Annotated in this window: 101 protein-coding genes, 4 tRNA genes and 1 other RNA gene (2 of these 106 running past the window's edge); 62 read left to right on the forward strand and 44 right to left on the reverse strand. The window is 40.5% G+C overall.

Features of this window, described 5'->3' with window-relative positions; genetic code table 11:
* From FTV50_RS08155 to FTV50_RS08170, 4 genes are all read left to right on the forward strand, one after another.
* On the forward strand, positions 1-1166 hold the 3' portion of the coding sequence (locus FTV50_RS08155) for a VWA domain-containing protein (RefSeq protein ID WP_180024110.1). Its footprint begins 271 nt before the window's first position; only the last 1166 of its 1437 coding nucleotides appear in the window; the start codon falls outside the window, past its left edge; it ends in the stop codon at positions 1164-1166.
* Positions 1167-1405: 239 nt separating this feature from the next.
* Positions 1406-2362 carry a metal-dependent hydrolase gene (locus FTV50_RS08160; protein ID WP_111884407.1) on the forward strand — a complete coding sequence of 319 codons (957 nt, stop codon included), beginning with the start codon at positions 1406-1408 and terminating at the stop codon, positions 2360-2362.
* A 12-nt stretch (positions 2363-2374) separates the two neighbouring features.
* Positions 2375-3241, forward strand: a complete 867-nt coding sequence (locus FTV50_RS08165; RefSeq protein ID WP_180024111.1) for an SDR family NAD(P)-dependent oxidoreductase — start codon at positions 2375-2377, stop codon at positions 3239-3241.
* Positions 3238-4878, forward strand: coding sequence for an NAD(P)/FAD-dependent oxidoreductase (locus FTV50_RS08170; RefSeq protein ID WP_180024112.1), 1641 nt, complete (start codon positions 3238-3240; stop codon positions 4876-4878). Before FTV50_RS08165 ends, FTV50_RS08170 begins: the two co-directional genes overlap by 4 nt.
* Before the next feature lie 334 nt (positions 4879-5212).
* Here the strand turns inward: FTV50_RS08170 and gltA are convergent, their stop codons facing one another.
* Positions 5213-6490 carry a citrate synthase gene (gene gltA / locus FTV50_RS08175; protein WP_078189909.1) on the reverse strand — a complete coding sequence of 426 codons (1278 nt, stop codon included), beginning with the start codon at positions 6488-6490 and terminating at the stop codon, positions 5213-5215.
* 1027 nt (positions 6491-7517) lie between these two features.
* Between gltA and sdhC the strand changes: the two genes are divergently transcribed.
* The 13 genes from sdhC (at position 7518) to pgaD (ending at position 25832) form a co-directional block, all read left to right on the forward strand.
* Positions 7518-7916 carry a succinate dehydrogenase, cytochrome b556 subunit gene (gene sdhC, locus FTV50_RS08180; RefSeq protein ID WP_078192993.1) on the forward strand — a complete coding sequence of 133 codons (399 nt, stop codon included), beginning with the start codon at positions 7518-7520 and terminating at the stop codon, positions 7914-7916.
* Positions 7916-8281, forward strand: a complete 366-nt coding sequence (gene sdhD, locus FTV50_RS08185) for a succinate dehydrogenase, hydrophobic membrane anchor protein (protein ID WP_180024113.1) — start codon at positions 7916-7918, stop codon at positions 8279-8281. Before sdhC ends, sdhD begins: the two co-directional genes overlap by 1 nt.
* Before the next feature lie 12 nt (positions 8282-8293).
* Positions 8294-10192 (forward strand): succinate dehydrogenase flavoprotein subunit, encoded by a 1899-nt coding sequence (gene sdhA / locus FTV50_RS08190; protein WP_078192991.1) that lies wholly within the window; start codon positions 8294-8296, stop codon positions 10190-10192.
* Between the two features lie 14 nt (positions 10193-10206).
* Positions 10207-10914, forward strand: coding sequence for a succinate dehydrogenase iron-sulfur subunit (locus tag FTV50_RS08195; RefSeq protein ID WP_078189905.1), 708 nt, complete (start codon positions 10207-10209; stop codon positions 10912-10914).
* Between the two features lie 795 nt (positions 10915-11709).
* The gene (locus FTV50_RS08200) at positions 11710-14532 is read left to right on the forward strand and encodes a 2-oxoglutarate dehydrogenase E1 component (protein WP_078193297.1); all 2823 of its coding nucleotides are present in this window, start codon (positions 11710-11712) and stop codon (positions 14530-14532) included.
* 16 nt (positions 14533-14548) lie between these two features.
* Complete coding sequence (odhB, locus tag FTV50_RS08205; RefSeq protein WP_078192990.1) at positions 14549-15766, forward strand: 2-oxoglutarate dehydrogenase complex dihydrolipoyllysine-residue succinyltransferase; 1218 nt, start codon at positions 14549-14551, stop codon at positions 15764-15766.
* 60 nt (positions 15767-15826) lie between these two features.
* A complete protein-coding gene (lpdA, locus tag FTV50_RS08210; protein WP_168379217.1) occupies positions 15827-17257 on the forward strand; it encodes a dihydrolipoyl dehydrogenase in 1431 nt (476 codons plus the stop codon).
* A gap of 180 nt (positions 17258-17437) precedes the next feature.
* On the forward strand, positions 17438-18604 hold the full coding sequence (sucC, locus tag FTV50_RS08215) for an ADP-forming succinate--CoA ligase subunit beta (RefSeq protein WP_180024114.1): 1167 nt from the start codon (positions 17438-17440) through the stop codon (positions 18602-18604).
* Between the two features lie 13 nt (positions 18605-18617).
* Positions 18618-19508 carry a succinate--CoA ligase subunit alpha gene (gene sucD / locus FTV50_RS08220; RefSeq protein WP_180024115.1) on the forward strand — a complete coding sequence of 297 codons (891 nt, stop codon included), beginning with the start codon at positions 18618-18620 and terminating at the stop codon, positions 19506-19508.
* Between the two features lie 232 nt (positions 19509-19740).
* Positions 19741-22197 carry a poly-beta-1,6 N-acetyl-D-glucosamine export porin PgaA gene (gene pgaA / locus FTV50_RS08225; protein WP_180024116.1) on the forward strand — a complete coding sequence of 819 codons (2457 nt, stop codon included), beginning with the start codon at positions 19741-19743 and terminating at the stop codon, positions 22195-22197.
* Entirely contained in the window at positions 22197-24062 is a 1866-nt protein-coding gene (gene pgaB, locus FTV50_RS08230) for a poly-beta-1,6-N-acetyl-D-glucosamine N-deacetylase PgaB (protein ID WP_257223876.1), read from the forward strand. The genes pgaA and pgaB (FTV50_RS08230) overlap by 1 nt, the downstream gene beginning before the upstream one ends.
* Complete coding sequence (pgaC, locus tag FTV50_RS08235; protein ID WP_180024117.1) at positions 24062-25333, forward strand: poly-beta-1,6-N-acetyl-D-glucosamine synthase; 1272 nt, start codon at positions 24062-24064, stop codon at positions 25331-25333. The genes pgaB (FTV50_RS08230) and pgaC overlap by 1 nt, the downstream gene beginning before the upstream one ends.
* Positions 25320-25832, forward strand: a complete 513-nt coding sequence (pgaD, locus tag FTV50_RS08240; protein WP_180024118.1) for a poly-beta-1,6-N-acetyl-D-glucosamine biosynthesis protein PgaD — start codon at positions 25320-25322, stop codon at positions 25830-25832. Before pgaC ends, pgaD begins: the two co-directional genes overlap by 14 nt.
* Before the next feature lie 54 nt (positions 25833-25886).
* Here pgaD and pgaB (FTV50_RS08245) read toward each other — a convergent pair whose 3' ends face one another.
* The 4 genes from pgaB (FTV50_RS08245) to FTV50_RS08260 all read right to left on the reverse strand — a co-directional run bounded on the left by pgaB (FTV50_RS08245) (position 25887) and on the right by FTV50_RS08260 (position 30984).
* Positions 25887-27143, reverse strand: a complete 1257-nt coding sequence (gene pgaB, locus FTV50_RS08245; RefSeq protein ID WP_180024119.1) for a poly-beta-1,6-N-acetyl-D-glucosamine N-deacetylase PgaB — start codon at positions 27141-27143, stop codon at positions 25887-25889.
* A 306-nt stretch (positions 27144-27449) separates the two neighbouring features.
* Positions 27450-29162 carry a flotillin family protein gene (locus FTV50_RS08250; protein ID WP_180024120.1) on the reverse strand — a complete coding sequence of 571 codons (1713 nt, stop codon included), beginning with the start codon at positions 29160-29162 and terminating at the stop codon, positions 27450-27452.
* Between the two features lie 176 nt (positions 29163-29338).
* A complete protein-coding gene (locus FTV50_RS08255) occupies positions 29339-29977 on the reverse strand; it encodes a YqiJ family protein (RefSeq protein ID WP_180024121.1) in 639 nt (212 codons plus the stop codon).
* A gap of 464 nt (positions 29978-30441) precedes the next feature.
* Positions 30442-30984 (reverse strand): hypothetical protein, encoded by a 543-nt coding sequence (locus tag FTV50_RS08260; protein WP_111884395.1) that lies wholly within the window; start codon positions 30982-30984, stop codon positions 30442-30444.
* A gap of 321 nt (positions 30985-31305) precedes the next feature.
* Between FTV50_RS08260 and cysD the strand changes: the two genes are divergently transcribed.
* The 6 genes from cysD (at position 31306) to FTV50_RS08290 (ending at position 36138) form a co-directional block, all read left to right on the forward strand.
* On the forward strand, positions 31306-32220 hold the full coding sequence (gene cysD, locus FTV50_RS08265; RefSeq protein WP_078189893.1) for a sulfate adenylyltransferase subunit CysD: 915 nt from the start codon (positions 31306-31308) through the stop codon (positions 32218-32220).
* 129 nt (positions 32221-32349) lie between these two features.
* On the forward strand, positions 32350-33963 hold the full coding sequence (gene cysN / locus FTV50_RS08270) for a sulfate adenylyltransferase subunit CysN (RefSeq protein WP_180024122.1): 1614 nt from the start codon (positions 32350-32352) through the stop codon (positions 33961-33963).
* A gap of 164 nt (positions 33964-34127) precedes the next feature.
* A complete protein-coding gene (locus FTV50_RS08275; RefSeq protein ID WP_078192978.1) occupies positions 34128-34964 on the forward strand; it encodes a hypothetical protein in 837 nt (278 codons plus the stop codon).
* A 64-nt stretch (positions 34965-35028) separates the two neighbouring features.
* Entirely contained in the window at positions 35029-35550 is a 522-nt protein-coding gene (locus FTV50_RS08280; protein WP_180024123.1) for a PadR family transcriptional regulator, read from the forward strand.
* Positions 35547-35864 carry a DUF3861 domain-containing protein gene (locus tag FTV50_RS08285; RefSeq protein ID WP_180024124.1) on the forward strand — a complete coding sequence of 106 codons (318 nt, stop codon included), beginning with the start codon at positions 35547-35549 and terminating at the stop codon, positions 35862-35864. The genes FTV50_RS08280 and FTV50_RS08285 overlap by 4 nt, the downstream gene beginning before the upstream one ends.
* Before the next feature lie 13 nt (positions 35865-35877).
* Positions 35878-36138 carry a DUF2798 domain-containing protein gene (locus FTV50_RS08290; RefSeq protein WP_180024125.1) on the forward strand — a complete coding sequence of 87 codons (261 nt, stop codon included), beginning with the start codon at positions 35878-35880 and terminating at the stop codon, positions 36136-36138.
* A gap of 13 nt (positions 36139-36151) precedes the next feature.
* Here FTV50_RS08290 and FTV50_RS08295 read toward each other — a convergent pair whose 3' ends face one another.
* A complete protein-coding gene (locus FTV50_RS08295) occupies positions 36152-36502 on the reverse strand; it encodes a co-chaperone YbbN (RefSeq protein WP_180024126.1) in 351 nt (116 codons plus the stop codon).
* Between the two features lie 131 nt (positions 36503-36633).
* On the opposite strand from FTV50_RS08295, the gene FTV50_RS08300 reads away from it, so the two are divergent.
* Positions 36634-37626, forward strand: coding sequence for an NAD(P)H-quinone oxidoreductase (locus FTV50_RS08300; RefSeq protein WP_180024127.1), 993 nt, complete (start codon positions 36634-36636; stop codon positions 37624-37626).
* Between the two features lie 498 nt (positions 37627-38124).
* Here FTV50_RS08300 and FTV50_RS08305 read toward each other — a convergent pair.
* Together FTV50_RS08305 and FTV50_RS08310 are read right to left on the reverse strand one after the other, a co-directional pair.
* Positions 38125-38210, reverse strand: a tRNA-Leu gene (locus FTV50_RS08305).
* Positions 38211-38220: 10 nt separating this feature from the next.
* Positions 38221-38294, reverse strand: a tRNA-Cys gene (locus FTV50_RS08310).
* 152 nt (positions 38295-38446) lie between these two features.
* On the opposite strand from FTV50_RS08310, the gene folD reads away from it, so the two are divergent.
* On the forward strand, positions 38447-39295 hold the full coding sequence (folD, locus tag FTV50_RS08315) for a bifunctional methylenetetrahydrofolate dehydrogenase/methenyltetrahydrofolate cyclohydrolase FolD (RefSeq protein ID WP_180024128.1): 849 nt from the start codon (positions 38447-38449) through the stop codon (positions 39293-39295).
* A gap of 247 nt (positions 39296-39542) precedes the next feature.
* Positions 39543-40211, forward strand: coding sequence for a methyltransferase (locus FTV50_RS08320; RefSeq protein WP_180024129.1), 669 nt, complete (start codon positions 39543-39545; stop codon positions 40209-40211).
* Between the two features lie 79 nt (positions 40212-40290).
* Here the strand turns inward: FTV50_RS08320 and FTV50_RS08325 are convergent, their stop codons facing one another.
* From FTV50_RS08325 to FTV50_RS08335, 3 genes are all read right to left on the reverse strand, one after another.
* A complete protein-coding gene (locus FTV50_RS08325) occupies positions 40291-40719 on the reverse strand; it encodes a hypothetical protein (RefSeq protein WP_180024130.1) in 429 nt (142 codons plus the stop codon).
* Between the two features lie 198 nt (positions 40720-40917).
* Positions 40918-42237, reverse strand: coding sequence for an MFS transporter (locus FTV50_RS08330; protein WP_078190125.1), 1320 nt, complete (start codon positions 42235-42237; stop codon positions 40918-40920).
* 287 nt (positions 42238-42524) lie between these two features.
* Entirely contained in the window at positions 42525-43844 is a 1320-nt protein-coding gene (locus FTV50_RS08335; RefSeq protein ID WP_180024131.1) for an MFS transporter, read from the reverse strand.
* Between the two features lie 342 nt (positions 43845-44186).
* Here FTV50_RS08335 and glpD point away from each other — a divergent pair, with 342 nt between their 5' ends.
* Positions 44187-45704: a glycerol-3-phosphate dehydrogenase gene (gene glpD, locus FTV50_RS08340; RefSeq protein ID WP_180024132.1), complete on the forward strand. Its 1518-nt coding sequence runs from the start codon at positions 44187-44189 to the stop codon at positions 45702-45704.
* Between the two features lie 80 nt (positions 45705-45784).
* Here the strand turns inward: glpD and FTV50_RS08345 are convergent, their stop codons facing one another.
* Positions 45785-47617, reverse strand: a complete 1833-nt coding sequence (locus FTV50_RS08345; RefSeq protein ID WP_180007483.1) for a phosphoenolpyruvate carboxykinase (GTP) — start codon at positions 47615-47617, stop codon at positions 45785-45787.
* A 413-nt stretch (positions 47618-48030) separates the two neighbouring features.
* Here FTV50_RS08345 and FTV50_RS08350 point away from each other — a divergent pair, with 413 nt between their 5' ends.
* The 4 genes from FTV50_RS08350 (at position 48031) to groL (ending at position 51917) form a co-directional block, all read left to right on the forward strand.
* Entirely contained in the window at positions 48031-48969 is a 939-nt protein-coding gene (locus FTV50_RS08350; RefSeq protein WP_180024133.1) for a diacylglycerol kinase family protein, read from the forward strand.
* Positions 48950-49735, forward strand: coding sequence for a metallophosphoesterase (locus FTV50_RS08355; RefSeq protein ID WP_180024134.1), 786 nt, complete (start codon positions 48950-48952; stop codon positions 49733-49735). Before FTV50_RS08350 ends, FTV50_RS08355 begins: the two co-directional genes overlap by 20 nt.
* A 183-nt stretch (positions 49736-49918) precedes the next feature.
* Complete coding sequence (gene groES / locus FTV50_RS08360; RefSeq protein ID WP_078192966.1) at positions 49919-50209, forward strand: co-chaperone GroES; 291 nt, start codon at positions 49919-49921, stop codon at positions 50207-50209.
* Positions 50210-50282: 73 nt separating this feature from the next.
* Entirely contained in the window at positions 50283-51917 is a 1635-nt protein-coding gene (groL, locus tag FTV50_RS08365) for a chaperonin GroEL (RefSeq protein WP_078192965.1), read from the forward strand.
* Between the two features lie 428 nt (positions 51918-52345).
* Here groL and FTV50_RS08370 read toward each other — a convergent pair whose 3' ends face one another.
* Entirely contained in the window at positions 52346-52720 is a 375-nt protein-coding gene (locus FTV50_RS08370; protein ID WP_180024135.1) for a hypothetical protein, read from the reverse strand.
* 508 nt (positions 52721-53228) lie between these two features.
* On the opposite strand from FTV50_RS08370, the gene FTV50_RS08375 reads away from it, so the two are divergent.
* Positions 53229-55025, forward strand: a complete 1797-nt coding sequence (locus FTV50_RS08375) for a YadA-like family protein (protein ID WP_180024136.1) — start codon at positions 53229-53231, stop codon at positions 55023-55025.
* Between the two features lie 86 nt (positions 55026-55111).
* On the opposite strand, the gene FTV50_RS08380 is transcribed toward FTV50_RS08375, so the two are convergent.
* The gene (locus FTV50_RS08380; RefSeq protein ID WP_180024137.1) at positions 55112-55594 is read right to left on the reverse strand and encodes a copper resistance protein NlpE; all 483 of its coding nucleotides are present in this window, start codon (positions 55592-55594) and stop codon (positions 55112-55114) included.
* Between the two features lie 281 nt (positions 55595-55875).
* Here FTV50_RS08380 and FTV50_RS08385 point away from each other — a divergent pair, with 281 nt between their 5' ends.
* Positions 55876-56454: a 1-acyl-sn-glycerol-3-phosphate acyltransferase gene (locus tag FTV50_RS08385; RefSeq protein ID WP_180003952.1), complete on the forward strand. Its 579-nt coding sequence runs from the start codon at positions 55876-55878 to the stop codon at positions 56452-56454.
* Between the two features lie 80 nt (positions 56455-56534).
* Here FTV50_RS08385 and FTV50_RS08390 read toward each other — a convergent pair whose 3' ends face one another.
* Entirely contained in the window at positions 56535-56864 is a 330-nt protein-coding gene (locus FTV50_RS08390; protein ID WP_180024138.1) for a hypothetical protein, read from the reverse strand.
* Positions 56865-57054: 190 nt separating this feature from the next.
* Positions 57055-57792, reverse strand: coding sequence for a sulfite exporter TauE/SafE family protein (locus tag FTV50_RS08395; RefSeq protein WP_180024139.1), 738 nt, complete (start codon positions 57790-57792; stop codon positions 57055-57057).
* 199 nt (positions 57793-57991) lie between these two features.
* Here FTV50_RS08395 and FTV50_RS08400 point away from each other — a divergent pair, with 199 nt between their 5' ends.
* Entirely contained in the window at positions 57992-58474 is a 483-nt protein-coding gene (locus tag FTV50_RS08400) for a hypothetical protein (RefSeq protein WP_180024140.1), read from the forward strand.
* Positions 58475-58533: 59 nt separating this feature from the next.
* On the opposite strand, the gene rsmD is transcribed toward FTV50_RS08400, so the two are convergent.
* Complete coding sequence (gene rsmD, locus FTV50_RS08405) at positions 58534-59085, reverse strand: 16S rRNA (guanine(966)-N(2))-methyltransferase RsmD (protein WP_180024141.1); 552 nt, start codon at positions 59083-59085, stop codon at positions 58534-58536.
* A gap of 3 nt (positions 59086-59088) precedes the next feature.
* Positions 59089-61131: a penicillin-binding protein 2 gene (mrdA, locus tag FTV50_RS08410; protein ID WP_180024142.1), complete on the reverse strand. Its 2043-nt coding sequence runs from the start codon at positions 61129-61131 to the stop codon at positions 59089-59091.
* 233 nt (positions 61132-61364) lie between these two features.
* Between mrdA and FTV50_RS08415 the strand changes: the two genes are divergently transcribed.
* The 4 genes from FTV50_RS08415 to FTV50_RS08430 all read left to right on the forward strand — a co-directional run bounded on the left by FTV50_RS08415 (position 61365) and on the right by FTV50_RS08430 (position 64292).
* Complete coding sequence (locus tag FTV50_RS08415; protein WP_078192958.1) at positions 61365-61883, forward strand: hypothetical protein; 519 nt, start codon at positions 61365-61367, stop codon at positions 61881-61883.
* Between the two features lie 64 nt (positions 61884-61947).
* Positions 61948-63264, forward strand: coding sequence for a hypothetical protein (locus FTV50_RS08420; protein ID WP_218948322.1), 1317 nt, complete (start codon positions 61948-61950; stop codon positions 63262-63264).
* 84 nt (positions 63265-63348) lie between these two features.
* Positions 63349-64008, forward strand: a complete 660-nt coding sequence (adk, locus tag FTV50_RS08425; RefSeq protein ID WP_078189866.1) for an adenylate kinase — start codon at positions 63349-63351, stop codon at positions 64006-64008.
* An 86-nt stretch (positions 64009-64094) separates the two neighbouring features.
* A complete protein-coding gene (locus FTV50_RS08430; RefSeq protein ID WP_180024143.1) occupies positions 64095-64292 on the forward strand; it encodes a hypothetical protein in 198 nt (65 codons plus the stop codon).
* A gap of 56 nt (positions 64293-64348) precedes the next feature.
* Here the strand turns inward: FTV50_RS08430 and nth are convergent, their stop codons facing one another.
* Complete coding sequence (gene nth / locus FTV50_RS08435) at positions 64349-65038, reverse strand: endonuclease III (RefSeq protein ID WP_180024144.1); 690 nt, start codon at positions 65036-65038, stop codon at positions 64349-64351.
* 2 nt (positions 65039-65040) lie between these two features.
* Positions 65041-65835 (reverse strand): RnfABCDGE type electron transport complex subunit B, encoded by a 795-nt coding sequence (locus tag FTV50_RS08440; protein ID WP_180024145.1) that lies wholly within the window; start codon positions 65833-65835, stop codon positions 65041-65043.
* Between the two features lie 330 nt (positions 65836-66165).
* Between FTV50_RS08440 and gdhA the strand changes: the two genes are divergently transcribed.
* Positions 66166-67512 (forward strand): NADP-specific glutamate dehydrogenase, encoded by a 1347-nt coding sequence (gdhA, locus tag FTV50_RS08445; RefSeq protein WP_227591817.1) that lies wholly within the window; start codon positions 66166-66168, stop codon positions 67510-67512.
* A gap of 281 nt (positions 67513-67793) precedes the next feature.
* On the opposite strand, the gene FTV50_RS08455 is transcribed toward gdhA, so the two are convergent.
* The 4 genes from FTV50_RS08455 to rlmH form a co-directional block, all read right to left on the reverse strand.
* Positions 67794-68366 (reverse strand): META domain-containing protein, encoded by a 573-nt coding sequence (locus FTV50_RS08455; RefSeq protein WP_180024146.1) that lies wholly within the window; start codon positions 68364-68366, stop codon positions 67794-67796.
* A 78-nt stretch (positions 68367-68444) separates the two neighbouring features.
* Positions 68445-69221, reverse strand: a complete 777-nt coding sequence (locus FTV50_RS08460) for an META and DUF4377 domain-containing protein (RefSeq protein WP_180024147.1) — start codon at positions 69219-69221, stop codon at positions 68445-68447.
* 168 nt (positions 69222-69389) lie between these two features.
* Positions 69390-70166: a dioxygenase gene (locus FTV50_RS08465; protein WP_180024148.1), complete on the reverse strand. Its 777-nt coding sequence runs from the start codon at positions 70164-70166 to the stop codon at positions 69390-69392.
* Positions 70167-70302: 136 nt separating this feature from the next.
* Entirely contained in the window at positions 70303-70785 is a 483-nt protein-coding gene (gene rlmH, locus FTV50_RS08470; protein ID WP_078189858.1) for a 23S rRNA (pseudouridine(1915)-N(3))-methyltransferase RlmH, read from the reverse strand.
* Between the two features lie 152 nt (positions 70786-70937).
* Between rlmH and FTV50_RS08475 the strand changes: the two genes are divergently transcribed.
* A complete protein-coding gene (locus FTV50_RS08475; RefSeq protein WP_180024149.1) occupies positions 70938-71900 on the forward strand; it encodes a M20/M25/M40 family metallo-hydrolase in 963 nt (320 codons plus the stop codon).
* Between the two features lie 417 nt (positions 71901-72317).
* Here FTV50_RS08475 and lon read toward each other — a convergent pair whose 3' ends face one another.
* The 3 genes from lon to FTV50_RS08490 form a co-directional block, all read right to left on the reverse strand.
* Positions 72318-74744 (reverse strand): endopeptidase La, encoded by a 2427-nt coding sequence (gene lon, locus FTV50_RS08480; protein WP_180024150.1) that lies wholly within the window; start codon positions 74742-74744, stop codon positions 72318-72320.
* Positions 74745-74891: 147 nt separating this feature from the next.
* Positions 74892-75479 carry a 5-formyltetrahydrofolate cyclo-ligase gene (locus FTV50_RS08485; RefSeq protein WP_180024151.1) on the reverse strand — a complete coding sequence of 196 codons (588 nt, stop codon included), beginning with the start codon at positions 75477-75479 and terminating at the stop codon, positions 74892-74894.
* A 135-nt stretch (positions 75480-75614) separates the two neighbouring features.
* Positions 75615-76499: an OmpA family protein gene (locus tag FTV50_RS08490; protein WP_257223878.1), complete on the reverse strand. Its 885-nt coding sequence runs from the start codon at positions 76497-76499 to the stop codon at positions 75615-75617.
* Between FTV50_RS08490 and FTV50_RS08495 the strand changes: the two genes are divergently transcribed.
* The 4 genes from FTV50_RS08495 (at position 76480) to FTV50_RS08510 (ending at position 81189) form a co-directional block, all read left to right on the forward strand.
* Positions 76480-77280 (forward strand): cadherin-like domain-containing protein, encoded by an 801-nt coding sequence (locus tag FTV50_RS08495; protein ID WP_180024152.1) that lies wholly within the window; start codon positions 76480-76482, stop codon positions 77278-77280. The two genes, FTV50_RS08490 and FTV50_RS08495, sit on opposite strands and share 20 nt — an antisense overlap.
* A complete protein-coding gene (locus FTV50_RS08500) occupies positions 77277-79178 on the forward strand; it encodes a type I secretion C-terminal target domain-containing protein (protein ID WP_180024153.1) in 1902 nt (633 codons plus the stop codon). Before FTV50_RS08495 ends, FTV50_RS08500 begins: the two co-directional genes overlap by 4 nt.
* Positions 79179-79439: 261 nt before the next feature.
* On the forward strand, positions 79440-80639 hold the full coding sequence (locus tag FTV50_RS08505) for a YncE family protein (RefSeq protein WP_257223883.1): 1200 nt from the start codon (positions 79440-79442) through the stop codon (positions 80637-80639).
* Positions 80640-80724: 85 nt separating this feature from the next.
* Positions 80725-81189 (forward strand): hypothetical protein, encoded by a 465-nt coding sequence (locus FTV50_RS08510; protein ID WP_180024155.1) that lies wholly within the window; start codon positions 80725-80727, stop codon positions 81187-81189.
* 152 nt (positions 81190-81341) lie between these two features.
* Here the strand turns inward: FTV50_RS08510 and ssrS are convergent.
* The 3 genes from ssrS to FTV50_RS08525 form a co-directional block, all read right to left on the reverse strand.
* Positions 81342-81524, reverse strand: a non-coding RNA gene (gene ssrS / locus FTV50_RS08515) — 6S RNA.
* Between the two features lie 99 nt (positions 81525-81623).
* Positions 81624-81911 carry a cell division protein ZapA gene (locus tag FTV50_RS08520; RefSeq protein ID WP_168378082.1) on the reverse strand — a complete coding sequence of 96 codons (288 nt, stop codon included), beginning with the start codon at positions 81909-81911 and terminating at the stop codon, positions 81624-81626.
* 2 nt (positions 81912-81913) lie between these two features.
* The gene (locus FTV50_RS08525) at positions 81914-82465 is read right to left on the reverse strand and encodes a hypothetical protein (RefSeq protein WP_180024156.1); all 552 of its coding nucleotides are present in this window, start codon (positions 82463-82465) and stop codon (positions 81914-81916) included.
* 64 nt (positions 82466-82529) lie between these two features.
* On the opposite strand from FTV50_RS08525, the gene FTV50_RS08530 reads away from it, so the two are divergent.
* From FTV50_RS08530 to FTV50_RS08540, 3 genes are all read left to right on the forward strand, one after another.
* Positions 82530-83147, forward strand: coding sequence for a UPF0149 family protein (locus tag FTV50_RS08530; RefSeq protein WP_111885849.1), 618 nt, complete (start codon positions 82530-82532; stop codon positions 83145-83147).
* A gap of 131 nt (positions 83148-83278) precedes the next feature.
* Positions 83279-84613: a Xaa-Pro aminopeptidase gene (gene pepP, locus FTV50_RS08535; protein WP_078192938.1), complete on the forward strand. Its 1335-nt coding sequence runs from the start codon at positions 83279-83281 to the stop codon at positions 84611-84613.
* A 189-nt stretch (positions 84614-84802) separates the two neighbouring features.
* The gene (locus FTV50_RS08540) at positions 84803-85978 is read left to right on the forward strand and encodes a tetratricopeptide repeat protein (protein ID WP_078192937.1); all 1176 of its coding nucleotides are present in this window, start codon (positions 84803-84805) and stop codon (positions 85976-85978) included.
* A gap of 182 nt (positions 85979-86160) precedes the next feature.
* On the opposite strand, the gene FTV50_RS08545 is transcribed toward FTV50_RS08540, so the two are convergent.
* On the reverse strand, positions 86161-86304 hold the full coding sequence (locus FTV50_RS08545) for a hypothetical protein (RefSeq protein WP_171263759.1): 144 nt from the start codon (positions 86302-86304) through the stop codon (positions 86161-86163).
* A gap of 245 nt (positions 86305-86549) precedes the next feature.
* Entirely contained in the window at positions 86550-86714 is a 165-nt protein-coding gene (locus FTV50_RS08550; RefSeq protein ID WP_171263758.1) for a hypothetical protein, read from the reverse strand.
* A gap of 348 nt (positions 86715-87062) precedes the next feature.
* Here FTV50_RS08550 and FTV50_RS08555 point away from each other — a divergent pair, with 348 nt between their 5' ends.
* From FTV50_RS08555 to FTV50_RS08565, 3 genes are all read left to right on the forward strand, one after another.
* Positions 87063-88271: an FAD-dependent oxidoreductase gene (locus FTV50_RS08555; RefSeq protein ID WP_180024157.1), complete on the forward strand. Its 1209-nt coding sequence runs from the start codon at positions 87063-87065 to the stop codon at positions 88269-88271.
* On the forward strand, positions 88268-89512 hold the full coding sequence (locus FTV50_RS08560; protein ID WP_180024158.1) for an FAD-dependent monooxygenase: 1245 nt from the start codon (positions 88268-88270) through the stop codon (positions 89510-89512). The genes FTV50_RS08555 and FTV50_RS08560 overlap by 4 nt, the downstream gene beginning before the upstream one ends.
* A 174-nt stretch (positions 89513-89686) precedes the next feature.
* The gene (locus FTV50_RS08565; protein WP_078189169.1) at positions 89687-89935 is read left to right on the forward strand and encodes a hypothetical protein; all 249 of its coding nucleotides are present in this window, start codon (positions 89687-89689) and stop codon (positions 89933-89935) included.
* Positions 89936-90049: 114 nt separating this feature from the next.
* On the opposite strand, the gene FTV50_RS08570 is transcribed toward FTV50_RS08565, so the two are convergent.
* The gene (locus FTV50_RS08570; RefSeq protein ID WP_180024159.1) at positions 90050-90472 is read right to left on the reverse strand and encodes a hypothetical protein; all 423 of its coding nucleotides are present in this window, start codon (positions 90470-90472) and stop codon (positions 90050-90052) included.
* A gap of 104 nt (positions 90473-90576) precedes the next feature.
* Positions 90577-91419, reverse strand: a complete 843-nt coding sequence (rsmI, locus tag FTV50_RS08575) for a 16S rRNA (cytidine(1402)-2'-O)-methyltransferase (RefSeq protein ID WP_078189168.1) — start codon at positions 91417-91419, stop codon at positions 90577-90579.
* A gap of 10 nt (positions 91420-91429) precedes the next feature.
* Between rsmI and FTV50_RS08580 the strand changes: the two genes are divergently transcribed.
* From FTV50_RS08580 to FTV50_RS08595, 4 genes are read left to right on the forward strand one after another with little or no spacing between them, the layout of a single operon-like run.
* Entirely contained in the window at positions 91430-92374 is a 945-nt protein-coding gene (locus FTV50_RS08580; protein WP_180024160.1) for a penicillin-binding protein activator, read from the forward strand.
* Positions 92375-92420: 46 nt separating this feature from the next.
* Entirely contained in the window at positions 92421-92828 is a 408-nt protein-coding gene (locus FTV50_RS08585) for a YraN family protein (protein WP_180024208.1), read from the forward strand.
* 60 nt (positions 92829-92888) lie between these two features.
* Complete coding sequence (locus FTV50_RS08590) at positions 92889-93587, forward strand: BON domain-containing protein (protein WP_078192932.1); 699 nt, start codon at positions 92889-92891, stop codon at positions 93585-93587.
* Between the two features lie 25 nt (positions 93588-93612).
* Positions 93613-94485, forward strand: coding sequence for an alpha/beta hydrolase (locus FTV50_RS08595; RefSeq protein WP_180024161.1), 873 nt, complete (start codon positions 93613-93615; stop codon positions 94483-94485).
* An 85-nt stretch (positions 94486-94570) separates the two neighbouring features.
* Here the strand turns inward: FTV50_RS08595 and nudC are convergent, their stop codons facing one another.
* From nudC to dnaQ, 3 genes are all read right to left on the reverse strand, one after another.
* A complete protein-coding gene (gene nudC / locus FTV50_RS08600) occupies positions 94571-95344 on the reverse strand; it encodes an NAD(+) diphosphatase (protein ID WP_180011997.1) in 774 nt (257 codons plus the stop codon).
* Positions 95344-96990: a chemotaxis protein gene (locus FTV50_RS08605; RefSeq protein WP_180024162.1), complete on the reverse strand. Its 1647-nt coding sequence runs from the start codon at positions 96988-96990 to the stop codon at positions 95344-95346. The genes nudC and FTV50_RS08605 overlap by 1 nt, the downstream gene beginning before the upstream one ends.
* Before the next feature lie 128 nt (positions 96991-97118).
* The gene (dnaQ, locus tag FTV50_RS08610) at positions 97119-98522 is read right to left on the reverse strand and encodes a DNA polymerase III subunit epsilon (RefSeq protein ID WP_180024163.1); all 1404 of its coding nucleotides are present in this window, start codon (positions 98520-98522) and stop codon (positions 97119-97121) included.
* A 206-nt stretch (positions 98523-98728) separates the two neighbouring features.
* Between dnaQ and FTV50_RS08615 the strand changes: the two genes are divergently transcribed.
* The 7 genes from FTV50_RS08615 to FTV50_RS08645 all read left to right on the forward strand — a co-directional run bounded on the left by FTV50_RS08615 (position 98729) and on the right by FTV50_RS08645 (position 109655).
* Positions 98729-102055 (forward strand): LysM peptidoglycan-binding domain-containing protein, encoded by a 3327-nt coding sequence (locus tag FTV50_RS08615; protein WP_180024164.1) that lies wholly within the window; start codon positions 98729-98731, stop codon positions 102053-102055.
* Positions 102056-102081: 26 nt separating this feature from the next.
* Positions 102082-103920 (forward strand): extracellular solute-binding protein, encoded by a 1839-nt coding sequence (locus tag FTV50_RS08620; protein WP_180024165.1) that lies wholly within the window; start codon positions 102082-102084, stop codon positions 103918-103920.
* A gap of 33 nt (positions 103921-103953) precedes the next feature.
* The gene (locus FTV50_RS08625) at positions 103954-105021 is read left to right on the forward strand and encodes a microcin C ABC transporter permease YejB (RefSeq protein WP_180024166.1); all 1068 of its coding nucleotides are present in this window, start codon (positions 103954-103956) and stop codon (positions 105019-105021) included.
* Positions 105021-106034 (forward strand): ABC transporter permease, encoded by a 1014-nt coding sequence (locus FTV50_RS08630; RefSeq protein ID WP_180024167.1) that lies wholly within the window; start codon positions 105021-105023, stop codon positions 106032-106034. Before FTV50_RS08625 ends, FTV50_RS08630 begins: the two co-directional genes overlap by 1 nt.
* A complete protein-coding gene (locus FTV50_RS08635; RefSeq protein WP_180024209.1) occupies positions 106009-107610 on the forward strand; it encodes an ABC transporter ATP-binding protein in 1602 nt (533 codons plus the stop codon). Before FTV50_RS08630 ends, FTV50_RS08635 begins: the two co-directional genes overlap by 26 nt.
* 112 nt (positions 107611-107722) lie before the next feature.
* On the forward strand, positions 107723-108967 hold the full coding sequence (locus FTV50_RS08640) for an NADH:flavin oxidoreductase/NADH oxidase family protein (RefSeq protein ID WP_180024168.1): 1245 nt from the start codon (positions 107723-107725) through the stop codon (positions 108965-108967).
* Positions 108968-109055: 88 nt separating this feature from the next.
* Positions 109056-109655 carry a YiiX family permuted papain-like enzyme gene (locus FTV50_RS08645; protein WP_180024210.1) on the forward strand — a complete coding sequence of 200 codons (600 nt, stop codon included), beginning with the start codon at positions 109056-109058 and terminating at the stop codon, positions 109653-109655.
* Between the two features lie 66 nt (positions 109656-109721).
* On the opposite strand, the gene FTV50_RS08650 is transcribed toward FTV50_RS08645, so the two are convergent.
* The 4 genes from FTV50_RS08650 to FTV50_RS08665 form a co-directional block, all read right to left on the reverse strand.
* Positions 109722-109797 (reverse strand) — tRNA-Glu (locus tag FTV50_RS08650).
* A 132-nt stretch (positions 109798-109929) separates the two neighbouring features.
* Positions 109930-110835 (reverse strand): alpha/beta fold hydrolase, encoded by a 906-nt coding sequence (locus tag FTV50_RS08655; protein ID WP_180024169.1) that lies wholly within the window; start codon positions 110833-110835, stop codon positions 109930-109932.
* A gap of 109 nt (positions 110836-110944) precedes the next feature.
* Positions 110945-112363, reverse strand: coding sequence for an amino acid permease (locus FTV50_RS08660; protein ID WP_180024170.1), 1419 nt, complete (start codon positions 112361-112363; stop codon positions 110945-110947).
* Positions 112364-112486: 123 nt separating this feature from the next.
* Positions 112487-112562 (reverse strand) — tRNA-Glu (locus tag FTV50_RS08665).
* Between the two features lie 165 nt (positions 112563-112727).
* On the opposite strand from FTV50_RS08665, the gene FTV50_RS08670 reads away from it, so the two are divergent.
* Entirely contained in the window at positions 112728-113360 is a 633-nt protein-coding gene (locus FTV50_RS08670) for a hypothetical protein (protein ID WP_180024171.1), read from the forward strand.
* Positions 113361-113516: 156 nt separating this feature from the next.
* Here FTV50_RS08670 and FTV50_RS08675 read toward each other — a convergent pair whose 3' ends face one another.
* The 3 genes from FTV50_RS08675 to FTV50_RS08685 form a co-directional block, all read right to left on the reverse strand.
* A complete protein-coding gene (locus tag FTV50_RS08675; protein WP_078192919.1) occupies positions 113517-114944 on the reverse strand; it encodes an amino acid permease in 1428 nt (475 codons plus the stop codon).
* A 128-nt stretch (positions 114945-115072) separates the two neighbouring features.
* A complete protein-coding gene (locus FTV50_RS08680; RefSeq protein ID WP_180004134.1) occupies positions 115073-115225 on the reverse strand; it encodes a hypothetical protein in 153 nt (50 codons plus the stop codon).
* Positions 115226-115290: 65 nt separating this feature from the next.
* Positions 115291-115343, reverse strand: the end of a protein-coding gene (locus FTV50_RS08685; RefSeq protein ID WP_180024172.1) for a hypothetical protein. The gene runs 715 nt beyond the window's last position; 53 of the gene's 768 nt are visible here — the last part of the coding sequence; its start codon lies beyond the right edge, outside the window — the gene reads right to left on this strand; the stop codon is at positions 115291-115293.

Below are 115343 nucleotides of genomic sequence, written 5' to 3' on the forward strand. Positions count from 1 at the left end.
CTGAATATGCCGCCTTCATGCAAACCTTGGGGATTCCAGAATTCACTGAAATGTGGCAACAGAGCCAACAGTCGTTGCTGACCGCGCAGCAGCGTCAATTACAAATTGAGCTATTCAAAGGCAAATGGCAGCGCAAATTGACCGAAGCTATTGCACATTGGGAGTTTGAGCAACTCCGTCTACAACGAGATGCCTTTTTAGATGAAATCAAAGATTTTCTCGCGTCATTGTCGAAAATGGTCAAGCACCATGACAGTGTCGGGTTTGAAACAGGGATTTTTCTGGACTATTCCAAAGGGCAATTAACTGAGCATGATGTACAGAACTTTGAGCAATGGGCGAATTATCTCGAGCAAGATCGGGCGCTTAAACGTTTATGTCAAATGATCGGAAGCGCACAGCCGAATATGCCACGTAAGCGGATTTCTGCTCAGTTAGAACAAGAGCCACAGCAGCTTATTCACACCCCGATGGCGCAAGAGGAAATTACTGGAATTAAATTGGCACAAGAACTCAGTATGGCTTTACCTAGCGAGTTGGCGCTGTTAGCCGATCCAGACTTGCAAGTTTTATTTGATTTGAAATATTTAGAATCTAATCTGATGAGTTTTAATCGACAAGGTCAGCAACAGGGACGGGTGATCGAAGACCCACGCCATACACAGCGTCGAGTCGGACAAAAAGGCCCGATGATTGTCTGCTTAGATACCAGTGGCTCAATGAATGGACAACCTGAACTGATTTCCAAAGCGATTTGTTTGTATTTGTCTATTCGAGCGCTAAAAGAAAAGCGAGCGATGTATTTGGTAAATTTCTCGACCAATTTAACCGCGCTGAATTTACACTGTAACAGCGCTTTGGATGATGTCATTCACTTTTTAGGGCAGTCATTTCATGGGGGAACCGATATTATCCCTGCGATGAATCATGCCATAGATGTGCTGAAACAACCGAATTTTGTACATGCCGATGTGGTGGTGATTTCCGACTTTATAATGGGTCAACTGACTGAAGAACTCATGCAAGAGATCACACATTTTAAGCAGCAGGGCAATGGATTTTATGCTGTGGCTATCGGTAATTTTAAACTGGATCATTTAGACGACAGCCTGTTTGATCATCTATGGGTCTATCAATCTGCGACTGGCGAAGTGCAAAAAATCTAATAATCGTGCCTCACAAAAAATACGCCATGACCTTTAATGACAAGCTTTTGAGCCATACAGCATGGATGTTTTAAAGATTGTCTGACAAAGAAAATATTTGAGCATTTTTGCAAATCTAGAGGTCGGTTTTGCTAATGGCCTAGTGATCTATCTCACTTAATTTGATCTCAATCTATGTGTTTTTACTTCAATCGACATGAAGTCAATGAAGGGGAAACACCCAAATTGAGAGCAAAATCATGAGCGCTTTTCAACCGATAAAAAAAACTTTAGCACGCGTATTTGCAGGCCCTGTCTTTGACCCAACAAAACAGTCTGCCGTTGTTCCTATTCGTCATATGAAATTTGATTTCGAACCCGAAAAAATTGATCCAAAATTTTATATGAATGCAGAATTGGCCAGTGCCTATTTTGCGTCATTATCTATTTTCTTAACTCGTGGCGAAGATTTGGTGATTGATACTGCTCGATATCATCGCGACTTTATTCAAGATCCTGTATTAAGACAACGTGTCACGTCGTTGATTGGGCAAGAGGCCATTCATTCACGTATGCATGAAGAAATGAATGAAGCATATCGCGCAAGAAATCTGCCTGTGCAATTTTTTAGAAAGTTAGAACACTACGTCTTTGCCTACGGTTTTGAACGTATGCCACAGCCAATGAAGTTATCCTTAATGGCAGCAATTGAGCATTTCACCGCAGTGCTTGCGGAATACATGATGAATCATGAAGAAATCTTTTTTAATTCAATAGATGAAAAGCAGCGCGCCATTTGGATGTGGCATATGTTGGAAGAGTCTGAACACAAAGACATTGCCTATGATGTTTATCAAGAATTATCAGGTAATTATGCTTTACGTATTGCTGGCTTTTTCCCTGCATTAATTACCATTTTGGGTTTGATTTCAATTGGTGCATCGATTGTCCCTTTCTACAGAAAGCCATCAAATTTGATTAGCCTAAGCTACTGGAAAGATGTTCCGCGCAGTTTCCAACTGATTTTTGGGCTAAGAGATGGTGTTTATGGCAGCAGCCTCGGGCATATTTTTGATTATTTACGACCAAGTTTTCACCCAAATGATCATGACACTTCTGCATTTCTTGAATATTACAAAAAGCGTTTGCTGAACCCTGTTGATGGTGTGTTAACACCTTATTTTGTCAAAGAATTTACCCCAGCATTAAAACGATAAAAGGACACAACTATGGGGCTATTTGGAAAAAAGAACAAGCCAAGTGAAAATGCCTATGCGGTGGTCACTGGTGCAGGCAGTGGTATTGGGCGAAGTTTCGCTTTGGAGTTGGCTCGTCGTGGCGGAACAGTGGTCTGTGCCGATATTCATTTAGAGGCAGCGCAAGAAACGGTAGATCAAATTCAATCCATGACCTCATCAAATGCTTATGCGGTGCAGTGTGATGTAGGTAAGGCTGAAGAAGTTAAAGCACTGTCAGAGCAAGCTGAGCAGTTGATGGGGCATGCTGTGACCTTGGTGATCAACAATGCAGGCGTCGGGCTGGGTGGTAAATTTGATGAACTGAGTTTAGACGACTGGCAGTGGTGCATGCATGTCAATTTGTGGGGTGTGGTGCATGGCTGCCATTATTTTGTACCCAAGTTGAAACAAAATAAGCAGGGGGGCGCGATTATTAATGTTGCTTCTGCTGCGGCATATACCGCTGCACCAGAAATGACAGCATATAACGTGACGAAGTCGAGTGTGTTGGCATTGTCTGAAACTTTATCGGCAGAGCTCAGATCGGCAAATATCCGTGTGAATGTACTATGCCCAACTTTGGTGCCGACCAATATCATGAAAAATGGACGCTTACCCAATCGATATTCAGGCTTGGCTGATCAACTGCTGATGAATCATGCATTTACGACGAGCGACGATGTCGTCAATTTGACATTGAATAATTTAGATGCAGGGAAGTTGTATACCATTCCGCAACCTGATGCCAAATTATTTTGGTGGTTAAAGCGTCTATCCCCGCAAACCTATACCCGCTTATTGGGGGTGGGTTATCCCTTATTTAACAACTATATTAAAAAGTCGGGAGCAAAAGCATGAACATGCCGACACAATTACATGACGAAGATGTAAAAGCATTAGATCAAGAGAAAATTCAAACTAAAAAGGCAACAACGCAAACTAATGCACGTCGTCCTGTAACGTCTTCTGCCAAAGCAAAAAAAGCAGTACAAGACCAATCAGAGTCAGAGCCTAGCCTAGAAAAACCAAGCGTAGAAAATCAAGTGCGTGTCTACGATACCATCGTGATTGGTGCGGGGATATCAGGTTTAGCTGCTGCTCATCAAATGAATGAACGGGGTTATACCGATTATGTGGTTTTAGAAAAAGCCAATCGCGTGGGAGGAACATGGCGCGACAACACCTATCCAGGTTGTGGATGTGATGTTCCTTCGGCGTTGTATTCTTTTTCATTTGCGCCGAGTCATAAATGGAGTCATTTATTTGCCAAGCAACCTGAGATTCTGAACTACTTAGAGGATGTGGCAGAGCAGCATGGGCTTTATCGTAACATTCAGTTCAACTGTGAATTGATTGCAGCGGAATGGAATGAGGAATTAAAGCAATGGCAATTGGAGACGAGCAAAGGTAAGTATGCGGCGAGAACGGTAATTTTTTCCACTGGGCCGATTACTGAACCTCAAATTCCAAAAATTAAAGGTATTGAAAGCTTTGAAGGTGAAATGTTCCATTCTGCGCGATGGAACCATGCCTATGACTTAAAAGATAAACGTATTGCGGTGATTGGTACGGGGGCATCTGCGATTCAGTTTATTCCTCAGATTCAACCTATTGCCAAAAATGTGGTGGTGTTTCAACGTACCGCACCATGGGTATTGCCAAAAGCAGATTTGCCACTGAATGACCGTGCGAAAGGCATCATTACCCGCTTTCCAACAGTACAAGAAACTTGGCGCAAAAGTGTGGCTGGTATATTAAATGGTATTAATTTAGGACTACGTAATCCTTCGCTTTTAGAGCCTGTGAATTATTTGGGTCGTCAGTTGTTAAAAACACAAATTCAAGATGCTGAATTACGTGAAAAAGTTACACCAAACTTTTCTATTGGTTGTAAGCGTCTTTTATTTGCCAATAACTATTATCCTGCTTTGCAGCAAGCAAATGTCGAACTTGTACCACATGGTTTAGTCGAAATAGAAGGTAATACTGTTATTGCTGCGAATGGTGAACGTCATGAAGTCGATGTCATTATTTGGGGCACAGGTTTTGAAGTTTCTCATCCGCCGATTGGGCAGCGAGTAAAAAATGCCAAAGGGGAGTTATTGTCAGAACTTTGGAAAAACAGTTCTCCTGAAGCATTTTTGGGTACCAGTATCGCGCAAGTACCTAATGCCTTCTTGGTGCTTGGGCCAAATATTTTGGTTTATGACTCATTTATTGGGATTGCAGAAGCACAGGTTGGATATATCGTTGATGCTTTGGTAAAAATGAAACAAGAGAAGATACAACGGCTTGAAATTAAGCCAAATGTATTGGCCTATCACAATGCAAAAGTACAGACGCATTTACAGACTACGGTCTTTAATAGTGGCGGTTGTAAGAGTTATTACTTAGATGCCAATGGGCGCAATTTCGCAGCTTGGCCGTGGTCACTGAAACAGTTAAAGCTGCGTCTAAAACAGGTGGACTTGGCAGACTATGAGACGGTTGCTTAGAAAATATTGTTTATTAAAAGTTGCCTAACTCAATAAGCAAAAATAAAGCATCATCAATATTAATACCTTTTGTTTACAGCCTAATTTCTACGTGGAATTAGGCTTTTTTTATGACGCTATCTGATGAAACAGTGTGAGACTTTCTAAAAAATGGCGATTTAAAATACACTCAGCAATAAACAGCATACTTTATAGTTTGTGATGCATCGTTTTATCTAATGATTGAGCAGGAAAATTCAGTCAGATGGGTCTGTTTTAAAGTGCAAAATAAATCTAGCCGCATAAAAAAACCGCCCCAAAGGGGCGGTTTTTAGATTCGCACAATTCTTTCGAATTAACGACCTTGGATATCGCGTTGAGTTTCGCCAGTGTAAAGCTGACGAGGACGACCGATTTTGTAAGGTGCGCTGTGCATTTCTAACCAGTGGCTGATCCAACCAACAGTACGTGCAAGAGCGAAGATAACAGTAAACATTTCTGTTGGGATACCAATCGCTTTAAGGATGATACCTGAGTAGAAGTCTACGTTAGGGTATAGGTTACGTTTGATGAAGTATTCGTCAGAAAGCGCAATACGTTCAAGTTCCATAGCCAAAGCAAGTTGTGGATCGTTGATACCAAGTGCAGTTAACACTTCGTCACAAGTCTCTTTCATTACTTTCGCACGTGGATCGAAGTTTTTGTAAACTCGGTGACCGAAGCCCATAAGTTTAACTTCTTTAGTTTTCACTTTTTCCATGAACGGAGCAACGTTTTCTACAGTGCCGATTTCATCAAGCATCTTAAGAACAGCTTCGTTCGCGCCGCCGTGAGCAGGTCCCCATAGAGCCGCGATACCCGCAGCGATACATGCGTATGGGTTAGCGCCAGTAGAACCAGCAAGACGTACTGTAGAAGTAGACGCGTTTTGTTCGTGGTCAGCATGAAGCGTGAAAATACGGTCCATCGCTTTAGCAAGAATAGGGTCAACTTTGTAATCACGGTCTGCAGGAGTAGCAAACATCATGTACAAGAAGTTTTCTGCGTAGCTTAAATCGTTACGTGGGTAAACGAATGGTTGGCCTACTGTGTATTTGTAAGTCCAAGCAGCTAAAGTAGGAACTTTAGCGATTAAGCGAATAGCAGTGATTTCGCGGTGATCAATGTTTTCAACATCGAAACCGTTGTGATAGAACGCAGAAAGCGCACCAACAACACCACACATGATCGCCATAGGGTGAGCGTCACGACGGAAACCATTGAAGAAACGGCCAACTTGATCGTGAACCATAGTGTGGTTACGAACTTTAGCATCGAATTCTTGTTTTTGTTCAGCAGTAGGAAGCTCGCCGTTCAAAAGAAGGTAGCAAGTTTCTAAGTAGTCTGCTTTAGTAGCAAGCTGGTCGATTGGGTAGCCACGGTGTAGAAGAACACCTTTACCGCCGTCAATGAAAGTGATTTTAGATTCACAAGCAGCCGTTGAGACAAAACCAGGATCAAAAGTAAAGTGACCTGCGGCCAACACATCTTTAACGTCAATTACATCTGGGCCTAGAGTGCCACTGTAAATTGGTAAGTCAATTTCTTTGCCATCAAGCTGTAAAACGGCTTTTTTGCCAGTTGCTTCAGACATTCAATAGATCTCCTGTCCTGGTGAATGTTTTATCTGACTCAGTACTAATCTTTTAATGCGAGAATCAGACAGATCAAAAATTTGCTCTAAGATTAGAGGGAACTGAAATTTTGTCAATTATACTTATGGATATAAATTGAGGATCATTCCTTGAAATGAAGCACAATTTATACGCTTAAAAAATGAGTAAAATCACAGTGCCGACGCAGTATAATAAGTCAATTTGCAGGGGAGGTGCAGATTAAAAAAAGCCTATTGCCTTAATTGTAAGCAATTTTTAATTCTTAAAAACTCTGAAACAAATATGAATTACAAGACCGCTATTTCATTAAATTATTATAATTTTCGTAACTTACACACATCTGTGGCTCTAAATTGCTTTTTTCTTATTCATAATTAAAACGACTTAATCGTACTTAAAAAAAAGTTCGTTTGGTTAAAAAATAGTTAATTAAACGCCTTTAAAAGATCAATAAATGAACATTTTTGTCATTGGAAAGGTAAAAAATGGAGTTTTATTAAACAGATTTGCTGTTGCTGAGATTTTTATGCACAGACTAAGTGCTTATTTCGTTTCATGATCTTTCAGTTTTATCATTTGAGAAAATGGTGCACATTTATTTTTATGATTATGGCTTGGCGAATGTGTTGGAAGATTTTAAAATGTAGTGGGAAAAGAAAGATTTAGATTTGTTCATCTTTAGTCTAAAAGTTTAAATCGCCATATACACACAAAAACAATAAGTGAAACTTACATTTAACCGATTAAAACCAATAACATAGTGTGATTTTCTTAGATAAATAAGGTATTTGTTTTTAGAAAAATTATTGTTAATGATTCTTATTTAAGGATATTTTGCAAAATTCCTAATTGTCTTCGTTTGTGTTTTGAAAGTTCACGTTTTATAATTCCCTGTCGTTTATAAGATCAGACAGCTGCAGAGTTTATTATATTGTAATGTCTGACTATGCTAGCTTTCCTACGAATTAATTCCAACAAACTCCGGATGGAGTTTTTACTTACAGGATGCCCGCTGTGAAAAGCAACAGACCTGTCAATTTGTCCATGGGTCAAGTTTTAGACGTAAACTTAAAATCCCCTGTGGCTATTGCATCAATTTTACACCGTCTATCAGGTGTTATCGTATTTTTACTCGTACCGGTCCTTCTTTGGATTTTAGACAAATCTTTATCTTCACCTGAAGGTTTTGCGCAAGTTCAAGCTGTGTTTGATAGCTTTATTGTGCGTTTTGTCGTATGGGTATTTGTAGCCGGCTTAATTTATCACCTTATCGGTGGTATCAAGCATCTATTTGCAGATCTTGGCGTTGCTGAAGAACTTCAAAGTGGTCGTATCGCAGCTACTATTTCATTGATCTTGTCTGCAATCGGTATTGTTGCAGCATTTGTATGGATTGTTCTCTAATGAAAAGTGCTACAGGTTTAACAGGATCAGGTTCTCGCGATTGGTTTATCCAGCGTGTAAGTGCCGTTGTATTGGCTGTTTATACTATTGTTGTACTGGGCTGGATCCTTTGCAATAGCGGATTCACTTTTGAGCAATGGTATGGCTTTATGATGACAACACCAATGAAGATTATGTCTTTATTGTCTGTCTTATCTCTTGTTGCGCATGCTTGGATTGGTATGTGGCAAGTATTCACTGACTATGTGACTACTCGTCAAATGGGTCCTTCAGCAAACGGTCTGCGTTTAGTGCTGACTTCTGCAGTGATTGTTGCAGTATTTGCATACGCGATCTGGGTGATCCAGATTTTTTGGGCAAATTGATAGGAAAATATCATGGGCGCTATAACCCCTAAAGAAGATTACACAAATATTCCACACCTAACTTTCGATGCAGTCATCGTTGGTGGTGGTGGTTCAGGTATGCGTGCTTCTTACCAACTTGCTCAAGCTGGTTTGAAAGTTGCTGTACTGACTAAAGTATTCCCAACTCGTTCACACACTGTTGCAGCGCAGGGTGGTATTGGTGCATCTCTTGGTAACATGCAAGAAGATAACTGGCACTACCACTTCTACGATACAGTTAAAGGTTCTGACTGGTTAGGTGACCAAGACGCAATTGAGTTTATGACTCGTGAAGCGCCTCAAGTTGTATATGAGCTTGAACACCTAGGTATGCCATTTGACCGTAACGCTGACGGTACAATTTACCAACGTCCGTTTGGTGGTCATGCTGCGAACTATGGTGAAAAACCAGTTCCACGTGCATGTGCTGCTGCCGACCGTACAGGTCACGCTCTTCTTCATACGCTTTATCAAAGCAACGTGAAAATGGGTACTCAATTCTTCGTTGAATGGATCGCACTTGATTTGATCCGTAATGAAGAGGGTGATGTGCTTGGTGTGACAGCAATTGACCAAGAAACAGGTAAAATTGCAGTATTCCAAGGTAAAGCAACATTGTTCGCTACTGGTGGTGCTGGTCGTGTTTACCGTGCATCTACTAACGCTTATATTAATACTGGTGACGGTCTTGGTATGGCAGCTCGTGCAGGTATTCCATTACAAGATATGGAATTCTGGCAATTCCACCCAACAGGTGTTGCGGGCGCAGGCGTATTGTTGACAGAAGGTTGTCGTGGTGAAGGTGCGATCCTTCGTAACGATGCTGGTGAGCCTTTCATGGAGCGTTATGCTCCGACACTGAAAGACTTGGCACCTCGTGACTTTGTATCACGTTCTATGGACCAAGAAATTAAAGAAGGTCGTGGCTGTGGTCCTAAGAAAGACTACATCTTGCTTGATATGACGCATCTTGGTGCTGAAACAATCATGAAACGTCTTCCATCTGTATTTGAGATTGGTAAGAAATTCGCGAACGTTGACATCACTAAAGAGCCAATTCCTGTAGTACCTACAATCCATTACCAAATGGGTGGTATTCCTACAAATATTCATGGTCAAGTGGTTGTTCCTGTATCTCGTGAAACTGAAGCTTTGGTTGCGAACTACAATAAAGAAACTGGTGTGTACTCACACAATGCGGGTGACCGTGATTTCACTAAACCAGTGAAAGGTTTCTATGCAATTGGTGAATGTTCATGTGTATCTGTACACGGTGCTAACCGTCTAGGTACAAACTCATTGCTTGACTTGGTTGTATTTGGTAAAGCTGCTGGTGAACATATTGTTGACTATGTAACTAAACACCACGGTGATGAATATGCACCGCTTCCTACAACTGTTCTTGAAAAAACTTTGAATCGTGTTCGTCATCTTGATGAATCAACTTCTGGTGAAAATGCTCAAGAAGTTGCAGATGCAATCCGTGACATCGTTCAAGATCACGCTGGTGTATTCCGTACATCTGCACTTCTTGAAGAGGGTGTGAAACAGATTCTTGCGCTCGAACCACGTGTACGTAACATTCACTTGAAAGATAAATCTAAAGTATTTAACACAGCGCGTGTTGAAGCTCTAGAAGTTGAAAACCTGTATGAAGTTGCGAAAGCGACACTGATTTCTGCGGCTGCACGTAAAGAATGTCGTGGTGCGCATACAGTGGTAGATTTTGAATTACCACCTGATCATGCTGACTACCCATACGGTCGTCGTGATGATGAGTGGATGAAACACACTTTATGGTTCTCTGTAGATAACCGTCTTGAGTACAAACCAGTACGTTACAAGCCTTTATCTGTAGATGCTATTCCGCCTAAACCACGTACATTCTAATTGGGAGAAGTAAGATGAGTAGAGGTACTCGTACATTTAATATCTACCGCTACGATCCTGATAAGGATGCAGCTCCGTACATGCAAACTTTTAAACTAGAGTTGACTGATAAGCATCGTATGTTGCTTGATGCACTTCTAGCATTAAAAGTTCAAGACGAATCATTAACATTCCGTCGTTCATGTCGTGAAGGTATTTGTGGTTCTGATGGTGTAAACATTAATGGTAAAAATGGTTTGGCGTGTCTTTGGAACCTAAACGACTTACCAGAAGTGATCACAATTCGTCCACTTCCAGGTCTTCCAGTAATTAAAGATTTGGTTGTAGATATGAATCAGTTCTACGATCAGTACAATAAAATCCATCCGTTCCTAATCAACAATCAGCCTGCGCCTCCTAAAGAGCGTTTGCAGTCTCCTGAAGAACGTGAACATTTAGATGGTTTGTACGAATGTATTCTTTGTGCATGTTGTTCAACTTCATGTCCATCATTCTGGTGGAACCCAGACAAGTTCTTGGGTCCTTCAGCATTGTTGAACGCATATCGCTTCATCATTGACTCTCGTGATACAGCAACTCAAGAGCGTTTGGCTCGTCTTGACGACCCATTCTCATTGTTCCGTTGTAAAGGTATCATGAACTGTGTATCTGTATGTCCTAAGGGTCTTAACCCAACTAAAGCAATCGGTCACATCCGTAATATGCTTTTAGATCTAGGTTAATAGATTTGGCAGTAAAAAGAAGCGCACCATTGGGTGCGCTTTTTTTGTCATATATAAAAGTGATGATAGTGAAAGTTATTCGCTGTCATTGCAGAGTGCTATAAATGGAATTCATAGAAACGCAGTGAATTAAAAGTATAAAGTGATAGATAAATGGTTATTTATTGATGAAACGCTCGTTCAAGTCTGTCAAAAGGATTAGAAGATGTTATTATGTAACGTAGTAAAAAGAGAGAGGATAGGAATGTCAGCTCTCTTTTGTTTTTGTATATGAGATGAGGTAAAAATCGTACGTAGACTTTTGTCTTAATTGAAAGATCATTTTATATGTAGCACCATATCATAGATGAAAATACGAACAGTGTATTTCGCTAATTTATGAGAGGTATGTGTCAAAAAAATCAATTGAAAATGCTCGAACGTGTTAGCATTTAAAGTATCACTATATGTAAAAAATGACTTTGAATTGGGTACATTTTTTCTACAATTTAAGCGCTGTAGACGGTATATAAATGTTAATAAAGTCGCTTTAGAAAAGATAATTGCGAAAAATTTATTTTTTCTAAGATGATTTGCAAAAATTGCTCGATTTATGTCGGGTATTTCTCAATGAGTAATGATGCCGCTGAGGGCGTTATTGTTCATTAATCACATTGGGTAATCCTAATGTAGTGATAACGCCTCAAGGCTTAAGCCTAATGGGGACTAATGTCATATTACCAATTTGACATTACTAATCATGGGTTCGCTTAAAAAGCATCCTGAAATGTTTTGCAATAGGAAATGGGTCCACAAATGCAAGAAGTTGCTGACGCACTGCGTCTTGACACTGAACTTAGCGCTGACAGTGCAGCGTATATTGAAGAACTTTATGAGCAGTATCTAACGGCTCCAGACTCAGTAGAGGCTGATTGGCGTGAATACTTCGATAAATTCCCGAAAGGTGATCAACCACACAGCAATGTACGTGAGCAATTCCTATTATTAGGCCGTAATTCAAGCCGTGTTCAGCCAGTAGTGCAAAGTGCAGTAAGTTCTGAGCATGAACGCCGTCAAATCGGTGTATTACAGTTGATCGCTGCATACCGTAACCGTGGTCATCAAAACGCAAAATTAGATCCACTTGGTCTTGCAAAACGTGAAATCGTGCCTGATCTAGATCTTGCTGCGCACGGTCTAACTCAGTCTGACTTAGATACTGTATTTAATACAGGTAACCTTGCAATCGGTAAGTCTGAAGCAACACTTGGTGAAATGGTTCAAGCAATGGAAGCAACTTATACTGCTTCGATTGGTGTTGAATACATGCACATTGTTGATACAAAAGAAAAACGTTGGATTCAACAACGCCTTGAAGGTACTCGTGGTCAATTTGGCTACACTGCAGACCAGAAAAAACATATCCTTGAACGTCTAACTGCAGCTGAAGGCCTAGAAAAATACCTTGGTAACAAATTCGTTGGTGCGAAACGTTTCGGTGTTGAAGGTGGTGAATCTTTCATTCCTATGGTGAATGAACTTATTCAACGCGCAGGTTCAGTAGGCTGTAAAGAAGTGGTTATCGGTATGCCTCACCGTGGCCGTTTAAACCTTCTTGTAAACATCATGGGTAAAAACCCAGCTGATCTATTTGGTGAGTTTGAAGGTAAATCTCTGCATAAAAAAGGCTCTGGTGACGTTAAATACCACCAAGGTTTCTCTTCAAACGTAATGACTCCGGGTGGCGAAGTTCATTTGGCATTAGCGTTTAACCCATCACACTTAGAAATCGTTGGACCTGTAGTAGAAGGTTCTGTACGCGCACGTCAAGTACGTCGTAAAGATATCGGTGGTGATGATGTATTACCAATCATCGTTCACGGTGATGCTGCATTTGCAGGTCAAGGTGTAAACCAAGAAACCTTCCAAATGTCACAAACTCGCGGTTATACCGTGGGTGGTACAGTTCATATCGTTGTAAACAACCAAGTTGGTTTCACAACGTCTGACCCACGTGATGCGCGTTCTACAGAATACTGTACTGACATCGCGAAAATGATCCAAGCACCGATCTTCCATGTGAACGGTGATGATCCTGAATCTGTATTATTTGTTTCTCAATTGGCACACGATTTCCGTCATACATTCCGTAAAGACGTTGTAATCGATATGTTCTGCTACCGTCGTCGTGGTCATAACGAAGCCGACGAGCCAGCTGCAACTCAGCCAATGATGTATCAAATCATCAATAAAAAAGCGACTACACGTACGCTTTATGCTGACAAGCTTGTACAAGAAGGTGTTATTGATCGCGCTTCTGCTGATGCAATGGTTGAACAGTATCGTTCTGACCTTGAAGCAGGTAAACACGTTGCAAATGCGTTGGTACTTGAGCCAAATACAAAAATGTTTGTGGACTGGAAACCTTACCTAGGCCACGAATACACAGACAAATGGGATACCACTTTCCCAATCGAACGTCTAAAAGAGCTTGGTGCGAAAATGCGCGAGCTTCCAGAAGGCTTCGTGATGCAACGTCAGGTTGCTAAAGTGATTGATGACCGTCTGAAAATGCAGACTGGTGAAATGCCATTGAACTGGGGGGCTGCTGAAACATTAGCTTACGCGTCTCTTCTAGATGAAGGTTTCCTTGTTCGTTTAACAGGTGAAGACGTTGGTCGTGGTACATTCTCACACCGTCATGCAAAACTTCATAACCAAGTAGATGGTTCAACTTACATTCCATTATGTAACTTGAAAGAAAACCAACCACGTACAGCTATTTATGACTCATTATTGTCAGAAATGGCGGTTCTTGCATTCGAATACGGTTATGCAACGACTCTTCCAAAGAGCCTTGTCATTTGGGAAGCGCAATTTGGTGACTTCGCAAACTGTGCACAGGTTGTAATCGATCAGTTCATCGCGTCTGGCGAAACTAAGTGGGAACGTGTATGCGGTCTGACTATGCTTCTTCCACATGGCTTTGAAGGTCAAGGTCCTGAGCATTCATCAGCTCGTTTAGAGCGTTTCTTACAGCTATGTGCTGAAGAAAACATGCAAGTGATCACACCGACTACACCAGCGCAGATTTACCATGCGATGCGTCGTCAAGCACTTCGTCCAATCCGTAAACCAATGATCGTGACTTCACCGAAGTCTCTTCTTCGTCACAAACTTGCAACGTCTACATTAGAAGAACTTGCAAATGGTTCATTCCAAACTGTGATCGATGAAATCGACAATATCAACAAGTCAGACGTAACTCGTCTAGTGCTTTGTGGTGGTAAGGTTTACTACGACTTACTTGAAAAACGTCGTGAAAAAGAATTGAACAACACAGCAATCGTTCGTATTGAACAATTGTATCCGTATCCAGAAGCACGTCTTGCTGAAGTTCTGGCACAATATCCAAACGTTAAAGAATTGGTTTGGGCTCAAGAAGAACCGAAGAACCAAGGTGCATGGTTATTCATCGCTCCGCGTCTGTATGACGACGTGATGAAAGCGGGCAAACAAGTTCGTATTAGTTATGCAGGTCGTGAAGCTTCTGCTGCACCGGCTTGTGGTTCACCATATTTGCACGCAAAACAACAAGCTCAGCTCGTAAATGATGCTTTAGCTATCGTAGCTGAATAACAGGAGATTCTTAATAATGGCAACCGAAATTAAAGCACCGGTATTCCCAGAGTCAGTTGCTGACGGTACAGTTGCAACTTGGCATAAACAACCAGGTGAAGCAGTATCACGTGACGAAGTGATTTGTGATATTGAAACAGATAAAGTTGTTTTAGAAGTTGTAGCTCCTGCTGACGGTACGATTTCTGCAATCGTTAAAAACGAAGGCGATACAGTTTTATCGAACGAAGTGATTGCGACTTTTGAAGAAGGTGCTGCTTCTGGCGCTGCTCAAACTCAAGCTGTTCAATCAGAAGAGAAAGTAGAACAAGCTGCTGCGCAAACTCAAGCGGGCGCTGCTCCTGTTGTTGAACGTGCTCAACCTGTTGCTGATCAAGCTCCTGCAGTGCGTAAAGCATTGACTGAGTCTGGCATTGCTGCTGCTGACGTTGCTGGCACTGGCCGTGGCGGTCGCATCACTAAAGAAGATGTTGCAAACCATCAAGCTAAACCAGCTGCTCCTGCTGCTGCGCCATTAAGCGTTGCTGTTGGTGAACGTATCGAAAAACGTGTTCCTATGACTCGTCTTCGTAAGCGTGTTGCTGAACGTCTACTTGCTGCAACTCAAGAAACTGCAATGTTGACTACGTTCAACGAAGTAAACATGAAACCAATCATGGAAATGCGTGCGCAATACAAAGATGCTTTTGAAAAGCGTCATGGTGCACGTCTTGGCTTCATGTCATTCTTCGTTAAAGCGGCAACTGAAGCACTTAAACGCTACCCAGCTGTAAACGCTTCGATTGATGGCAATGACATCGTTTACCACGGTTTCTACGACATCGGTGTTGCTGTATCAAGTGACCGTGGTCTAGTAGTTCCAGTTCTTCGTGATACTGACCGCATGAACTATGCTGAAGTTGAAAACGGTATCCGTGCATACGCTGGTAAAGCGCGTGATGGTAAATTGGGTATCGAAGATATGACTGGCGGTACATTCACTATTACTAATGGTGGTACTTTCGGTTCTTTGCTTTCTACACCTATCTTAAATACGCCACAAACTGCGATTTTGGGTATGCATAAAATCCAAGAACGTCCTATGGCTGTAAATGGTCAAGTTGAAATCTTGCCAATGATGTACTTAGCGCTTTCTTATGACCACCGTCTAATCGATGGTAAAGAAGCAGTAGGCTTCCTTGTAACAATCAAAGAATTGTTAGAAGAACCAGCTAAGCTAATCCTTGATCTTTAATACTTCAGAATAATGCAATGGGCTTAGAGCGATCCTCTAAGCCCATTTTTGGAGATACACATGTCTCAATTTGATTTAGTTGTTATTGGTGGCGGTCCTGGTGGTTATGAAGCTGCTATCCGCGCTGCTCAATTAGGCTTTAAAGTAGCTTGTATTGAAAAACGTATTCATAAAGGTAAACCATCTTTAGGTGGTACTTGCTTAAACGTGGGTTGTATCCCATCTAAAGCATTACTTGATTCATCTCACCGCTATGAAGATACTGTTCATCACTTAGATGACCACGGTATTACGACTGGTGAGGTGAAATTTGATCTTGCAAAATTACTTGATCGTAAAGACAAAATTGTTAACCAATTGACGATGGGTATTGATGGCCTACTTAAAGGCAATGGTATCGAATGGTTAAAAGGTACAGGTAAATTACTTGCAGGTAAGAAAGTTGAGTTTGTATCTCACGAAGGTGAAACTCAAATTTTAGAACCTAAATATGTAATCCTTGCATCGGGTTCTGTGCCGGTAAATATTCCTGTTGCTCCTGTAGACCAAGACATTATTGTTGACTCTACTGGTGCGCTAGAGTTCCCAGAAGTACCTAAACGTCTTGGCGTAATCGGCGCGGGTGTAATTGGTCTTGAACTTGGTTCAGTATGGCGTCGTCTTGGTTCTGAAGTTGTTGTATTTGAAGCAATGGATGCATTCTTGCCAATGGCTGATAAAGCTTTGGCAAAAGACTACCAAAAAGTATTGACTAAACAAGGCCTTGATATCCGTGTTGGCGCTAAAGTTGCTGGTACAGAAGTCAATGGCCGTGAAGTTACTGTTAAGTACACGCAAGGCGGCGAAGACAAAACTCAAACTTTCGATAAATTGATCGTTTGTGTGGGCCGTAAAGCATATGCAGAAGGTTTATTGGCTGAAGATTCAGGCATTAAACTCACTGAACGCGGTTTAGTTGAAGTAAACGATTGGTGTGCAACTTCAGTTGAAGGTGTATACGCAATTGGTGACTTAGTACGTGGTCCAATGCTTGCACATAAAGCAATGGAAGAAGGCGTAATGGCTGTTGAGCGTATCCACGGTCATGCAGCTCAAGTGAACTATGACACTATCATCTCTGTAATTTACACACACCCAGAAGCAGCGTGGGTTGGTTTAACAGAAGAGCAAGCGAAAGAAAAAGGCCACGAAGTTAAAACAGGTCAATTTGGTTTCGCTGCAAATGGTCGTGCAATGGCTGCTGGTGAAAACGCAGGCTTTGTTAAGTTTGTTGCTGATGCGAAGACAGATCGTCTACTCGGTATGCACGTGATTGGACCTGCAGCGTCTGACATCGTACACCAAGGTATGATCGCACTTGAGTTCGTATCAAGTGTTGAAGACCTACAGTTAATGACTTTCGGTCACCCGACATTCTCTGAAGTCGTTCACGAAGCTGCACTTGCAGTCGATGGACGTGCAATTCACGCGATTCAGCGTAAACGTAAATAAGATGTAAAAAGAGCGGCTTAGGCCGCTCTTTTTTGTTTCAGATGGTTGTTTTAATTTGAATAATCATCTAAAAATAAAGATAAGAAATATTTTAAGATTTAAAAAGGTTAAAGCTGCTTTGACGGATGTCTGGGCTTTAATGGGTCATAACAAAGCGAAGAAAGAGTAAAAGGTTGTTCAATGAATCTACACGAATATCAAGCTAAAGCGTTATTAAAAAAATATGGTATGCCAGTCCAAGAAGGCGTATTTGTAACTACCGCAGAAGAAGCAGTCAAAGCTTTTGAGCAACTGGGTGGTAAGTTTGCGGTACTCAAAGCCCAAGTGCATGCAGGTGGTCGTGGTAAAGCAGGCGGCGTTAAAGTCGTAAAATCTGCACAAGAAGCCACTGATTATGTGAACCAAATGGTCGGCTCACGCTTAGTCACTTATCAAACAGATGCATTAGGTCAACCCGTCAGCGGTATTTTGGTAGCCGAAGATGTTTATCCTGTAGAGCGTGAATTGTACCTAGGTGCTGTAGTTGACCGTTCTAGCCGTCGTGTGACCTTTATGGCATCGACTGAAGGTGGGGTTGAAATTGAGAAAGTTGCAGAAGAAACGCCTGAAAAAATTATTAAAGTTGAAGTAGATCCTCTAGTTGGATTGTTACCATTCCAAGCACGTGAAGTGGCGTTTGCTTTAAACCTAAAAGATGGTCAAGTGAATCAATTTGTCAAAATCATGTCTGCGGCTTATCAAGCATTCATTGAAAATGATTTTGCTTTATTTGAAATTAACCCGTTATCCGTACGTGAAAATGGCGAGATTTTATGTGTGGATGCAAAAATTGGTATCGACTCAAATGCTTTATATCGCTTACCAGAAATCGCAGCACTACGCGATAAAACGCAAGAAAATGAGCGTGAGCTGAAAGCATCAGAATTTGATTTGAACTATGTTGCCTTAGAAGGCAATATTGGTTGTATGGTCAATGGTGCTGGCCTAGCGATGGCAACCATGGACATCATTAAACTCTATGGTGGTCAACCTGCAAACTTCCTAGATGTAGGCGGTGGCGCGACCAAAGAACGCGTAATTGAAGCCTTTAAAATCATTTTGGCGGATAGTTCTGTACAAGGTGTATTAATTAATATTTTTGGTGGGATTGTACGTTGTGACATGATTGCTGAAGCAATTATTGCAGCGGTTCAAGAAGTAAATGTGACTGTACCTGTGGTTGTTCGTTTAGAAGGGAACAATGCAGAGTTAGGTGCAAAATTACTTGATGAATCAGGTTTGAAATTGATTTCTGCAAATGGCTTGGCTGATGCTGCAGAAAAAATTGTTGCTGCGGTAAAAGGCTAAGGGAGTAGAGATCATGAGCGTATTAGTTAATAAAGACACCAAAGTATTGGTACAAGGTTTTACCGGTAAAAACGGTACATTCCATTCTGAACAGTCAATTGCTTACGGCACAAAAGTGGTCGGTGGGGTGACTCCGGGTAAAGGCGGCACACAACATTTGAATCTACCCGTATTTAATACCATGAAAGAAGCGGTGCGTGAAACGGGTGCAACGGCAACCTCGATTTATGTACCTGCACCATTTGTCCTAGATTCAATTATTGAGTCTATAGATGCAGGTGTAGAGCTGATCGTTGTGATTACGGAAGGTGTACCGACACTTGATATGCTAAAAGCGAAACGTTACCTAGAAACCTATGGTAACAATGCACGTCTAATTGGTCCGAACTGTCCAGGGATTATTACTCCGGGTGAATGTAAGATCGGTATTATGCCGGGGCATATTCATCAACCGGGTAAAATCGGCATTATCTCGCGTTCAGGGACTCTGACCTATGAAGCTGTAGCGCAAACCACGAAGCTGGGTCTAGGTCAGTCGACGTGTATCGGTATTGGGGGAGATCCAATTCCGGGCATGAACCAAATTGATTGCTTAAAGCTGTTCCAAGACGACCCGCAAACTGAAGCGATCATCATGATTGGTGAGATTGGTGGTACAGCAGAAGAAGAAGCGGCTGAATATATCCAGTCGAATGTAACTAAGCCTGTTGTCGGTTATATCGCGGGAGTGACTGCACCAAAAGGTAAACGTATGGGACATGCAGGCGCGATTATTTCGGGCGGTAAAGGTACAGCAGAAGAGAAATTTGCTGCTTTTGAAAAAGCCGGTATGGCCTATACCCGTAGTCCTGCTGAATTAGGCTCAACTATGTTTGAAGTCTTAAAGTCAAAAGGTCTTGCTTAAGTACGGTAAGTTTCTGTTAATAAAAACCCCTCAAATGAGGGGTTTTTTTGTTTTTATTTAATAATAGTGGGGGAATAGTAAAGAAAATTTATAATATAAGCATATTCTCATTCATTATTAACACTTTAGTATGAATAATTAACCAAACTTAATCGGTTAAAATATGATATAATGTGAAATACGTCACATTAATTTAATTTGATGAATAATTACTCTTCTAACGTGAATAATCATGATTTATAAATCTTATTTATCTCGTCTATGTTTCTTGTCGATTTTTTCGAGCCTTCCTACGATTGTATTTGCAGTTGATAATATTGATCAGCAAAGAGAACAAAGTGTTGCGGATATCCGTGTCGGTAAATTGGATCAGGGATTTAACCAATTACAAGTTTTATTAGCGCAACATCCTGAAAATCAGAAGCTCATTGCAGATTACACGCTCCTGCGTTATGCAAATGCAACCTTTAGCTCTAGAGATGTGACTTACTTGGCGCAGATTAATCCAGATACGTTTCCAGATTATGGCAAAGTCAGTGTCATCAAAGCTTTACGTGATCTTAAACAATATGATCAAGCCTTACAGTGGGCACAAAAATTTTATCAGCAGGATCAATCGGAACAGTGGTTGATTTGGCAGGGTGTGCTGCTGGCAGAATCAAGTCAAAAAGAACAAGCAAAACAAAAACTGGCAAATCTCAACTTACAGTCGCTTGGTGCAGATTATCTTTCGCAATTGGCCTATGCCTATCGATTATTGGATATGCCTGCTGAATCCCTCAATGCAGCGAAATATGCGCTAGCAAAACAGCCCAATGCAGATACCCAAGAACAGTACGTATTGGCTCTATTGCAAAATAGCGATTTTGCCACTGCACAAAGCTATATTCAGGCCAATGGACTCAATAGTTCTAAGCCAGTGTTGCAACATTTGCTCAAGATGAATGAGTTCTCGCAGCGTATTCAACAAGGCTTTCAAGCTTCAAAAAATGCGTTTGATATGAAGCGTGGAGCAACGGCATTTGAACCACTAGATCGTGTTCTGGCTGAAATGAGAGCTTATGAAGACAAACTTCCTACAGATGAAGCCAGTAAACGTAAATTTTACTATGAATATATCTATGCCTTAAATGCACGTAATGCTTCAAAGCAGGCGCTGGCACAAGTAGAAAAAACCGGTCAAACAGCTAAAGAAATGCCTGCTTATGTACGACATGCTTTGGCAGACAGTTATTTAAAATTACGTCAACCTGAAAAAGCTGAGCCTTTATATCAGAGTTTATTTGCTGAAAAAAATTATGCGGACTATAACGTCTATGCTGGTTTGTATTATAGCTTGATCGAACAAGAAAAATTTAAACAAGCCAATCAGTTAATCGACACTATGGACAAACAATTGCCGACCTTTGTTTATAGTAATGCGAAAGGGGTGGATAAGGCGCCACACGATGATCGTACTGAATTTATTGCGTTGAAGGGATTGAACTTTGCTTATCGCAATGAACATGAAAAAGCTGAACGTTACTTTAATGACTTAACCGCAAAGGCTCCCGGCAATATCGGTTATCAAAATAATTTGGCATTAATTCAACGTTGGCGTGAAAAACCAGAGCAGTCTCAGCATACTTTGGCGCAGCAGAATAGCTTAGAGCCCATTTCACAGGGAACGCAAATTAACCGCATGCAGAATTTTCAAGCTTTAAGTCAAATTCAAGCTTGGCGTGAACTCAATCAATATATGGTCAGCCATGTCGGTGATGATACGGGCGTAAAACAAAGTAAAAAAGAATTGGATGATCGGAATCGTGCGTCAATTCAACATCAAAGTACCTTTGCGAAAAGCGAGTCTGATGATCCTCGTGTACAAAATCGCCTGAAAGGTTCACGTGAACAGGAAAACTGGACGCGCATCAATAGCCCATGGTTTTACGATAATTATCGACTCTTTGTCGATCATAGCAAACGTTGGTCGAAGTATGAGTCTGGCAAATTAAAAGACCAAAGGATTGGCATGGGTTTAGAGTGGGCTTCGGATCGTAAAACTGCATCTGCATTATTCTCTCAAAGCACCGATGGCGACCGTTTTGGTGTGCAATTGGATTGGTCACATTGGCTGAATGATCATTGGAACTATGCACTGGGTTACGATAGCCAAGCGGATATTCCATTGCAATCTTTGGCACAGGACCACGAAGGACAGGCTTATCGTTTTGCATTGAACTGGCAACAAAATGAATCACGCAAGGCAGGCGCAAGTTATCAATTGACCGATATTGATGATGGCAATCTACGCCAAGAACTGTCAGGGTATTTTAAACAGCAATTCCAACAATCTCCGCATCATATTTCTGCGGCAACACTGCGTGGTTATTACGGAAAAAATGATCCGGTTGATGTGCCTTATTTTAACCCTGAACATAGCTATAGCGCTGAAGTGACATTGGAACATGATTGGATGACATGGCGTGATTATGAACGTCATTTTAACCAGCACTTTGCAGCAACTATCGGTACATTCGGACAAAAAGGCTACTCAAGTCGTCCGATTTATAATTTGTATTATCAACATGATTGGCAACTCTCACGCACGTGGAAACTGAACTACGGCATAGGTTGGGGTTCACATCCGTATGACGGAAAAGATGAAGATCGTAGTTATGCAGTTGTTGGTTTTGAGGGGCGCTTCTAATGAAAAATACATTAATACACCGCATGTTGAAGCAAAGCTTAGTTCTAGCTGTGACTTTGCCCATCAGTACGACATATCTTTTTGCTGACAATAATGTGCCAAAAACTGCAAATTTGGCGATGCCTGAACTTGATGAAAGTACCGCACATAACCAATTTGTAACGCTGACCTTTCATGATGTTCGAGATGATGTTGCCAAACGTGGTGATCGAGATGTCTATGCGATTAGTACGCAAAATCTTGGGCAATATTTTGCGTGGATTAAACGAGAAGGTTGGCAACCCATTCGTTTAGAAGATGTCATGCAGGCTCGCTTACAAAAGAAAAAGTTACCTGAAAAGGCACTGTTATTAACCTTTGATGATGGTGCGCTAAGTAGTTATAGCAAAGTTTTTCCATTGTTAAAGCAATATCAATTTCCTGCAGTTTTTGCTATTCCAACCAGTTGGATTAATGGTAATACCAAAGATGCTTATGAAGCTTATGGTGTGGGTAATTTGATGAATTGGGATCAAATGCGGGAAATGCAAAAGTCGGGATATGCCGAATTTGTGTCGCATTCGGATGATCTGCATCATGGTATTTTGGCAAACCCACAAAAAAATATGGAACCTGCTGCGATTACGCGCCAGTATTTTCCAGCTCAAAATCGTTATGAAACCGATGCTGAGTTCGAGCAGCGTATTGTGCAAGATTTGAAGAAATCTAAACAAGAACTCGATCGTCAACTGGGTATTCATAGTATGGCGATCTTCTGGCCATACGGTGCAGTTACACCAGAAATTGAGGGATATGCACGTAAAGCAGGACTGCCCATGTCCTTTAGCTTAGGTAATGTGGTCAGTCAGGCAGATTCAGTGCATACCTATCAGCGTGCCTTGATTATGGATAACCCAACACCAGAGTTTATCCACCAAAATATGGAAGACTTTATCGTTGAAGCTCGTGCGCCTTATAAACAACGTAAAACATTCCTGAATTTTAATTTGGCTGAATTACAAGCACCAACGGCTGAGCAATCAGATCAGAAATTGGGGACATTATTAGACCAGGTCAATGCGTTAAAAACCAATACATTGCTTTTAAATGCCGCAGTTGATCATGATGGTGACGGTAAAATTGATGCCTTATTTTTCCCAAATTCAAAACTGCCGATGCAGCAAGATTTACTGAATCGTACCGTATGGCAAGCTCGTACACGAATTGGTAATCGAGTCTATGCACAGCTTCCAATCAGTTTGGAGCTACAGCAGGGGATTAATTTGGCAGACCTAACGGCAGATCTATTGAAAAACAATAGTTCGCTTGAAGGTTTAATTATTAACACCGGTAACAGCTTGGACTGTGCAATTCATTCAGCACAGTGGTCAACCGCATGTACCGAGCAAGTGCAAAAAATTATTGCGATTAAAGAGCGTAGTAAGGCGCAAGCACATTTTTATTCCAATATTAGTAATGACAACCAAACCGCGCTCAAGGTGAATTTAACTGGACATCAATTTTCTGGATTAAAACCTTTAGTGACTCGTGCCTTAACAGCATCGGACTTTCTGTATTTAAGTATTAACCCGGGTCAGCATCCGCAAAGTTTTAAAGCTTTTATGTCCGCATTGAAGACTTTGAATACAGAGCAAAAGCAACGCTTGATTGTCAGTTTAGATATCAATCCAAATATGAGCGAGAAAGATTGGGTGAAGTATCAGCAAAACTATCAGGCTTTACGCGCAGCGTCGGTTCAAAAAATCGGACTGAATAATTATCAGCTTCAGGATGGCGAACGCGTTCAACATCACCTATATCAAAGCATCAGCTTGAATGGCAGTCCACTGACTTACCGTGATCCGTATATACAAGGAGGTCAGTAATGCAAGAATGGGAACTGAGTTTTAACGATCTGTTTTTTGCCTTTGCTTTCCTATATCCCTTGTTTATGGCGTGGATTTGGATTGCTGGAGGCGTGTGGTTCTACTTAAAGCGTGAATGGAAACAACCTGAACTTCCCGTGCCAACTGAGCAAGGCTGTAGCATCATTGTGCCTTGCTTTAATGAAGAAGCACAGGTACGTGACACGATTCGATATGCGATGCAGAGCCAATATCCAAATTTTGAAGTGATAGCGGTGAATGATGGAAGTAAAGATCGAACTGCTGAAATTCTAGACCAATTGGTACTCGAATATCCTAAATTGCGTGTGGTGCATTTGGCTGAGAATCAGGGTAAAGCGTATGCATTACGTGCAGGCGCGATGGTCAGCCAATTTGAATACTTGATTTGTATTGATGGTGACGCATTGCTGCATCCGCATTCGGCACTTTGGATGATGCATCATCTGACCAGTTTCCCACGCGTGGGTGCTGTAACAGGTAATCCACGTATTGTGAACCGTTCAAGCATCTTGGGTAAAATTCAGGTCGGTGAATTTTCTTCGATTATTGGCTTAATCAAGCGATCTCAAAGAACCTATGGTCGTATTTTTACAGTGTCGGGTGCAATTGCAGGTTTCAGAAAAACTGCACTAGACCGCATTGGTTATTGGCGTGATGACATGATCACAGAAGATATTGATGTGTCATGGCGTTTGCAGTTCGATCATTGGGATTTGCACTATGTACCGCAAGCCCTTTGCTATATCTATATGCCAGAAACATTTAATGGACTTTGGAAACAACGTTTACGTTGGGCTCAAGGCGGCATCGAAGTACTATTTGCCTATTTACCTAAAATATTTAAATGGCGTTTACGTCGGATGTGGCCGATTGCCTTCGAATCTATCATTAGCGTGATCTGGGCCTATGTCATGTTCAGTATTTTTGTCTTGTATTTTTATGGTCTATTTTTCTCATTACCGGGTGAGTGGGCGATCCAATCACTTTTACCTCAATGGTATGGAGTGATTTTAGGTGTAACCTGTTTATTCCAGTTCCTCGTGAGTTTATGGATCGATCGTGCTTACGACAAAAAACGTTTACTGCGAAATTATTTTTGGGTGATTTGGTATCCCTTATTTTTCTGGATATTAGCCATGCTGACCACGGTCGTTGCTTTGCCAAAGACTATTTTTAAAACCCAAAAACGTGCGCGTTGGGTCAGTCCAGACCGTGGATTTAGAGGGGAGGAAAACAATGAACCAAGTTAATTTACAAAATCAGAAGCCGGTTGCAGATTCAGATTTTAAAATTATTCAAGATGAATCATTGCTTGAATTACCTGAATATATTGATAAACCTGAATACGTCAAACGTAAGTCCGCAGGCTATGGACTGATGGCAGTCGGGTGGATGCTTTGGATGTGGTTGTTTTTACCGCTATTAACCCTTGTATTTTGGTGGTTTGAAGGCACGGTGGTGTATTCACAGGTTATGGATCAGTCCCAACCGATGACCAGTCTATCGATCATGAAATTGATTTTCTCAATCGGAATCTTTATTTGCTGTCTATTTGTTTGGGCAAGTTATAACTGGATGCGTTTTCATGGGGAAGATCGTAGAAAGGCGCCAGAGAATGCTCAAGATGAAGATTTGGCGAAAAGCTTTCACGTAAAAGCCAGTGATATAGCCACGATGCGAGAATCAAAAAATATCACCTTGCACTATACGGACGAAGGACAATTAGAACACTATAAAATCAACAGCTAATCAGCGTTCTTCATCAGATCTAGAATCCTAGATCTGATGATGTAGGCATTGGTATCAGTCCTTAGCTAGGGCAGGTGCAAATGCCTTTTTTATTTGCTGTACATCTGGATGATTTTGCACGAAATCATCTGGATAATACCCAATATGTTGCACACCATGTTGTTCCAGTAAACGGATGGTGTCAATGAGCTCCTGATTGGAAATGGGTTTTTGATGATTCCAATCGGTCACTTGAAGTTCAAAAATGGTACGGCTCAAATTGGGGTCATATTTTTTGGCACGTTCGATCAAGTTTAAATAAAACTGACGATGGTCATCTGCCTTTTCCATGTAGGGCATCGCCATGATGGCGTTGTAATCATAATGTTGATATGTACTGGCATTAGACTGGCTAAACCATTTTTCACTGTTCGGGTTCAGCACAGCTTCAGCATACATATTTCGAGCAAAATGTAAGTCGGGTTGCTGCTGTTTTAAAATCTGACTGATGCCTTCAGCAAATTGGTCTAGATAAGCCGTTTTGTAGCGTGAAAATTCAAGCTGCTGCGCATGCTTTGGCTGTCCAATCAATTGTCGATCGAAGCCCCACGTTTTGTAGGTCTGAAGTGCTGCGGCACTATTATCCTCAAAATCATTGAGAGTGATATCATCATGATAAAGTATGCCATCTACTTTATTCTGCTGAATAAAATCTAGAAAAATTTCTGCTGTGTATTGTTGGTTTCTTGGGTCAAAGGGCGATATTCGAATATAACCTTTCTTTTCACTTTGGCTTTTTACATATTGCAGCGGGTATTTTTTTGGGAACTCCCACGCTATTAAAGGCAGCCATGCATATACAGTTTTTACTTGAGTCTGCTGTCGTATCTCATGCAAAACACGTTGAAATAAATCTGAGCGCATTGGGATATAGCGATTTTTAAAATACACCGCATCAGCCGAACCATTGGCATCAGGGTCTGCAAAAGCCTGTAGAAAAATCGTATTGGCTGCAATGCGACGGATACGTTCAATCAATGCGCGGATATTTTGTTCTTGTTGAGCCTGATTGGCATCATATACATAATCTAAGTCGATATGCATGATGCGCATACGTTCAGGAGTACTTGGCTTTTGTGTATTGTTGGTCGAAGTTTGATGTACAGAATTGGCTGATGCATATTGCTTGACCAAGTCTTGTATTGGATGGTGGGTAATACGTACAGTTTCAGCACTGCTACAGCCTGAAAAGACCAAACCGAGGCAGGTCATTAGACCTATTAATTTTTTAAAGGGGCGTAGGGAAGTAACGGCATTTAAGGAAGAAGTCATATTTATACTTGCACTGAGCGTATTATCATTCGTAAATGTGTTCATCGCATATTTTGCTGCACGTTTTAGCAAGTATAGCTAAGCAGAATATGATGAATCTGAGGATTGTAGCAAGATTGCAGGGGAAGGGTTATTCTTAAAAGTGTGATTTGGTTTGCACTTTGTTGTGATCCAGTATTTCGTCATTTTACAGTCATGATTTGGTACTGAACGAATTTTTTAAGCTCTCGTAAGTCTTCCTTGTCGATGATCTCAATAAAAAAAACCGCAGGATTAAGCTGCGGTTTTTTTAGCGTGTAAAACGAATTAACCAGCTTTTTTGTTTAAGCTCTGAGTTAAACCGTTAATATCGCCACCTTGGATACCAAGCTCACTCATCAAGCTATCAATCAGTGGGGCCTGGCTGCGGTAGCGTAAGGCACTATTCACCACTTGGTCTGATAAGGCAACATTGCCGCTGCCTTCGTGGTGAGCATCACCTTGGCAAGAACCTGCATGACCACCATTTAGACCATTTACTTGCAAAATCTTAATGTCATCAATGTTTTCCATTGGTTTAACACTTTCGCGAATGATTTCTGGTAAGTATTTCAGCATCGCTAAACGAATTTGCATTTCAACCTGTTCAGATGACAATACGTTGTTTGCTTCGTTCACTGCACGTGTACCTTCAGCATCAACTTGATATTGTTTTTCCATCGCTTGAGCCAACAGAACTTTTGCGTCAGCTTCACCTTTGGCTTTTAAACGAACTTTTTCAGCTTCGGCTTCAGCTGCAATACGAATCGCTTCTGCATCATCTGCGGCTGCTTGTTTACCTGCTTCAGCCGCGACAGTAATGGCAATCGCATCTTTTTCCGCTTTTTCTTTCGCAGAGACCAATTCAACAGCTTTTTGACGTTCAGCTTGTTGGATTTGACGAACGGTAATCACTTCTTCTTCGGCTTTTACCGCTTGAGCACGGGCTTGATCGGCATGTGCCTTAGCTTCAGATTCAGCACGAGATTTTTCAGCAATGGCAATTGCACGGTCTTGCTCAGCGAGTTCAATGGTTTTCTTTTGTTCCACTTGGGCTTGCTGAATAATTTGTGACTTTTGAATATTTTGATTTTCAACGTCACGTGCAGCAGTAATACGCTTTAAGTCAACTTCACGTTCAGCAGCAATACGCGCTTCTTCGGCTTCACGTTTTTTAGCAGCTTCTTGTGATGCAATTTCTGCAAGCTGTTCTGCACGACGGATTGAAATTTCACGTTCTTGTTGCAGTTTTGCATATTCTTCTTCACGCAAAATTTGTAGACGTGCTTGTTCTGCTTCTAAGTTCTTGGTCTTAATTGCAAGATCTGCATCTTGTTCAATCGCATTACGTTTACGACGACGGTCTTCAATGGTTTCTGTCAGTTTAGTTAAACCTTCAGCATCGAACGCATTTTGTGGGTTAAAGTATTTAAAGCCTGTTTGGTCTAAGCCAGTTAATGAAACGGTTTCAAGTTCCAAACCGTTTTTATGTAAATCTTCAGACACCACTTGCTGAACTTTTTGTACAAAGTCGACACGTTTTTCATGCAACTCTTCCATCGCCATTTCTGCGGCAACTGCACGTAGAGAGTCAACGAATTTACCTTCGACCAAATTCTTTAACTCATTTGGAGACATGGTCTTTTGACCCAAAGTCTGTGCTGCGGTAGCAATCGAATCTGCGGTTGGTTTCACACGGACGTAGAACTCCGCCATCACGTCGACACGCATACGGTCACGTGTAATCAGCGCTTGGTCATCTGCACGACGTACTTCAAGACGTAGGGTGTTCATATTGACTGGAATAATTTCATGCAGCACAGGAAGCACAATAGCACCGCCACCTAAAATCACTTTTTCACCGCCGAAGCCTGTACGCACAAATGAAATTTCTTTACTTGAGCGACGATAAAGTCGAGCAATAATAAAACCAATAAAAATAAGTGCGGCAAAAATTATCCCGACTGAAACAAGGATACCGCTTGGAATAATGTCTAACATGGACGTTTATCTCTTTTGTTGTAGTTCAAGTTAACCCTCTAAAGTGCTAACAAGTTTGGTTTAAAAATCAGTATTTTGTTGACTCATCATGACTTCGAGATTTACAGAAGGAATGATGCGTTAAATGTATTTATATGGTGTTAGAAGAACTGATCGAGCATCAATTCATTCAAAATTTAGAGCATGGTGGCTTGAAAGCCTACATTTGTTTTTTGGGTTAAAACCACTGATTGACCTTGGCTGAAAATTTCATCTTGTTCAGGTTCAACCAAAATATAATGGGTCAATCCGTGTTGATCTTTGACTTTGGCTTGAGCAGGAGACTGGGGTCGTGCATCACCCAAAATGATCGTGGCCGTTCTACCGATCAATTCATCACTATAAATGGCGGTTGTTTCATCTTGCGGTAAAATACGGGCAATGAGCATTGCACTAAAACGTACGAAGGGCATGCACAGAAAAACACAGGCTGGTGCAATAATCCATGCACTGAACATCATACTGGTCATTTGGTTAACGATGGCTTGAATAGCAAAGCCCAACAAACTATAGACACATAAGAAAATGATGAGCCATACAAACAGTGGAATACGACCCAAATACAACCAATCGAGCACACGTGTCACGATACCTGCATCGGCATCTACACCTAGCTCTGCATTATGACCAACATCCTCAGGTAGGAATTGATCTAAGAAGCCTTGAGAACCACCCCCTAAAATTGTTAACACAATCTCAAAAAGTCCAAACAAGAACATTAAGCAGAGACTGATGCTAAACACGATATTAGACGGGTGAGTAAACAATTCCCACATTATATTTATCTCTATATTTATGCTTATAAAAAATCAAAAAAAATAATTCTGGCCGAATTTTTTTCAGTAAATAAAATAACATTATCTGTCGAAATTGTGTAAAAAAATTACAGATCAGATTAACAAAAAGTCGGCTTTTATGTGAGCTATTACTAAGTTTTTCTTTAAAAATAGGTGATCAATTAAGTCAGGATTATCTAAATCTAAAGTTAATAGTATTTCTGCTTTACCCATTTAAGATTTAAGTCCTTGTGATCAATCAAATTTTAAGTCTAATTACAAATATATAAGTGGTCGTGCTTAACGGAGAGAAATGGCTTGTTAAAAGGCACAGAAAACAATGTTAGGAAATGTAAATTTATAACCGTCACGGCAGTGCTGAGAGCTTTACCGTGACTTTCGATGTCATATGGAGATTTGAACTGGTGTTCAATAGAGCTATTTTTAGGTGGCTTTAACCGTTTTTATAACAATGAAGTTTGAATGCGTACTTTCATATCTAAAGCCGCTTGAACAATAAAAGTTTTCATCCACTTCACTTGTTCGCCCATCGGATTGGTTTTAATCGCAGTGTCTAAAAAGCCCATGCTTTCAAGTTGAAACAATTGCTTTTCGATCTCTTCTTCTAACTGGGTGCTATTGGCTGCGAGCGGGAAATGGATTAAGTGAAATGCTTTGGGAAAATTATAAAAAGCATAGAGCAGATTAAATGCGCGTTGATCGGCCTTTAAATTGCCAGCGCCAATTTCGTAGCCGCGATCTTGGTTACTGTGAGTCACCCCAATCAAAAATTCGAGTTTATTGTCCAAAAGTCGTAGGCCGAACTGAAGGCCAATTTGGTCAGCACTCAGCTCATGTTGGATAAAGTTATTCAGTGGGCTGCCGTCATCATTCAAGGCTTCTTGGAGCACGAGCATGTGTGAAGAATGCTGATAAATATAGCCAGCAAGACCTGCGGCTTCAATCAGCGACTTTAAGGTTTCAAGCGTATAGTGACTATATGGCATATCAATAACTATTGGAGAGTGATATAGCTACTTTAAGTACATTGAGCGAGTTTGAATACCGATTGTTTAGAGGATTTAGCGATTAGTTAATTGATAAAAAATTGCGTAAACTTACGGGTCTCGGACTAGAATAATAATGAAATTGATAAGTCTATCGTATTAAATTAATTAAAATTGATAAGCAGTATCAGACAATTTGTATATGACGAATAAGAATATCAATATCACAAAACAAGCAATCGTTATGAAAGCTTAATCACTATAATGTATATATATCTTTAAAAGTGTAATAAGTACACATATTCTAAGCTGGTGTTGTCCATGTCATTAAATGAGGAAAGACTTACTCATCTTAAACAGCTTGAAGCTGAGAGTATTCATATCATCCGTGAAGTTGCTGCTGAGTTCGAAAACCCAGTCATGCTGTATTCAATCGGTAAAGATTCAGCGGTCATGCTGCATCTTGCTTTAAAAGCATTCTATCCTGCCAAACTTCCATTCCCACTACTGCATGTAGACACGGGTTGGAAATTTAAAGACATGATTACTTTCCGTGACAACATGGCAAAAGAGCATGGCTTTGATTTGATCGTGCATCAAAACAAAGAAGGTAAAGACGCAGGCGTGAATCCGTTCGATTACGGTAGCTCAAAATATACTGATATCATGAAAACTCAAGGCTTAAAACAAGCACTTGATAAATATCAGTTTGATGCGGCTTTCGGTGGTGCGCGCCGTGACGAAGAGAAATCTCGTGCCAAAGAGCGTGTTTACTCATTCCGTGATACTAAACACCGTTGGGACCCTAAAAACCAACGTCCTGAACTTTGGAATCTTTACAACGGTAAAGTGAACAAAGGTGAAAGTATTCGTGTGTTCCCATTGTCTAACTGGACTGAGTTAGATATTTGGCAATACATCTACCTTGAAAATATTAAATTGGTTCCTTTGTACTTGGCTGCTGAACGTCCAGTGGTTGAGCGTAACGGTACACTGATCATGGTTGATGATGAGCGTATGCGTTTGAACGAAGGTGAAGTGCCACAAATGAAATCGGTGCGTTTCCGTACTTTAGGTTGTTACCCACTTACAGGTGCGGTTGAATCAACTGCAACTACTTTACCGGAAATTATCCAAGAGATGCTTTTAGCCACCACCTCTGAACGTCAAGGTCGTATGATCGACCATGATGAAGCAGGTTCGATGGAAAAGAAAAAGCAGGAAGGTTACTTCTAAAAATCTCTCCCCTTGCGCAGCAGTGCTGCTCATCTTTGAAAAAGAGAGGAGAAAGTCCCCCTTTTATAAAGGGGGAAACAGGGGGATTAAAAGAAACCGATTTCAAAAGAATATGTGGAGCTTTGAGCAATGTCTCATCAATCAGATTTAATTAGCCAAGATATCTTGGCGTATTTAAAACAACACGAAAATAAAGACCTTCTTCGTTTCCTTACTTGCGGTAACGTGGATGATGGTAAATCGACTCTAATTGGTCGTTTACTTTACGATTCAAAATTGATTTATGAAGATCAATTGCAAGCCGTGACTCGTGACTCTAAAAAAGTCGGTACAACGGGTGATGCACCTGACTTGGCTTTACTTGTCGATGGTCTGCAAGCAGAACGTGAGCAGGGTATTACCATTGACGTGGCTTACCGTTATTTCTCTACAGAAAAACGTAAGTTCATTATTGCTGACACCCCGGGGCATGAGCAGTACACACGTAACATGGCAACGGGTGCGTCGACTGCAGATTTAGCGATCATCTTGATTGATGCGCGTTATGGCGTTCAAACTCAGACTCGTCGTCACTCATTTATTGCGAGCCTTTTAGGTATTCGTAATATCGTGGTTGCAGTGAACAAAATGGACTTGGTTGAATTCTCTGAAGCGCGCTTCAATGAAATTCAAGCGGAGTACAACGAGTTCGTGAACCAATTGGGCGATCGTAAACCTGCGAACATTATCTTCACGCCAATTTCTGCGTTGAATGGTGATAACGTTGTAAACAAATCGCCAAATACGCCGTGGTACCAAGGTCAGACTTTAATGGAGACTTTGGAAACTGTTGAAATTTCGCATGATACGAGCAAGCACGAATTCCGTTTCCCTGTTCAATATGTCAACCGTCCGAACCTCGACTTCCGTGGCTTCTGCGGTACGATTGCACTCGGTGAAGTGAAAGTTGGCGATACCATTACTGCATTGCCATCTGGTACGTCGTCTACAGTTAAAGAAATCGTGACTTTTGATGGTAACTTAGACCATGCTGTTGCAGGTCAAGCGGTAACACTTACGCTTAATGATGAAATTGATATTTCACGTGGTAACGTTTTAGTTAAAGCAGGCGAACAGCCGTTAATTTCACGTTCTGCACGTGCCTCTGTGGTATGGATGACAGATGCGCCTTTAGTAGTTGGCAAACTGTATAATGTGAAGTTTGGTACACAAACTATTCCTGCGAAAGTAGCTAAAATTAACTACCGTACCAATGTGAACACACTGGAAAAAACGGAAGTTGAACAGCTTGAATTGAATGCGATTGCAGATGTAACGATTGAGTTTGATGCGCCAGTGGTATTTGACCGTTACAAAGACAGTCGTTACACAGGTTCATTCATCTTTATTGACCGTTTAAGCAACGTGACTGTTGGTGCGGGTATGGTTGAGTCTGCGGTTGAATGGACTGCACATAACGAGCCTGTAACTGCTGAAGCGCGTGCTGCACGTTTAGGTCAAAAACCTGCTGCGGTAACTGTGACTGCTAAAGCCCTTGAAAATGCGCAAGCGATTGAAAGCTTGTTGATTCAGCAAGGTGTGGTTGCGATTGCGAAAGCAGGTTTGACTACAGAGCAAGTTGCGCTTGTTCGTGAAACTGGTGTGGTTGTGATTACAGATGCGACCGAAGGCACTGATGTGACTTATGCATTCGATACTGCTGAAGAAGTAGCTGAGAAAATTGTTGAGTTGGTTCGTCTGTAATAGATTGAGTTGATTTAAAAAAGACCCGCTGAGAAGCGGGTTTTTTTTAAGTTTTTTTTTAAGTTTTTTTTTGATGTAAGTTATTGGATATTAGGAGAATTAAAAATTAAAGAGTAGTAATATAGTTTTATAAATTACTTCTAGCTAGTTGATTGAAAATAAAAATGATTACAGATATTCCTAATTCAGATTTTTTTTTAGAAAGATGTGTGAATTATCATTACTTTGCATTAAATAATCTTTTGACTCTTCTATGTAAATTTGAATATATGGAATTTGAAGATTTAGAATGTGAGTTATTAGATATCGAGTCTGAACTTTGGGAGTATTTAGATATTGAATTGGGTAATATTATTTTATTATTATTCAACTCTATTGAGAATTATTTAAAATATAGAATTTCTCTCATAACACCATATTTATTACTTGAAACACCTATCAAAGATTGGAAATGGTCAAATAAGGCTTTTCATGAATTTTACATCCATCCTTTTGATTCATTATTAAAAATATTTGCTGTAACGAATATTGAGCCTAGCGATCACGTTAGACAAAAATTTGAAGAATTAAGAGTTTCAAGAAATTTATATATTCATGGAGCTAAGGCTTCCAAAACAACACCTTATAAAATAATAGAAATTAGTTATCTGTTCTTAACAGAATTATGGGGTGAAACATTAGGTGAAGAAAAAATATCAATTTTTAGAAAATTTTTAGAATCAGGTTATTTGGAAATTGACGAGGAGTGTGAGGCAAGGGCAGGTGAATTGATGGATGATCATAATAAAATTATATTTTTTTTTAGCTTCTATCAAAAAGTTATGGGGAAAAAGAAAGCTTTAAAAGTCTTAGGAATAGAGGCAGAAGATGAAATGTATAACTGTAACCTGTGCGAAGAACAAACTAGTAATATATTGAAAGATTCATATCTTGCAATAAAGTCAGGTGAAGAAGTGATTACATGTAGATTATGCCAAAGTGAATATAACTTAATTAGATAATAGTAGTTTAATTTAAAATGTATGATAAGATATATCTTAATTAATCTTAAGGTGTATCTTTGCGATGTCAAATTCTGACCTTCTTGCTGTTAACGATAGTCCTGTTAAAACCCGCAAACGCTTGTTTGAAGCAGGGCACATGAAACTATTGGTACTGCATCTCATCTCCCAAGCGCCAAAGTTCAGCTATGACATTATCAAAGATGTCGGCGCAATCGTAGGCGGCGGTTACAGTCCAAGCACAGGGACGATTTACCCAACGCTGAATTACCTCGAAGAACAGCAATACATACACGCAGAACTAAATGCGGAAGACCGTAAACAATACAGCGTTACGCAGTCAGGCTTAGCGCATCTGGATGCCGAAAAAGCCACAGTAGAGAAAATCCTGTGCCGTTTTGATACCCGCAAGCAAATTCATAACAATGAACAATACGTCGACATCAAACGTGCGATGGAAAACCTAAAAGCATCACTGCGTATCAAAATTCAGCACTGTGAACTGACACCTGAACAGGTGTATGCCATTGCAGAAAAAATCGATCAGGCGGCAGTCGAAATCAGCCGTATGGAGGTGACACAATGAAACAGCATCAATATGAAATCACGCTCAAACACATTGCTGATGCGCAGGGCAATCCTTCGACTTATACCGAAGCGTTGCAGTTTAATGCTTACAACCATGATGACATGTTTAAGGTGCTAGAGCATTTGACTAAAGCGCAGTTATTAGATGATGAAAAAACCAAAGCCTTTGCCGTGGGGCTGAAACTGTTTGGTGAAACCTTGCTGGAAAATAAAGACCTGCCTTTATTTAAAGATTTCATGCCGCATTTTGGTCAGTTTATGAAAACACTGAAACAAACCATAAAAGCCCAGAACGCAGCCCAAGACGAATAATAGGTATTTACAGATGAATCAACTCCCAAAATTTCATCCCAAACACATGACTTGGCTGATGCCCTTAATCTTGTCCGGCATTATGAGCGGTTCAATTTCCTGCTTTAACATGCTGATGAATAAAGGCTTAGTTGAAGGCTTTCTTGGCATTTGGCTGCGGGCGTGGGGTATGTCGTGGATGATGGCCTTTCCGCTCATTTTGATCGTGTTGCCATTGGTGCGTAATACGTTAATGAAGTTTGTACGCCTGCCGAATGAGTCTGCATCCAAATAAAAGGAAAATATGCTTAGTCATGAGTTGAATCTGACTGCATAGCATCTTGAATGATGGTTGTTAATTCAGTCAGTGATTTGACACCTGCAATACGTTGAATCACCTGCCCACGATAAAACAGCAAGGTTGAAGGTAGACCATAAACGTTATAACGCAAGGTTAGTATCGGTGAGGAATCAATATTTACCTTGCCAAATTTGAGCTGTGCATGCTGTGCGGACATTTGACTTGCGCACTGCTCAAATACAGGGAAGTTCTGCACACAGGGCGCGCACCAGTCTGCATAGAAACGAATCACGGCAAAACCATCGAACCATTCATAGTCGCTGGCGTTATCTTCGTTATATTCAACAACCTGAACCATGTGCTGCCTATTATTAATTTGCTAAATAGTCAGCCAATTATACATAAGTCCATTGTTATTCAATCTGTATGCTTTCTATGTTCAAATAGTGCAGAGATAGATGAATAGTCAATAATTGAAAAGGAAAAACAATGTCACAGCAAAGCATGCAGCAGGTCATTATTACTGAACCGGGCGGTGTCGATAAACTGGCGTATGAAAGCGTTGCCATCCCAGATGCGAAAGCGGATGAAGTGTTGGTTAAAGTGCATGCCTTTGGTATTAACCGTCCAGACATTTTACAGCGCCAAGGCTTGTACCCAATGCCGAAAGGGGTAACAACAGTACCGGGTCTGGAAGTGGCAGGTGAAGTGGTTGCAGTCGGTGCCGATGTCACCTTGTTTAAAGTGGGTGATAAAGTCTGTGGTCTAACCAATGGTGGCGGTTATGCCGAGTATTGTGTTGTACCTGAAAGCCAAACTTTGAGTATTCCTGAAGGCGTCAGCTTTACCCAAGCAGCGGCCATTCCTGAAACGTTCTTTACAGTTTGGGCAAATGTATTCCAAATGGGTAAAGCCAAAGCAGGTGAAACGGTACTTATTCATGGCGGTACTAGCGGTATTGGTACTACAGCGATTATGTTGTGTAATGCTTTAGGTATGAAAACCTTTGCGACGGTAGGTTCAGATGAAAAAGTCGCTGCGATTTCAAATATCACTCATGCCATTAACTATAAAACTCAAGACTTTGAGCAAGTGATTAATGAGGCGACCGCTGAGCAAGGCGTCGATGTGATTTTAGATATCGTGGGTGCACCGTATTTAGCACAGAACTTAAATCTATTACGTCGTGATGGTCGTTTGGTCTATATCGCCTTCTTAGGTGGTGCAAAAGCCAAAGAAGTGAAGTTGGGTCAAATCATGATGAAGCGTTTGACCATTACCGGTTCAACCATGCGTGCGCGTAATACTGCAGAAAAAGCAGAGATTGCCAAAGGCATTCAGGAAAATGTTGTTCCGTTATGGTCTAAAGGTGAATGCCTGCCAATGATTTACAAAACATTTAAGTTTGATCAAATTCAAGAAGCACATGCAGCCATGGATACAGGCGACCATGTGGGTAAGATTGTGGTTGAAGTGATCTAAAGGATTATTTTTAAAACGCGATGTATTTGCAGGGTGTTTTAAAATAATTAAAGAGGGCAATGTCCCTCTTTTTTATTGTATTCCTATCTGATTTGACGCAGTAACATCAAAAGCACAATTTGATTCAAATAAAAGAATGATACGCGGTAAGGTCATCCGCAAGTGTATGAGACAGGGTTGTTTTTAATCAAAAATGTTTTTGCAATACTTTGAATAAATAGACGCTAGTGAACGAGTTTTGTCGGTGAGGTGCATTGCACCGCAAGATGGTTTCCTTGCGAAGCTTCGCTTCTCATTTTGCCGAAACAAAAGTACCTCCAGCCGAAGGCTAATCCCTTTATTCAATCCCTAGATGTAAGACTCTGTCGAGTAGATTTAAATATCGGTAAATAATGTGAAATTACTTTTACGTGCGTAACATCTGTTGCTAAATTTTAGGCATAAAAAAACCAGCTTATCGCTGGGTTCTTTATTACACCATCTTCAGTAGTAGAAGAATGGTGCCCGAGGCCAGACTCGAACTGGCACGCTTTGTGGGCGGGGGATTTTAAATCCCCTGTGTCTACCGATTTCACCACTCGGGCTTAACAAGATTGGAGGCGGAGGTCGGAATCGAACCGGCGTACACGGAGTTGCAGTCCGCTGCATGACCACTCTGCCACCCCGCCATGTCTTGTTGATGCGTATATTAGCAAGCTCTGAAAAAAAAACAATAGCAGATTCATCTGTATGAGCATAAAAGCAGCATACAAGGTAAAAAATTTTAAATAATCATGTATTATGTGCAAAATTGATTCATATCATCACTTGGAGAAGTGCCGTGGCATTAGTTTTAGATGGTCGTGCATTGGCGAAGAAAATTGAAGCTGACTTGTTGACTCGCGTAGAAGCGCTAAAAGAGAAAACTGGTCGTACCCCAATTCTTGCGACTATTTTGGTAGGTGACGATGGTGCATCTGCAACTTATGTACGTATGAAAGGGAATGCTTGCCGCCGTGTTGGTATGGATTCATTAAAAGTTGAGCTTCCTAAAGAAACTACAACTGAGCAATTGCTTGCTGAAATTGAAAAATTGAATGCAAACCCAGATGTTCACGGTATTTTGTTACAACACCCCGTACCTGATCAAATTGATGAGCGTGCATGTTTCGATGCGATCTCTCTTGAAAAAGACGTAGATGGCGTAACTTGCTTAGGTTTTGGTCGTATGGCAATGGGTGAAGCTGCGTATGGTTCTGCGACTCCTGCAGGTATCATGACCATTTTAAAAGAAAACAACATTGAAATCGCAGGTAAACATGCGGTTGTTGTGGGACGTTCTGCAATTTTGGGTAAACCAATGTCTGCAATGTTACTTGAAGCAAATGCGACAGTGAGTACTTGCCACTCACGTACTCAAAACTTGGCTGACTTTGTTAAACAAGCTGACATTATTGTGGGTGCGGTTGGTAAAGCAGAATTGATTCAAAAAGATTGGATCAAACCGGGTGCAGTGGTTGTTGATGCTGGCTTCCATCCACGTGATGGCGGCGGTGTAGGTGATATCCAATTGGTGGGTATTGAAGAAGTTGCTTCTGCTTATACACCTGTTCCGGGTGGTGTAGGTCCTATGACCATTACAACGTTGATTCGTCAAACTGTTGAAGCTGCTGAAAAAGCGTTGGGTTAATCTTTAGACCTCTCCCTTGCGAAGCAGTGCTTCTCATCTCCTAAAAGGAGAGGGAAAATCCATTTTGAAAATAATGGGTGCTCCTTCTCTTGCGCCGTATACGGCTCAGGGAGAGGGTTGGGGTGAGGGTGCTTTTTTATAAATAATCCTCTCCCTAACCCTCTCCTTTAAAAGGAGAGGGAACTTCCGATCTTAATTTAGGCTTTTATGACACTAAAACGCTGCATATTCGAAAAATAAAATTCCAATGAGCTGTACTTTCCAATTCCCCAAAGCCCCTGAACATTTACTGAAAGCACTGCATGAAGTCATTCCGCATTGTGAATTACATGCACAACAGTTACCTGAAACGCCAATTTCTCTGTGGCTAATTCCACCCGTATTTCCAACGGATAAAATGGATGATGAAGTCATTCGTCGTATATGGAATGATACGCCGTATTGGATCTTTTGTTGGGCTTCAGGGCTTGCAATGGCGCAGTGGTTGTTGGCAGAGCCGCATCATGTCAAAGATAAAGTGGTGTTGGACTTTGGTGCAGGTTCAGGCGTGGTGGCGATTGCCGCGAAAATGGCAGGGGCGAAACGCGTGATCTGCTGTGACATCGACCAAGTGAGCCTAGATGCCTGCCGTGCCAATGCAGAGTTGAATAATGTCGAACTTGAATATTTGGACGATCTGTATAAAGCCGAACAAGTCGATATTTTATTGGCTGCCGATGTGCTATATGACCAATGCAATCGTTTCTTTTTGGATGAATTTTTAAAGTTTGCTCCAGAAGTGTGGGTGGCAGACAGTCGTGTGAAAAACTTTAGTCATCCTAAATATGAAAAACTTGATGAGCGAAGTGCAACGACATGGCCAGATTTAGATGAATCGCCAGAGTTTCGTAATGTGAGTTTTTATAAAACACTGTAGTTGCAAATTTAGAAATTCAAAGTAAAAAATAAGACGCAAGCAGCGTCTTATTTTTTGTCCTAGGACAGGTCATTTTTTATTAAGAGCATGTATAGCGAACGACGCGTAAAGTTGCTGGACGTGCATCTAAAGCATCACGTGCGCCTAGATTGTCTGAGTTACGTAGATCTGGGGTATTCGATAAACCAAAATTCGCACGGGTATTGCCAATTTGGCGACCGTATTGGGTATTTTCTAAAGCTGGATTGGCAATTTCATTGACGCTCAGAATTTGTAATTTATAAGTTTTTTGTGGGCTTAATACTTTTTGGCAGGCACGTTGAAGTTTGTTGGCATCGAGTTGTTGGTTTTGGCGACCAGCTAATGTATAAGCCAAAGTTGCCGAATCCGCCGACTGTGATTCAATTTGAAAACCTGTTTGTCCATTATAAGCACGTGGTGTGCTTTGGCATGCAGCCATCGACATTGCAACAATACCCAAACTCAAAACTTTGTAAATATTTTTCATATTTCATTCGCCGTGTGTATTTGTATGCTCAGTATGCCATAGTCCGTCTGTCGACTCGATGGCGAAAACAAAGAAAGCCAAAAAAGTTTGATTAAATCTTTGATGCAGCTAGAACGATGAATAGATGGAAATTGATATAAAAAAAGCTCATCAAAATAGGCTTTGATGAGCTTAAGTGGAATAGCAGGGCTGAGCGAATTAATCGTCAGTGATCATGCTATGTTTTTTAGTATCTTTCATGAAGACATAGGTAATTAAAGATAAACCAATCATGAATGTAATGTAGTAGAAGAAGTAGTTTTCATGGCCTGCATTTTTGAAGCTCAAAGCTACAAGTTCTGCGGTACCACCAAAGAGTGTGTTCGCGATGGCATAAGGCAATGCAACACCTAGGGCACGGATGTGTGCAGGGAACAACTCAGCTTTTACTACGGCATTAATCGCAGTATAACCAGTGACAATCACCATACCGCTCATGCAGAGCATAAATGCAGTGGTTGGGCTAGTCGTAGAACCGATACCGTTGAAAATTGGAATGGTAAACAGCACACCAAGCACACCAAAGGCGATCATAATTGGCTTACGACCAATTTTGTCTGAAAGCGCACCTACAGCAGGTTGTAAAAGCATGAAGATGAAAATTGCAGCAGTGGTAATTTCAGTAGCTGTGGTTTTTTCAAAGCCAGATGTGTTGACCAAATACTTTTGTAAATAAGTGGTAAAGGTGTTGAACGCTAAAGTACCACCGGCAGTCAACATGATCACAGTGAAGGCTTGTTTAGGGTATTTGGTAAATAACGCTAAAGCACCTGATTTTGGACCACCATTTTTAGCTTGTTCTTGAGCTTCTTTAGAGGATTGAGTTTCAACTAAACCGCGACGAATCCAGAACACCACAATTGCGAGCAACGCACCGATGAAGAACGGAACACGCCAGCCCCATTCAGTTAAAGCTTGTTCTGAGAAATTGCGTTGTAGGATAATTAAAACGCAAAGAGCCAATAGCTGACCTGAAATCAGTGTGACATATTGGAAACTTGAGAAGAAACCGCGGTGATTTTTACCTGCCATTTCAGTCAAATAGGTCGCACTAGAGCCATATTCACCGCCGACACTTAAGCCTTGGAGTAAACGCGCTAAAAGTAGAATAGCGGGTGCGAGCATCCCTACAGAATCGTAGGTTGGCGCACATGCGATCATCAGTGAGCCGACACACATCAACGATACAGACAGCGTCAAACCTGCTTTACGACCTTTACGGTCCGCATAAATACCCATGACCCATGCGCCGATTGGACGCATTAAGAAACCGAGTGCAAAGACTGCAGCTGCTTGTAAGAGTTTTACAGTATTGTCACCGTCAGGGAAAAATTGCGGTGCAAAGTAAAGGGTAAAAGCAGCGTAGACATACCAGTCGTACCATTCAACGAGGTTGCCGGCAGATCCGCCGAGGATAGATTTGACACGAGTTTTTCTATCCAATTGTTCAGGAACAACTGGCTCAGATGAGTTTGACACATCATTCTCCAAGGAATGAATGCAAAACATATCCATTTAAACTCTTTGGGAAAAGTTTAAATCAATATATTTTGTCGAAATGGGAGATGGAACTATATTTATTTAATTTATACTCCTGTTGTCGCAGAAAATCATGCGACTTTAGTCTATAAAATGCGATATTTTTGACCAGATACATTTTTCACGACTAAATGAAAACAACAAAGCCTCATAGATTGAGGCTTTGATGGGGAAAACATGCTGTTTTTGATCAGATTGATCAATAACTCATCTTCAAATAACCCTGATCAATGCTCCTGAATTTTGGAATGGTGTTTGGTGTCTTTCATAAAGACGTAGACCAATAACGAAATAAAAATCATGATGGTCACATAGATGAAGAACCAAGACTCGTGACCAGCTTCTTTAAAACTTAGCGCAAAGAATTCTGCCGTACCACCAAAGATGGTATTTGCAAGTGCATATGGCAGCGCAACGCCCAATGCGCGAATATGCGCAGGGAACATTTCTGCTTTTACAACCGCATTGATCGAGGTGTATCCCGTGACAATCACTAGACCTGCGAGACAGAGCCAAAATGCGGTCCAATAATCTTGAGTTTGTCCTAAGGCACTAAACAGAACATAGGTGAACAGTACCCCTAAGATCCCAAAAGCGATCATTAAAGGCTTACGACCAATTTTATCGGATAGACCGCCTGCAAGTGGTTGTAGGCACATAAAAATAAACAGTGCTAAAGTGGTGATTTGCGTGGCCTCAGGTTTACTAAAGTCAGAGGTATTGACCAGATATTTTTGCAAATAGGTGGTGTAGGTATAAAAAGCCAATGTACCCCCAGCTGTTAAAAATAACACCGTGAATGCTTCTTTCGGATAATGCTTAAATAGAGAAAATAAGCCTGATTCAGGCTGGCCCTTTTGCTCTTGTGCATTTTTGAAGGACTGGGTTTCTAGCAGGCCACGTCGAATACGGAAAACCACTACCGCTAAGCACGCACCAATAAAGAACGGAATACGCCAGCCCCAATCATGTAATTGTTCTTCTGTCAGCAACCATTGCAAAATAAGTAGTACGCACAGTGCAGTCAACTGACCTGCAATCAGTGTCACATATTGAAAGCTTGAAAAAAAACCACGACGGTCGCGGTCAGCCATTTCACTGAGGTAGGTAGCACTGGCGCCATATTCACCGCCGACACTTAAGCCTTGAATCAGTCGAGCTACCACAAGAATAATCGGCGCCAAAATACCAATTTGGTCATGCGTTGGAGAAATGGCAATCATCAATGAGCCGATACACATGAGTGTGACGGAGAGGGTTAAACCTGACTTTCGACCTTTTTTGTCTGAATAGATCCCCATAATCCATGCACCAATGGGCCGCATGAGGAAGCCCACTGCAAAGATGGCCGCGGCTTGGAGAAGTTGTGCAGTCTGACTGCCCTGAGGGAAAAAAGCATGGGCGAAATAAAGGGTGAATGCCGCATAGACATACCAATCGTACCATTCAACAAGATTACCGGCTGAACCTCCGAGAATGGATTTTACTCGGGTCTTTGTATCTAAATTTGATTGAGTAACAATTTCTTCCGTCATTTTAAAATCCATCTTTTTTTATTGTGTGAAAATATCTTATGCGTATCGAAAAGTATGAAATGTAAACTAAAAAAGAGGTTTTGTTGAAAAAGTGTACAAATCAGCGGCTTGTCATGAATTTTGCTTTGAATAAGGATTTGTACTATAAAATGATTGATTTCATGCTTGAGCCAGCAATTGTTTAAACGTACATTTAAAATATAACTTCTCATTTAATAAAGGATACAAAAACTCAGTGTCAGGATGTTGTGACTAAAATAGGTATCTGGATCAAAAAATGATGATCAATGAGAAAAATAATAAAGCAAAGAAAACGAAGCATTGTTGAATAAAAAGATATAGTGGGAGGGAGCGATGAATACACAACAGCAATTAATATATGACATGGTGGTCATTGGTGGTGGAATCAATGGTGTTGGTATTGCTTGTGATGCAGCGGGGCGTGGTTTAAGTGTTTTGCTTTGCGAAAAAGACGATCTCGCGAGCCATACTTCATCTGCAAGTAGTAAATTAATTCATGGTGGTCTTCGCTATTTAGAGCATAAAGAATTTCGTTTAGTACGTGAAGCACTCGCAGAACGCGAAGTTCTCCTTAAAAAAGCCCCCCATATTATTCGACCGATGCGTTTTATCATGCCACATGAACCGCATTTACGACCGGCTTGGCTAATTCGTACTGGATTATTCTTTTATGATTATTTGGGTAAACGTGAACAGCTTGCAGGCTCCAATGGTATTGAATTTGATGTGGATGTTAGTCCTTTAGCACCCAGATTTACTCGGGGGTTTGAATATTCCGACTGCGCTGTGGATGATGCACGCTTGGTTGTACTCAATGCGATACAAGCACGGGAATATGGTGCACAGGTTCTGACTCGAACAGAATGTTTAAATGCATACAGTAAAGCTGGCATTTGGCAAGTGTGTTTAAAAAATGCCAACGGTTTGCAAAATGTGCAGGCTAAAGTATTGGTGAATGCGGCAGGTCCTTGGGTTGCTGACTTTATAAAACAGGGTTTAAAGCAAGAGTCACCTTATGGTATACGTTTAATACAAGGTAGCCATATCATCGTTCCAAAGCTCTTTGAAGGTGATAAAGCTTTTATTATGCAAAATGATGATCACCGCATTGTCTTTGCGATTCCTTATTTAGAACAATATACCCTGATCGGCACGACAGATCGTGAATATCAAGCAGACCCAAATCGAGTAAAGATAAGCCAAGAAGAAATCGATTACTTGCTTGATGTGTCAAATGATCACTTTAAAACTCAATTGACGCAAACGGACATCATTTCAACTTATTCAGGTGTGCGTCCGCTGTGTGATGATGAGTCAGATAATCCAGCTGCAGTCACGCGAGATTACACCTTAGCACTGACCGATGTAGAAGGTGCAGCATTACTTTCAATCTTTGGTGGCAAGCTCACCACTTACCGAAAACTTGCAGAAGCGGCATTAGATCAGCTTAAAACGGTTTTTCATCATCGATCCAAACCGTGGACTGCTGATACAGCATTACCTGGTGCGGAAAATTTAGAATCAATCGAGCAGTTGATAGCTGAAATCCAACAAAATGTTAAAGGTGTTTCAAACAGTCTAGCAAGTCGTTGGGCGCATGCTTATGGAACACGTGTCTGGATTTTGCTGAATCATTTAACTTCGATTGATGAGCTTGGGCAAAACTTCGGGCATGGCTTGTATGCTCAAGAAGTAGATTATTTGGTTGAGCATGAGTGGGCGAGAAGCTCTGAAGATATTTTGCAAAGACGCACAAACTTATATTTGCAATTCACTGCATTTGAAGTTGATGTTTTGGACGAGTACTTAATGGCAATACGTATAAAGCAAAAAGCTCAAGATGTGGCTTAGTTGATATAAAAAAGACCGCGCAAGGCGGTCTTTTAAATCTTTCTTAATCCCTCTTTTAAAGGAGGGAAATTAAAGGCCGATTAAGCAGATTTTTTTACAGCTTCTAAAAGTTCGTCTTGACGTACTTTAAGTGCTTTTGGTAAGCGATCACCAAGTTTGTTGAACAATTCAGTGTGGCTTTCAAGTTCTTTGATCCATTGATCTTTATCTTGAGAAGTTACAAGCTCGAATTGCTCTTTAGTGAAGTCTGAACCAGTCCAGTTCAATTGTTCGTATGTTGGAACAAGGCCGATAGGTGTTTCAACAGCGTCTGCACGACCTTCACAACGGTCAATGATCCACTCAAGAACACGCATGTTTTGACCGAAACCAGGCCATACAAAGTTACCTTCAGCATCACGACGGAACCAGTTCACGTTGTAGATACCAGGAAGTTTATTGCCAGCAGCTTTAGCTTTAGCAGCAACTTCTTCACCAAGTTCTAACCAGTGAGAGAAGTAGTCAGCCATGTTGTAACCCGCAAATGGAAGCATTGCGAATGGGTCACGACGAACGATACCTTGTTGACCAACAGCAGCAGCAGTTGTTTCAGAGCCCATAGTTGCAGCTTTGTAAACACCGTCAACCCAGTCAAATGCTTCTGAAATTAGAGGCACTGTGTCTGCACGACGACCACCGAAGATGAACGCAGAAATTGGAACACCTGCTGGATTTTCCCAGTCAGCATCAATAGAAGGACATTGACCAGCTGAAACAGTGAAACGAGCATTTGGATGAGCTGCTTTTTCTTCGCCGGTGTGTGGTTGACCTTTCCAGTTAGTCAAGTTAGCAGGCGCTTCTTTAGTCAGACCTTCCCACCATACTTCACCTTCGTCAGTTACAGCAACGTTGGTATAGATTACGTCTTTATGAAGAGTCGCCATACAGTTCGGGTTAGTCTTGGTATTTGTACCAGGTGCTACACCGAAGAAACCAGCTTCAGGGTTGATTGCATATAAACGACCATCTTCACCTGGTTTGATCCAAGCAATATCGTCACCTACAGTTTCAATTTTCCAACCTTCGTAACCCGCTGGTGGAATCAACATCGCGAAGTTTGTTTTACCACAAGCAGAAGGGAATGCAGCTGCGATGTAGTGTTTTTCGCCTTGTGGGTTAGTCACGCCAAGGATGAGCATGTGTTCAGCTAACCAACCTTGTTGACGACCCATAGAAGATGCAATACGTAAAGCTAGGCATTTTTTACCCAACAATGCGTTACCGCCGTAACCAGAACCGTAAGACCAGATTTCACGAGTTTCTGGGTAATGAACGATGTATTTTTCAGGGTTGCAAGGCCAAGCAACGTCTTTTTGACCTTCTTCAAGCGGAGCACCAACAGTGTGTACGCAAGGAATGAAGTCACCGTCAGTACCAAGTACGTCATAAACAGCTTTGCCCATACGAGCCATTTTAGACATGCTTACAGCAACGTAAGGAGAATCAGTAAGTTCGATACCGATGTGAGCAATATGAGAACCTAAAGGACCCATAGAGAAAGGAACTACGTACAAAGTACGGCCTTTCATTGAACCGTCAAATAAACCATTCAGACGAGCACGCATTTCAGCTGGAGCTTCCCAGTTGTTTGTTGCGCCTGCATCTTCTTGTTTTTCAGAACAGATGTAAGTACGACCTTCAACACGAGCAACGTCAGAAGGATCAGAATTAGCAAGGTAAGAACCAGGATGTTTTTCTTGGTTAAGTTCTTGCATAGTGCCGTTAGCGATCATCAAGTCGATATAACGTTGATATTCTTCTGCGCTACCGTCACACCATTCGATTTTTGCTGGTTTGGTTAATTTGGCAATTTCTTCCACCCAAGCAATGAGCTTAGGGTGACGAACGAATTCTGGTGCGTTCACTTGGGTCATGGTGAGGCCTATCTCAAAAATGTACTAACCGTACAAAGTATAATCTGCATCATGGGATACATCATGCAGATAAAAGATGAAAAAAAAGTGGCTGTATTAAAGCATAAAATCATAAAAAAAATAAGACTAAAGAAGTGGTAGATTTTTTTTGGTAGTTAATGCTATTTATATTAAATATAGATAAAATACAATAACTTAACATATAATGTTATAAATTTTAACTTTATTTATTAACGTGATGGACAATATTTTATATAGTTATTTTTAATAAAAACAAAAAGTTGCATGTAATTGATATTTGAGAATTATTATTGATTAAATAAATGGTGGTAATTCGATTTTTACATAAAGGCGCTATTATTTGCTGTTAAATTCGACAAAATACAATACTAAGCGGCCAAGATGTATAAAAAGTGATTAAACAAGCCAAGCCTTTATCTATTATCTATAATAAAAAATCAGGATTTCATGCTGCAAATAAAGATGAAGTCTACGAGGAGCTTGTGCGGATATTATCCGATCATAATTTCGAAATACAGTCATTTGAGCTTGGGCAGGAAGCGAGTTTTGATACTTTAATGAGCAAGGTATTTGCACGCCATCAAGACCCTGATAATTTGGGTGTTGTGGTTGCTGCAGGTGGTGATGGAACCTTAAATGCTGTTGCTCATCAGTTGATGCATACCGATATTCCTATGGGGGTCTTACCTTTGGGCACATTTAATTATGTGGCGCGGGTACTCAATATTCCTCTCGATTTAATTCAAGCGGCACAGGTGATTGCGACAGGCAATAATCGACAGGTGCACGTGGCGCAAATCAATGAACATATCTATTTAAACAATGCCAGTTTGGGCTTGTATCCTTTATTTATACAAAAAAGAGAATTTTATAATCAAAAGTTTGGGCGTTTCCCATTGCATGCTTATACCTCAGGTTTGGATGTGCTGATTCGAGATCGTAAAGAGCTGAAATTGGAAATAGAAGTGGATCATCATATTTATCCAGTCAAAACGCCCTTGATCTTTTTTGGCAATAATCAATTGCAATTGGCCGATTTAAACTTGCAAATTGCTAAGGATGCAGAGGCAGGTAAAGTTGCAGGTGTGGTTGTCGCAAAAAGTGATAAGAAAACGTTATTTAAAATTTTATGGCAATTGATCCGTGGCAATATCGACAATGCACCAGATGTGTATAGTTTCGCCGCTGATGAAGTCACCATACATACCCAACGAAAAAAAATGACCGTTGCTGTGGATGGTGAGATTGTAGAAATGAAACCGCCGCTTAAAATTCGAGTGCAAAAACAAGCCTTAAAGATACGGGTGCCACATGATACTGCATCTGTCTGATCTGCATTTCGGCACTGAAAAGCCAGAGTGTATGCGCGCTATTCAGCAATTTTGTCACGAACAGCGTATCGAGGCCGTGGTTGCGAGTGGGGACTTAACCCAACGTGCGCGCTATCGTCAGTTTTATGCATGTAAGCAATTTTTAGAAAGCTTAAAGTTGCCATATATCGTTGTGCCGGGGAATCATGATATTCCGCTATATCATTTATGGAACCGTGTTTTTAGTCCTTTTGCACGTTATCAACTTTTTTTTGGTGCCATGGAAAATGTACTGGAAACCGAGCATTTTTATTTAATTGGGATCAATAGTATTCGCCGTCGTTACCATACGCGAGGGCATGTATCGCTCGAGCAAATACATCATGTCGAGGAATTACTTAAACATGCGCCGCCCAATAAAGTGAAATTAATCATAGCGCATCAACCTTTTTATACGCCGCCCAATGACCCGCATGGTGTGAAAGATTGTCCTGTTCAAGGGCGTTTGGCACTCGAACAGTGGAGTCAACACGGTTTAAATGGTTTATTGCATGGGCATTTACATGTTCCAGCCAGCTATGACCTCAATCAGATTTATGCTTTAGGTGCTGCGCATCCAGTTTGGGATATTCATGCTGGAACTGCAACGTCATATCGCCTACACGATAACCTTGCCAACAGTTTTAATGTCATTGATGAGCAGATGAATGTGCAGCATTATTTTTATAATTCAAAGTTAAAAATATTCGAAGAAAATCTTAGTACTCATATTTTGGATGAGCTTTAATCCTTTAAATTTAAATTTTGAAGAAAAAAAATACAAAAAAATGAAAAAAATTAAATTTTGCCCTTGAAGGGTTTTTTTCCATCCCCACAAAAGTGTCATCTAAATTATTTTTTGTCGATGGCTTACGCAAATCAAAATGTCATCGTCTTTTATCTAGTAAATAGACTTAGTCTGGAGTTAACTATGAGCAATATTCGTCCTTTGCATGACAACGTTGTGATTCGCCGTGTTGAAAAGGAAACTAAAACTGCTGGTGGTCTTATTTTAAGTACTTCAGCAGCTGAACAACCTGCTCAAGGCGAAGTAATCGCTGTAGGTAATGGCAAAGTAACTGACAATGGCGTACGTGCATTAGACGTTAAAGTTGGTGACAACGTATTGTTTGGCACTTATGCCGGTACAAAAGTAAAAGTAGCAGGCGAAGAGCTTCTTATTATGAAAGAGTCTGACATCTTAGCGGTACTTGAAGCTTAAGTTTCGTACACGCATTTAGACCCTTTTATTCATCATAAATTGTTAAAAATTTTAAAAAGATTCGGAGTTAGACATGTCAGCTAAAGACGTAAAATTTGGTGATTCAGCGCGTTCAAAAATGATCGCGGGTGTAAATGTACTTGCAGATGCTGTAAAAGTGACTTTAGGTCCTAAAGGCCGTAACGTTGTCATCGACCGTTCTTTCGGTGCGCCGCACATCACTAAAGATGGTGTTTCTGTTGCTAAAGAAATCACGTTAAAAGACAAGTTTGAAAACATGGGCGCTCAGCTAGTTCGTGAAGTGTCTTCAAAAACCAATGACATCGCGGGTGACGGTACAACAACTGCAACTGTTCTTGCACAAGCAATCCTTAATGAAGGGATTAAATCAGTAACTGCGGGTATGAACCCAATGGATCTTAAACGCGGTATCGACATCGCGGTTAAAGCTGTAGTTGCTGAAATTAAAGCGACTGCAAAACCTGCTTCTGACTCTAAAGCGATTGAACAAGTAGGTTCTATTTCTGCGAACTCTGACACCACTGTTGGTAAACTTATTGCTCAAGCAATGGAAAAAGTTGGTAAAGAGGGTGTAATTACAGTTGAAGAGGGTTCAGGCTTTGAAGATTCTCTAGATGTTGTAGAGGGTATGCAGTTTGACCGTGGTTACATCAGCCCGTACTTTGCAAACAAGCAAGATACACTAACAGCTGAACTTGAAAACCCATACATTCTTCTTGTTGATAAAAAAATCAGCAACATCCGCGAATTAATTGCTGTACTTGAAGCTGTTGCTAAAACAGGTAAACCGCTTCTTATCATTGCTGAAGATGTTGAAGGTGAAGCACTTGCAACTCTTGTTGTAAACAACATGCGTGGCATTATCAAAGTTTGTGCTGTTAAAGCACCTGGTTTTGGTGATCGTCGTAAAGCGATGCTTCAAGACATCGCGATTTTAACTGGCGCGACTGTAGTTTCTGAAGAGGTTGGTATGTCTTTAGACCAAACTACACTTGAGCACTTAGGTACAGCGCATAAAGTTACTGTTTCTAAAGAAAACACAGTAATTGTTGATGGTGCAGGTGTTGCAGAGCAAATTGCTGAACGGGTAACTCAAATTCGTGCTCAAATTGAAGAATCAACTTCAGAATACGACAAAGAAAAACTTCAAGAACGCGTTGCTAAATTGGCAGGCGGTGTTGCTGTAATCAAAATCGGCGCTGCAACTGAAGTTGAAATGAAAGAGAAGAAAGATCGCGTTGACGATGCACTTCATGCAACTCGTGCTGCAGTTGAAGAAGGTGTTGTAGCAGGTGGTGGTGTTGCACTTGTACGTGCTGCAAAAGCACTTGAAGGTGTGTCTGGTGCTAATGATGACCAAAATGTTGGTATCAACATTTTACGTCGTGCAATTGAAGCGCCGCTTCGTCAAATCGTTGCAAACTCTGGTGATGAGCCATCAGTTGTAATCAATGCTGTGAAAAACGGTGAAGGTAACTTCGGTTATAACGCTGCAACTTCAGAGTATGGCGATATGCTTGAAATGGGTATTCTTGACCCAGCTAAAGTAACGCGTTCTGCGCTTGAGCATGCTGCATCTGTTGCAGGTCTTATGCTTACAACTGAATGTATGATTACTGAAATCCCAGAAGACAAACCTGCTATGCCTGATATGGGCGGTATGGGCGGCATGGGCGGTATGATGTAAGCTAATTACTGCTAAATAAAAAAACCCTGCATTTTGCAGGGTTTTTTTTGTGATGTATGTTGTAATTTTGTATTAATCTGAATAATATGAGGTAAATTAATATAAAACATGTGATCATTTTTATTTTTTATATTGAGAATAAGAAATTGTTATTGATTTGTGTGATTTATATATTGGAATATTTAAAGTTTTAATTTATGATTTTATCAATATGTTCTTTATAAGAATAGCAATGATAAATCAAGACGGTAAGCGAATAAAATGTATGAATAAACATTCAAAAGTATTCGATCCAAATTGTGAAAAAATTCTCGTGAGTAAAAAAGAGTTACAGGTGCTTTACAAGACAATACGTGACTATGAAAAGAGAATTAATTTTTACGAGCTTGAAAATAAAAAATATTTAAAAATGTTGAATAAGGATAGTTCTATCTCTGAATGAATTGGTCAATTAGATCTTTAATGATTTGTTTTTGACTTGCATTCAATGTCCGAAATTTTAAAAAATAATCAAGTTCTGATTGATCATTTGACTCAAGATTAGATGATCCTAATGTGTTGTCGCCAAAGCGTAACCACTGGCTAGTGACATTGAGCCAAATAGAAAGAATAGCCAGTTTATCTTGATTTGGAATCGCTTTACCTAATAACCAATTATTTGCCGATTGCACTGAAACAGGGGCGCCATCATATCTATGATTAAACTCTTTTGATAAATAAGTTGGGCTAATAGGGTGATTTGAATCTATTAGTGCCTGTTTCAAGCGTTCACTAAAAGCTAACTTTTCTTGTAGATTACTCATATTTCATTGATTCTGCTTACAATAATTAAGGACTCTTAAATGTAACAGAATGTCGATAAGAGTTCGGTAAATTCAAATGTCAATTGTAGGAAATAGCCAAATAAATAACAATCATTTTTCGTCTAATTATTGATAAATAAGAGTAATTTTTTGTAAGGAAGAATAAACGATATGTGTTTGCTAGCAATCAAATATTGATTGATTAAAAAGTAAAGTTAAAGAAAATATAATTCTTTAGTATTAATTGTATTATATAAAAATATAAAAAAAACAATAAATTATAGTATTTTTTTTTGAAAAAAAGAATCAAAATATTTTTTATTTAAAAATAAATCAAATTTTGATTGATATTAATGTTTCATTTTGTATATTATTGCCACAGCACCGCAGGGGCGGTTGGCTATGAATTGCGGATTCTCCAGACGATAAGTACGCATTCGTAAAAGTTTCGCTGGTAAACATCATCCTAGGGTCTACCAGTCTTTTTATAAAAATTGAAGGAATTTGTATGAAATTTCAGAAAACACTTTTGGCAGCAAGTTTGGCATTTTTAGCAGTTGGTGCAAATGCAAAAAATGCAAATCCAACCCAGCAATCTGAAGGTCTGTTTAATAGTACAGGTTATGTGTTCTCACCAGTTCTTAATCAAGGTACTAACTGGGCTGACTTGGGAACTGGTGCTGTTACTTCAGTTACTGGAAATGGTTCTCAAGTAACTTATGAAATTTTTAACTATAAAACGGCATCTGGTAAAGAAGTAGTTAGCGTAACAAAGTTGGGTTCAAAAACATCTGAAGGTTTTTTTGAATTTGTTAAAGATGCTGCTGGAAATGATCAACTAGTAGAATACAAGGGTAATGATGTTTTACTTGACACGCTATCTAATGGCGGTCAATTAATGGATTCTACAGCTGGTACAACAACTACTGGCTATGAGTTAAAAGAAATTAATAATGAACATTTAGTATATGGTTATCAAGGTAATGTTGGTGGTTTGAATCAACAATTACAAGGTGCGTATATTAATCCAGAAGGTGTTACTACTCAGTTTACAGGTACACTAATCGTTCCAGGTACTTCAAATTCTAAATATGTAAACTCAGGTATTATTGGAAATACTGGTGCATATGATGCCGTAACTGGTCAGCCTTTAGATGTATCAAAAAATATATATGGTGTAAGTGCAAAAGATGGTAATAATTTTGTAGCATTAACTGGGAATGGTATTGCACTAGCGAATTTAAGTGCAGGTGCCCTACAGTATGATGGTAGTGTTATCACTAATGAATCGTTAGTAGGTAACGAAACAAGTGCTGTGCAAAAAACACGTCAATATACGGTTAATGGTCAAACAATTTTAGAAGTATACAATGACGATGCGGGTAATGAGGTAGCATCTAAATTCTATATTGCCACTGCAAATGGTGCTGGTAATTATGATTTAACAGCTACAACGAGTGTAACTTCTGCAACTGTAGCAGGTTTATTACCTGATCGTTCAGGTACTGCTACTTATAAGACTGGTGAATACACTCAATCTGTCATTCATAATACTGTTACAAATCAAAATGTAACTTATAGTGAAGCTGTTACAACTATTGACAAAACGAAGTTACAAGCTGGTATTGTTGAAACTACAAACTTAACTTCTGCAACTGCAACAGCAGATGAGTCAGTTGGTAATGCAGAAGTCGTTACAAAACAGTCTGTGGCGACTGGTGTAATTGGTAAAAATGCAGACGGTTCTAATAAATATGGTACTGAAGTTGTAAAAACAGATGCTAACGGTACTCAAAAAACAGAAATTACGGCGAGTGGTATCAATACTACAGGTGTAATTAATGCTGCTGACTATCAAATTGGTGGTGTAAGTATTGTAGATGGTATTAAAACTTCAGTTGATACCGCTGTAGCAGGAGCTACAGAAGCTATCGATGCTAAAGTTGCTGAAGTAGACTCTAAAATTGTTGAAGTTGACGCTCGTTTAACTCAATTCAATACGACTGCTGCTAACTTAAATTCACGTGTTGATCAATTAAATTCACGTGTGAACGAAGTTGAAGAAAAAGCTTACCGTGGTGTTGCAATTGCTTTAGCTGCTCAACAACAAATTCCTAACATTGGTGCAGGTCAATTTGCAGTATTTGGTGGTGTTGGTCACTACGAAGGTGAATCTGCAGGTGCTCTAGGTGTTGCAAGCGTATTTGCTGATGGCCGTACTTCACTTAGCGCTGCAATTGGTGTTGCTGGTGGTAGCGAAGTTGGTGGTCGTGTAGGTCTTTCTTATGTATTTGGCGGAAAATAATTAACCCGTTGATACATTTAGATTAAACAAAAAATCCCCGCTACTTGCGGGGATTTTTTTATAACAATCCTAGTTAGAGTAAAACACTAATCAAGCTTTTTGGTGAGTTTAAGATTTACTTCAGGCATTTCTAGTTTTTCACCTTTATCACCACGAAGCTCAATAAAGTTTTCACCTACAAAGTAAATTCGATTGTCGCCCTCGGCATCAAGTTGAATCATTCCAGGTTGATCTGGCAAGAACTTAAAACTGCCTTTCACTTTATTTTCAGTGTTCGCAGGTTTACCTAAAAACTCTTGGCTGAGTTCATAGCTCTTATCAAGTTTAAGTTCAAGTTCGGTTTCAATTCCTTTGCAATCATGGCAAGGTAGAATCCCTTTATACTCACCTGCCCAATCAAGTGCATTTTCGGTGTTATCACCTGTGGCAATCGGACTTTCTGAGGCAGCGTCTGTATTCGCAATGACATTATTATCTGGTGGTGTAGCGGTTTCAGATTCATTGCTGGTCTTTGAACATGCCGTTAGGGTTGCACTGACTATACAGAGAGCGAGGATTAGTTTTTTCATGAGATTTATACACCGTACGTACCCAATATAATGCTAAGCGTGGCTTTTATTGCTCAAGAAAAATAGCCTATTCATGTTAACAATTGTGTGTTTGGTTAATAGATTAAAACGGACATTTGATTTTTTAAAATTCGTAAATGGAGAAATATTGGTGATTTACCTAAAAGTGAACGCTAAAGGACATTTATATATTAATTGGTGAATAACTAAACAATATAGGCTTTTATAATTATTTTGCGTTGTTAAACTCTGCGGCATAGAAAAAACTTTCGGTGCAAATTGTGTTTGAAAAAACAGCGGAAAAAAGTCTGAACTTAATGGGGTGGCAAATTGATAACCATTGGGATTTAAATATCGACCAATGTGTCATGATTGCAGCGCCACATACCAGTAATTGGGATGCACTTTATGCACGCCTTGCCCTGAAAGCTTTAGGGGTAAATGTTCGCATCACGATTAAAGACAGTTATATGAAGTTCCCGTTTGGGCCTTTTGTACGTGCCATGGGCGGAATTGGTATTAATCGTCGTCCAAAACAAGATGGTGAAGCACGTCAAAGTATGGTTGAGCTGATGGCTGACTTATTTAAGCAACATCCGAAATTAGTCATGTTGGTAACGCCTGAAGGGACGCGCGCCAAACAAGAGAAGTGGAAAACCGGTTTTTATCATGTTGCCATGCAAGCAGGTGTGCCGATTGCTTTAGCCTATATGGACTATGCGCAGAAAAAAACGGGTGTGGGTAAAATTGTTTATCCTACAGGCGATTATGAAAAAGATATGGCTGAAATCATGGATTTTTACGCGCAAATTCATGCCAAATTTCCTGAAAAATTCAGTGTCGATACACGCTATCATTAATCTAACAATCCAATAAAAAAGGACAGTATTGGCTGTCCTTTTTACGTTTAGATGATTCTGTTTAGATTTTTATGTTGATTTTAATCATTAAAGTCGGGATGAATACCGCCCAGATTTTGACATGCCGCCTTATAAATAATGTATTGCTGGTCAACCACATCGATGAGCGGAATACGAAATAACTTTTCGCCTTGCTTATAGCTATCGATATAAGACACGACTTTTTGTTTGCTTGATGCTAGTTTTTCTTCATGGAAAGTTGTAATCGAGCTATGAGTCATATGTGAACTTTCAATATTATTGCATTGAAAATGGGAGAGTAGTTTTTCAGCTTTTTTAATTTCGCTGGACGTGCCAAACATACAGCCGCTAAGCAGAGTCACACCTGCAAGCAGGATGAACTTTTTCATGGTTTTATTTTAAGCAAAATTATGAGGTACAATATTCTATTAATTTTCGACAAAAAAATTAATCACTTTTTTACCATTTGGCTAATTTTTATTTAAATGTGAACTGTGTCATTGTTACAAGATGTGAATGTCTAACTGAAAAGGCTTTTTGTTAGAACAATTTGGACAAATATCTTTAGGTTTGGAGTCATCAGGTTAAGATACTCATCGTCACCAAGAAGCAGCCTGAAGAGAATAGAAGACCTAATACAATATGTTTAAATTGGCGTTCTGAAATGCGATAAAAAAGTTTGGCACCAAAAATCACTGGAAAAGCCATTATCACCAAAAGCACGGCTAAATAGGGGAGATGTTCACGATGGATGATCCCTTGTAGCAGATAGCTAATGAGTGTGACGAGCTGAATGGCTAAATTGAAATGTCGCAAAATATAGCGTTGTTCTGCTTTGGGTGTATTTTTCAGCATGAGCCATGCAGAGGGTAATGCACCACAAAAGCCTCCAAGACCACCCAAGATTCCAGCAATATATCCGATACTAGAATCCGCCCATTTCCCTGTCTTTTGGATGAATGAAAATTTTGGATTAAAAAATAAAATTGGGCACCAAAACATTAAAAAAGCGCCCAAAACCAATTTAAATGTATCTGGATTAATGCTGTCTAATAAATAGGTACCTAGCGGCACACCTAAAATTCCTGCAATTAAATAGGTATAAATGATTTTTTTATTGATCGGAATGCTTTTGCGTTCTGATGATAATGAAATGAAGTGGCTATAAATTGAAGCGCAGACGACCAAGGGTGCTGCTATTTGCGGGGGAAGTATCCAAACCCAAAATGACATTGCGATAAGGGCGAATGCAAACCCTGTTAATCCTTGTACGAATCCCGCAAAGATGGCACCAAGAATAAAAATCAGCCAAGTCATTAAATTACAGCTTTGAAATACGTGGCGCTATTGTAGTGAATTTTTCTATATAAATGTGGCTGACTGAGTAAATGTAGCAAAATTGGACATCAAATCATAAATAGAACATGAATATTTAAATACAGCAGATGTACACAGACTTCCAATTAAATTCATTTCGATAAGTGAAAATGCTCTTCATCAAAGAGGAGTGCTACACATGCTTAAACAAGTTGCTTTGCTATCTGTGGTTGCAATTACATTTACAGGGTGTGTCGTGGCGCCATTTGATGATGGCCGATACCATTCGAATCAATATGGCTATGCAAATCAATATGGTTATTCAGGTCAACATGGTGGTACATACGGACAGCGCTATGACTCAAGTCAGCGTTATGACCGCTCATATGGTCGAGTGAATAGCCCGCAACATCGACCAAACTCACCACGACCGAATTCGAATAACCGTCCAGACAATATATATAAACCAAATGCGCATAAACCGAATGTACACAATTCTTCATCCCAGCATCCGTCAAATGTGCAGCGTCCAAGCTCAAAGCCTCAGACTTCGGCTAAACCCAATACAAGCAAGCCCCAGCAGCAAAAACCACAGCAACAACGTCCAAAAGTGACGCCCGTGGATAAAGCTAAAACCACAGGTGGATTTAACAGCCAGCGTCCACTTCGACCACAGGTTTAATGATTTTCAAGTAATAAAAAAGGACGCGTTGGCGTCCTTTCTTATTGTCTGCATTTGCATTAAGCCTTTTTATATAAGCCTGCACGCACAGTTCCAGCTTTGGTTTGTTTAATTTGCTGCCAACTGCTCGGGAGTTTTAACTGGGCAAGATCACGGTCAGCTTCGATATAAATTAAACCATTGTCTGAAATGCAGGGATCGACCAATTCAGCAAGTTCTTGCCATAAATCAAGACTATAAGGGGGGTCTAAGAAAATCAGATCAAATTGGTCTTTCAAGTTAGGAATGGCTTGTTGTGCCGTCATGTTTTTGAGTTGTACGCGTTGTTTACTGACTCTTAAAAGTTCTAAATTGTCCATGAGAAACTTCGCTTGGGTGCGATCAGGTTCAATTAAAACGGCTTCTGCTGCGCCACGTGAGAGTGCTTCAAACGACAAAGCACCTGAACCTGTACAAAGGTCGAGAACTTTGGCATTTTGAACATCCCACATGAGCCAGTTAAATAATGTCTCGCGCACACGGTCAGGTGTAGGGCGTAAACCATCAATACTGGCAAAAGGCAGTTGACGGCGTTTCCATTCACCCCCAATGATTCTTAATTGATTTTTCATGAATTATTCCTCATCGCTTGCATGTGCTGCACTGGCAGCACGAGGTGGGGTATTTGCAGTATTCGGTTGTTGAGTGGCACTGTTGTTCTGCTGAGCTGTTGGGCTCGCATTTGGATCGGCTGATAAAATATTTGAGCCGCTTGGTAACTCACTCGGTTTTAGACCCGCAGTCATGAGACCACCGCTAATTTGATGGCCTGCAGGACGAATTGGATTCTTTTTACGTGTTAATAACCAGTAGTCAAACATTGGTTTAGCAATTTGAGCAGCAGAACCACCGTGACGACCATTTTCCCAAACGACTGCAATCGCAATTTCAGGTTTTTCCGCAGGGGCAAAACCAACAAATAAACCATGGTCAAGCTGACGCTCTGTCAATAAGGACTCGTTATAGCGTTTACCTTGGGCAATACTTTTAACCTGTGCAGTCCCTGTTTTACCTGCTATTTGATACATTGGGGTACGAATACCACGACCGGTCCCTGTTTGAACCACATCAATCATGGCATCACGCATTTTAATCCAATCATCTGGCTTACCATTAAATTGAATGCGACCATTCGGGGCGTTATGGACTTTATGAACCTTTGCGCCTTTACTTTCACGCAAAACGTGAGGTGTAACATGTGAGCCTTGATTGGCGGTAATAGCAGTCGCCATCGCCAGTTGTAAAGGTGTTGCAGTAAATGCACCCTGACCAATACTGACGGAAATCGTTTCACCTTTGAGCCAATTGGACTTCCGTGTGCGGAGCTTCCATTCAGGATTTGGATATAGCCCCGTACTTTCACTTGGTAAATCTACACCGGTTTTTTCACCGAAGCCAAACTGACGCATCCAAGTATTCATTTTTTCAATGCCCATACGATAGGACAAGACATAGAAATAGGTATCGCAGGAAATGACTTGAGCTTTGTGTAAATTAACTGAGCCATGACCAGTTTTTTTGTGGTCACGGAAACGATGGCTGTCACCCGGAAGCGTGAAATAGCCCGGATCGGAAATGGCTGTACTCCAATCCACTAGACCATAATGAATACCACCTAGACCAAACATTGGCTTAATCGTTGAACCCGGTGGATAAGCCCCTTGCACAGCACGGTTATATAAAGGCTGATCAAGGCTATCACGTAGTTCAGAATAATCTTTGCTGCTAATGCCAGTAACAAATAAATTGGGGTTAAAACTAGGACTGGACACAAGAGCAAGAATTTCCCCAGTACGTGGGTCAATCGCCACAATTGCACCACGTCGATCTGCAAGCTGCTCTGAAGCGACCATTTGCAGTCCATAATCTAGGGATAAATATAAGTCATTACCACGAATCGGATCTTTACGACCTAGATGTCGTAACACATTACCAAAGGCATCGGCTTCAACCGACTCATTTCCCGGCATACCATGTAAAAGTTCTTCGTATGATTTTTCAACGCCAATTTTACCGATCAGGTTTGAGCCAGCGTATAAATCTTTATCAATCGTTTTTAGTTCTTTGTCATTAATACGACCTACGTAGCCAATCACATGGGCAAACAGTTCACCATGTGGATAGTAGCGAGTCATTTGGGTCTCTATATTGACACCCGGGAATTGATATTTCACCTCACTAAAACGGGCGATATCATTTTCATTTAAATTCAGTTTAATCGAAACGCGTTCAGTCTTTTTAGAGGTTTTAATCCGACTTTTGAAACGTTCGATGTCTTCATCAGTCAGTTCTAACAGAGGCGTTAGGCGCTCTACCGTATCATCAATGTCTTCAACATCCGCACGGCTCATGGTTGCTGAGAAAACCGGATAATTATCGGCTAATAATACACCATTACGGTCATAGATATAACCACGAGAAGGTGCAAGCGGTTGCAATCGAATTCGGTTTTGATCTGCCGCAGTCGAAAAGGTCTCATAACTCTTGATTTGCAAATATGCATAACGTGCCACAAGCAACAGCATAAAGAAGGAGACAATCCCTATCGAAATCACCACGCGATTACGATAAATCCGCTTTTCTTGCTGGACATTTTTTAAAGGATAATGCTGCTTCATACGCGATCGACTTAAAGACTGAGAGCTAAAATAACGGAAGAGGCATATTCTAGCGCAACTGACATTTTTTTGATAAATAAAAACGACTCTGCTGTGATTGCAGTCTATATTTTGACTTTGCAGACATGAAAAATATGGGGCTTTGTGTATAACAGTTCATATTATTCTGCTAAAGTCGAAACGTATAAAAAAGGAATATTCCAAAAATAATACTAAGGAAGTTTGTGAAAACAATGAATAAATTATATCCATTGCTTGCATTTATGATGCTCGGAAGCATCGCACATGCCAATGACAATTCATTTTTACCTGAGGCAAAGTTAACAGGTAAGGGTTATCAACCATGGAATGTTGGAGCAGGTTTTACTCAAAAAATTATTCACGTGAATGGTGAGTGGGTAAACCCATATGGCATTGCCTATGCAAAAGCTGGTGTTTTCTTGAACGATGATAAAACACCTGGTGGGCAAGTCGGCTTTCGTTACCCAGTTCATTTCACTGGTAAAGATAAAAATGGTTATTATATCGGAGCTTATGCGGGCCACATCGACTCCAAGAAAGTAGATGGTGAAGATGAAGCGCGTTTAGGTGGTGGTATCGATCTTGCTTATGTGATGTTGAGTGCCGAGCGTATTAGTACGTTTAGTGTAGGCTTGGGTGCGGGTGAAAAATTAGAAGACAAATCAGGTAATGTGATTGTGGAAACCGAACCGAGACTACAAATCTCATATACTTTAAGTTTCGGTTTGTAGTGAAAATAATCAACTTTATTTTATAACCGCACTCACTGAATAAAATTAAATATGGAAGTTATGCATGCTTGAGTACGTTAACGAATTGTGGCAAACCTTTTTGCAACGTCCCGATTTTTGGGCTGTGCTGAGTATTATCCCTGTTACCGCATTCGTTACCTGGGCACACGTTTGGATGGCACTGAAAATGGTGTTTTACCCGATTAATTTCTGGGGATTCCATTTAGGTCCATTACCCGTGGGATGGCAGGGGATTGTGCCAAGAAAAGCTGGACGTATTTCTGGCATTATTACTGATAATACATTGTCTAAATTGGGTTCCTTGCGCGAGTTTTTGGATGCAATGGATCCTGAGGACATGGCGCGCATCATTGGTGAACAAGTTGGCTTTGAGCTTGAACATTTGATTGATGAAGTCATGCTAGACCGAAATGCGGTGCTTTGGGAAAACCTACCGTATTCGATTAAACGTCGTATTTATGCCCAAGCACACAAACAGCTGCCAAATACCTTAAAAGAACTCGTGACCGAACTGACCATGAACGTAGAGTCACTTGTTGATATGCGTGAAATGGTGGTGAGCCAAATGGAAGCGGATCGTCTCTTGATGGTGCGTATGTTCCTTAAAGTTGGCCAAAAAGAAATCAACTTTATTTGGCATATCAGTGCCTTGATTGGGATGTTCTTTGGTATCTTCCAGATGATCGTTTGGTTTGTGGTGCCTTGGCATTGGACGGTTCCATTTTGGGCAGCAATCTGGGGCTTTTTGACCAACTGGATTGCCATTTGGATGGTATTTAATCCTATTGAGCCGCACCCCGTAAAGTATTTACAATTATTTGAATTAACTAAAGATCGTAAATTTCCTTGGATTAAACCTGTGATTCCACGTATTGGAACGTACAATGTTCAAGGGGCGTTTATGAAACGCCAAGAGGAAGTTTCGGATGTATTCGCAAGTGTAGTCACAGAAGACCTAATTACGTTAAAATCCATCATGACCGAAATGATGTATGGCGGGAAGAAAGATAAGACCCGTCGCATTGTGAAACGTCATATTAATGAAATTATGGAATCTCCACTGGTTCGTACCTCATTACAGTTGTCTTTAGGTCCAAAAGAGTACGCAAAACTCAAGACAGACTTGATCGATCGCTCAATTGAAATTACGATGGTGCCTGTATGCGACCCTGCGTTTAATGCGAGCCGTGCACAGAAAATCTTTCAAATGTTTAGAGACCGTATTCGTGAGCTAACACCGAAAGAATTTCAAAATCTATTACGTCCTGCATTTCAGGAAGACGAATGGATTTTAATTGTCTTGGGTGGTGTAACCGGTTTTATCGCGGGTACAATACATTTGTTTGTGGCTTTCTTATAATTAGATGCTGGAAGATGATCTGAATCTTGGGTTTAGATCACTACATAGCGTCATATACAATGTTTAAAATGAGGATGTTTTTTTATGCGCATTATATTACTCGGACCACCTGGAGCAGGTAAAGGGACACAAGCTCAGTTGATCTGTAAGCGCTACGATATCCCACAAATTTCAACCGGTGATATGCTCCGTGCTGCGATTCGTGAAGGTACTGAATTAGGTCTACAAGCTAAAAGCGTCATGGACAATGGCGGCCTTGTATCTGATGAGCTTATTATTGGTCTTGTAAAAGAACGCATTGCTCAACCTGACTGTGTCAACGGCTGCATTTTCGACGGTTTCCCACGTACGATTCCACAAGCTGAAGCGCTTGAAAACGAAGGTATCAGCATCGATCACGTAATTGAAATCGATGTACCTGACGAAGAAATCGTTCAACGTTTATCTGGTCGTCGTCAACACCCTGCATCTGGTCGTGTATATCACACCGTTTACAACCCACCAAAAGTGGAAGGTAAAGATGACGAAACTGGTGAAGACCTTGTTCAACGTCCGGATGACCAAGAAGCAACAATTCGTAAGCGTTTAGGTTCTTACCACGCTGAAACTGAGCAATTAGTTGGTTTTTACCAAGGTCGTGCAGCTTCTGGCGAAAACGCACCGACTTATGACAAATTAAATGGTCTTCGTCCAATCGATCAAGTTCAAACTGATTTGTTCGCGATTTTAGATCAGTCTAAATAATTCAGCTTTTTTGAATTTTTGACATTCAAAGAGTCCTACTGCATAGTGGGACTCTTTTTTTATGTGGCTTTTAGGGCGAATCTGTTATGAAATTTGCTTTGGTTATAATGGTCATCATCGCTGTAGCGGTGTTATTGGGCTTATTATTTGTCAGCTTTAAAATGTTGCGTAAGGTGCAAGTGGAAGAAGCAGAGCAAGCTAAACTGAGCCCGAAGCAATATCGCTTACATCCAAAGCTGCAGCAAGAGCTTGATAAAAAACAAAAAGAAAAAGATAAAAATTAAGCATCAACTCGATCAATTGATTTATACAAATTCCATCTACCCCGAAATTGAAGAGATTAATCCTCAATTTGGGTGGTTTTAATCGGTCTTAATGCGCCAAAGTCAAAACGGTCAGGCCAATTACATACATCAGACACGATACATTCATCACATTTGGGTTTGCGGGCAATACAGGTATAACGCCCATGCAGAATCAACCAATGATGTGAATCAACAATAAACTCTTTGGGGATGACTTTGACGAGTCGGTGTTCGACTTCCAAAACATTTTTGCCGACAGCCAATCCTGTACGATTACCTAAACGAAAAATATGCGTATCGACTGCCATGGTCGGTTGTCCAAAAGCAGTATTCAGCACCACATTTGCAGTTTTACGACCGACACCGGGTAAGGCTTCCAAATCTGCACGATTATTCGGAACGATACTGTTGTGCTTCTCAATGAGCATCTTGCAGGCTTTAATGACATTTTCCGCTTTTGAGTTATACAGGCCAATGGTCTTGATATATTCCTTCAGTCCGTCAACACCTAACGCATAAATAGCTTCAGGAGTATTTGCTACTGGAAAAAGTTTATCTGTGGCTTTGTTGACACTGACATCTGTGGCCTGAGCAGATAGGGTAACAGCCACTAAAAGTTCAAATGGACTACTATAATTGAGTTCAGTTTTCGGGTTGGGGCGTTGCTCACGTAAGCGTTCAAAAAAAGTTTGAATTTGCTTCTTAGTCATGTTTTTAACCGCCATGATTAAGCCCCTTGCAGTTGTGTTAATTGTTGCGTGAGCGTATGGAGTAACTCACGTTTTTTTGCATCGTCTCGAACACTCAGTTGTTTTTCTAATTTCTTAATTTGTGTTCGAATTTTAGCAAGTTCAATGGTGGTTTTTGCATCGAGTTGAACGACTGGCGTAGCAGGTTTTTCCACGACTTCAATGACCGGTACCGAGTCTGTCTGGGTCGAAAATTGGGCAAAAAGTTCCGTGTCAATTTCAGCACGTACGACTGGGCCTTTACGATGAATTCTGCGCTTTTCCTCACGTTGAATATGTGCATAGTAGCGGCGACGTAAATCATTCTGTTCTGCGATTCGAGCGGCTTCAGATGGCACTTGATCAAGCTCTTCGACAAGGTCGATACAATCCACTGGACAAGGTGGAATGCAGAGTTCGCAGCCCGTACATAAATCCGTCAAGACGGTATGCATCAATTTGCCTGAGCCAACAATGGCATCAACAGGGCAGGCACTAATACATTTGGTACAACCTATACATTCATCCTCACGAATCACAGCTTTAACCCGTTGCGGGCGTCCATCACTTTGGATTGGCCAAACGCTGGCTTCTGCTGTTAAGTGTGGACGATTTAATAACGCTGCTAGTGAATCTGCCACAGGTTGACCACCGGGTATACATTTATTGGCTTCTTCTCCTTCACTGATGGCTTTGGCATAGGGTAAGCAGCCGTCTCGGTGTCCACAAAGTCCACATTGAGTTTGTGGCAATAGGGCATCAATTTGTTGGATGAGGGAAATTTCAGAAGTCATGGGTAGTCGCGAGTACAAATGAAGGCAGAGAAAAACCAAAGAGGACGTTGAATTCTAGCATGTTTCAGTATGAATTGCTGTGCGCAAAAATGGGTCTATAGATGCATCATAAATGAGCAAAATAATTCATTAAAATATTCCTAAAAGTAATAATATTTATAACTAAAATATCTGAGTAATCAATTTAAATCGCTGTTCTTTAAAGAATTTAAAGATTTTTTAAAAAAACTATTGCTGATTAGTTACAAAAGATATTTAATATTTTGCGCCAAAATATATCTTTGATCAAAATTGTGATCAATTTTGATCCATACATCTGCTGAGGATTAAGTGTTGAAATATAACAGCCTTAACGACTTCCTAGACTACGTTAAAACACGTGATGAACATCAACCTGAATTTCTTCAAGCTGTTGAAGAAGTGATGACGAGCCTTTGGCCATTCATCGAAAAGAACCCACAATATGCTGACTACGGTTTGCTAGAACGTCTTGTTGAGCCTGAGCGTGCAATTCAGTTCCGTGTTTCATGGGTAGATGACAAAGGTCAAACTCAAGTTAACCGTGCTTTCCGTGTTCAATACAACTCAGCAATTGGTCCATTTAAAGGTGGTATGCGTTTCCACCCATCAGTGAACCTTTCAATTCTTAAATTCTTAGGTTTTGAACAAACTTTCAAAAATGCCTTAACTACACTTCCTATGGGTGGTGGTAAAGGTGGTTCAGATTTTGACCCTAAAGGTAAATCTGAAGGCGAAATCATGCGTTTCTGTCAAGCATTAATGATCGAATTATACCGTCATCTTGGTTCTAACACTGACATCCCTGCGGGCGACATCGGTGTAGGTGGCCGTGAAGTGGGCTACATGGCTGGTATGATGAAAAAATTAAGCAACGACACAGCATGTGTGTTCACTGGTAAAGGTTTAACTTTCGGTGGTTCACTTGCACGTCCTGAAGCAACAGGTTACGGTACTGTGTATTTCGCTGAGGAAATGCTAAAAACTCGTGGCGATAGCTTTAAAGATAAAGTTGTAACGATTTCGGGTTCTGGTAACGTTGCACAATACGCTGCTGAAAAAGCAATGTACTTGGGTGCGAAAGTGGTTTCACTTTCAGACTCAGCAGGTACTGTATACGTAAAAGACGGTTTCACAACTGAACTTCTTGCTGAAGTAATGGAATTGAAAAACGTTAAGCGTGGCCGTATTTCTGAATTTGCATCTAAGCACGGTTTTGAATATTTAGAAGGTCAACGCCCTTGGTCAATCAAATGTGATATCGCGCTGCCATGTGCAACTCAAAATGAATTAGATGAAGCTGATGCTGAAGCTCTTCTTGCTAATGGCGTAATCTGTGTTGCTGAAGGCGCAAACATGCCATCTACTTTGGCTGCAGTTGAGAAATTCGTTGAAGCGAAAATTCTTTATGCACCAGGTAAAGCATCGAATGCGGGTGGTGTTGCAACTTCTGGTCTTGAAATGTCTCAAAACGCAATTCGTTTGGGTTGGACTTTCGAAGAAGTTGACGAGCGTCTACACGCGATCATGAAAGAAATTCACCGCAACTGCGTGAAATACGGTACTGAAGAAGATGGTACTGTGAACTACGTAAATGGTGCGAACATTGCAGGTTTCGTAAAAGTTGCTGACGCAATGCTTGCTCAAGGCGTTTACTAAGTTCTCCGTAAGTTGAACTGAAAACCGAGGCTTCTGCCTCGGTTTTTTATGGCTTAATGTTTTGGAATATATTGAATTGTTAATTAGTGCTCATCAGGGTAAGTTGGATTTCGCTATCCATAACACTGAAGTGAAAATTTAAGGGTTGGTCGAGCAAACGTTTAATATGAAGCCCTAGCTGATGTAACTGTGTGCAGAACGTCAGAGTACTCCCTATATCTCCGGTAAAACGCAAAGTATGCTTTTCAACAACATAATTGCGGCCAATGCGATTACAGCCTCTAAAAAAATGTCATACGGACATTGTTGAATGTGAGAGTTATTTGGGCGGGTAGAGCCTTATTCTCTACGAGAACCCACGTCTTTTGAGTTAATTGTTCTGCTTCAAAATCACGTAAATTAGCAATTCGCTGTATGCCTTTAAAAATATAGGTCTGTTGATTATTATTCATCACGATTAATTCAGGCAGGGCATTTTGCTTTTGAAGTAGCTTTAGATTTACATCGCGAAAGAGTTGATTGAACAGCACATCGTTATTTGATTGCTTTGAACAGCCGATCAGTGTTTGCAGCTGTGAAGATTCAGTCTTCAAATGCTGTTGATTTAAATGATAATGTTTAGAGATTAAATTGCATCCCGCATAAAGGTGTAGCTGTTGTGCGGAAAAGTTAATGAGAAAGGGTTGTCGGCTGTCAGTTGGATTATGTTGCCATGTATAGTGCTGTAAAACTTGATGAAATTGATCTGAAGCTGGGCTGATAAAAGTCTCGTGTTGAAGTTTGGGTTGCCATACGCTATTACTCTGACAGCCAAACAATCCGAATAAAATACTAAAATACAATAAATTTTTCATCGGTAGTCTAGATCCTAAAGCGTACTGTGGATATAAAAAAACCGAGGCGATGACCTCGGTTTTCTTATAGGCTGTAACTTACAACGTACCTTTTACAGCTTCACGTTCGACTGACATATCAAAAATATAGGCATATTTTGATTGGTCAGCAGCGGGGTTTTTACGTTCAAAACGTTTTACGCGAATAATTTGGCGTTCTGCAGGAGTGTGCTTAAAGCCTTCAATTTGATCGTAAAATAAAGTCCAGTCTTTATCAACTTGTGTTTTTAGGCCTTTTTCATCGTATTTCACTTCACGTACTTGCAAACAAGTTTGTGGAGCAACGCCTGTACATTGTTTAGTTTCAGGGCTGATTTCAAGGAAAATCGTTTCGCCTTGCGAGTTGTACTGAGTTTCAGGTGTTAATTTTCCAGTGAACACCAGTTTCTCACCTGTTGCAGAGATAATGGTTAACGTTGGATTTTGTGGATCTGTAGTATTTAAAACAAAAGGTGCTTTACGGTCACTAAAGAGTGAAGATGCAAGTCCTTCTTGTTTCATCGCATGATCAGGACACGCCATCATGGTAGATGCAATGTTGCCTGTTACAAGTGTATTGTGTTCCACTTTCCATTGGGTTGACATGCTATTACAGCTGGTTGAAATACCCAAAGTGCCATTTTCTAGAAAATTTAAAACCAAAGGTTTTGGCGCATTTTCAGTGGTGGTGCTCCATTGATATGAAGCTAAAGTTTTATCAGCATTTTGTTGTTGTAATACGCTCACGGCTAAATCTCCAGCTTTTTGGATATCGCTTGATTGACATGCTGCAAGGGCTAAAGGGAAGAGGGCGATCGCTAAATATTTTAATTTCATTACGCTAACTGTTCTAAGTGAATTTCAGCTTGTAGCATAACCCATTCATTTTAAAAAAATATGAATACATTCAGCTCAAATAAGTAGCAAAATGTATCCATAAATAATAATTTGTTAACTTATTAATATAAATTATGAATAAGTCAAACTATTTCGTTTTATTCACGTTTAATCAAAACGATAAATATCCATACCCAGTGAACCCATACTAAAGCTACTGTGAACAATAGAGAAGCGAGGGCCTGCACCCATCGCAAAGAAGATGGGTGCAAAATGTTCAATGGTCGGATGGTTACGTTGTACAAACGGGATATTTTGCCAATCGAGAACTGCATCAAAATCTTGATGAGTGAGCTTATTGACCACAAAATTACGGAATGTAGACGCCCACTCAGGCACGGTTGCTGCACGTCCATCCCAAGCCAATTCACGTAAGTTATGAGTAATACTGCCCGATCCAATCAACAGGATTTGCTTGTCACGTAAAGGTGCAAGCGTTTGTCCAATTTTATAGATCTCTTGCGCAGATATGGTCATCGGCAGTGATATTTCAATTACAGGAATGTCGGCATCAGGATACATATGCAATAACGGCATCCAAACGCCATGATCGCGTGGACGAGTGCTGTTGGCATGTGCCGATAATCCTGCATTGGCAAGCAAATGAAGGATTTCTTCTGCAAGCTCTGGGTTACCCGGTGCTGGATAACGAATATCATAAAGTTCCGCTGGGAAACCACGGAAGTCATGCCAAGTTTCAGGACGGGCACTGGTACTTACTTCTAGTGTGTTACTTTCCCAATGTGCTGACATGATAACAATGGCTTCAGGTTTTGGAAGATTCAGGCTTAAACGTTCCAACGCAGGACCGACTTGCTCAGGATTGATGGCAAGCATAGGTGAGCCATGGGAAATAAATAAACCTGGAAGTGTTTGTAAATTCATCGCGGTCGCCGCTGGTTGTTTAAAGGAATATGATGATCATGCACTAAATTATTCAGCGTAACAATTCGGATAATTTCAACGGTTTGTTTCATTGTTGCAACGCTGTAATTGCTGTAGATGCTGGAGTCAGTTCGGATTAACCCGCACGATGGTAAGGGTGATTATGATTAATACTCATTGCACGGTATAGCTGTTCGATGAGCATGACACGAACCATTGGATGCGGCAAAGTTAGTTTAGACAAAGACCAATGCCATGCTGCAGCTTTACGTACTGCTTCAGAATGTCCATCTGGCCCACCAATGGCTAAAACCACATCATTGCCTTCAAGCATCCAGCCTTTCATGGTTTCAGCTAGTTTTTCCGTACTGAACTCACGACCACCGACTTCTAAGGCGATTAGCACTTCATTCGATTTCATGGCATTTAAAATGCTGTCACCTTCAATTTGACGGTATTTTAAAATGTCGGCTTCTGAGTCGTTCTTGCCACGTTTAGCCATAGGCAGTTCAATGATCTGCGTTTGAACAAATGGCTGAATACGTTTGAAATAATCTTCAAAACCCGTCAGAACCCATGCTGGCATTTTTTGACCGATTGTCAGAATACGAATTTTCATACAGCGCCTGAAAGTATACAAAAGAGCATTATAACGGTTCGCTTGCGCTTTGTATGTTCAGACACAATTTGCAATTGAAATCGTGTTCTGCTTGCTGTTTAAATACGCAGCATAAACAGATTAGATCAAAGATGAAAATTGGAATAATAACAATGAAAAAAACATGGCAGGACGGTAAATTATTTTTGCTCAAGCAAGCAGTAATGCTTTCAATTTTTGGATGGTGTTCATTTGCGGCGTATGCCAACAATATTAGAACAGCTGAACCAGATAATTTAAAAGTCTATTTAGAGCAAATTATTGGTAATGAAGCTGAATATCGTAACTATAAGAATATTCAAGAGTTAAACCGGGTGTCTGCTTGGATTCGTGAGCAGATGCGTTTATTTGGTGTGAATTGTCGTTTTCAAACCTATACCGTAAACAGCCAACCATACCGTAATGTGGTCTGTCCCTTAAATGCAGGGCATAGCAACCGAGTGATCATTGGCGCGCACTACGATGTATTTGAGGAGCAGCATGGCGCCGATGATAATGCTTCTGGCGTTGCAGGTGTACTCGAAGCTGCTCGGATTCTTTCGGCTGAAAAAGCGCGTTTAAAACAAAATATTGAGTTTGTATTTTATACCCTCGAAGAACCACCATATTTTAGAACAGAGTCGATGGGCAGTTTTATTCACGCAAAATCGGTAGCAAAGGAAAAGGATAAAATTTCAGGTGTGTATATTCTGGAAATGATTGGTTATTTTGATCCCAAAGTCACTCAAGATTATCCAGTTGGACTGAAATGGATTTATCCATCTCATACGAATTTTATTGCATCGGTGGGGAATATTCAGTCTCGTGACTTAACCTCAACGTATTGTGCGGCGATGGAGTCTTTGAAGCAACTACAATGTGAGCGCTTGATTTCTCCTTCATTTATTCAGGGTGTGGATTTTTCAGACCATATGAATTATTGGCAATTTGATATGCCGGCGATGATGATCACTGATACGGCATTTTATCGTAATAAGCACTATCACACTGAGCAAGATACCCTGGATAAATTAAACTTAGACAAAATGGCTCAAGTGATCGATGGTTTAGTAAAAACCATCTTAAATTTGAAATGAGTGTCTTTAAAAACATGACATAAAAAACGCAGCCCCGAAAGCCTGTGGACTGCGATAAAAGGTCATCTACCTGGAGATGTAGATGACCATCTTGTTCCAATGATCATCACGCGTTTACACGTGATTGGAACCAATAAAGAAACATACAGCGCGTATATCTCTCTACTATATATGTGGGATAGAGGGCGATATTTCAAGTAATAGCATTCAAATTTTGTAAGACTTTCTTATTGGCTATAATTGATCTTGATGTCGAATTTGAAATAGTAATCCAATCAAAAGTTGTAGCTGTTGTCTGGAGTCTTGTCATAGCGAAGGATTTGAATGAAATTTTTCGAATATGCAGTATGAAATAATGGATGTACAAAAGCCCTGTCGAAACAGGGCTTTTTTTCTTTTATTGCGAGTTGCTAGCGCTTAGTGACGAGCAGCTTTGCCACCTTCAGTTGCTTTGACAATCGGTGTCTTTGCAAGAGGTTTAGGCATATCAACCAAGGCTAGAGGTAAAATCTCATCAATCGATTTCACTGGTTTAATTTCTAGACCTTCTTTGACATTGTCTGGAATCTCAGTCAAGTCACGAACGTTATCTTGTGGGATAAAGACAAGCTTGATGCCACCACGGTGAGCAGCGAGAAGTTTCTCTTTTAAACCACCAATGCGCATTGCACGGCCACCAAGACTGGTTTCACCGGTCATCGCAATATCTGGACGAATCGCAATGCCTGTAAACGCTGAAACAAGTGCGGTAGTTAGGGCCAAACCAGCAGATGGACCATCTTTTGGTGTTGCACCTTCTGGTAAATGCACGTGTACATCTGTTTCTTCAAAGCGAATTGCTTCAATACCTAGTTCATCTGCACGGGTACGTACAACGGTCATCGCTGCTGTGATCGATTCTTTCATGACATCGCCAAGAGAACCGGTGGTAATGAACTTGCCTTTACCTTTCACTGCTGCAACTTCAATCGTCAGTAGTTCACCACCAACAGATGTCCAAGCCAAGCCGTTTACACGACCCACTTCAGCTTCTTCTTCGGCCATACCGAAGTCGAATTTGTGTGGACCTAAGTAGTCAGGAAGATTTTTCGAATTCACTTCAATTTGAAGATTTTTCGATTTCTTACTAACAGCTTCTTTCACGACTTTACGTGCAATTTTAGATACTTCACGTTCTAAGCTACGCACACCGGCTTCACGTGTATAACGTTGTACGATATCGCGAATGGCTTCTTCGTGAACGGTTAATTCTTTTGCACGTAGACCATTATTCTTGATGGCTTTTGGAACAAGGTAACGTTCAGCAATATTCACTTTTTCATCTTCGGTGTAACCCGGTAGACGAATCACTTCCATACGGTCAAGCAAAGCTTCTGGAATATTCATGCTGTTTGCAGTACAGATGAACATCACTTCAGAAAGGTCTAGATCAAGATCTAAGTAGTGATCATTGAACTTGCTGTTTTGTGATGGATCTAGGACTTCAAGCAATGCTGAAGCAGGGTCTCCACGGTAGTCTTGCGCCATTTTGTCAATTTCATCGAGTAAGAACAGAGGGTTCTTTACGCCAACCTTAGACAAAGATTGCACAATTTTACCTGGCATCGCACCAATATAAGTACGACGGTGACCACGGATTTCAGCTTCATCACGCACGCCGCCAAGCGCCATACGGACAAATTCACGACCAGTTGCTTTGGCAACAGATTCACCGAGTGAAGTTTTACCTACACCTGGAGGACCAACTAAGCACAGGATTGGGCCACGAAGTTTTTTTACACGTGATTGAACAGCAAGGTATTCCACAATGCGGTCTTTCACGTCGTCTAAACCATAGTGATCGGCATCAAGAATATCTTGAGCTTTCGCAAGGTTAATGCTGACTTTGCTGGCTTTGTTCCAAGGCGTATCTAAAATAACTTCTAGATAGTTACGCACGACAGCAGCTTCGCTCGAAGCAGGTTGCATTGCTTTTAGCTTACGGAACTCATTTTCAGCTTTCTTGCGTACATGTTCAGGTAAATCGGCTTCAGCTAGACGTTTTTCAATTTCTGCAACGTCATCCTCACCACCGCCATTCATGTCAGAAAGTTCGCGTTGAATGACCTTCATTTTTTCATTTAAGAAGTATTCACGCTGATTCTTTTCCATTTGGCGTTTTACAGAATCATGTAAGGTTTGCTCAATTTGCTGTTCTTCTGACTGTTGTAATAAATAGGTCATCAGCTCAGCTAAATGTGCTTCAAATTCATCATGCTCTAAGAACTTTTGTTTTACATCAATATTCAAAGGCACGCGTGTTGCTACAAAGAATAATAATTGTAGCAAATCATCAATTTTATTGGCTGCTGCAATCAATTCACGTGCGTTACGCAATTTTGCTTCTGCATATTGAGCAAATAAGGTGCGTAATTCTTCCACACGGTTATTCTGAGTTTCTGAGTCTACAGAAACCGTCATTGGGCTTAATGAATGCTCGGCAGTCAGGTAATTATCGGCATCGATAATTTTTTCTAACTTGGCACGATATAAGCCTTCAATCAGTACTTTTATACAGTTTTCATCATTCTCATGATTCACAACTTGCACAATCTTCGCGACAGTACCGTATTGATATAAATTGTCGTGATCAATTTCTTCTGTTAGCGAATCTTTTTGTGCAACTACGAATACAAGATTGTCACTGTCACGTGCGACATTGACTGCATTGATCGACTTTTCACGACCCACAAACAGTGCAATTTGCATGTGAGGATATACAACCACATCTCGTAGCGCTAAGAGCGGTAATACGCTCGGAATTGTAGTTTCCAAGCTTTCTTCATTCATAATAATCTCAGACATGGGCACTCCTAATGAGTGACAACGGTGTTGCCATGTTTTTTATAGTGATGTGTATTTTTTAAATTACAAGGGTCATGCCAATTAAAATGTGTAAAAAATGACTAAATATGTGATTTTTAAGTGTAACTCAGTGTCAAAAATATCAAATTAACGTTTGAAACTTAAAGTTTGAGATGGGCTAATAAATCCATCTAGCGGTTGATCCCATGCTTCTCGAACCAAAGAGTCTTGAATGAGTTGAAAATCATGGCCAAGTCCTAAACGGTATGGGGTAGAGTGGGCAGTCGCTAATGTTTTATCGTAGAAGCCACCCCCCATACCAATACGTGTGCCGTACTTGTCGCAAGCGAGTAAGGGCATGATTAAAAGGTCAAGGTGAGAAACATGCTTCCCGCGGCTTGCCATCGGTTCTTTCATACCGAGCGGGTGATGAGAAAAACGTTTACTAATATATTGATGACGTGAGATTTCAACCCAAACCAGTTGCTGATTCATGTTGCAAATCATGGGTAAATACACGTGTTTTTGATGTGCAAAACAGTAGTGGATGATCTTTTGAGTGTGAATTTCACCGAATGCATGTAAATACACGCCTATATGCTGACTGCTCTGAAAATGACTGAGTCTGACTAAACGCTGTAGGACTTGTTGTTCAGCTTGTCGTTGGGTCCATAGGTTTAGGCTACGACGCTGCTTGCGGAGTTGTTTACGAAGGCTGGTGGTGCTGAAAGTCATGATTCATTTCAAAGTAGCACAAAATTCTCAAGGCATTTTAACTCGTTCAAGCTTAAAAGTCCGAAAAAATAGGTTTTATCTTTTTTATATAAAGCGTTCCTTAAACACTAGTTAGCTTAAGGAACGCATACTTATTTAAGGTTTTTTTATACCAAGAATTTGCACATCAACACGGCGGTCTGCTTGTAAGCAAGCTTTTAAGGCATTTCGATCTTGCACATCAAAACAACCATTGGTTACAGGCTGAGTTTCACCTGCTGAAGCGAAACTTAATTTATCAGCAGCAATCCCTTGGTTCATTAAGTAATTTTTGACAGTTAGTGCACGTTGCAATGCAAGTTGCTGATTATATTTTTCACTGCCTAAACGGTCGGTATGTCCGGTAAGCTTAATCATATCAATACGTGCATATTGGTTATTAAGTTTAGTTGCTAGTTCATTCAAACTTGATTTACCAGCAGGAAGTAAATCGGTTAATTTGTCACCATTAAATTTAAATAAAGAATCGGCAGCTAAATTTATATTATCTAAACTCGGTTCAATTGGTTTTATCACATTATTTAGAGCATTTTCTCTAATCGGGCAATTATTAATCGTAGTGCCATCATTATTTAATATAATAGGTTTGCCATTATTATCAACTGTAAGTAATAAGTTATTCAAAAGTGAATTTTCGTTTACACAATAGCTAACTGAATAATTTTCACAAAGATTTGTACAATTTTTCACCTTAAATTGGTATTCACCTTCTTTTAAATAAAAATCAGCAGAATTATTAATATAAAAATCACCGGCTTTAAAGTCATCTATATAGAGCTTAGTTGCACATTTTTGGTTCTTAGCTTGATCATCTGCGCATAATTTTTCATCACGTTGAACATGTATTTTGTATACATCAATCATATTGTTTTGAAACAATAAATTATCTGGTTTTGCATATTTATTTACGCCAGGAAAAGTTGAACATGCGACAACTGAGCGTCCACAAGTTGAAGTGACTGTGACACCGAATGGTGACATCGTACAGACTTACCCTGATGACACCGATCCATCCACAATTACGCCTGACCAAATTACGGTTAAAGATCCAAATGGCAAAGACATTGTGGTTGAGTTTGGTACACCTGAGACTCAACCAGACGGTTCAATTACGGTAACGGGTAAAGTGCCAGAGGACGTTGAAGGCAAAGTTACGGTTAATGTACCAGAAGGTTCATATGAAGACACTTCGGGTAACCTGGGTCTACCAGGTACAGGCAACGAAAACATCAATATGGTTCCGCTTGTAGCAGAAGTGACGATTACACCAGACAGTAAGATCACTGTGATTTATCCGGATGATGTGGACCCTGACACGATTGAAAAAGACAAAATTGTTGTTGAAGGTCCAAATGGTCCAATCGAAGTACCATTTACACCTGCTGTGAAACAACCAGATGGCTCATATGTGGTGACTGGTGAAGTTCCTCTGGGTGTTGATGGTGACATTACAGTAACTGTCCCAACAGAAAGCTATGAAGATAAATCAGGTAATCCGGGTGAGGAAGTCGATAAAACTGTCCCAGTGGACAATATCGCTCCTGAAGTTGAAACAACCCAAGTGGTTACGACAGAAGATCAAAGTGTGACATTAACATGGGCGCATTTTGGTATTTCAGATGCAAATACAGCAAATGATCAGCTTGTTATTACGGTAACAAATCTGCCAAAAGACGGTGTATTGACAATCGTAGATGCTGCTGGGAATAAAACACCAATCATCGCGGGTCAAACACTATCTTATGCTGATATTAAGGTATGAAAATTTATGCTATTACAGAGAACGGGACTCGAGTATTGCTTGGAACTGCGGATACAAATGGCAATTTAAGTTTTGTCGCTGATGGCATGAGTATCGAAGGTTCAAGCTTAGGGGCGATTGCACCACCAAGTTTGGTTGTTACAGGTAATTCTTTACAGTTGAATGTGAAGCTTGAATCTGTTGCAACTGAAAAATCGAATGGTTCAACTGCAAGTTCAGAACTAGAGTTCGGTGTAATTTTGTATCCTGCTTCTGTAACAAACGTAGCACCTGAAATTGAAATTGAACCAGAAGTAGTCACTGTTGGTGCAGCTGTTGCCGGTCAAAAAATTGCTGCTTATGCTGCATCGGATGCAGATAATGATAGTCTGACTGTGACATTTACTAATGGCTCGACAGTTAGTGCCGACGGTTTCTATCAATTATCAGTGGCTGATCAATCTGTAACCTTAACTCAGAAAGGTGCGGATCAGCTAAATTCAGGTGCTGTATTGCCTTCGATAAGTCTTCAAGTTACTGATGGTAAAGTTACAACTCCTGTAACTGGCAATGCTGAACTCATTGAGTTAAAAGCAACATTAACAAGTGAAATTTCGGTATCAGGTGGAACTGGTGGTGGTGCGTCAAGTTCAGTGATTAACGTTCCAAACCTAGGTACGATTTATAAAGATGCACAAGGTAATTATGTTTCTGATGATCTTGTTGCGGGTGCGAAAATTGTAGATATTGCTGCACAGATGCAAGCTATTATCAATGATCCACAGTATGGTAATGATTTCAATAAAATTAACGATGCGCTAAGAATCTTTACTAATTTGAAAAGTGAAATTAACGTTTCTGAAATTATTATTATCAATTGGGAGAAAATTAACAAAGTTCTGACTCAGAATGAGCTTGGGCTTAATTTCTCAAATAGTTTCCCTAAAGACTTTGGAGGTCAAAAAGGTACTCCGAGTGATTGGATTGTATTTGATGAAGCGTATTCAGATGAAAAATATCCTGTCAATTCAATGGTTTTAAACAACTCTGATACAACCAACTATATTGATGGTTTTAACTTGAGTATTACGGGTGTCCAAAATGTAAGTGGTTTCCAAATTAATATGTTGGAAGGTGTGCTATTTGCGGATGGAACTCAAATTGCTAAGACAGGTGAGAAAAATCAAAATGGACAGGATCAACTTGGTGTAGTAGCTCCGGAAGCAGGCGTTCCAGAGAAAATTTTACAATTTACTTTACATGCAGAAGTTTTAAATGATGCAGAGGCAAATGTGAATGTAAATGGTGTGAAATTTAAATCTGCTGCTCTTGATGCTTTAGTTGATGCCAAAGTTTCGGTAAATGGTATATCAGTAAGCAAAGATTCAGATGGGTATTATACTTATCAAGGCACTTCAAGTAGTCAAGTTGAAGATTTTGTAGTGAAAGTTACAGTCCCTGAAACCTCAATTCAAGATGTAAATGTACTTACAACCCAGCTCGAAACAGAGTTAGGAAACAGTAACAATGTGCTTCCTATTCAGGAAACAGTGACTGCGACAGCATCGTTTGCGATGTTCTCATTAGAAAGTGAAAGTTTACTTATTGGTGATGATATTGTTTTCGACCTTCTTGCAGACGATAATTTGGGCGGTAATACATTAACAACAGTAAATGATTTTTCTATTGCTGACCAAATCGATATATCTTCATTACTTTCTGACGATGCAACTGAAGCAACTCTCGCAGAGTTTGTAACAGTAGCATATGATGAAGTGACTGAATCGGCTGTGATTTCAATTGACCGTGATGGCACATCAGGTACGGAATATGAATCACAAGATCTTGTAGTCTTGCTCAATCAAACGAGCAAAGTCGAACTAGATGACCTAATCAACAATAATCAAATTATTTACTAATAATTTGATGAACTAAAAAAGCACCTTCGGGTGCTTTTTTTTGCTTCCCAAAAAGTGAATGCAGATTGAAGACTTGGTTTTAATCAACAACTCATCGGAATTAAAACAAATACGCTATATCTACACTTGTATATTGAATAAGCTTTCTTTGCGCTTAAAAAGCGACACTTATCTAATGACGTAGCTCAAAAGGTATGCATAAAAACAAATCAATGGACAATAAAAATGAAAAAGAATCTCTGGATCAGGACACTTCTTTGTATGACGGTTGCGGTGTCGCCACTTACTTTCGCAGCGACAACCACTGCACCCGTTCCACCCAATAGCCAGCAAGCCTTTTTTGTGGGTAATAACTGGGATGGTACGGTTACAGTCATCAATCCTGCAAAAAACTATCAGAAAGTTGGTGTCATCAATATGGTGCCCGACAAAAAAGAACGGCTCACTGAAATTTACCTTAACCCAGTAAAATTGATCGCCTATAGCTATATTCGTAATACAGCAGGAGAGGGAAATGATCAATTGGTCGATGACATGTATTCCACACCAGATGGCAAATCGGTGGTTGCATCACGCCCAAGTTATGCAGATGTAGTCTCGATTAACATTGCAACGGGGAAAATCAATTGGCGCACACCCGTTGAAGGCTTCCGAGCAGACCATATGGCGGTTTCACCCGATGGACAGCAAGTTGCAGTATCAGCATCTTCGGGGAACGTCGTACATGTACTCGATATCAACACGGGCAAAGAATTAGGACGTTTTGCGACGGGCGATAAACCACATGAAAATATTTACTTTGATGGTGGCACAAAAATTCTTAACTCAGCCATAGGTAATGTGGAAACCTCAATGGATGCAGCGTGGCAGGATTTCACTAAAGGCAAACGCTATATCACCATTGCCGATGCTAATAATTTTAAAGTCTTAAAGAAAATTGATTTTCGTCCTGCATTGGATGCCTTTGGCCGTAAAGACCTATCGAACGCTGTGCGTCCAATTGTGTTTAGCAAAGACGAATCCAAAATCTATGCACAAGTCTCATTTTTTAATGGCTTGGTCGAATATGATCTCAATCAAGGCAAAGTCACACGCATTGCACAGCTTCCGGGAAGTGCAACTATTCCCTCTGATCGCACCAAATGGGTGAATGACTCACGCCATCATGGGCTTTCGATCAGTGGAGATGGTGAAAAACTATGTGTTGCAGGAACGATGGATGATTATGCCACCATCGTCGATCGTAAAACTTTGACCGCGGCGAAATTGATTGCTGCAGGCAAACCGTATTGGGCAACGCAAAGTCCAGATGGTAAGCGTTGTGTCATTTCTGAAAGTGCGACAGATGCAGTAACCGTGATTGATTTTGCAACAGGTGAAAAAGTCATCACAGTTCCAGTTGGCAATCACCCACAGCGTGTTCGTTTAGGTTATGCACCAGCAGGATGGGGCAGTCAGTAAAACAGTTTAAATCAAAAGAAAATGGAAAAATCAGAGTCAAATCGGCTCTGAATTTTTTAATTGAAGAACATTTAGAGATTGGATCATGTATAAGAAATGGATTGTTCTAGGCTTAATGGTTAGCTTAATTTTATTGTTGATGATTCAGTTTTTAAAACCAAAGCAGCAGGAGGTTCATGAACAGCTACCGTTAGATCAACAAAAAGTGTCTGAAACACGTTCAGAGCGAACTATAGAAAATGTATTGCAGCATTCAAGTTCTAATTCCAAACAATCAATACTCGACAGTGAAACGCACTCTGAGCTATTACAGCAACGTGAACAGGTATATCAACAATTTCAGCAAATAAACACGCTGATGAGTCAGGGACAGCAGCCGAATCAAAATCAAGTACTCGCTCTACTCGAGCAACAATATAACTTGGTTAAAAAAGGCGTCGTGAAATTGGATGAAGCCATTTCATCAATTCAATATTTACGACAAATTCTTCCTGAAATGGACAGAGCTTTGGATAGACAGCTAGCTAAACTGGAACAACTCAAAAAATGAATTAACTTGAATAAATAAACTTTTAAACTAACCAAACTTAAATGAAATAATTAAGGGGGAGAGCAAAAGTAGAGTGGCGCGGAAATAGAATAGTAAATTAAAAAAAATTGTTAAATCAAATGCTTATAATTTAAATAAGGATTTGGAAAATAAACACTCCGAAGATGCCGCTGCAAATGTCGTGACCCTGAACCCGATGAGTTCAAGGTGGACGCGACGTACACTCGCTGGGTTTCCCACTCGAGGAGGGCATACGCTCAGAATATACAGAACACATCCATAAGTTTAAGTATCGGCAGGGGATTAGACCTAGCTGGCGAACACCTCAGAGATGTGCTCAGTATAACGAATTCAGCGTTATTGGCAAATCACCAAACACTGACGAAGTGTTTAAAATGAAGCAATCGGGCAAAGTATAATCACTAAACCACCGATTAATCAGTCAATTCTTCCACTTGTTCCAAAATATTTTGCAACAAAAGTTCGCAGTTTGCATATTCTTGCAAACTCTTATTCATCGACAGAACTTCTTGCATTAACTCAAGTGCGACCATAATGATCAGTTTACTCGGTTCCATACGTGGCGCTTTACGACGGAATTCATCGTATTTGTCATTCAGTAATTGTGCTGCGCGTTCTAAATCGGCTTGTTGGTCAGAAGTCGTTGCTAAACGGAAACTATGACCTAGAACTTTTAAATCAACTGCAATTTGTTCACTCATGATCAAACTTCCTCATTACTTTCAGTCGGATGTGCCAGTTGTTGAATTTCTTGCGCATGTTGATCTTGAGCTGTACCTAAAATAGCTAAACGTTGAATAATCGCTTCAACTTTTGCTTTGGCATGTTCATTTTTTTGCAATAAACGTTCACGTTCTTGCTGCAAACCTTGAATTTCTTGTTGAGCATGACGCTGTTCATTTTGCATCTTTTCTTTAACGATACGTAGCTCATTACGTTCTGCCAAAATTTCTTGAAAACGATTTTTTAGATCAGTACAGCTTTTTTCAAGACGGCTATATCGGTCAGCCAAAGCAGTTGCATCAGTATTCAGCTGTTGAAGTTGAGCACGTGAATCAGTTAATTGCTCATTCAGCGTATCAATTTCTTCTTGTTTGGAGGTGATAATACCGTTCTTATGTACAATTTGAGCATGATGGTGCTCATCAGACGAGTTTTTCTCATCTTGTAGGGCATTATTTTCGCTTTCAAATTGCGCCAGTCGCTTTTTTAAAACGCTAATATGCGCTTGGAGACGCTGTAATTCTTTTAACATAACGTAGTCGCACAGTCTTGCAAACAAAGGTAATATATACGAAGTATAGAGATTGGATAAGCGAATGCAAGACGATATTTCAGGTTGGTCAGATTGGTCCCAGAATTTTTCTAAAATTGAAGAAATTTCAAGCCCAAGTGAGTTACATGGTCTACTCACTGGTATAGTTTGTGTGTCACAACCCCCGAGTCGTGAAGAGTGGCAACAAATTTTAGCAACGCTTGATGTAGCTGAATTAGACGAAGATGCGGTGGCATTGTTGACTGAAGAAGCAGAAGATGTAGCTCATTCACTTTCAGATGATGAACTCGACTATCTTCCTTTATTACCAGATGATGATCACTTGCTAGGTGAGCGTGTGCAAGCCTTGGCAGATTGGTGTGCAGGTGTTGTTCTTGGTTTTGGTTTGGCGGCAGGTCATCTGCGCACCAATGAACAAGAATTGATTGAGCATTTACAGGATGTCGCTTCAGTAGAATTTGAAGATTCAGATGATGATGAAGAAGGTGAAGAAAGCTATCAGGAATTATACGAATTTGTTCGTTTAATCCCAGTGAGCCTGTCTATGGGACGTACCAAAGTTGATGTTTCAGAAACACCGTTGCTACAACTGAGCGCTAAAAATTCATCGGCTCAAGTGGGTAATGTGGTTGAAATGTTCACCCCACATCGTCCAAGCTAAGGCATTAATTTTGCTTATATCTATGTGAGGTATTACGTGTTTTTATACATGCCTCACATAGATTAAGAGATTCATATTCAATTGAATCAAAATTTAAACAATATCAGCCAGCAGGTATAAGAAGTATTTAAATGAAGAAATTAACTCAAGCGGATTTTCAAGAACGTCGAGACATCCTTGCGGGTGAAATGGGACTACGTAGTATTGCAATTATTGCCACGAGCAAAGAAGCCATGCGTAATCGCGACGCAGATTATAAATTTCGAGCTGATAGTAGTTTCTTTTATTTAACAGGTTTTGCTGAACCTGAAGCGGTTGCAGTGATTGAAACTTTTGATACGGAAGAAGAAGGTTATAGCTACAGTTTATTCTGCCGTGAACGTGACCGTGAAATGGAAATTTGGAATGGCTACCGTGCGGGTGTAGATGGGGCAGTAGATGATTATGAAGCCGATGAAGCTTATGCAATTGATTTGCTTGATGAAGAAATTTTAGAAAAATTACAAAATAAAGATAAATTATTCTATCGAATAGGTCAGCAAGCTGATTTCGATGCACGTGTGGCGCAGTGGATTGCAACAGCGAGTGGTGAATCACGCAAAGGTGCGAGTGCGCCTGCACAAGTGATTCAGCTTGATCGTATTATTGATGAAATGCGTCTGCACAAGTCTGATGATGAACTTGAATTGATGCAGATTGCTTCGGATATTTCAGCAGAAGCGCATACTCGTGCCATGCAAACGGTTAAACCGGGCATGATGGAATATGCACTAGAAGCAGAACTGAATTATGTCTTTGGTAAAAATGGCTGTGTGCCTTCCTATAACAGCATTGTCGGCGGCGGTGAAAATGGCTGTATTTTGCACTATGTGGAAAATGACAAAGAACTCAAAGATGGTGATTTGGTACTGATTGATGCAGCATGTGAATATCAGCTGTATGCCTCAGACATTACCCGTACTTTCCCAGTCAACGGTAAATTCAGCCCTGAACAAAAAGCACTTTATAATATCGTACTTGATGCACAAATTGCGGCGATTGATGCGGTGCGTATCGGCAACTCTTATAAAGAACCACATAACGTTGCAGTGCGTATTTTAGTTCAAGGTTTATTGGATCTTGGCATTATGCAAGGAGATATTGACGAAATCATCGCAAAAGAAAGTTATCGCCAATTCTATATGCATGGTACGGGTCATTGGCTTGGTATGGATGTGCATGACGTCGGTTCATACAAACAAGACGGTGAATGGCGTGCCTATGAAGAAGGTATGGTTGTGACTGTTGAGCCTGGTCTTTATATTGCGCCAGATGATGAAACAGTGGATGTAAAATGGCGTGGTATCGGTATTCGTATTGAAGATGATGTGGCTGTAACTAAAGCAGGTCCACGTGTTTTAACAGCTGCAGTGGTGAAATCTGTAGAAGACATTGAAGTGCTGATGGCGAAAGCGAAAGCCGCTTAAGTTAATATAGTAATTAAAAAAGCCGGTCAGATGATCGGCTTTTTTTATCTACAAGCAGTCTTATAAATACTAGTCACATAGACAAGTGTAATTAACAATGGAGTTGATTTTATGATGTTAAGTTTTTACAAAAACTAGATATAAGTCTTTTTAAATTAATCGTATAAATTTTTTATTTTAATCATAATTATGGGCGTTAGAAAAGCTGGGGTGGTTATTCCCTTTAATGGCAATCAACAGAATATTGAAAGACTGATAAATGATTGGCTGGTTTATTTTGAAGAAAACTCAAAATCTGCATTAGATATAGAGTGGCTGACGGATCATATTGTTTGTATCAATAGTGCCGGATTAGCACATTTTGCTTTTACTGAACCTGAAAAATGGAGCAGTTTGCTGAGCAGTCAGTTGCCGATGAAATGGATGATCTTCTTTGATTTTGCAGACACAAATTCAAGCTATAGCTATGCGCTTTATAAAGAGGGTGCAGAAATCAGATGTGTCATTCAAGCGGAAGAAGAGGAACTTTACATGGATGGAGAAAGACAAGATTTTGAAAAGGAATGGTTAAACTTTTCAACAAGGTATTTATACGAATATGTTGAAAATGGCAAAGTTCAAAAAAAATGGACGACTGATTTAAACAGTTTAAAAGAAGAAATCAATGAAGATTTGGAAAGCTATTATCAGTATTATTATTTTAGCGAAAAGGATCATTTAATTTATCATACTCAATTGGTTCGGCAGTTATTGATTGAACTCTTTAAAAACTATGTCGGTTTTGAAATCTTTGATAGTGATTATAATCCAGTAAAGAAAATAAAGTTTAAGTATAACAATCAGCGTACTTATGATGATTATTTGAGTTTAGCCTCAAGAGGGGATATTGCAGCCCAAATTAAATTGGGTGAAATGTATGAAACGGGATGCGGCGTCGAAAAAAATGATGTTACAGCACAAGGATGGTATCAAAAAGCGGCTGATCAGGGGGATGATGCGGCGATGCTGAAGTTAGCGGTGCTGTTGTTCAGAAAACCATGTAAAACAGAGGTTCATATCGCTTTAGCTCTGCTGAATCAGTCAGTGGAAAAGGGAAATATAAACGCAAGAACGGCCCTTGCTGAAATATATGAAAAGGGCGAAATTCTTGATCAAGATTATAATCTAGCTATGAACTTGTACAAGCAATCGGCAAAACAAGGCTGTGCAATTGCTCCCTATAAAATTGGCTTAATGTATGAGCTAGGCAACGGCGCAGCTCAAGATTTTAAGATGGCGAAACGCTGGTATCACCAAGCGGCGAATGCTTTTAATCAAGATGCAGAAATTCGATTGCGGAAATTAATCCAGCATTTTAATGCTTAAGCCATTCATTTAAATTATTCCGTATTAAGGAGATCGTTTCTGTCATTTATGTTCTATATCTTTATCTATTGCTATGAAAATAAATTGAATGCATGAGCGCAATATTTTGACCAAATCATGGAAAATATTAAATAAATATAAAAAGCCGATCATTAGATCGGCTTTTTAACTTCATTCAAACATTAAGATTTTTGTAAAAAATCAGTCGCTAATTTTAAAAACTCTTCCGGTTTTTCATATACGGCCAAATGTCCTGTTGCCAGTTCAGCATATTCAGCATGTGAAATCAGATCTATAGCATATTTGACCAATACACTCGGGGGCATATAATCATAATTACAGCCATTCACTAATGTTTGTTTGTTGATTTTTTTTCGCTGGCTCAGTCATATCGGTATGAATCTACAACTCAGCTTGGTGGGTAAATCTTTCTCAATTATTGGTTTGCAGCGTATTTTCTAAGGTTTGCGCCATAGTATTTTCACACCATGCCAAGGTAAAGTTGGCGCTAAAACCTATTTGAATAATAGTGCTCGACATCGCTTTAGAGTTGCTCTGTACCTAACTCAAATTAAAGCTTGGTACGTGCATCAACTTTAGGATAAGGCGCCAATAACACAACAAAAATTACATATTCTGGATATTCTGCTGCGGAATATATCCAGAAAATGTTGTGTAATGAAAAGCTCATTAAACCGAATGGTGTAACATAATTGGTTTTTGCAGCTGCAATCACTTATTCAACTAATTGAGCAATGGCTAAAGGCAGATCATCAGGTAGTTAGCTTGATATCGTCCTTTTGAATGCATCAAAACATGACATGTTCAAATGACGCTGATTTACGCAAATGATGGCTCATACTGATGGACTCAGCCATTTTTATTGTGATTTTCTCTTTTTTAAAGATCAATATTTACGGTAAGAGATGATTAATTTTGTATTTAATCAGTGCAAATACCTGCAACTAATTTGTATTTCATTATAAAAAATCATGCCCTTGATGTAAGATAAAATTCATTACAGATTATATGTATTTCGAGTGAATGTCCTAAATTCGAATACTTGATAAAAAAGGAAACAAGCATGCAGCAAGATGTCATCATAGTTGGTGGTGGTATGGTCGGTTTAAGTCTGGCACTCATGTTGGCCAAAGACAAAATTGGCGTAAAACTTTTAGAAGCCATTAAATACCCCAATTATGATGATGCAAACCTTGAGCCTTATCACTCGAGTTTTGATGCACGAAACAGCGCCTTGTCACGCCGTACGGTGCAAATTTATCAAGAACTAGGCCTCTGGGATGCTTTGCAGGAACACGCCACACCTATTTTAGAAGTGAATATTACAGAGCAAGGCAGTTTTGGTAAGGCAAGACTCAAAGCAGAACAAGAAAAAGTCGAAAGCTTTGGACAAGTTATTGAAAATGCATGGTTAGGCCGTGTGCTGCTCACAGAAGTCAAAAAAGAACCGCTGATAGAATTAATTGATGGCGTGCAAGTGACCGCTCTGAATCAAGATGCTAATCATGCTTTTATCGAAGCACAGCGTGCTGAAGAACAGCTCAAACTACAATCTAAAATTGTGATTGCAGCAGATGGCCGTGATTCATTCTGCCGTAAAGCCTTAGGTATTGGCGCATCGGTGCATGATTATGACCAAGTGGCGATTGTCACTACAGTACAAACCTCTAAACCGCATGGTCATGTCGGTTTCGAGCGTTTTAGTCCGCTTGGTCCGCTAGCGCTGCTGCCACTTCCAGGTGAATACCGTCGCTCAGTGGTTTGGCCTGTTCCTAAAGGAACTGAAGGCGAGTGGATGGGGGATGAAAATGATCAGCACTTCTTAGATGCTTTACAAGAAACCTATGGTGACCGTGCAGGTAAATTCCAAAAAACTGGTAAACGTTTCAGCTTCCCATTGTCGCAAGTACTTGCAGAGAAACAAGCAGTTGGACGTGTAGTGCTCATGGGAAATGCAGCACATACCATTCATCCAGTGGCAGGTCAGGGCTTTAACTTGTGTATGCGCGATGCCTATGTACTACGCCGTTATTTAAAAGAGCAAGTTGAAAAAAATGCAGATCTGGGTGATGCAGCTATGTTGCTTGATTATGAAAAATCGCGCCTGACCGATCAGCAGCGGGTGATTAAATTCTGTGATTCAGTTGTTCGTGGTTTTAGCAACCAGAACCCATTTTTAAAATTGATTCGCAATACTGGATTAGTTGCCTTTGACACCATTCCGGGGATTAAGCCTTTGGTCGCGAATTATGCAATGGGGCTAAAAGCATGAGTTTAAATCATACAGATGTACTGGATGCCGTGATTGTCGGCGGCGGCTTGGTCGGTGGCTTAACGGCATTGTTATTGGCGCAGGGCGGTGTGCAGGCTACGGTATTGGATGCGGCACCTATTTTGGATGTAGAAAAAACCAAAAGTATTGCGAATCCTCGGGTTTTGGCACTTAGTCAAGCCACCATTCATCTACTCAAGACTGTGGGTGTTTGGGAAAAGCTTGCCCGTCAGCAGCCGTATACAGGCATGCAGGTGTGGAATAAAAATGGCTATGGAGAAATCAATTTTGGTCATGTTGCAGACCAAACACCATCAGTTGAGCAAGCTTTAGGTTCAATGGTTGAACCAAGCGTATTGAATTTAGCCATTCAAGAAAAAATGCTAGAACAACTCGAAGACTACCGAACCCAAGTCAAGGTCAGTCGTGTTGAGCGCGGCGTTGGTGTGTGGATCATTCACCTCGCAGATGGTACCCAGCTCAAAACAAAACTGGTGATAGGTGCAGATGGTGCAAACTCATTTGTCCGTGAGCAAGCTTTCATCGATCTAGATGTGCTGGACTACAAACAAGCCGGTGTGAGCTGTGCAATTAAAACCGCCCAACCGCATCAGCATGTAGCGCGTCAAATTTTCTTAGAAACAGGACCTTTGGCATTTTTGCCGATGGCGAGTCTGAAAAAAGAAGAAAGCGGTTATTGGCAATCCATTGTGTGGACCTTACCAGATGATTACGCCGATGAATATGTGGCTTTAAATGACACTGAGTTCACTCAATTATTGACACGTGAAAGCCATCACATGCTCGGCGAAGTCTTAGAAGCAACGCCACGTGCTAAATTTCCATTGAAGGCACGAGCTGCACAGCAATATGTTCATGATGGTCTAGCGCTGATTGGAGATGCTGCCCATGTGATTCATCCGCTTGCAGGACAAGGTGTGAATATTGGTTGTTTAGACGCAGCAGTGCTTTGCGATGTGCTTTTGACCGATAAAAAACGGGGTGTGTGGGCACATGAACAAAGTTTGAAGCGCTATGAACATCGTCGTAAAGGGCAAAACGATGCCATGATGCATAGTATGTCCGCGATTGGTTGGTTAGAAACCACAACTTTTTCTCCTGTGGTGTGGGCGCGAAACTTTGGTTTAAAACAAGTGGAAAATCAGACTGTTCTAAAAGATGCGTTTATGGCTCAAGCCAATGGTCTGAGTATTCTAAAAGATACAATCTACGCAGCTTAGGTCAAAGTCAGATATTTTTTAGACAGTCGTATAAACAAGGTTACGATTTTGATTAAAAAAGATACGATTTTTTGATTGTGGGTACTAGTCGAAATGCTCAGAGATTGCTAAATTTCTGTTAATTTAAAACCAGCCATTCGCTGGCAAACAGAAGTCATTCGCGGGGAGAACACAATGACTGATATGAATGATTATGATGATCCAGAAGATTCAGTAGTTGATGAAGATGAAGCACAAGCAGCTGAAAAAGGTGCAGGTGACGCAGCTGATTCTGCCTCTGATGGTGACACCTCTGAAGCTGAAACATTAACAGTGACAGCAAAACTAAAACAACGTCAGGCGCTTGAAGATGAAGTTGCTGCGTTCTTAGCGCGTGGTGGTCGTATTACCGAAGTCCCTCCAGACGAATCGGCAAAAGATTAAAAATGAAAAAACACCACGTCATGTGGTGTTTTTTTTGCTTCATTCGCTTGTGCGAGGCTGAAGGTCATTCATTTTTAAACTAAGCATGTTTAGTTATGACGTTGTGTAGTTATTTTAAGTCGTCTTTGGCTTCATATATTTACGACTGATCGCGTAAATAGGATAGAACACAAAATGCAGTAAAAGCAAAAACATACAATTAATAATAAATGCAGCAATATACGGCGGTGCATGCATGGCCGCCACAGCAGCGACAAAAGATTGAAAAAGTAATACCGCACTCAAAATGATATAAGCCCAATAACGATGCCTATCCCAAAATTGGCTCAGTTTCAGTAAATTACCGACTACAAAATAGAGGGAACAATATCCACAGACCATCGCAATCGCGCTATGATCGGCCGTTATTTGCTCGCCACTAATATAGTGCGGATAGGGTTGAATGCCAGTATAAATAATATGTGCAAGGACGGTGAGCCAAACCAGATTAAAGAGAATGAACATCAGCGGTTTTTTGACAGACAGATTTATGGACATGTTATAAGCAACTTTTTTCATTCTATTTAAATTATTGTATGGGATAGCTTATGGAACCCGTAGGTCCCATAAGCGGTTCAAATTAAAAATAAAAAAAATTAAGCTTAATCGTTCGCTTGGGTTAATTCTAAAGCACGTTGATAGGCCACTTTCTTTTTAATCCCAGTTAAATCTGCAGCCAACTGAGAGGCAGCTTTAACGGACAAATCTTGAAGTAAACGCGTCAGCAATTTGTCTAACTTTTCTTGCTCTAGGTCTTTTTCTTCGGTCGCACCACCAATTACCAAAACGATTTCGCCTTTTTGCTGATTGTGATCAGATTCGACAAAATGAACCAATTCACCCAACGACATTTTTTTAATGGTTTCAAATGTTTTGGTAATTTCACGTGCAAAGCCCACAGGACGATCTGCACCAAAGACATTCGACATATCTTTTAGGCAGTCCACAATACGGTGCGGCGCTTCATAAATAATCATGGTTTGAGTCTCGTCTTTCAGTTTTTCCAGTGCTAAAAGACGTTGTGACTGTTTAGAAGGTAAAAAGCCTTCGAAACTAAAACGGTCACTGGGTAGGCCGACAGCACTGAGAGCTGCAATGGCAGCACAGGCACCCGGCACAGGAATGACACGAATATTTTTTTCTTGTGCAGCACGAACCAGTTTAAAGCCAGGGTCACTGATTAATGGCGTGCCTGCATCACTGATCAGCGCCATATTTTCACCTTTTTCTAGGCGTTCAATGAGCTGGTCTATTTTGTTGCTTTCGTTATGGTCGTGACAAGCAGTTAAAGGCGTATTGATACTAAAATGTTTAAGTAATTGTGCGGAAGTTCGTGTATCCTCGGCGGCAATAATTTTAACCGACTTCAATACCTCAATTGCACGATAACTAATATCATCTAAGTGCCCGATTGGAGTTGCAACAACAAATAACTGAGCACTCATAGGTTTCTCCATGTTGGATAATAAGAACAAAATTTTGGGTCTTTGCCTTTTAAGCAGTCTGTTTACTGCTGCACAGGCAGACGTCTTGGTCATTCTACCTGAATCTGGCCCTATGGCGCGAGCCGCATCCAGTATTAAGCAAGGTTTCAATAGCGCATATCAATCGTCAGACTACAAAGTGCCCATTAAGTTTGTAGATTCAAATCAAAAGCAAATTGCAGCGATATTGAAGCAACAGGTCAATAAAAAAACTCAATTGGTGATTGGTCCTTTAGCACGTCAAGATGTAGAAGCACTTGTAAAAGCAAAGCCTAAAGTCCGCGTGTTGGCTTTAAATGAAACTACCAGCCAAATTCCAAATGTCTGGCAGTACAGTTTATCGAAACGTGATGATGCCTTAGCACTCCAAAAAGTCTTCGAAAAAGACAAATTAGCGCAAGTGCTTGTTCTACGTCAGCCTGCAACAGAGGCAGAACATGAATTACTACTCATGTCCTTAATTAGTCAAAGTTCAGTGCCGATACAAGTGGTTGAACAACTCCCAACGAAGCTGGACAAAAATCAAGGGGTGCTGTTGTTAGGCAATAATGAATGGATAAACAGTCAAACAAAACTGCCCAAAGCGAAACTATATAGCGTAGCCAATGCGATTGAGGCTACTAAGCCCATTCCTATAGGACTGAAATTTTGTGATGCACCTGCCTTACATGATGCACGTTGGCCTGACCTGATCCGAGCTTATGAGGAAAATCCAGTAGATATGCCATATCAACGTCTTTTAGCTTTTGGTGGGGACACATGGCATATCGCAAAACAATATTTGCAAGAACCGAAATTAAAAAGCATTGAGTTTCAGGGGCGAACAGGGCTAATCAAAATTAGTCAAAATAATATTCAGCGTGTTCCCCACTGCTATGAGCGAAGTAAAAAAGGCATCGTGGCAATCTCACTTTAGGGATGAAACGATGCAGCTAAACTTAGAGCAGATGAATTTGGGACAGATGAATCTGGGGCAGTGGGCAGAACGGCAAGCGCTGCGTTTGGTTGAGCAGCAAGGCTATGTACAGGTGCAACAGAATTATCATAGTCGTTATGGTGAAATTGATTTGATCGTTGCACGTGGTCAAGAATTGGTGTTTATTGAAGTTAAAGCCCGTTCGAATACCCGTTATGCTCAAGCCGTTGAAAGTATTTCTATTCACAAACAACGTAAGATGATGAAGACTGCGTTGCATTTTTTAAATGAACAGTCACATTTTCAAAATTATTATTGTCGCTTTGATGCAATTTGTTTTGATTTTTATCAGCACTTTGCAAAAACACTACAGCAAGACTTTTCTAAATACCCGTATCATCAGCAATGGATTGAAAATGCTTTTACTTTTGATCAAGAGTTGATTAATCTCTGATAAAACAAACTGTGTAAACGCATAGAAAAATACGTGTGGAAATTTGAGGAGTCGTGCTGAGTGGTTAAGCGTATTGCAATAACGATGCTTTGTGTCGCAAGTTTATCTGGCTGTGCGAGTTTTATTTCGAATGGAACAGGATCAGCACCTGTAGGAACTGAAAGCGGCGCACGCTCATTGGGACAAGTTTTTATTGACTCTTCCATTGTTCGAACAGCAAAAATTAACTTATATAAATTAGATACTCGTTTTAAACAGTCACGTGTCAATATTGAAAGTTTTCATGGCAATGTCTTATTGACTGGGCAAGTGCCAGATAATCATTTAAAAGAATTGGCAGAAGAAAATGTCCGTTCAATGAGTGATGTCAAAACTGTACATAACTATATTACAGTGGGTAATCAGATCAGCTATAGCACCATCATGCAAGATACTGCGGTCACTGCGAATACCCGTGGTTTGATTATGAAAGCGCCTGTGGTATCTGACAGCAAAGTACACATTCATACTGAAGATGCTGTTCTTTATGTGATGGGCCGTTTAAACAGTGCGGAAATCACAGACTTAAATCAAATCTTGCAACAAGTGGGTAATGTAACGCGAATTGTCACTTTAATCGATAATATTGATCAGAACCCAAATCCACAGGCACGTTCGATTAACTCTAGTTACACCACACCTGCTGTAGGTAATGTGCAACCTGAAGTACAAACGCCTGTAGCGATAGATCCGGATGCTGTCGATCCAAATGCTCAATAAAATGTCGGAAATGATGCTGTAAAATATGAATCAATGGTCTCTGCGGCTTCAGCAAAAAATGGATTTGGCTAAATCTTTATACCGAAATTTTCGGTTATATGATTTTGGCAGTTATGCATTAAACCGACTGACACCCAAACAAGGATATCATGTTCAAAATAATATTCCTTATGGTCTAAAAGCGCGCCATCGCCTAGATTTGTATCGCACGTCAGCACCTCGTCAGCAACGTCCACTCATCGTGTTTGTACATGGTGGAGCGTGGATGCATGGTGACAAAAAGGATTATGGATTCATTGGTGAAGCTTTTGCCAAAGAAGGTTTCGATGTTGCTGTCATCAATTACCATCTCGCACCTGAATATATTTTTCCGGCTTCAATTGATGATCTTAGCCTTGCATTAAACTATTTGACGCAGTCTCAGCATAAGTTGCAGATTGAAGTGGAAAATGTGGTGTTAATGGGACATTCGGCAGGGGCATTTAATGTCATGTCTGCACTGTATCATCCGACGCCATATCAGCTGCAAGTGAAAGAGAATATTCGTGCAATTGTGGGATTGGCAGGGCCATATCATTTTGATTATAAAGGTGATCCGATTTGTGCAGATGCCTTTGATCAAAATGTACCGTATCAACAAGTGATGCCATATTATTTTGTTGAGCACAATCAAGTGAAGCATTATCTATTCACTGCGGATAAAGACAATATCGTTGGCCATAGCAATAGTGAAGATTTTGATCGTCGATTAAAAGCCTCAGGCAACCATAGTCAATTGATTCAAATCCCTCGTGTTGGGCACATCACGATGATTGGTTCAGTTTCGAGTCTATTTAGTCGTTTCTTTAAAACCAAAGCTGAAATCATGCGTGTACTCGATGAAATTAGTCCACCTTAATGTCTTTGGTTAAATGATTGAAAATAAAAAACCGCCAAGTATGGCGGTTTTTTTATTGTATGATTTATTTACTAAAAATAGCTACTTATAACCATGCTTCGGTGTCATCTGCAACAGCAGACCCATGGATGACATGCATAATCATCGAATGGGCGATACTTCCTTTGAACGGAATTTCAGGTAATGCATCAAATTTAAAGAAAGCCGCATCACTTATTTCTTCTTCTTGTAATTGAAGCTCACCTGAAGCATATTCTGCTTTAAAGGCGATCATTAAATTACTTGGGAAAGGCCAAGGTTGGCTTGCCAAATATTGAATATTTTTGACCTTCAGCCCAACTTCTTCTTCAGTTTCACGACGAACTGCTTCTTCTAGAGTTTCACCCACTTCAACAAAACCTGCGATCAGTCCATACATTGCCCGGACATTTTTTGCATTTTTTGCCAATAAAATTTCATCTTCGCCACGGGTAATGACGGTAATGACACAAGGATTGACACGAGGGTATTGGTGATAACCGCAAGCAGGGCAAACCATAGCATATTCTGTGGCGTGGACTTGAGTTGCAGTACCGCAGTGGCTACAAAATTTATGATTACGGCGCCATTCTAAGAGTTGAATAGCACGGCTGGCTTGTTCAAATTGCTGAACATTCCAAAGTTGTAGAAGCTGACGAATAGGGATGAGTTGTAAGCCCTCAGGAATTGGCTCATTTTCAAGTAGATCACGGGCAATCACTTGATCACCCGTGCCAATATTTAAATCACTTGCGAGTTGCTCAACTTCGGGAAGTTGAAAGTTTTCATCGACCAGCAATTGCTGTTGTTTGAAGATATACGCAAGTGACAATTTAGACATTAGGCTGCTGCTGATTTCAGTTTTTCGCTACTGTCCAATGCTACCTTAAACATGCCCTGTAAAACAGGTTGTTTGTTCTTTAAATTGTCAATCAACATATCTGCGCTTGCCAATGAATCTAATGCTTGATTCACTTCGTTTGCTTCAATCGCTGTTGAAGATTCAACTCGTTTCAAAATGAATTGAGCTGTTGAATTCAGCGCATTTTGAGCTGCATCTGCATTGAGGAACAACATCGCACCACCAATTTCACGGAATTGAGTTGCAGTCGCTTCAAGTTGTGTCAAATCTTGGTTTTGTAAATACTGAACCAAAGATTGGCTAGCAGCATCAATTAAAACCTTGGTCTCATTTAACAGAGCAGCGTGTGCTTCATCTAAACGGTCGAGTGAAATATTCATATTATTCACACGAAGTTGTAAGCGGCTAGAAGTGTGATGACGCTCAAGCACACCAATCGAGTTCATGGCAGACAAGATATTGTTCATCAACTGCTGGGCAAAGCTTTCATCTTGTAAAATCTCAGCATTACCTAATGACGCAGCTTGACGCGACAGGTCGTTATACGCTTCATTTAAGTTCAAGACTTTGAAAATATTTGCCAATTCGTTTAATTTCGCTTGAAGTTCTTGGGTTTTTTCAGGCGTCATATTTTGATAGTTAAATTCAATATCATTACGAATTTGCGTCATTTCAGTCGTAACCAATTCACCAATGGTATGCATGGTGTCGAAGTCAGGACCATATAAATGACGACTGAAAACTTGCAATTGGGTGTCGGTAAGAAGGTCTTCACCGATATTTAATTTGCCACGAATATGATAAGAAATGTCATCTTCTTGGCTAATGTTTAGACTTAAGACATTGGCTAAATCAGAAATGGATGCTTTAAAGCGCTCAGTTCCTGCAAAATATTGAGCCATATTGCGTTCAATGCTTACCAAGGTACGTAAACGAGCATCGGTAATTAAGATTTGATCAATTTGATTAAACGCAACAAAAACCAAGTTCCAATATTGTTTACTTGGATGTTTGTCTGAAAGGCCTGCTAAATACGCACCGACCAATTTAATCGCTTGCAAATCCAGCTCAGTTTCTTCTTGTTTAATCAATTTATTCAACGCCAACTTATACAGACGGTGAACGTATTTTGATTTTTCAAGTGCAGGAGCTTGAGGTAAGTCAAAGTCAGGAGTAATACAATCGAGTAGGGACTCAATGTGTTGGCCTTCCGACGTTAGAGGTTTACCTAAAGATAGTTCTAGACGATTAAGACTGTCCAGCAGGAATTGTGGAATTTTAACTTCACGTAGGCAGATAAATTCGATGTAGCGTTTCAGCATGGTCGTGCCTTCGCTCAGTGCGATGACCTCTTGAGTGTTAATTTGCGCAGGATTCCCCATGATCTTGCGCATTAACTCTGCTGAATATTGAGCGATTTTTGCCAAACTTGGCATATCAACTAAAGCTAGTACTTGAGCACATTGTTCAAATTGAATCAGTGCATCATCAATCCCGAAAGGTAAAGTTTGATCTTCAACTAAGGTGCTGACTGCTGATTCGACTAACTTGATTGAGTTATCAACCTCATTTTTTATTATCAGCAAAGCCGTTGGATCAAAATGGATAGAGGTTTGGTAAGACATGTATCTGCACCTTTCCTAGATGTTTTATCTTGTTTATTAACCGCCCCTTAAGGCGGTCCATGTTTATGGTTTTACTATAGCGTATGTAAGAATTGTTTATATACAAAAAGTAACACGAAATTTAGATTTTATTTCGCAAAAAGGCAAGGTGTACCATGTTTTTCTTCAAATTGTTTGACCCATGTCTCATGGGCTTCAAGTTCATCTGCTGAAGGTAAAATCACAGGTAATTCTATTTCAACAGCGGCGCGGGTTTGCGAACCATCTTCATTTTGCGAGTGGGTCAGGGCATCGATATCAAAGGAAACCTGACCGCCCGTCATTGCTAGGTATACGTCAGACAGAATTTCCGCATCGAGTAACGCACCATGGAAGGTACGGTCACGTTGTGGAATTTCGTAACGACGCACTAATGCATCGAGTGAGTTTTTCTGGCCTGGATGCTTGGCTTTGGCCATAGCCAAGGTATCGGTGACTTCACATACCTCCGATAAGGCAACAAAACCTGCACGTTTAAACTCCATATCTAGGAAGTTCATATCGAAGGTTGCGTTATGCGCAATGATTTCTGCGCCTTTTAGATAGTCAAATAATACATCAGCAATTTCAGCATACAGTGGTTTGTCTTTTAGAAAGTCATCACTGATTCCGTGAATATTTTCAGATTCACCGACAGGTTTTTGCGGGTTGATATAAATATGAATTGAGCTACCGGTCAGTTTGCGGTTAATCATTTCCACTGCACCGACTTCAATAATACGGTCGCCATCTTGGAAATAGAAACCTGTGGTTTCCGTATCCAAAATTAATTGTCGTGGGCCAGATACATCGACGGTTGCTGGTGTAATGACAATCATTGGATGGATTTCAGCAGCTTGCTTAGACTGTATAGGGGCAGCTTCATTCAACGTTGATGCCGTGTTTGTTGCTTGTTGTTCTATCGTAATGTCATCAATCTGCTCTGCGTCAATAGCTGACTCGGCTGAGATTTCTTCTGCTTCATCCTCGCTATCAGCAAATTCAAGTCCAAATGGATCATTTAATAGCCAGTCAGGTTCAGCTTTTTTTTTAGGTACTTCAGCTGTAGATGATGCCGCTTGTTTGATGTGTTCGAGGGTTTTTTCTGCGCCTAGATTGGCCAATTGATCGGCCATTTCATTTCCCGGATGGCCTGCATGCCCTTTAATCCAGTTCCATTCAATTTCCCGACCCTGACAAGTTGCATCCAGTAATTTCCACAGATCAGGATTTTTAACATCTTTCCAGTTTTTCTTTTTCCAACCATGTATCCACTCGGTAATGCCTTGTTTGACATAATTAGAGTCTGTCCAAATGATCAGTTTTGCATCGGTCGGACAGTGTTGAATGCCTTCAATTGCCGCAGTCAATTCCATACGGTTATTGGTGGTTTCAGCTTCGCCGCCGCAGAGTTTTTCTTCTCCAGTTTCACGGATGATATAGGCCCCCCAACCCCCTAAGCCAGGGTTGCCTTTACATGCACCATCAACATAAAGCGTGATTGTTTGAGACATAAATCAAATCCGGAGAAAAACAAGCATTCAGAACCGTATATTGTATAACGCAAATGACAGAGAGAAATCCATTTCTGGCGATTTTTTTAATTTCTTGTAACATTTATACTGAAATAGCGTTAAATTAACGCCTTGTGTCTGTGTTCTGCTTCACTACAATGGCATATCTAAAAAATAAATTTTATATGAGTTGTCTGGATTTTTTTATGTATAAATCAACTGCGACTGTCTGGCAGCCTACGTTACCACAAATTTTTAAATTTACAGTCTTGGGTTCTGCGCTCGCAGCTCTTGGTCTGACGGGCTGTTCTTCATCGCAAACGACTAAGCAGAACTCAGCAAGTAAACAAGTTGGCTCAAACTTTCTCGATGCCAATAGTTTAGATTCACTCGAAGATTTACTTTCTGCAACAGACATGCGTGCCGTAGAAGGCGATCGCCTTTTAGTACTGAAGCATGGTGATGTCTGGAAGCGTATGACTGTGGGTTTCAAAATGGATTTGAACCACTGGGATACGCGAATTGAAGCGCAGCGTGGTTGGTTTATTTCACGTCAACCATATATTGATCGTTTAAGTGCGCGTGCGTCCCGTTATTTATATCACACAGTTAAAGAAGCAGAACGTCGTGGTTTGCCGACTGAGTTGGCGTTATTACCAGTGATTGAAAGTTCTTATGACCCAGCAGCAACCTCAAGTGCAGCCGCAGCAGGCTTATGGCAATTTATTCCAAGTACTGGACGTATTTACGGCTTAAAACAAACCTCAATGTATGATGGTCGTCGTGACGTAGTGGAATCAACGCGTGCAGCTTATGAGTTTTTAGGTGCGCTACATAACCAGTTCGGTTCGTGGGAATTGGCTTTGGCTGCATATAATGCAGGGCCGGGCCGCATTCAACAGGCGATTAACCGTAACCGTGCGGCAGGTTTGCCAACGGATTATTGGTCACTAAAACTGCCCCAAGAAACCATGAACTATGTCCCACGTTTCTTGGCTGTTGCTCAAATTATTAAAAATCCAAGTGCTTATGGCGTAAGTTTACCGCCAATTGCCAACCGTCCACACTTTCGTGAAGTGGCTGTAGGGCCTGCAAATTTAAATGAAATTGCATCTATTACCGGTTTAAGCCGTGCAGAACTCTATGCACTAAACCCTGGTCATCGTGGCGATGTGATTGATAGCAGCAGCCCAATGCGGATTTTAATTCCTGCGGATGTGAGTCCATCAGTCGATGCACGTTTGAAGAAATTACAATCAGGTGGTTCATCAGGTTATTGGGCAAGTAATTCAACTTATAACTTACCAAAAAATAATGTTGAAATAACACCGTCACGTGTTACTCCGCCGGAATTAAATAGTAAAACTATTCAGCCCGCTAAAGTGACGCCACCTACGCTTAAAACACAGCCGACAGTGACAGCTTCTGCCAAACCACCTGTAGTCGCTGCAACGGTAACGCCGAGTGTTCCATCAGGAACGAAAGGCAAAACGCCAATAGGATCATCTGCTTTGGCTGCTTTTGCATCGAATAGTGATATTCCAAGTGCGCCGCGTATTCCAGTCGCTGTAACACCTTCGACGCCTGTGAAAGCCGTGTCTGTCGAGCCACCACTCAGCGCAAATGAGCGTGAGCAAATCATGGCGGCTATTAAAGCTGAAGGTGAGACCAAAACAATAGATGAGGTATTAAAACCAGTAGCGACTAAAGCAGAACAAGAAGAAGTCGTTCAGGAAATTAAAGCTATTGCGCCGAAGGGCACTGAAATTGTCGATCCTTACGATGGCAAAATTAAGTTAACTGCGATTCAGACTAGCCAGTCGATTGCGGATCAACAAGGAAAAGAACTGACGAAAGGGTTCTCTTACCCGAAAAGCGTGGCTGAAAATACAGGTGCAGATTCCGAAGAAGCCAAACGCAACCAAGGTAAAAATGTCATTCGTACAGATTCTGAAATTGTAGTTGTACCACCTAAAGGTAAACGCAGTACTTATACAGTTTTGGCGGGCGACACATTAGCATTGATCGCGATGAAAAATGGCGTGAATTGGCGCGATATTGCAGCTTGGAACCAAATTTCGCCAGATTCGACCTTGTATGTCGGTACGACCATCTATTTATATGATGCGAAACCGATTGTGCAAAATAATGAAGAATCGAAAGCTAAGCCTATCGCAGATAGCTATGTGGTGAAAGCAAATGACAGTCTTACAGCTGTTGCGAGCCAATTTGGTTTAAGTACGAAGCAACTCGCCGACTACAATGGTTTAACCACCACGAGTGGTTTATATGTTGGACAGAAATTATCCCTAAAAGAAACGCCTGCATCGAAAGCAAAATTGGAAGCTGACAAGAAAGCCGCTCAAGTTGTCGAAAAACCTGCAAAAGTTCAAACCAAATCCTACACGGTAAAACGTGGTGAATATCTAAAACTCATTGCAGATCGTTATGCGCTGTCAAATCAAGAGTTGGCAGATTTAACAACTGGCTTAACGGCTGGCAGTAGCTTGATGGTGGGGCAAAAAATTAATGTGCCATTACAAGCTGTAGCAGAAGTTGAGAAGCTCGAAAGCAAAGTCGTGAATCGCATTGAAAATGTCAAAGTTAATCCTGCGTATAAAGTTGAAAGCTATAAAGTGCAGCGTGGTGATACGCTTTACAGTATTGCGACGCGGTCAAAAATCAGTTTGTCAGAATTGGCGAGTCTAAATGATATGTCGGTAAATAGTGGGCTGATGGCTGGGCAAAGCATTAAAGTTCCTGCAAGTTCAACTGTTCCGGATACATATGTGGTGCAGTCTGGCGATACACTGACAGGCATTGCTAGTCGCTATGATTTAGGCATGGACTATGTCGCAAATTTAAATGGTATAGAGCGTAGTTCTGGTCTACGCGTTGGGCAGAAATTAAAATTAACAGGTGATGTCGCACCGGTTAAAGTAGAAACCAAAGCTGAGGCGACCAAAATTGAAAGCAAAACCAATACACGAACGAATTCCGTTGATGCGACCGATATTCATGTGGTGAAATCAGGTGAAACATTGGGTGTGATTGCGAAGAAATATCATCTTCAATTACGTTATTTAGCTGAATTAAATGGCCTAAATACCAATAGTGCGATTCGTGTAGGGCAGCGTTTAAAAGTAGATGGTGAACTACCTGCTGATGTAGCTAGTAAAGCAACTGAAACCAAAAAAACGGAAGCTAAATCCTCTACGAGCAATGTGAGACCAGCAAATACTGAAAGCTATACTGTGAAATCAGGCGAGTCTTTAAATTCGATTGCTAGTCGGACAGGTTTAACTGTGGCAGCATTGGCTGAATTAAATAACTTGAACCCCCGTGCAGGACTGCGTGTCGGTCAAAATTTACAAGTCCCTAAAACTATCAGTGAATACCGTATTAAACGGGGCGATACATTGATTGGTTTAGCAAGCCGTTATGGACTTGATACATCAAAACTTGCTGAAATGAATGATATACAACCGTCTGCTCAGTTACGTATTGGTGAAGTCATTAAAGTACCAAACTGAGTCCAAACATTAAGGAGTTAAGTTGAATGTATTCTGCTTCAACTTCGCGTTACGTGTTTGGTGTGACTTTGAGCATACTTTCTACAGGGGCGTGGGCTGCGTTGCAGACCACGCCTTTTCTTGCCATACATAGTAGCCCTCAATATCATCAATTACAGGCAATGCCCTATGCCAATCCTCTTGCCAATAAAGGGGGATATATCACGACCTCGAGTATTGGGAGTTTTGATAATTTAAACAGCATGAATGGAAAAGGGCGTTCTGTTGAAGGTATCAATTATCTTTTTGATAGCTTGATGAGTTCATCTTTAGATGAACCGGGTGTGATGTATCCATTGCTTGCCGAAAAGGTGACATTTGACCCGAAAAAAACTAATTTTGTTATTTTTCATTTAAACCCAAAAGCACGGTTTAGTGATGGTTCTGAACTCACTGCTGAAGACGTTAAATTTAGTTTTGATACCTTTCAAACTAAATCAAATCCCGGTCTACAAATGTACTTAGCGGATTTGGACAAAACAGATGTTTTATCTAAATATCAGGTGAGGATGAGTTTTAAATCTGGTCATAATACTGATATGCCCATGATTTTGGCGCAAATGCCGATTTATTCCAAAAAAGATTGGGCAAAAAAAGATTTTACTCAAATTACATTGCAGCCCATATTAGGCTCAGGCCCTTACACGATTGAGACGATCGATGCAGGTAGGAGTATTCGCTACAAGCGCAATCCTGAGTATTGGGGGCAGAACTTAGCCGTCAATCGTGGTCGCTATAATTTTAACCATCTGAAATATGTATATTATCGCAGCCCAGACATAGCCTTTGAAGGCTTTAAAGCAGGTCAATTTACGTTATATGAGGAAAAGACCGCACGTAATTGGGTGGGAGCGTACAATTTTCCTGCTTTTAAAGACGGTAAAATTGTCAAATATCGCTTTAAACATGAACGACCGATTCCGACAAAAAGTCTCGTATTTAATACCCGTTGTGCGCCATTTAGTGATATTCGTTTTCGACAAGCGTTAACCTATGCTTATGATTTTGAATGGCAAAATAAAGCATTATTTTATGGGCAGTATCAGCGTTTGCAGAGTTATTTTAGTAATAGTGTGCTAGAAGCGAAGGGGAAACCCTCTATCCAAGAGTTGGATATTTTAAAACCGATGTTATCGCAACTTGATCCTATTCAAAGACAGGGGGTCTTATCCGATTGGCAATATCCCGTTTCTGATGGCAGTGGATTTAATCGAAAAAATCTGCTGCATGCACGCCAACTGTTATTGAATGCGGGTTATCTTTATCAAGACGGCCGATTGGTGGATGCAAAATCTCGGCCTGTGAAATTCGAAATCTTGATTCAGCAACAAGATTTGCAGCGAACCTTAATGCCATTTATACGAAATTTGAAACGTTTAGGTATTCAGGTGCTATTGCGACAAGTCGATGGACCGCAATACACCGAGCGGATGCGAAATATTGACTTTGATATGATCGTGGATGAAATGCCTCAATCGCTCACTCCAGCGGGTGAGCAAGCTCAACTTTGGGGCAGTCAAGCAGCTGACCAAGTGGGTAATTATAATTACGCAGGGATTAAAAATCCTGTAATAGATCAGCTCATTCAACAGGTGATCAATGCTCCAAATCGGGAAGAATTGATTATTCGTACGCGTGTTTTAGACCGCCTGCTCAGAGCGGGTTATTATCAAATCCCAATGTTTGGGCAAAGTGAAAACTGGTTTGCCTATTGGCATATGTATAAGCAGCCTTATGTCAAACCTAAACTTTCTGTTGGGATTGACTATTGGTGGAGTGATGCAGCTCAAACCAAGCACATAACACAATATCTACGGCAGCAATGAATACACCTGAAGGACAAGGAATGTGAAAGCAACATGGGCACATATATATTAAAGCGTTTGCTCCTGATTATTCCGACGTTGTTTTTCATTTTATTGATTAACTTTGTGGTAATTCAGCTTGCTCCAGGTGGGCCAGTTGAGCAAGCAATTCAGCAAGCCGAAGCTTTTCAGGGTATTGGGACAACGAGCGGTGGCGAAACGGCAACGTCTAGCATCAAATATCAAGGTGCCAAAGGCTTAAGTGAAGAAATGGTGGCAAAAATCGAGGCACAATATGGTTTCGATAAACCATTATTCGAACGTTTTTGGCTCATGTTAAAGGGCTATGTAACGCTAGATTTTGGTACCAGTTTTTTTAAAGATAAGTCTGTGACTCAGCTGCTTTGGGAAAAGCTGCCTGTATCCTTATCCCTTGGCTTATGGAGTACCTTGCTGATCTATCTGATGTCTATTCCTTTAGGCATTAAAAAAGCCCGTCAACATGGTCTGCTATTTGATAAAAGTACGTCTATTTTATTGGCTATCGGCTACGCCATTCCTGCTTTTGCCTTTGCCATTTTACTCATTGTCTTTTTTGCAGGTGGTTCATATTTTCAGTGGTTTCCTCTACAAGGTTTAGTTTCAGAGAATTTTGCTGAGTTAAGTGTGTTTGGCAAAATTGCAGATTATTTTTGGCATATGGCGTTGCCTTTGTTTGCTATGGTAATTGGTGGTTTTGCAGGCTTAACTTATCTGACCAAATACTCTTTTATGGAAGAGTTGAATAAGCAATATGTTCTTGCTGCTCGTTCTAAAGGTTTGACCGAAACACGTGTGCTGTATGGGCATGTATTTCGTAATGCAATGCTCATTGTCATTGCGGGGCTGCCAGAAGCCTTGATCGGCATCTTCTTTGTGGGAAATCTATTTATTGAAATTATTTTCAATCTAGATGGTCTGGGATTGTTGGGGTTTGAAGCCATCGTACAGCGCGATTATCCAGTCATTTTTGGCACCTTGTTTATTTTTACCTTGATGGGGCTGATCTTAAGATTAATCAGTGATGTCATGTATCAAATGATTGATCCACGAATTAATTTTGATTCACAGGGGGCAAAATAATGTCTCCGATTATGCAAGCGCGTTTTCAACGTTTTAAAGAAAATAAATTAGGCTTTACATGCTTTATTAGCTTTGCCTTGATTTTTATGTTGTCCCTAGCTGTCGACTTTATTGCCAATGATAAACCGCTCTTGGTCAAATACGATGATTCTTTATACGTTCCCGTATTAAAAAGTTATCCAGAAACTGCTTTCGGTGGCGTTTTTGAAACTGAGGCAGATTATAAAGATCCTGTGGTACAGCAACTGATAGAAGATAAAGGCTGGGCTGTATGGCCACTGATTAAATTTTCCTATCAAACACCGAATTTAGAGTTGGCTGTGCCTGTGCCATCTGCACCGACTGCACAAAATTGGCTCGGTACCGATGACCAAGGACGTGATGTGCTCGCACGTATTTTATATGGATTACGTGTGTCGCTCCTGTTTGGCTTTGCATTAACCTTCGCTTCAGCCATATTGGGCATCATCGTTGGGGCTATACAGGGCTATTATGGTGGCTGGCTGGACCTCATTGGTCAACGAATTTTGGAAGTCTGGGGTGGACTACCGATGCTATTCATGGTGATGATTTTGGTCAGCATGTTTACGCCGAGTGTGTATTGGCTCTTTGTCATTATGCTGTTGTTTGGTTGGCCCACTTTAGTTGGCTTGGTTCGTGCAGAGTTTTTACGGGCGCGTAATTTTGACTATGTACGTGCAGCACGGAGTCTTGGTGTTATAGATAGTACGATTATGTTTCGGCATATCTTACCAAATGCGATGAGTTCTAGTTTGTCACAGCTACCTTTCATGCTTACGGCAAATATTACGGCACTCACAGCCTTAGATTTCTTAGGTTATGGCTTACCGCCTGATGCAGCGTCATTAGGTGAGTTATTGCTTCAAGGGAAAAACAATCTGAATGCACCTTGGCTTGCCTTATCGGGGTTTTTTACCTTAGCGATCGTGCTGTCTTTATTGATTTACATTGGGGAGGCGACACGTGATGCATTCGATCCTAGACGTCAATAATCATCAAGTTAATGTACCTCCCATCGTATTAGCGGTTGAACATTTACATATTTCACATGCAGCACAGGTCTTGGTTGAAGACCTGAATTTTAAATTGCATGCAGGTGAAACGTTAGCCATTGTTGGAGAAAGCGGTTCAGGTAAATCGATTAGCAGCCTAGCTATACTCGGTTTGTTGCCAAGTGATCTGCAGGTCACAGGCAGCGTCAGCCTGAATGGACAAAATATTCTTGGACTGAGTCCTGAGCAGCACCGAAACATTCGTGGACAGAAAATTGCCATGATTTTTCAAGAGCCGATGACGGCCTTAAATCCCTTACATCGGGTTGAAAAGATTGTTGGTGAGTCACTGTTGTTACAGGGTTGGTCGAAGGCAAAAACACGACAGCGGGTTATAGAATTATTAAATGATGTGGGTATTCCGGATGCTGAAGATAAATTAAGACGCTATCCACATGAGTTATCAGGCGGGCAGCGTCAACGTGTCATGATTGCCATGGCATTGGCCTTAGATCCTGATATTTTAATCGCTGATGAGCCAACCACGGCTTTAGATGTCACCTTGCAAGCGCAAATCTTAAATTTATTAAAGTCGCTACAACAGCAGCGCAATATGGCGATGATATTAATTAGCCATGACCTGAATTTGGTTAAGCGCTATGCAGAACATGTGATTGTGATGAATCGTGGGCAAGTGGTGGAGCAAGGTGGTGTTCAGGAAATTTTTGAGCAACCGAAGCAGGCGTATACCCAAAATTTATTAGACCATGATTTTGGTAAAGCAATACAGGTTTCGCAAACGCAGACACTTTTAGAATTACGCCAGTTAGGAGTGAAGTTCCCAGTCAAACAAGGCTTATTGAACCGCATCAAAAATTATGTCGTTGCTGTAGAAGCTTTGGATTTAACAGTGGCTGAAGGTGAGTCGATCGGTATTGTTGGTGAGAGTGGTTCAGGGAAAAGCTCTTTAGCACTGGCTATTGCTCGGCTCATAGAAAGTGATGGTGAAATTATGTTAAATCAACACGCCATCAATCAACTTTCAGAAAAACAGCTCAGACCTTTACGTCGTGAATTTCAAATCGTCTTTCAAGATCCATTCAGTAGTTTAAATCCACGGCTCAATGTAGAGCAAACCATTGGCGAAGGTCTGGCCTTACAGCATTTATCTGCAAATGAAATTGTACAGCGTATAGATGAAGCTTTGCAGAAAGTCGAATTAGCCAGCTCATTTAAGCAGCGTTATCCACATGAGTTATCCGGTGGGCAACGGCAGAGAGTCGCCTTAGCACGTGCGTTGGTATTACGTCCTAAATTATTGATACTCGATGAACCCACATCTGCACTAGATCGGACGACACAAAAAGCCATCGTGAAGCTACTACGGCGTTTGCAGCAAGAATTTAATATGAGTTATTTATTTATTAGTCACGATTTACACGTGGTCAAAGCCTTGTGTCAAAAAGTGTTGGTACTGCGTCATGCCAAAGTCATGGAATTTCAAGACACCGCAGATCTATTTGCGCGACCACAAACGGACTATACCCGTAAATTAATTGAAGCCAGCCAATACTAAAATCAAACTTATGGATATTTTGACAAGTGTCATTGTCAAAATATCCTTGACCTTTAGAAAATAATAATTAGAGTAAATACTCAGGACTTGTTATTTCATTTTGGACATTGCCATGAGCCATTTAGCTGAAAGCTTTAAAATTCGTAATACCACATTTAAAAATCGCATCATCAAAGGTGCAATGAGTGAAGCATTGGCCAATACCGCAGGCCAACCCAATCACTTACATTTTGGATTATATGAAGCTTGGGCGAAGGGTGGTTTAGGCTGTGCCATTACCGGTAATGTCATGGTGGATTTTCGTGCTAAAAATGAGCCGGGGGTTGTTGTCGCTGAAACAGAGCGAGATTTAGCGCAATTAACACAGTGGGCTGAGCTAGGGAAAAAGCACGGCATGGTGCAATTGGTTCAACTTTCACATCCGGGCCGTCAATGTCCTAAAGGTTTAAATAAGGAAACGGTTGCTCCGTCCGCTGTACCATTTAGTCCCATGCTAGCCACAACGTTTGGAACACCGCGCGAACTTCGTGAAGATGAAATTTTGGATATCATTCAGCGTTTTGCACGTGCCGCACACGTTTGTGAAAAGGCAGGCTTTGAAGGCGTGCAATTGCATGGTGCGCATGGTTATTTAATTAGTCAGTTCTTGTCGCCATTGACCAATAAACGTCAAGATCAGTGGGGCGGCTCAAATGAAAATCGCATGCGCTTTTTGCTTGAAATCTACAAGGCAGTTCGTGCAGCGACGACAGATGATTTTATAATTTCGGTCAAACTCAACTCTGCTGATTTCCAACGCGGCGGAATTAGCGAAACAGATGTGATTGAGGTCTTTAAGGCAATCGATGCCGCAGGGATTGATATGATTGAAATCTCAGGCGGTTCCTATGAAGCGCCAGCGATGGCGGGTGCTAAAGAAGAAAAACGTAAAGCCAGTACCATTGCTCGTGAAGCGTATTTCCTCGATTTTGCGGACAATATCCGTAAAGAAGTGAAATGCGCGTTAATGGTTACCGGTGGGTTTAGAACCGTGCAAGGCATGAATGCTGCACTAGACAGTGGAGCTTGTGATTTTATTGGTATTGCACGTCCTTTCGCTGTTGAAGTCGATTTGGCTGATCGTTTATTGGCGGGTCAGGATGTTCGTTATGGTGTGGACAAAATTAAAACTGGCATACCGATGATTGATAAAATGGCGATTATGGAAATTATTTGGTATGCCGCTCAGTTTAAATCGATTGGTGAAGGAAAACAGCCAAATCCTAAACTTTCACCGTTAAAAGTGTTTTTTAAATATCTCAAAGGCAATTTAACCGCGGTCATTAAAGGGCAAGTCAATTCACGTAAGTCGGCTTAGTCAATCATTGAATTATTAGAATAAGGGCAATCGGCATACATCCATGTTATGGTTGCCTTCATTCATATCAATATTACTTACAATAAAAATGTCTAAAATTTTAATATTAATAGTCATTCTTTCGGGGCTCAGTTCCGCCCTCTATGCCCAGTCCGTATTTCAGACGGGAGATATTATTTTTCATATCTCAAAATCACAACAAAGTTTAAGCATTCAAAAGGCCACACATTCGCCCTATAGTCACATGGGCATGATCGTAAATAAAAATAACCAAACCTGGGTGCTTGAAGCTATTCAACCTGTGCAATATACCGCTTTAAATCAATGGATCGCGCGTGGGGAGAATGCTCACTATGTGGTGAAAAGGCTCAAACAACCCTTAAATGTGCCGCAGAAAACGAAGTTGGTACAACATGCAGAAAAGTACTTGGGCAAACCCTATGATATTTATTTTGAATGGGATGATCGTGCAATTTACTGTTCTGAAATTGTTTGGAAAGCGTATCAGCATGCTTTAGGAATCGAACTTTCTCCATTACAACAACTGAAACAATTTGATTTAAAACAAAATGAAGTGCAGCGCCTAATGCTGCAGCGCTATGGTCAAAATATTCCGCTAAATGAGCAGGTGATTGCCCCTAAGGCCATTTATGATTCAAAACTTTTAAAAGAAATATTTAGAAATTAAGGCAATAAAAAAGCCCAAGTCGCAATGCTTGAGCTTTTTAATGAGTGGTTAAAACCAACTCGAATATGGCGTCCCTACGGGGATTCGAACCCCGGTTACCGCCGTGAAAGGGCGATGTCCTAGGCCTCTAGACGATAGGGACGTTTCAGAGGTGGGCGTATATTAGGGTGAAAATCGGGGGGTGTCAAACGCTTTTCTATAAATAAATTCAGTTTTTGTTGTTGAGTGCATAAAATTAAAACAATTTGCTAAAAATGTTTGAAAAATACATTATTTATGTCGATTTTTTCAACACTTGTAAGATTGTAGCAATAACTTCTGGATGCGTTAAATATCCAGCAATATCGTGTGGGTGTTCAATCGATGTCTGAATTTGCTGGTTGATAATGGCGGGTTGAAAATCAAATGGTGCCTGACTCAGTGGAAAAGCGCTGAGAAAATCATCATGTGAATAAAAGTTTAACCAATCGCCTGAAATTGCATCAGGTCGCTGTAAAGGCTGAGGTAAGTGGGCTTGGATGACACGAAAAGCCAAAGGTGAGCCCAAGGTGATAAAGCGCTTTATGTTGAGTTCAGGATGTAACAGTAAAAAATGATACGCAATCACGCTACCTAATGAATGTGCAATCAACAGGGTGGGTTTCGTTTGATGTAATTGCTCATGCAGACGAGTGTGAACTGCCTGAATAAAGTGTGGATTGGATAAATAGAGATAAGTTTCGACCAAAAATTTATGCAAAAGTGTGGCATGTAATTTTGGGAAATAATTCATTAAAACTGCAAAATCGCGTAGCGCAAGATCTTTGCCAAGTGCAGTGATCGATTTGAATGATTGGCTTAATCCAATAGCATCATTAAGGGTGATGTCAGGTAGATTGTTTTGTATGGCGTGATGCTCAAGTACTTTTGGTGATTTTTCTGGGAGTTCAGTACGATGGATAAACGGAAAATGTGGCCACGTTTGAGGTGTCAAGGTGCTGGCTTGAAGCATATTCTGCAAATGATAACGCGTGAGTAAGTCTCCATAAAAAGGCATGCGCATATGGTGCTGTATATACGATAAAAAAGTCTCTTGATGGCTTTGCTTTAAGCCTTGAGACAACAGTGCAAGCCAATGCTGTTCGAGCGAACGTGCAGTTTGTTGCTGTTGATTCATGCCATGGATAAAGATGATCTGCATATTGCACCTCATCGACGGACCAATTTTTATTCTACTTTTATTAAAATATAGCCATAAAAAAAGAGCAACCGAAGTTACTCTTTTATCGTGTTTGGCATGACAACGCAGATCAATCTTTGTTGTGATACAAGGTGTAGTAGCTGATATAACACGCCACAATGAAGATCATACAGCAGATAAAGCCAGTCAACATTTCTGGATCAAATACCATACTAATACAGGTAATAAGACAGAATACAAAACCGAGTATTGGCACGATTGGGAAGAGTGGTGCAGCAAAAGCTAAATCTTTTGCAGTTTTGCCTTCTTTATACCACTGACGGCGGAAGTTGAATTGGCTTAAACAAATACTCATCCACACTACCACCATGGTAAATGCCGCAACACCTAACAAGTTTTTGAAGATGGTTTCTGGTGCAAATTGCTCAGAAAGTAAGCCCGGCATACCACCGATCATGGTCACAATTACTGCAACATAAGGAGTACCACGTGAGTTCACTTTAGAGAACACTGCAGGTAATTGCTTACTATAGGACAATGACCACATCATTCGAGATGCAGCAAATAAACCAGAGTTTGCAGCAGAAAGTAGCGCTGTGATAATCACAAAGCGGATGATGTCTTCTGCATAAGGAATACCAATGTGCTGGAATACCGTTACGAAAGGTGAACTACTTACACCTTCGGCAGATAAGCCGGCCTCTTGGTGTGGTAATAGTGCAGTAATAACAACAATGGTACCCACAAAGAAAATCAATAAGCGGAAAATCGCCGTGTTAATGGCTTTAGGCACATTTTTCGCTGGATCTTTGGTTTCACCCGCAGCAACACCAATCAGTTCAGTACCTGAGAATGCAAAGTTAACAATCAACATTGTAGCGAAGATTGGGAACAAACCTTCAGGGAACCAGCCTTGTGCAGTGAGGTTGCTAAACAGCGGTGCAGCTTCATAGCCTTGATAGCCTAAAACACCAAAAATGGCCAATAGACCTAAAATAATAAAGGCTACAACGGTAATCACTTTGACTAAGGCTAGCCAAAATTCAGATTCAGCAAACCATTTAGTTGAAATCATATTCAAGCAGAATACAAAAGCACCAAAGATTAAGGTCCACATCCACATAGAGCTGTCTGGGAACCATTCCTGCATTAAAAGTGCAGCAGCAGTAAATTCAGTTCCTAGCGTTACTGACCATGTTAGCCAATACAGCCAAGTGATGGTATAACCCGTACCCGGTCCGATATAGCGTTTAGCATAAGCGCCAAATGAACCAGATTCTGGCATATGTACCGCGAGCTCGCCTAAGCAAAGCATCACCATATAGGCGATAATACCGCCTAAAAAATACGAAATAATGGCACCTACAGGCCCCGTTTGTGCAATGACTTCACCCGAACCAAGAAATAAACCAGTACCGATTGCGCCGCCAAGCGAAATCATCACCAGATGTCGAGTACTCATAGCGCGTTTTAACGGCGCAGAATTGCCCTGATGCGAAGCATCATTCGGAGAATGTGATGACTGCATAGAGAAAAAGGAGAATCAAATAATGAAGCGAGTAATTGTAGAGAAGAATGCAATGATGATGCAATCAATTAATATAAATTATAGATAAATAAACTTTAAGTTTGTCAGAGCTGACAGAAGAATTGGCGTCCCTACGGGGATTCGAACCCCGGTTACCGCCGTGAAAGGGCGATGTCCTAGGCCTCTAGACGATAGGGACGTTTTGAGGTGGGTGTATAGTACATAGCCCATCTATATTTGTCAAAATAGAGTTTCATTGTTATATTCTAAATGTATATAAATGAAACAAAAACAGAATTTTTTTAATGAAAAATAATTTAATGAGTTTATTTCTGGAATTTTATTTGAAATCAATCAATTTAATGTGGGCAAAGTCCATGAAAGATTCTATATAGTTTTATTGAATTATTTGCATTGGTTTGAAATTTATACAAATAATTTTTCTTCGTATATTAGTAAATCAGAGTTTGAAAGAATTATTGATGAACTTTTATTTAGGGATTTAGATGGGGAAAGTAGAATTACGTATAATCACCTTAAATCTTTAGATAATTCTCATTATTTTTTAGATATCCAGAGCTTTTTTAAATTATATTTAATCTTAAAGGTTCGAAGATATCAGTTGTCTAGTGATGATGTAGAACTTGAAAAATTAGAAAAAAAATTGGATGTATGTTTTGAGCCAATGTTGTGGAGTAAAGACAAACAAAATTTATTGGTTATTAATCGTGATTTTCCTGAATTTAAAAAACAGATGAATTCAAGTCGGGTGCTTTTGCCACTTTCATTAATAGTTTTTAACTTTACTTTTGTTGAATTAATATCTAATACAAGTTTGAGAGTATCTATCCAAATATTTCTAGCAATAGTAGCTGCGTGTCTTTTAGCTAATGTTTCTAAGGGGGCAAAATCCGAAAAGGACTCATTAGAGTTGAAAGTATGGGATTATATCTTGGTGTTGAGCGAGAATAAAAATTCATTAACGAAAAGCAGTTGAACGATTTCCTTAAATTATAATTTGTACAGTGGTTTTTGTGGATTAAACTGCTCCCACAAATCATTTTTGAATTTATATGGGAACCCTAATTTTTCTCTCATAGGGAAGAGAAATAGTTTCATAAAAAAAGGTGGCTAATGAGCCACCTTAACTATTTTATTTATCGTGATATAACCAATAATAACCTGCATAACACGCCGCCATAAAGATCAGACAGCCAATAAAGCCTGAAAGCATTTCAGGATCTGCAGCCATACTTAAACCTGTTGCGGTACAGCAGACAAAGCCAAGAATTGGAACCAGCGGGAACCATGGTGTACGGAATTTAAGTTCTGACACGCTATGACCTTGTTTCAGCCATTGGCGACGGAAGTTAAATTGACTCCAACAAATACTCATCCACACGATCACCATGGTGAAAGCGGCAACCCCCATCAAGTTCTTGAAGATCACATCTGCGCCAAATTGTTCTGACAATAGACCCGGTAAACCACCGATCATAGTGACCAATACAGCAATATAAGGCACACCAGTTTTGCTTAATTTGCCGAAAGCACGTGGTAATTGTTTTTGTGCGGACAGCGCCCACATCATACGTGATGCAGCATATAAACCAGAGTTAGCTGTAGACAGTAAAGCCGTAATAATGACGAAACGAATTAAGTCTTCTGCATAGGGAATGCCCATCAGGTTAAATACGGAAACGAATGGGCTACTACTTAAGCCGCCATGTCCGCCGACATTTAAACCTGCATCGGTATAGGTCAACAGTGAACTGATGACGATAATAGTGCCGACAAAGAAAATGATTAAGCGCCATACCGCAGCATGAATGGCTTTAGGCACATTCTTTTCAGGGTTTTCAGTTTCACCTGCAGCGATACCAATCATCTCCGTACCATTAAAGGCAAAGTTCACGATCAATAGCGTGGCAAACAGTGGGAACAAACCATTTGGCAGCCAACCATGTTCAGTCAAATTGTGGAACATTGGAGCTGATTCATAGCCTTGGAAAGGCACGAAACCAAAGATGCAGGCAAAACCAAGGATGATGAAAATCAACACTGTTGCAACTTTCACCATTGATAACCAAAATTCTGACTCTGCGAATGCGCGTGTAGAACTTAGATTAGAGATCAGTACGCCAGCTGCAAAGATCAGTGTCCATAACCAAATAGAGGTTTGTGGAAACCATTCCTGCATCAAAATAGCCGCCGCAGTAAATTCTGTACCTAAGGTGGCAGACCAGCCCAACCAGTACATCCAAGACACCATATAGCCGGTACCCGGGCCAATATAATTTGTCGCAAAAGCACCAAAAGAGCCAGAAACAGGTAAATGTACGGCAAGTTCACCCAAACAGAGCATAACCATGTAGGCGATTAGACCGCCAATAATGTAGGCAAGTACAGCGCCCAAAGGCCCAGCTTGTGAAATAACTTCACCTGAACCCATAAACAAACCAGTACCAATTGCACCACCAAGTGAGAGCATCACAAGGTGTCGAGTCGTCATCGCACGTTTAAGCGATGGACTTTTACCTTCAGCAGACGAGTGTTGCGAAGGTTCAGAGGGAGATTGCATAGTGAAATGAAAATTGAATGAAAGGTATATTTTATGATTGAATGCAGTGAAATGATTGATAAATCGAATTTTTCTTATAATGTGATAATACTGATCTAAAATTTAAATCTTTAGCACTGACCATTGGATTAATGGTCAGGAGTTTGATATTCGGCTTCGGAGGTTGCAGGTACTTGAGTTTGTTCGGTTACAGGGGCTTTGTTGTCATCGCGGCTCACAATATACAGATAGAGTGCAGATGGAAATAAGATGGCTAAAACCAAGAGCAACTTTTTAAACATAGGGTATTCTTACATCAAAATAGATCAAGCTGAAGTATAAACAAAACCAGTCAGGCTGTAATTAATTAAAGTTTACGGTTTTTCTGTTCTAGATTGGACAGGATGACTTGGTAGATGT

The sequence above is a fragment of the Acinetobacter sp. YH1901134 genome (genome assembly GCF_013416965.1).
GTDB classification, from domain to species: Bacteria; Pseudomonadota; Gammaproteobacteria; order Pseudomonadales; family Moraxellaceae; genus Acinetobacter; species Acinetobacter amyesii.

Coding starts and splice junctions, on each gene's coding strand:
- FTV50_RS08160 (WP_111884407.1), top strand. CDS start 1,406: ATGAGCGCTTTTCAACCGATAAAAAAAACTTTAGCACGCGTATTTGCA.
- FTV50_RS08165 (WP_180024111.1), top strand. CDS start 2,375: ATGGGGCTATTTGGAAAAAAGAACAAGCCAAGTGAAAATGCCTATGCG.
- FTV50_RS08170 (WP_180024112.1), top strand. CDS start 3,238: ATGAACATGCCGACACAATTACATGACGAAGATGTAAAAGCATTAGAT.
- gltA (WP_078189909.1), bottom strand. CDS start 6,490: ATGTCTGAAGCAACTGGCAAAAAAGCCGTTTTACAGCTTGATGGCAAA.
- sdhC (WP_078192993.1), top strand. CDS start 7,518: ATGCCCGCTGTGAAAAGCAACAGACCTGTCAATTTGTCCATGGGTCAA.
- sdhD (WP_180024113.1), top strand. CDS start 7,916: ATGAAAAGTGCTACAGGTTTAACAGGATCAGGTTCTCGCGATTGGTTT.
- sdhA (WP_078192991.1), top strand. CDS start 8,294: ATGGGCGCTATAACCCCTAAAGAAGATTACACAAATATTCCACACCTA.
- FTV50_RS08195 (WP_078189905.1), top strand. CDS start 10,207: ATGAGTAGAGGTACTCGTACATTTAATATCTACCGCTACGATCCTGAT.
- FTV50_RS08200 (WP_078193297.1), top strand. CDS start 11,710: ATGCAAGAAGTTGCTGACGCACTGCGTCTTGACACTGAACTTAGCGCT.
- odhB (WP_078192990.1), top strand. CDS start 14,549: ATGGCAACCGAAATTAAAGCACCGGTATTCCCAGAGTCAGTTGCTGAC.
- lpdA (WP_168379217.1), top strand. CDS start 15,827: ATGTCTCAATTTGATTTAGTTGTTATTGGTGGCGGTCCTGGTGGTTAT.
- sucC (WP_180024114.1), top strand. CDS start 17,438: ATGAATCTACACGAATATCAAGCTAAAGCGTTATTAAAAAAATATGGT.
- sucD (WP_180024115.1), top strand. CDS start 18,618: ATGAGCGTATTAGTTAATAAAGACACCAAAGTATTGGTACAAGGTTTT.
- pgaA (WP_180024116.1), top strand. CDS start 19,741: ATGATTTATAAATCTTATTTATCTCGTCTATGTTTCTTGTCGATTTTT.
- pgaB (WP_257223876.1), top strand. CDS start 22,197: ATGAAAAATACATTAATACACCGCATGTTGAAGCAAAGCTTAGTTCTA.
- pgaC (WP_180024117.1), top strand. CDS start 24,062: ATGCAAGAATGGGAACTGAGTTTTAACGATCTGTTTTTTGCCTTTGCT.
- pgaD (WP_180024118.1), top strand. CDS start 25,320: ATGAACCAAGTTAATTTACAAAATCAGAAGCCGGTTGCAGATTCAGAT.
- pgaB (WP_180024119.1), bottom strand. CDS start 27,143: ATGACTTCTTCCTTAAATGCCGTTACTTCCCTACGCCCCTTTAAAAAA.
- FTV50_RS08250 (WP_180024120.1), bottom strand. CDS start 29,162: ATGTTAGACATTATTCCAAGCGGTATCCTTGTTTCAGTCGGGATAATT.
- FTV50_RS08255 (WP_180024121.1), bottom strand. CDS start 29,977: ATGTGGGAATTGTTTACTCACCCGTCTAATATCGTGTTTAGCATCAGT.
- FTV50_RS08260 (WP_111884395.1), bottom strand. CDS start 30,984: ATGCCATATAGTCACTATACGCTTGAAACCTTAAAGTCGCTGATTGAA.
- cysD (WP_078189893.1), top strand. CDS start 31,306: ATGTCATTAAATGAGGAAAGACTTACTCATCTTAAACAGCTTGAAGCT.
- cysN (WP_180024122.1), top strand. CDS start 32,350: ATGTCTCATCAATCAGATTTAATTAGCCAAGATATCTTGGCGTATTTA.
- FTV50_RS08275 (WP_078192978.1), top strand. CDS start 34,128: ATGATTACAGATATTCCTAATTCAGATTTTTTTTTAGAAAGATGTGTG.
- FTV50_RS08280 (WP_180024123.1), top strand. CDS start 35,029: ATGTCAAATTCTGACCTTCTTGCTGTTAACGATAGTCCTGTTAAAACC.
- FTV50_RS08285 (WP_180024124.1), top strand. CDS start 35,547: ATGAAACAGCATCAATATGAAATCACGCTCAAACACATTGCTGATGCG.
- FTV50_RS08290 (WP_180024125.1), top strand. CDS start 35,878: ATGAATCAACTCCCAAAATTTCATCCCAAACACATGACTTGGCTGATG.
- FTV50_RS08295 (WP_180024126.1), bottom strand. CDS start 36,502: ATGGTTCAGGTTGTTGAATATAACGAAGATAACGCCAGCGACTATGAA.
- FTV50_RS08300 (WP_180024127.1), top strand. CDS start 36,634: ATGTCACAGCAAAGCATGCAGCAGGTCATTATTACTGAACCGGGCGGT.
- FTV50_RS08320 (WP_180024129.1), top strand. CDS start 39,543: ATGAGCTGTACTTTCCAATTCCCCAAAGCCCCTGAACATTTACTGAAA.
- FTV50_RS08325 (WP_180024130.1), bottom strand. CDS start 40,719: ATGAAAAATATTTACAAAGTTTTGAGTTTGGGTATTGTTGCAATGTCG.
- FTV50_RS08335 (WP_180024131.1), bottom strand. CDS start 43,844: ATGGATTTTAAAATGACGGAAGAAATTGTTACTCAATCAAATTTAGAT.
- glpD (WP_180024132.1), top strand. CDS start 44,187: ATGAATACACAACAGCAATTAATATATGACATGGTGGTCATTGGTGGT.
- FTV50_RS08345 (WP_180007483.1), bottom strand. CDS start 47,617: ATGACCCAAGTGAACGCACCAGAATTCGTTCGTCACCCTAAGCTCATT.
- FTV50_RS08355 (WP_180024134.1), top strand. CDS start 48,950: ATGATACTGCATCTGTCTGATCTGCATTTCGGCACTGAAAAGCCAGAG.
- groES (WP_078192966.1), top strand. CDS start 49,919: ATGAGCAATATTCGTCCTTTGCATGACAACGTTGTGATTCGCCGTGTT.
- groL (WP_078192965.1), top strand. CDS start 50,283: ATGTCAGCTAAAGACGTAAAATTTGGTGATTCAGCGCGTTCAAAAATG.
- FTV50_RS08370 (WP_180024135.1), bottom strand. CDS start 52,720: ATGAGTAATCTACAAGAAAAGTTAGCTTTTAGTGAACGCTTGAAACAG.
- FTV50_RS08375 (WP_180024136.1), top strand. CDS start 53,229: ATGAAATTTCAGAAAACACTTTTGGCAGCAAGTTTGGCATTTTTAGCA.
- FTV50_RS08380 (WP_180024137.1), bottom strand. CDS start 55,594: ATGAAAAAACTAATCCTCGCTCTCTGTATAGTCAGTGCAACCCTAACG.
- FTV50_RS08390 (WP_180024138.1), bottom strand. CDS start 56,864: ATGAAAAAGTTCATCCTGCTTGCAGGTGTGACTCTGCTTAGCGGCTGT.
- FTV50_RS08395 (WP_180024139.1), bottom strand. CDS start 57,792: ATGACTTGGCTGATTTTTATTCTTGGTGCCATCTTTGCGGGATTCGTA.
- FTV50_RS08400 (WP_180024140.1), top strand. CDS start 57,992: ATGCTTAAACAAGTTGCTTTGCTATCTGTGGTTGCAATTACATTTACA.
- rsmD (WP_180024141.1), bottom strand. CDS start 59,085: ATGAAAAATCAATTAAGAATCATTGGGGGTGAATGGAAACGCCGTCAA.
- mrdA (WP_180024142.1), bottom strand. CDS start 61,131: ATGAAGCAGCATTATCCTTTAAAAAATGTCCAGCAAGAAAAGCGGATT.
- FTV50_RS08415 (WP_078192958.1), top strand. CDS start 61,365: ATGAATAAATTATATCCATTGCTTGCATTTATGATGCTCGGAAGCATC.
- FTV50_RS08420 (WP_218948322.1), top strand. CDS start 61,948: ATGCTTGAGTACGTTAACGAATTGTGGCAAACCTTTTTGCAACGTCCC.
- adk (WP_078189866.1), top strand. CDS start 63,349: ATGCGCATTATATTACTCGGACCACCTGGAGCAGGTAAAGGGACACAA.
- FTV50_RS08430 (WP_180024143.1), top strand. CDS start 64,095: ATGAAATTTGCTTTGGTTATAATGGTCATCATCGCTGTAGCGGTGTTA.
- nth (WP_180024144.1), bottom strand. CDS start 65,038: ATGGCGGTTAAAAACATGACTAAGAAGCAAATTCAAACTTTTTTTGAA.
- FTV50_RS08440 (WP_180024145.1), bottom strand. CDS start 65,835: ATGACTTCTGAAATTTCCCTCATCCAACAAATTGATGCCCTATTGCCA.
- FTV50_RS08455 (WP_180024146.1), bottom strand. CDS start 68,366: ATGAAAAATTTATTGTATTTTAGTATTTTATTCGGATTGTTTGGCTGT.
- FTV50_RS08460 (WP_180024147.1), bottom strand. CDS start 69,221: ATGAAATTAAAATATTTAGCGATCGCCCTCTTCCCTTTAGCCCTTGCA.
- FTV50_RS08465 (WP_180024148.1), bottom strand. CDS start 70,166: ATGAATTTACAAACACTTCCAGGTTTATTTATTTCCCATGGCTCACCT.
- rlmH (WP_078189858.1), bottom strand. CDS start 70,785: ATGAAAATTCGTATTCTGACAATCGGTCAAAAAATGCCAGCATGGGTT.
- FTV50_RS08475 (WP_180024149.1), top strand. CDS start 70,938: ATGAAAAAAACATGGCAGGACGGTAAATTATTTTTGCTCAAGCAAGCA.
- lon (WP_180024150.1), bottom strand. CDS start 74,744: ATGTCTGAGATTATTATGAATGAAGAAAGCTTGGAAACTACAATTCCG.
- FTV50_RS08485 (WP_180024151.1), bottom strand. CDS start 75,479: ATGACTTTCAGCACCACCAGCCTTCGTAAACAACTCCGCAAGCAGCGT.
- FTV50_RS08490 (WP_257223878.1), bottom strand. CDS start 76,499: ATGTCACCATTCGGTGTCACAGTCACTTCAACTTGTGGACGCTCAGTT.
- FTV50_RS08500 (WP_180024153.1), top strand. CDS start 77,277: ATGAAAATTTATGCTATTACAGAGAACGGGACTCGAGTATTGCTTGGA.
- FTV50_RS08505 (WP_257223883.1), top strand. CDS start 79,440: ATGACGGTTGCGGTGTCGCCACTTACTTTCGCAGCGACAACCACTGCA.
- FTV50_RS08510 (WP_180024155.1), top strand. CDS start 80,725: ATGTATAAGAAATGGATTGTTCTAGGCTTAATGGTTAGCTTAATTTTA.
- FTV50_RS08520 (WP_168378082.1), bottom strand. CDS start 81,911: ATGAGTGAACAAATTGCAGTTGATTTAAAAGTTCTAGGTCATAGTTTC.
- FTV50_RS08525 (WP_180024156.1), bottom strand. CDS start 82,465: ATGTTAAAAGAATTACAGCGTCTCCAAGCGCATATTAGCGTTTTAAAA.
- FTV50_RS08530 (WP_111885849.1), top strand. CDS start 82,530: ATGCAAGACGATATTTCAGGTTGGTCAGATTGGTCCCAGAATTTTTCT.
- pepP (WP_078192938.1), top strand. CDS start 83,279: ATGAAGAAATTAACTCAAGCGGATTTTCAAGAACGTCGAGACATCCTT.
- FTV50_RS08540 (WP_078192937.1), top strand. CDS start 84,803: ATGGGCGTTAGAAAAGCTGGGGTGGTTATTCCCTTTAATGGCAATCAA.
- FTV50_RS08545 (WP_171263759.1), bottom strand. CDS start 86,304: ATGCCCCCGAGTGTATTGGTCAAATATGCTATAGATCTGATTTCACAT.
- FTV50_RS08555 (WP_180024157.1), top strand. CDS start 87,063: ATGCAGCAAGATGTCATCATAGTTGGTGGTGGTATGGTCGGTTTAAGT.
- FTV50_RS08560 (WP_180024158.1), top strand. CDS start 88,268: ATGAGTTTAAATCATACAGATGTACTGGATGCCGTGATTGTCGGCGGC.
- FTV50_RS08565 (WP_078189169.1), top strand. CDS start 89,687: ATGACTGATATGAATGATTATGATGATCCAGAAGATTCAGTAGTTGAT.
- FTV50_RS08570 (WP_180024159.1), bottom strand. CDS start 90,472: ATGTCCATAAATCTGTCTGTCAAAAAACCGCTGATGTTCATTCTCTTT.
- rsmI (WP_078189168.1), bottom strand. CDS start 91,419: ATGAGTGCTCAGTTATTTGTTGTTGCAACTCCAATCGGGCACTTAGAT.
- FTV50_RS08580 (WP_180024160.1), top strand. CDS start 91,430: ATGTTGGATAATAAGAACAAAATTTTGGGTCTTTGCCTTTTAAGCAGT.
- FTV50_RS08585 (WP_180024208.1), top strand. CDS start 92,421: ATGAATCTGGGGCAGTGGGCAGAACGGCAAGCGCTGCGTTTGGTTGAG.
- FTV50_RS08595 (WP_180024161.1), top strand. CDS start 93,613: ATGAATCAATGGTCTCTGCGGCTTCAGCAAAAAATGGATTTGGCTAAA.
- nudC (WP_180011997.1), bottom strand. CDS start 95,344: ATGTCTAAATTGTCACTTGCGTATATCTTCAAACAACAGCAATTGCTG.
- FTV50_RS08605 (WP_180024162.1), bottom strand. CDS start 96,990: ATGTCTTACCAAACCTCTATCCATTTTGATCCAACGGCTTTGCTGATA.
- dnaQ (WP_180024163.1), bottom strand. CDS start 98,522: ATGTCTCAAACAATCACGCTTTATGTTGATGGTGCATGTAAAGGCAAC.
- FTV50_RS08615 (WP_180024164.1), top strand. CDS start 98,729: ATGTATAAATCAACTGCGACTGTCTGGCAGCCTACGTTACCACAAATT.
- FTV50_RS08620 (WP_180024165.1), top strand. CDS start 102,082: ATGTATTCTGCTTCAACTTCGCGTTACGTGTTTGGTGTGACTTTGAGC.
- FTV50_RS08625 (WP_180024166.1), top strand. CDS start 103,954: ATGGGCACATATATATTAAAGCGTTTGCTCCTGATTATTCCGACGTTG.
- FTV50_RS08630 (WP_180024167.1), top strand. CDS start 105,021: ATGTCTCCGATTATGCAAGCGCGTTTTCAACGTTTTAAAGAAAATAAA.
- FTV50_RS08635 (WP_180024209.1), top strand. CDS start 106,009: ATGCATTCGATCCTAGACGTCAATAATCATCAAGTTAATGTACCTCCC.
- FTV50_RS08640 (WP_180024168.1), top strand. CDS start 107,723: ATGAGCCATTTAGCTGAAAGCTTTAAAATTCGTAATACCACATTTAAA.
- FTV50_RS08645 (WP_180024210.1), top strand. CDS start 109,056: ATGTCTAAAATTTTAATATTAATAGTCATTCTTTCGGGGCTCAGTTCC.
- FTV50_RS08655 (WP_180024169.1), bottom strand. CDS start 110,835: ATGCAGATCATCTTTATCCATGGCATGAATCAACAGCAACAAACTGCA.
- FTV50_RS08660 (WP_180024170.1), bottom strand. CDS start 112,363: ATGCAGTCATCACATTCTCCGAATGATGCTTCGCATCAGGGCAATTCT.
- FTV50_RS08675 (WP_078192919.1), bottom strand. CDS start 114,944: ATGCAATCTCCCTCTGAACCTTCGCAACACTCGTCTGCTGAAGGTAAA.
- FTV50_RS08680 (WP_180004134.1), bottom strand. CDS start 115,225: ATGTTTAAAAAGTTGCTCTTGGTTTTAGCCATCTTATTTCCATCTGCA.